The 115,343-nt window shown below is 57.2% G+C and carries 107 protein-coding genes, 3 tRNA genes, 3 pseudogenes and 1 riboswitch; of the genes and pseudogenes, 54 read left to right on the top strand and 59 right to left on the bottom strand.

From position 1 onward, the window contains the following. Positions 1–67 precede the first annotated feature (67 nt). A complete protein-coding gene (locus ACYCZJ_RS02150; protein WP_461552579.1) occupies positions 68–937 on the top strand; it encodes a tyrosine-type recombinase/integrase in 870 nt (289 codons plus the stop codon). A 1,372-nt stretch (positions 938–2,309) separates the two neighbouring features. Then, the gene (locus ACYCZJ_RS02145; protein ID WP_461552578.1) at positions 2,310–3,098 is read left to right on the top strand and encodes a DNA-binding protein; all 789 of its coding nucleotides are present in this window, start codon (positions 2,310–2,312) and stop codon (positions 3,096–3,098) included. Between the two features lie 82 nt (positions 3,099–3,180). Here ACYCZJ_RS02145 and ACYCZJ_RS02140 read toward each other — a convergent pair whose 3' ends face one another. Next, positions 3,181–3,870, bottom strand: a complete 690-nt coding sequence (locus ACYCZJ_RS02140; protein WP_461552577.1) for a hypothetical protein — start codon at positions 3,868–3,870, stop codon at positions 3,181–3,183. Between the two features lie 2,030 nt (positions 3,871–5,900). On the opposite strand from ACYCZJ_RS02140, the gene ACYCZJ_RS02135 reads away from it, so the two are divergent. From ACYCZJ_RS02135 to ACYCZJ_RS02125, 3 genes are all read left to right on the top strand, one after another. Continuing rightward, positions 5,901–6,266: a hypothetical protein gene (locus ACYCZJ_RS02135; RefSeq protein ID WP_461552576.1), complete on the top strand. Its 366-nt coding sequence runs from the start codon at positions 5,901–5,903 to the stop codon at positions 6,264–6,266. Between the two features lie 38 nt (positions 6,267–6,304). Further along, a complete protein-coding gene (locus tag ACYCZJ_RS02130; RefSeq protein ID WP_461552575.1) occupies positions 6,305–6,874 on the top strand; it encodes a hypothetical protein in 570 nt (189 codons plus the stop codon). A gap of 83 nt (positions 6,875–6,957) precedes the next feature. Further along, positions 6,958–10,194: an IPTL-CTERM sorting domain-containing protein gene (locus ACYCZJ_RS02125; protein WP_461552574.1), complete on the top strand. Its 3,237-nt coding sequence runs from the start codon at positions 6,958–6,960 to the stop codon at positions 10,192–10,194. Positions 10,195–10,757: 563 nt separating this feature from the next. Here ACYCZJ_RS02125 and ACYCZJ_RS02120 read toward each other — a convergent pair. The 3 genes from ACYCZJ_RS02120 to ACYCZJ_RS02110 all read right to left on the bottom strand — a co-directional run bounded on the left by ACYCZJ_RS02120 (position 10,758) and on the right by ACYCZJ_RS02110 (position 12,919). After that, positions 10,758–10,922, bottom strand: coding sequence for an RHS repeat-associated core domain-containing protein (locus tag ACYCZJ_RS02120; protein WP_461552692.1), 165 nt, complete (start codon positions 10,920–10,922; stop codon positions 10,758–10,760). A 499-nt stretch (positions 10,923–11,421) separates the two neighbouring features. After that, positions 11,422–11,616 (bottom strand): hypothetical protein, encoded by a 195-nt coding sequence (locus ACYCZJ_RS02115; RefSeq protein ID WP_461552573.1) that lies wholly within the window; start codon positions 11,614–11,616, stop codon positions 11,422–11,424. A gap of 313 nt (positions 11,617–11,929) precedes the next feature. Further along, the gene (locus ACYCZJ_RS02110; protein WP_461552572.1) at positions 11,930–12,919 is read right to left on the bottom strand and encodes an RHS repeat-associated core domain-containing protein; all 990 of its coding nucleotides are present in this window, start codon (positions 12,917–12,919) and stop codon (positions 11,930–11,932) included. 144 nt (positions 12,920–13,063) lie between these two features. Between ACYCZJ_RS02110 and ACYCZJ_RS02105 the strand changes: the two genes are divergently transcribed. Beyond that, positions 13,064–13,327: a hypothetical protein gene (locus tag ACYCZJ_RS02105; protein ID WP_461552571.1), complete on the top strand. Its 264-nt coding sequence runs from the start codon at positions 13,064–13,066 to the stop codon at positions 13,325–13,327. A gap of 49 nt (positions 13,328–13,376) precedes the next feature. Here ACYCZJ_RS02105 and ACYCZJ_RS02100 read toward each other — a convergent pair whose 3' ends face one another. From ACYCZJ_RS02100 to ACYCZJ_RS02085, 4 genes are all read right to left on the bottom strand, one after another. Next, complete coding sequence (locus tag ACYCZJ_RS02100; protein WP_461552570.1) at positions 13,377–13,907, bottom strand: FG-GAP-like repeat-containing protein; 531 nt, start codon at positions 13,905–13,907, stop codon at positions 13,377–13,379. After that, positions 13,877–14,836, bottom strand: a complete 960-nt coding sequence (locus ACYCZJ_RS02095) for a prenyltransferase/squalene oxidase repeat-containing protein (RefSeq protein WP_461552569.1) — start codon at positions 14,834–14,836, stop codon at positions 13,877–13,879. Before ACYCZJ_RS02095 ends, ACYCZJ_RS02100 begins: the two co-directional genes overlap by 31 nt. A gap of 150 nt (positions 14,837–14,986) precedes the next feature. Further along, positions 14,987–15,604 carry a hypothetical protein gene (locus ACYCZJ_RS02090; RefSeq protein ID WP_461552568.1) on the bottom strand — a complete coding sequence of 206 codons (618 nt, stop codon included), beginning with the start codon at positions 15,602–15,604 and terminating at the stop codon, positions 14,987–14,989. Further along, entirely contained in the window at positions 15,604–16,137 is a 534-nt protein-coding gene (locus ACYCZJ_RS02085) for an archaeosortase/exosortase family protein (RefSeq protein ID WP_461552567.1), read from the bottom strand. The genes ACYCZJ_RS02090 and ACYCZJ_RS02085 overlap by 1 nt, the downstream gene beginning before the upstream one ends. A gap of 219 nt (positions 16,138–16,356) precedes the next feature. Here ACYCZJ_RS02085 and ACYCZJ_RS02080 point away from each other — a divergent pair, with 219 nt between their 5' ends. Further along, on the top strand, positions 16,357–16,656 hold the full coding sequence (locus ACYCZJ_RS02080; protein ID WP_461552566.1) for a hypothetical protein: 300 nt from the start codon (positions 16,357–16,359) through the stop codon (positions 16,654–16,656). A 365-nt stretch (positions 16,657–17,021) separates the two neighbouring features. Continuing rightward, positions 17,022–17,276, top strand: coding sequence for a hypothetical protein (locus ACYCZJ_RS02075; protein WP_461552565.1), 255 nt, complete (start codon positions 17,022–17,024; stop codon positions 17,274–17,276). 96 nt (positions 17,277–17,372) lie between these two features. Here the strand turns inward: ACYCZJ_RS02075 and ACYCZJ_RS02070 are convergent, their stop codons facing one another. The 6 genes from ACYCZJ_RS02070 to ACYCZJ_RS02045 all read right to left on the bottom strand — a co-directional run bounded on the left by ACYCZJ_RS02070 (position 17,373) and on the right by ACYCZJ_RS02045 (position 21,827). Continuing rightward, complete coding sequence (locus tag ACYCZJ_RS02070; protein ID WP_461552564.1) at positions 17,373–18,080, bottom strand: GGDEF domain-containing protein; 708 nt, start codon at positions 18,078–18,080, stop codon at positions 17,373–17,375. Continuing rightward, positions 18,073–18,462 carry a DUF1987 domain-containing protein gene (locus ACYCZJ_RS02065; RefSeq protein ID WP_461552563.1) on the bottom strand — a complete coding sequence of 130 codons (390 nt, stop codon included), beginning with the start codon at positions 18,460–18,462 and terminating at the stop codon, positions 18,073–18,075. The genes ACYCZJ_RS02070 and ACYCZJ_RS02065 overlap by 8 nt, the downstream gene beginning before the upstream one ends. A 19-nt stretch (positions 18,463–18,481) precedes the next feature. After that, entirely contained in the window at positions 18,482–19,042 is a 561-nt protein-coding gene (locus ACYCZJ_RS02060; protein WP_461552562.1) for a SiaB family protein kinase, read from the bottom strand. Positions 19,043–19,071: 29 nt separating this feature from the next. After that, a complete protein-coding gene (locus ACYCZJ_RS02055) occupies positions 19,072–20,355 on the bottom strand; it encodes a SpoIIE family protein phosphatase (protein ID WP_461552561.1) in 1,284 nt (427 codons plus the stop codon). 585 nt (positions 20,356–20,940) lie between these two features. Beyond that, positions 20,941–21,540: a hypothetical protein gene (locus ACYCZJ_RS02050; RefSeq protein ID WP_461552560.1), complete on the bottom strand. Its 600-nt coding sequence runs from the start codon at positions 21,538–21,540 to the stop codon at positions 20,941–20,943. Next, the gene (locus ACYCZJ_RS02045) at positions 21,501–21,827 is read right to left on the bottom strand and encodes a tetratricopeptide repeat protein (RefSeq protein WP_461552559.1); all 327 of its coding nucleotides are present in this window, start codon (positions 21,825–21,827) and stop codon (positions 21,501–21,503) included. Before ACYCZJ_RS02045 ends, ACYCZJ_RS02050 begins: the two co-directional genes overlap by 40 nt. A 93-nt stretch (positions 21,828–21,920) precedes the next feature. On the opposite strand from ACYCZJ_RS02045, the gene ACYCZJ_RS02040 reads away from it, so the two are divergent. The 8 genes from ACYCZJ_RS02040 (at position 21,921) to pnp (ending at position 32,899) form a co-directional block, all read left to right on the top strand. Beyond that, positions 21,921–22,958, top strand: coding sequence for an IS630 family transposase (locus ACYCZJ_RS02040; protein ID WP_461552558.1), 1,038 nt, complete (start codon positions 21,921–21,923; stop codon positions 22,956–22,958). 1,281 nt (positions 22,959–24,239) lie between these two features. Then, positions 24,240–24,668, top strand: a complete 429-nt coding sequence (gene rimP / locus ACYCZJ_RS02035) for a ribosome maturation factor RimP (protein ID WP_461552557.1) — start codon at positions 24,240–24,242, stop codon at positions 24,666–24,668. 30 nt (positions 24,669–24,698) lie between these two features. Then, complete coding sequence (gene nusA, locus ACYCZJ_RS02030) at positions 24,699–26,171, top strand: transcription termination factor NusA (RefSeq protein ID WP_461552556.1); 1,473 nt, start codon at positions 24,699–24,701, stop codon at positions 26,169–26,171. A 33-nt stretch (positions 26,172–26,204) separates the two neighbouring features. Further along, positions 26,205–28,973: a translation initiation factor IF-2 gene (gene infB, locus ACYCZJ_RS02025; RefSeq protein ID WP_461552555.1), complete on the top strand. Its 2,769-nt coding sequence runs from the start codon at positions 26,205–26,207 to the stop codon at positions 28,971–28,973. Continuing rightward, on the top strand, positions 28,973–29,371 hold the full coding sequence (gene rbfA, locus ACYCZJ_RS02020; RefSeq protein ID WP_124705420.1) for a 30S ribosome-binding factor RbfA: 399 nt from the start codon (positions 28,973–28,975) through the stop codon (positions 29,369–29,371). Before infB ends, rbfA begins: the two co-directional genes overlap by 1 nt. Positions 29,372–29,389: 18 nt before the next feature. Then, positions 29,390–30,322: a tRNA pseudouridine(55) synthase TruB gene (gene truB, locus ACYCZJ_RS02015; protein ID WP_461552554.1), complete on the top strand. Its 933-nt coding sequence runs from the start codon at positions 29,390–29,392 to the stop codon at positions 30,320–30,322. Positions 30,323–30,424: 102 nt separating this feature from the next. Beyond that, a complete protein-coding gene (rpsO, locus tag ACYCZJ_RS02010; protein WP_461270222.1) occupies positions 30,425–30,694 on the top strand; it encodes a 30S ribosomal protein S15 in 270 nt (89 codons plus the stop codon). Between the two features lie 87 nt (positions 30,695–30,781). Next, a complete protein-coding gene (gene pnp, locus ACYCZJ_RS02005; RefSeq protein WP_461552553.1) occupies positions 30,782–32,899 on the top strand; it encodes a polyribonucleotide nucleotidyltransferase in 2,118 nt (705 codons plus the stop codon). 65 nt (positions 32,900–32,964) lie between these two features. On the opposite strand, the gene ACYCZJ_RS02000 is transcribed toward pnp, so the two are convergent. Further along, positions 32,965–33,387 carry a hypothetical protein gene (locus ACYCZJ_RS02000; RefSeq protein WP_461552552.1) on the bottom strand — a complete coding sequence of 141 codons (423 nt, stop codon included), beginning with the start codon at positions 33,385–33,387 and terminating at the stop codon, positions 32,965–32,967. A 26-nt stretch (positions 33,388–33,413) separates the two neighbouring features. Further along, complete coding sequence (gene dksA / locus ACYCZJ_RS01995; protein ID WP_461552551.1) at positions 33,414–33,833, bottom strand: RNA polymerase-binding protein DksA; 420 nt, start codon at positions 33,831–33,833, stop codon at positions 33,414–33,416. Between the two features lie 93 nt (positions 33,834–33,926). Here dksA and ACYCZJ_RS01990 point away from each other — a divergent pair, with 93 nt between their 5' ends. Continuing rightward, entirely contained in the window at positions 33,927–34,685 is a 759-nt protein-coding gene (locus ACYCZJ_RS01990; protein WP_461552550.1) for an HAD family hydrolase, read from the top strand. A gap of 3 nt (positions 34,686–34,688) precedes the next feature. Here ACYCZJ_RS01990 and folD read toward each other — a convergent pair whose 3' ends face one another. Next, positions 34,689–35,543 (bottom strand): bifunctional methylenetetrahydrofolate dehydrogenase/methenyltetrahydrofolate cyclohydrolase FolD, encoded by an 855-nt coding sequence (gene folD, locus ACYCZJ_RS01985; RefSeq protein ID WP_461552549.1) that lies wholly within the window; start codon positions 35,541–35,543, stop codon positions 34,689–34,691. Between the two features lie 107 nt (positions 35,544–35,650). Here folD and ACYCZJ_RS01980 point away from each other — a divergent pair. The 3 genes from ACYCZJ_RS01980 (at position 35,651) to ACYCZJ_RS01970 (ending at position 35,932) form a co-directional block, all read left to right on the top strand. Then, positions 35,651–35,727: transfer RNA gene (locus tag ACYCZJ_RS01980), tRNA-Pro, on the top strand. Between the two features lie 42 nt (positions 35,728–35,769). After that, positions 35,770–35,846 (top strand) — tRNA-Arg (locus tag ACYCZJ_RS01975). Between the two features lie 10 nt (positions 35,847–35,856). After that, positions 35,857–35,932, top strand: a tRNA-His gene (locus ACYCZJ_RS01970). Between the two features lie 158 nt (positions 35,933–36,090). On the opposite strand, the pseudogene ACYCZJ_RS01965 reads toward ACYCZJ_RS01970, so the two are convergent. From ACYCZJ_RS01965 to mnmL, 38 genes and pseudogenes are all read right to left on the bottom strand, one after another. After that, a pseudogene (locus ACYCZJ_RS01965) lies at positions 36,091–37,101 on the bottom strand (IS5 family transposase). A gap of 292 nt (positions 37,102–37,393) precedes the next feature. After that, complete coding sequence (locus ACYCZJ_RS01960) at positions 37,394–37,816, bottom strand: type II toxin-antitoxin system VapC family toxin (protein ID WP_461552548.1); 423 nt, start codon at positions 37,814–37,816, stop codon at positions 37,394–37,396. Then, positions 37,816–38,064, bottom strand: coding sequence for an AbrB/MazE/SpoVT family DNA-binding domain-containing protein (locus tag ACYCZJ_RS01955; protein WP_461552547.1), 249 nt, complete (start codon positions 38,062–38,064; stop codon positions 37,816–37,818). The genes ACYCZJ_RS01960 and ACYCZJ_RS01955 overlap by 1 nt, the downstream gene beginning before the upstream one ends. A 506-nt stretch (positions 38,065–38,570) precedes the next feature. Continuing rightward, a complete protein-coding gene (locus ACYCZJ_RS01950; protein ID WP_461552546.1) occupies positions 38,571–38,921 on the bottom strand; it encodes a hypothetical protein in 351 nt (116 codons plus the stop codon). Continuing rightward, positions 38,918–39,681 (bottom strand): annotated as a pseudogene (locus ACYCZJ_RS01945) (IS5 family transposase). Before ACYCZJ_RS01945 ends, ACYCZJ_RS01950 begins: the two are co-directional and overlap by 4 nt. 384 nt (positions 39,682–40,065) lie before the next feature. Beyond that, positions 40,066–41,553: a cobyric acid synthase gene (locus ACYCZJ_RS01940; protein WP_461552545.1), complete on the bottom strand. Its 1,488-nt coding sequence runs from the start codon at positions 41,551–41,553 to the stop codon at positions 40,066–40,068. Beyond that, positions 41,550–42,593, bottom strand: coding sequence for a threonine-phosphate decarboxylase CobD (gene cobD / locus ACYCZJ_RS01935; RefSeq protein WP_461552544.1), 1,044 nt, complete (start codon positions 42,591–42,593; stop codon positions 41,550–41,552). Before cobD ends, ACYCZJ_RS01940 begins: the two co-directional genes overlap by 4 nt. 3 nt (positions 42,594–42,596) lie before the next feature. Next, on the bottom strand, positions 42,597–43,547 hold the full coding sequence (gene cbiB, locus ACYCZJ_RS01930) for an adenosylcobinamide-phosphate synthase CbiB (RefSeq protein ID WP_461552543.1): 951 nt from the start codon (positions 43,545–43,547) through the stop codon (positions 42,597–42,599). A 2-nt stretch (positions 43,548–43,549) separates the two neighbouring features. Continuing rightward, positions 43,550–44,098 (bottom strand): bifunctional adenosylcobinamide kinase/adenosylcobinamide-phosphate guanylyltransferase, encoded by a 549-nt coding sequence (cobU, locus tag ACYCZJ_RS01925; RefSeq protein WP_461552542.1) that lies wholly within the window; start codon positions 44,096–44,098, stop codon positions 43,550–43,552. 91 nt (positions 44,099–44,189) lie between these two features. Continuing rightward, complete coding sequence (gene bluB / locus ACYCZJ_RS01920; protein ID WP_461552541.1) at positions 44,190–44,855, bottom strand: 5,6-dimethylbenzimidazole synthase; 666 nt, start codon at positions 44,853–44,855, stop codon at positions 44,190–44,192. Further along, positions 44,852–46,144, bottom strand: coding sequence for a cobyrinate a,c-diamide synthase (locus ACYCZJ_RS01915; RefSeq protein WP_461552540.1), 1,293 nt, complete (start codon positions 46,142–46,144; stop codon positions 44,852–44,854). The genes bluB and ACYCZJ_RS01915 overlap by 4 nt, the downstream gene beginning before the upstream one ends. Position 46,145: 1 nt before the next feature. Continuing rightward, positions 46,146–46,748 carry a cob(I)yrinic acid a,c-diamide adenosyltransferase gene (cobO, locus tag ACYCZJ_RS01910; protein WP_461552539.1) on the bottom strand — a complete coding sequence of 201 codons (603 nt, stop codon included), beginning with the start codon at positions 46,746–46,748 and terminating at the stop codon, positions 46,146–46,148. Position 46,749: 1 nt separating this feature from the next. Beyond that, on the bottom strand, positions 46,750–47,853 hold the full coding sequence (locus ACYCZJ_RS01905) for a CobW family GTP-binding protein (RefSeq protein WP_461552538.1): 1,104 nt from the start codon (positions 47,851–47,853) through the stop codon (positions 46,750–46,752). Continuing rightward, positions 47,850–49,400, bottom strand: a complete 1,551-nt coding sequence (cobJ, locus tag ACYCZJ_RS01900; protein ID WP_461552537.1) for a precorrin-3B C(17)-methyltransferase — start codon at positions 49,398–49,400, stop codon at positions 47,850–47,852. Before cobJ ends, ACYCZJ_RS01905 begins: the two co-directional genes overlap by 4 nt. Further along, positions 49,397–50,929 (bottom strand): precorrin-4 C(11)-methyltransferase, encoded by a 1,533-nt coding sequence (gene cobM / locus ACYCZJ_RS01895; protein WP_461552536.1) that lies wholly within the window; start codon positions 50,927–50,929, stop codon positions 49,397–49,399. The genes cobJ and cobM overlap by 4 nt, the downstream gene beginning before the upstream one ends. Continuing rightward, entirely contained in the window at positions 50,926–51,663 is a 738-nt protein-coding gene (gene cobI, locus ACYCZJ_RS01890; RefSeq protein WP_461552535.1) for a precorrin-2 C(20)-methyltransferase, read from the bottom strand. The genes cobM and cobI overlap by 4 nt, the downstream gene beginning before the upstream one ends. Before the next feature lie 2 nt (positions 51,664–51,665). Then, entirely contained in the window at positions 51,666–52,814 is a 1,149-nt protein-coding gene (gene cbiD / locus ACYCZJ_RS01885) for a cobalt-precorrin-5B (C(1))-methyltransferase CbiD (protein WP_461552534.1), read from the bottom strand. Next, complete coding sequence (locus ACYCZJ_RS01880; RefSeq protein ID WP_461552533.1) at positions 52,801–54,366, bottom strand: precorrin-8X methylmutase; 1,566 nt, start codon at positions 54,364–54,366, stop codon at positions 52,801–52,803. Before ACYCZJ_RS01880 ends, cbiD begins: the two co-directional genes overlap by 14 nt. After that, positions 54,363–55,067 (bottom strand): cobalt-precorrin-7 (C(5))-methyltransferase, encoded by a 705-nt coding sequence (locus tag ACYCZJ_RS01875; protein WP_461552532.1) that lies wholly within the window; start codon positions 55,065–55,067, stop codon positions 54,363–54,365. Before ACYCZJ_RS01875 ends, ACYCZJ_RS01880 begins: the two co-directional genes overlap by 4 nt. Beyond that, a complete protein-coding gene (cobA, locus tag ACYCZJ_RS01870; protein ID WP_461552531.1) occupies positions 55,064–55,822 on the bottom strand; it encodes a uroporphyrinogen-III C-methyltransferase in 759 nt (252 codons plus the stop codon). Before cobA ends, ACYCZJ_RS01875 begins: the two co-directional genes overlap by 4 nt. 7 nt (positions 55,823–55,829) lie before the next feature. After that, complete coding sequence (locus ACYCZJ_RS01865; RefSeq protein ID WP_461552530.1) at positions 55,830–57,728, bottom strand: putative cobaltochelatase; 1,899 nt, start codon at positions 57,726–57,728, stop codon at positions 55,830–55,832. A gap of 10 nt (positions 57,729–57,738) precedes the next feature. After that, positions 57,739–61,818 carry a cobaltochelatase subunit CobN gene (locus ACYCZJ_RS01860; RefSeq protein WP_461552529.1) on the bottom strand — a complete coding sequence of 1,360 codons (4,080 nt, stop codon included), beginning with the start codon at positions 61,816–61,818 and terminating at the stop codon, positions 57,739–57,741. Continuing rightward, a complete protein-coding gene (locus ACYCZJ_RS01855; protein ID WP_461552528.1) occupies positions 61,811–62,152 on the bottom strand; it encodes a (2Fe-2S) ferredoxin domain-containing protein in 342 nt (113 codons plus the stop codon). Before ACYCZJ_RS01855 ends, ACYCZJ_RS01860 begins: the two co-directional genes overlap by 8 nt. A 70-nt stretch (positions 62,153–62,222) precedes the next feature. Next, the gene (locus ACYCZJ_RS01850) at positions 62,223–62,930 is read right to left on the bottom strand and encodes a CbtA family protein (protein ID WP_461552527.1); all 708 of its coding nucleotides are present in this window, start codon (positions 62,928–62,930) and stop codon (positions 62,223–62,225) included. Between the two features lie 5 nt (positions 62,931–62,935). After that, a complete protein-coding gene (locus ACYCZJ_RS01845; protein ID WP_461552526.1) occupies positions 62,936–63,133 on the bottom strand; it encodes a CbtB domain-containing protein in 198 nt (65 codons plus the stop codon). A 166-nt stretch (positions 63,134–63,299) separates the two neighbouring features. Then, a riboswitch (cobalamin riboswitch) is annotated at positions 63,300–63,530 on the bottom strand. A gap of 69 nt (positions 63,531–63,599) precedes the next feature. After that, complete coding sequence (locus ACYCZJ_RS01840; protein ID WP_461552525.1) at positions 63,600–64,154, bottom strand: histidine phosphatase family protein; 555 nt, start codon at positions 64,152–64,154, stop codon at positions 63,600–63,602. A gap of 10 nt (positions 64,155–64,164) precedes the next feature. Beyond that, a complete protein-coding gene (locus tag ACYCZJ_RS01835) occupies positions 64,165–64,977 on the bottom strand; it encodes an adenosylcobinamide-GDP ribazoletransferase (protein WP_461552524.1) in 813 nt (270 codons plus the stop codon). A 13-nt stretch (positions 64,978–64,990) separates the two neighbouring features. Next, positions 64,991–66,025: a nicotinate-nucleotide--dimethylbenzimidazole phosphoribosyltransferase gene (gene cobT, locus ACYCZJ_RS01830; protein WP_461552523.1), complete on the bottom strand. Its 1,035-nt coding sequence runs from the start codon at positions 66,023–66,025 to the stop codon at positions 64,991–64,993. A gap of 653 nt (positions 66,026–66,678) precedes the next feature. Beyond that, entirely contained in the window at positions 66,679–67,365 is a 687-nt protein-coding gene (locus ACYCZJ_RS01825; protein WP_461552522.1) for an anaerobic ribonucleoside-triphosphate reductase activating protein, read from the bottom strand. Positions 67,366–67,370: 5 nt separating this feature from the next. Further along, positions 67,371–67,565 (bottom strand): anaerobic ribonucleoside-triphosphate reductase, encoded by a 195-nt coding sequence (nrdD, locus tag ACYCZJ_RS01820; RefSeq protein ID WP_461552521.1) that lies wholly within the window; start codon positions 67,563–67,565, stop codon positions 67,371–67,373. Positions 67,566–67,598: 33 nt separating this feature from the next. After that, the gene (locus ACYCZJ_RS01815) at positions 67,599–69,641 is read right to left on the bottom strand and encodes a ribonucleoside triphosphate reductase (protein ID WP_461552520.1); all 2,043 of its coding nucleotides are present in this window, start codon (positions 69,639–69,641) and stop codon (positions 67,599–67,601) included. A 227-nt stretch (positions 69,642–69,868) separates the two neighbouring features. Next, positions 69,869–70,558: a hemerythrin domain-containing protein gene (locus tag ACYCZJ_RS01810; RefSeq protein WP_461552519.1), complete on the bottom strand. Its 690-nt coding sequence runs from the start codon at positions 70,556–70,558 to the stop codon at positions 69,869–69,871. Positions 70,559–70,572: 14 nt separating this feature from the next. Continuing rightward, positions 70,573–71,043, bottom strand: a complete 471-nt coding sequence (ubiT, locus tag ACYCZJ_RS01805; RefSeq protein WP_461552518.1) for a ubiquinone anaerobic biosynthesis accessory factor UbiT — start codon at positions 71,041–71,043, stop codon at positions 70,573–70,575. Positions 71,044–71,064: 21 nt separating this feature from the next. Continuing rightward, positions 71,065–72,621: a lipoate--protein ligase family protein gene (locus ACYCZJ_RS01800; RefSeq protein ID WP_461552517.1), complete on the bottom strand. Its 1,557-nt coding sequence runs from the start codon at positions 72,619–72,621 to the stop codon at positions 71,065–71,067. Between the two features lie 17 nt (positions 72,622–72,638). Further along, positions 72,639–73,268, bottom strand: a complete 630-nt coding sequence (gene trhA / locus ACYCZJ_RS01795; protein ID WP_461552516.1) for a PAQR family membrane homeostasis protein TrhA — start codon at positions 73,266–73,268, stop codon at positions 72,639–72,641. After that, a complete protein-coding gene (gene ubiV / locus ACYCZJ_RS01790; RefSeq protein ID WP_461552515.1) occupies positions 73,265–74,167 on the bottom strand; it encodes a ubiquinone anaerobic biosynthesis protein UbiV in 903 nt (300 codons plus the stop codon). Before ubiV ends, trhA begins: the two co-directional genes overlap by 4 nt. Positions 74,168–74,275: 108 nt before the next feature. Beyond that, complete coding sequence (ubiU, locus tag ACYCZJ_RS01785; protein ID WP_461552514.1) at positions 74,276–75,289, bottom strand: ubiquinone anaerobic biosynthesis protein UbiU; 1,014 nt, start codon at positions 75,287–75,289, stop codon at positions 74,276–74,278. Beyond that, a complete protein-coding gene (gene mnmL, locus ACYCZJ_RS01780) occupies positions 75,279–76,235 on the bottom strand; it encodes a tRNA modification radical SAM protein MnmL/YtqA (protein WP_461552513.1) in 957 nt (318 codons plus the stop codon). Before mnmL ends, ubiU begins: the two co-directional genes overlap by 11 nt. Before the next feature lie 186 nt (positions 76,236–76,421). Between mnmL and ACYCZJ_RS01775 the strand changes: the two genes are divergently transcribed. The 4 genes from ACYCZJ_RS01775 (at position 76,422) to ACYCZJ_RS01760 (ending at position 79,808) form a co-directional block, all read left to right on the top strand. After that, complete coding sequence (locus ACYCZJ_RS01775; protein ID WP_461552512.1) at positions 76,422–77,666, top strand: NnrS family protein; 1,245 nt, start codon at positions 76,422–76,424, stop codon at positions 77,664–77,666. A gap of 67 nt (positions 77,667–77,733) precedes the next feature. Next, positions 77,734–78,297, top strand: coding sequence for a hemerythrin domain-containing protein (locus ACYCZJ_RS01770; RefSeq protein ID WP_461552511.1), 564 nt, complete (start codon positions 77,734–77,736; stop codon positions 78,295–78,297). Positions 78,298–78,303: 6 nt separating this feature from the next. Then, positions 78,304–78,522, top strand: a complete 219-nt coding sequence (locus ACYCZJ_RS01765) for a DUF2249 domain-containing protein (protein WP_461552510.1) — start codon at positions 78,304–78,306, stop codon at positions 78,520–78,522. Further along, entirely contained in the window at positions 78,519–79,808 is a 1,290-nt protein-coding gene (locus ACYCZJ_RS01760) for a hypothetical protein (RefSeq protein ID WP_461552509.1), read from the top strand. Before ACYCZJ_RS01765 ends, ACYCZJ_RS01760 begins: the two co-directional genes overlap by 4 nt. Here the strand turns inward: ACYCZJ_RS01760 and ACYCZJ_RS01755 are convergent. Then, positions 79,803–80,951: an NAD(P)H-dependent flavin oxidoreductase gene (locus ACYCZJ_RS01755; protein ID WP_461552508.1), complete on the bottom strand. Its 1,149-nt coding sequence runs from the start codon at positions 80,949–80,951 to the stop codon at positions 79,803–79,805. The genes ACYCZJ_RS01760 and ACYCZJ_RS01755 overlap by 6 nt on opposite strands. Before the next feature lie 135 nt (positions 80,952–81,086). After that, the gene (locus ACYCZJ_RS01750) at positions 81,087–81,437 is read right to left on the bottom strand and encodes a TusE/DsrC/DsvC family sulfur relay protein (RefSeq protein WP_461552507.1); all 351 of its coding nucleotides are present in this window, start codon (positions 81,435–81,437) and stop codon (positions 81,087–81,089) included. Between the two features lie 415 nt (positions 81,438–81,852). Here ACYCZJ_RS01750 and ACYCZJ_RS01745 point away from each other — a divergent pair, with 415 nt between their 5' ends. The 26 genes from ACYCZJ_RS01745 to ACYCZJ_RS01620 all read left to right on the top strand — a co-directional run bounded on the left by ACYCZJ_RS01745 (position 81,853) and on the right by ACYCZJ_RS01620 (position 107,081). Then, positions 81,853–82,440: a Crp/Fnr family transcriptional regulator gene (locus ACYCZJ_RS01745; RefSeq protein WP_461552506.1), complete on the top strand. Its 588-nt coding sequence runs from the start codon at positions 81,853–81,855 to the stop codon at positions 82,438–82,440. A 447-nt stretch (positions 82,441–82,887) separates the two neighbouring features. Further along, positions 82,888–84,855: a TAT-dependent nitrous-oxide reductase gene (gene nosZ, locus ACYCZJ_RS01740; protein WP_461552505.1), complete on the top strand. Its 1,968-nt coding sequence runs from the start codon at positions 82,888–82,890 to the stop codon at positions 84,853–84,855. Between the two features lie 163 nt (positions 84,856–85,018). After that, the gene (locus ACYCZJ_RS01735; RefSeq protein ID WP_461552504.1) at positions 85,019–87,184 is read left to right on the top strand and encodes a 4Fe-4S binding protein; all 2,166 of its coding nucleotides are present in this window, start codon (positions 85,019–85,021) and stop codon (positions 87,182–87,184) included. Positions 87,185–87,201: 17 nt separating this feature from the next. Then, on the top strand, positions 87,202–87,648 hold the full coding sequence (locus tag ACYCZJ_RS01730) for a transcription regulator (protein WP_461552503.1): 447 nt from the start codon (positions 87,202–87,204) through the stop codon (positions 87,646–87,648). Further along, positions 87,635–88,852: a nitrous oxide reductase family maturation protein NosD gene (locus ACYCZJ_RS01725; protein WP_461552502.1), complete on the top strand. Its 1,218-nt coding sequence runs from the start codon at positions 87,635–87,637 to the stop codon at positions 88,850–88,852. The genes ACYCZJ_RS01730 and ACYCZJ_RS01725 overlap by 14 nt, the downstream gene beginning before the upstream one ends. After that, positions 88,830–89,798, top strand: a complete 969-nt coding sequence (locus ACYCZJ_RS01720) for an ABC transporter ATP-binding protein (RefSeq protein WP_461552501.1) — start codon at positions 88,830–88,832, stop codon at positions 89,796–89,798. Before ACYCZJ_RS01725 ends, ACYCZJ_RS01720 begins: the two co-directional genes overlap by 23 nt. Further along, positions 89,795–90,613, top strand: coding sequence for an ABC transporter permease (locus ACYCZJ_RS01715; RefSeq protein WP_461552500.1), 819 nt, complete (start codon positions 89,795–89,797; stop codon positions 90,611–90,613). Before ACYCZJ_RS01720 ends, ACYCZJ_RS01715 begins: the two co-directional genes overlap by 4 nt. Beyond that, positions 90,610–91,149, top strand: a complete 540-nt coding sequence (locus ACYCZJ_RS01710; RefSeq protein ID WP_461552499.1) for a nitrous oxide reductase accessory protein NosL — start codon at positions 90,610–90,612, stop codon at positions 91,147–91,149. Before ACYCZJ_RS01715 ends, ACYCZJ_RS01710 begins: the two co-directional genes overlap by 4 nt. Before the next feature lies 1 nt (position 91,150). Beyond that, complete coding sequence (locus tag ACYCZJ_RS01705; RefSeq protein WP_461552498.1) at positions 91,151–91,414, top strand: hypothetical protein; 264 nt, start codon at positions 91,151–91,153, stop codon at positions 91,412–91,414. A 2-nt stretch (positions 91,415–91,416) separates the two neighbouring features. Next, complete coding sequence (locus ACYCZJ_RS01700) at positions 91,417–91,767, top strand: toxin-antitoxin system TumE family protein (RefSeq protein ID WP_461552497.1); 351 nt, start codon at positions 91,417–91,419, stop codon at positions 91,765–91,767. A 73-nt stretch (positions 91,768–91,840) separates the two neighbouring features. Beyond that, positions 91,841–92,686 carry an electron transfer flavoprotein subunit beta/FixA family protein gene (locus ACYCZJ_RS01695; RefSeq protein WP_461552496.1) on the top strand — a complete coding sequence of 282 codons (846 nt, stop codon included), beginning with the start codon at positions 91,841–91,843 and terminating at the stop codon, positions 92,684–92,686. An 18-nt stretch (positions 92,687–92,704) separates the two neighbouring features. Next, entirely contained in the window at positions 92,705–93,790 is a 1,086-nt protein-coding gene (locus ACYCZJ_RS01690; protein ID WP_461552495.1) for an electron transfer flavoprotein subunit alpha/FixB family protein, read from the top strand. A 9-nt stretch (positions 93,791–93,799) separates the two neighbouring features. Next, positions 93,800–95,185: an FAD-dependent oxidoreductase gene (locus tag ACYCZJ_RS01685; RefSeq protein WP_461552494.1), complete on the top strand. Its 1,386-nt coding sequence runs from the start codon at positions 93,800–93,802 to the stop codon at positions 95,183–95,185. Then, entirely contained in the window at positions 95,182–95,475 is a 294-nt protein-coding gene (locus ACYCZJ_RS01680; protein ID WP_461552493.1) for a ferredoxin family protein, read from the top strand. The genes ACYCZJ_RS01685 and ACYCZJ_RS01680 overlap by 4 nt, the downstream gene beginning before the upstream one ends. After that, positions 95,450–96,025 carry a class II glutamine amidotransferase gene (locus ACYCZJ_RS01675; RefSeq protein WP_461552492.1) on the top strand — a complete coding sequence of 192 codons (576 nt, stop codon included), beginning with the start codon at positions 95,450–95,452 and terminating at the stop codon, positions 96,023–96,025. The genes ACYCZJ_RS01680 and ACYCZJ_RS01675 overlap by 26 nt, the downstream gene beginning before the upstream one ends. A 367-nt stretch (positions 96,026–96,392) precedes the next feature. Further along, on the top strand, positions 96,393–97,184 hold the full coding sequence (locus ACYCZJ_RS01670) for a sulfite exporter TauE/SafE family protein (protein WP_461552491.1): 792 nt from the start codon (positions 96,393–96,395) through the stop codon (positions 97,182–97,184). 41 nt (positions 97,185–97,225) lie between these two features. Beyond that, positions 97,226–97,546 (top strand): DsrE family protein, encoded by a 321-nt coding sequence (locus ACYCZJ_RS01665; protein WP_461552490.1) that lies wholly within the window; start codon positions 97,226–97,228, stop codon positions 97,544–97,546. A gap of 545 nt (positions 97,547–98,091) precedes the next feature. Continuing rightward, the gene (locus ACYCZJ_RS01660; RefSeq protein WP_461552489.1) at positions 98,092–98,877 is read left to right on the top strand and encodes an ArsR/SmtB family transcription factor; all 786 of its coding nucleotides are present in this window, start codon (positions 98,092–98,094) and stop codon (positions 98,875–98,877) included. 510 nt (positions 98,878–99,387) lie between these two features. Continuing rightward, complete coding sequence (locus ACYCZJ_RS01655) at positions 99,388–99,732, top strand: c-type cytochrome (protein ID WP_461552488.1); 345 nt, start codon at positions 99,388–99,390, stop codon at positions 99,730–99,732. A 177-nt stretch (positions 99,733–99,909) separates the two neighbouring features. Next, positions 99,910–101,280, top strand: coding sequence for an oxygen-independent coproporphyrinogen III oxidase (gene hemN / locus ACYCZJ_RS01650; protein WP_461552487.1), 1,371 nt, complete (start codon positions 99,910–99,912; stop codon positions 101,278–101,280). A 360-nt stretch (positions 101,281–101,640) separates the two neighbouring features. After that, positions 101,641–102,066: a c-type cytochrome gene (locus ACYCZJ_RS01645; RefSeq protein WP_461552486.1), complete on the top strand. Its 426-nt coding sequence runs from the start codon at positions 101,641–101,643 to the stop codon at positions 102,064–102,066. Positions 102,067–102,105: 39 nt separating this feature from the next. Beyond that, positions 102,106–103,506, top strand: a complete 1,401-nt coding sequence (locus ACYCZJ_RS01640) for a cbb3-type cytochrome c oxidase subunit I (protein ID WP_461552485.1) — start codon at positions 102,106–102,108, stop codon at positions 103,504–103,506. 50 nt (positions 103,507–103,556) lie between these two features. After that, positions 103,557–104,138 (top strand): cytochrome c oxidase subunit 3 family protein, encoded by a 582-nt coding sequence (locus ACYCZJ_RS01635; RefSeq protein ID WP_461552484.1) that lies wholly within the window; start codon positions 103,557–103,559, stop codon positions 104,136–104,138. Positions 104,139–104,149: 11 nt separating this feature from the next. Beyond that, positions 104,150–104,419: a cytochrome C oxidase subunit IV family protein gene (locus ACYCZJ_RS01630; RefSeq protein ID WP_461552483.1), complete on the top strand. Its 270-nt coding sequence runs from the start codon at positions 104,150–104,152 to the stop codon at positions 104,417–104,419. Between the two features lie 15 nt (positions 104,420–104,434). After that, complete coding sequence (locus ACYCZJ_RS01625; RefSeq protein WP_461552482.1) at positions 104,435–105,253, top strand: AAA family ATPase; 819 nt, start codon at positions 104,435–104,437, stop codon at positions 105,251–105,253. A gap of 13 nt (positions 105,254–105,266) precedes the next feature. After that, on the top strand, positions 105,267–107,081 hold the full coding sequence (locus ACYCZJ_RS01620) for a nitric oxide reductase activation protein NorD (RefSeq protein ID WP_461552481.1): 1,815 nt from the start codon (positions 105,267–105,269) through the stop codon (positions 107,079–107,081). A gap of 189 nt (positions 107,082–107,270) precedes the next feature. Here ACYCZJ_RS01620 and ACYCZJ_RS01615 read toward each other — a convergent pair. Continuing rightward, positions 107,271–107,796 (bottom strand): annotated as a pseudogene (locus tag ACYCZJ_RS01615) (methyl-accepting chemotaxis protein); the annotation flags it as partial. 457 nt (positions 107,797–108,253) lie between these two features. Between ACYCZJ_RS01615 and ACYCZJ_RS01610 the strand changes: the two are divergent. Next, entirely contained in the window at positions 108,254–108,997 is a 744-nt protein-coding gene (locus tag ACYCZJ_RS01610) for a helix-turn-helix domain-containing protein (protein WP_461552480.1), read from the top strand. A 67-nt stretch (positions 108,998–109,064) separates the two neighbouring features. Here the strand turns inward: ACYCZJ_RS01610 and ACYCZJ_RS01605 are convergent, their stop codons facing one another. Beyond that, positions 109,065–109,448, bottom strand: a complete 384-nt coding sequence (locus tag ACYCZJ_RS01605) for a S24 family peptidase (RefSeq protein ID WP_461552479.1) — start codon at positions 109,446–109,448, stop codon at positions 109,065–109,067. 378 nt (positions 109,449–109,826) lie between these two features. On the opposite strand from ACYCZJ_RS01605, the gene ACYCZJ_RS01600 reads away from it, so the two are divergent. The 3 genes from ACYCZJ_RS01600 to ACYCZJ_RS01590 all read left to right on the top strand — a co-directional run bounded on the left by ACYCZJ_RS01600 (position 109,827) and on the right by ACYCZJ_RS01590 (position 115,212). Next, positions 109,827–111,038, top strand: a complete 1,212-nt coding sequence (locus ACYCZJ_RS01600; protein ID WP_461552478.1) for a histidine kinase — start codon at positions 109,827–109,829, stop codon at positions 111,036–111,038. Further along, complete coding sequence (locus ACYCZJ_RS01595) at positions 111,035–111,706, top strand: response regulator (protein WP_461552477.1); 672 nt, start codon at positions 111,035–111,037, stop codon at positions 111,704–111,706. Before ACYCZJ_RS01600 ends, ACYCZJ_RS01595 begins: the two co-directional genes overlap by 4 nt. A gap of 371 nt (positions 111,707–112,077) precedes the next feature. Next, positions 112,078–115,212, top strand: a complete 3,135-nt coding sequence (locus ACYCZJ_RS01590; RefSeq protein ID WP_461552476.1) for a DEAD/DEAH box helicase — start codon at positions 112,078–112,080, stop codon at positions 115,210–115,212. The last annotated feature ends 131 nt before the right edge of the window (positions 115,213–115,343 follow it).

Raw genomic sequence — 115,343 nt, 5'->3', positions numbered from 1 at the left:
ACAGATTGACAACGCCCGAAGCGTCAAACAAAATCCGTGCACAAAATTTGCACACGGAGACGAAAAAATGGCAACGGTCAGTCGGCTACCCTCGGGAGCTTATCGGGCGCAAATCCGACGGAAAGGGCTTGCGACTGAGCGGCAAACATTCAGAACCGAGCAAGAGGCAAAGAACTGGGGAATGGTGCGGGAAGCGGAGCTAGTGGCGGCTCAAAATCTCGGGAGCCCGCGCCTAGTGGCCAGGGCAACTTTCTCCGAGGTCCTGGAAAAGTATTGGGAATCACCTGGCTACCTGGACAAAGCCCCGGCGACACAAAAACGCGAGCGGGTAGCAGCGAAAGCCCCGGTGCAAAGCTTGGGCAGCTACGCTATCAGCATCATCACGGGGCACCAGGTACAGGCCTACTTCGACGCACGCAGCAAGGCGCAAACGCGAAACGGGCGGATATCAGGGCACGCGCTAAGGCTCGAAAAAGCCCTGTTATCAGCCGTATTCACCTATGCAAAACGAAGAAACCTCGTAGAAATCAATATCTTGCGGGACTCTTTCGAGCTGAGAAAATGTGAATCGAGAGAACTACGAATCACGCCGTTGCAACAATCGGTACTCCTTGTCCTGGCGGAAACCCTAAGCAAAAAAAACACGGGAAACCCGAGCGTATTCCCTTGGCTGACCCTAGTGCTAGAAACCGGAATGAGACCGGGCGAGGCGGCGAAAATTGAGCTAAACTGGTTGAATCTGCGAGATAATCGGATCGATGTACCGCGCATCGGGCAAAAGAAACGATCAGCGCGGGTCGTCATGATCACCGACGAAACCGCAACGCTACTGGAGCTGCAAGCGCAGCGAGCGAAAGTAGCGGGGTCCCCCTACATCTTCTACTCCACCTCGACAAAAAACGGGGAAATTGTACCGTTTGCGTACTCTGGACCCTGACGGCGGATTGCAAAAAAACTGGAACTAACGGGTGGAGCACACGCGGCGCGACACGAATACATCTCAAGGCTTTTTGAGGAAACCGAGTTGAGCGACTCGCAAATAGCTCTCCTCGCCGGCGACCTCAGCACGCTTTCGCTCGAGCCGTACAAACACCTACGCGCAACAAAGCTACGGGGACAGCAAACGCACCAGGCCGAGTTAGCAAAAAAACAGCAAGTAGAGGCGGTAGCTGCGGTGAGAAAAGCTTTCAGAGCGCGCATCGAAGCAACGCGGGCGGAGCAAGGGCTTTCGACGAGCGTGATACCGGGCGGTCCTAGCTACTCCGACGCTTAAAGTACATTCCAATCCAGGTTTGAGTCTGAACGATCGGTTTTGACTTTAAACCATATATCAAAAAAGATTCTGGTTTGGGGGTCTGTGGATATGGAGTCACCTGAAGTAAAACCAACCACCAGCACAACATGCCGTTCAGGCGTTCACGTTCGAGCAGAATCACTGTTCACGTTCATCAGAATACGCAGGCCAGGCAAAACGATGAAAACCCATTGGGAATGCAGCGACTGGTGCGTATTCCACGCCAAACTGGACTGGTATTCAGTGGTACCGCTGAACAGCAGAAGTGCGGCGTTGCTCAGGTTTGGCTGCAGCAATCCGCAGGAAACGCATCAGAAACGGCAAGGACGACTTCCTGCGATTTATCGACACCCTCCCCCACACTCCATTCTTACAGTATTCAATGGCTAGCTTCCTGGCATCTCTGAGCAGGCTAAAGTAGCTTAGGGAAACACCATGCCGAGCACGAATCACCGCCACACAAAAAAGACGGTGTTGAGCATGGTTGAATCGTCGCCCTGCGTCGGAAGTTTAACCGGCAAAAAAATATCTGTTGGGATCTCAGGTTGTGGCTATATGATCGGCTGTTAAGCGCCTCGTCTTTGACCGTGGATCACCAGGGAGAGATCCTTCAAGGTCATCCGGACTGAACCCATCTCTACGGTACCAGCAGCCGGTTCAAGCCGGACAGATGAGCGATACATGCGGAACGGGGTAAGCCCGTAATGCCGCCGGAAACGGCAGGCGAACCGCAAGGAACGTTGTTGGCATTGCGGGTAATGGAATGCGGAAAAAGCGAAGGCCTCCCAGTAATCGGGGGGGTACAGGCTGGGACAGTGCCTATTTTGCCACATTTTGTGACGACATTATCTAACAACCGTTGCCATCCCAAGCAAAATCCGAATCCACTCTGTATGACGTGCACGCCCCCCCATTTTGCGTGCCGAGACCGAATCTGCTTGACATATACCATAACATAACATAACGTATCATACGTAACGTATCGAAACATAACATAATAAATTGGAGTGACAGTATGGCAAGGGAATCCACAATAACTTACGAGCAAGTAGCCGACGCAGCCGACAGGATCAAAGCTCAGAGCGGAAAGGCCACTTCCCGCGCCGTGCGCGATGCGCTGGGTACTGGCAGTATGGCAACCGTCCTCAAGTTTTTGCAGGAATGGCAAGCCGGTCAAGCAAGGCAAGGCCAAGTAATTGATGAGACCCTGGATCCAGCCATCAACCGCGCCATTGGCAATCATATCGCCGCCAAAGTACAAGAATCCACCGCCAATGCCAACGCACGGCTAGCAGACCTCCAAGCGGAAGCCAACACCCTCATTGCAGAAAATGAACGCCAGACCGCCGAGCTTGAGTCTCAAGCCGCTGTGCTGGCAATGCTGCAAGAGCAGCATGCCGCTCTCGCGGGTCGCGCACAGCAACTCGCATCCGATGCCACCCTCACCGCTGCCGATCTGTCCGCCGAGCGCCAGGCCACCGAAGCGGCGCGGGTCGCACTGGCAAAAGCCGAACTTCGCCTGGAGGCTGTTCCGCAGATCGAGGTGGAAATTAAGAAAGCGCGCGCTGAATTGCTCGAAGCCCGCACCCACGCCGCCGAGCTCCACGAAATGGCAGCCGTGGCAACCGCGAAGCTGGAAGCCGAATTGACGCTGCGTAAAAACATCGGGGCACAACTGATTGAAGCCGTGAAGCAACGCGAAGAAGCCGCGCAACGCGCCCTGGCGTCCGCAGAAGAAGCCGCCGAACTGCGGGGCCAGCTTGCAGCTGAAAAGAAGTCTACGAAACCCTCAAAGGCTGAGTGATTCGCAACAGACTGATAAACCGCATCTTAAATGCCAAACAATTGGCGAGGGGAAATGCACGAAATTCGCTGGGTTATAAAACTCATATCTCAAAATCCTCCTGCCAAAGCTTCTGCATCCGCATCACCGGCAACTCGAGCGGCGCCAGCCCCGGCATACCCAGTTTCACCAGCATCCGACTCGCATCGAAATGCAGGCGCAGAACCTGCGACCGAACCCCCGCAAACTGCGGCATCTCGCGCAACAACTCGAAAATGTCCGTGACTGATTTAACGTCACGCGCCTTCACCCGTTCAATCAGCAACGCCTGCCATTCCCGGAATCGCATCGGCGTCATGCGCCAGGTCCAGGTCGTGGTTTTGGGCTGGTCCGGAATGTAGTTCTTTTCCAACTGAAACAGTTCATAGTCATCGCTCAACAGCCGCCCCTCCAGCGTGCGCGCATCATGCACCGCGCCGGGTAAGTTATCGCTGGCGGCAAGCCCCAGCTTTCCGCCCGTCGACAGCATCCACCAGGGAATGTCCTCATCTTTCGCGCTTGCCATCGGATGCAATACAAGGTGCACGGAGGCGCGTCCTGTGCGCTTGCGGTATGCCCGTGCCGGCGCATCCGCACGCAAGGCAAAGTCGGGATACTTATCGATCAGCCTGGGGATGTGTTGCACGGCGATGCGATCCCCTGACCAAAAGTAATGCCCTGTTGTCACGAGGCGCTGCATATGCTGCATCAGCGCCGTCATATTGCGCGGTGCCTTGATCGGTTGGTTTGCCATGACAGGCTCCTTTATGGTGATGGAACCTCGTATAGCGATCGCTCATTCGATTAGACAAAAACATCTCTCAAACCCGCATGACTGCTATTCGATGAGAATGCTGGTGAATTCAATACTGAACTGGGAAAAGAAAATAGAAGAAAACCGCGCGTCGGTGCCTATACGAAGCAAGGGCAAAACTCTTCGATGGAAATTGCGGATGCGTTCCGGTGCGCCAACACCTGCTGCTTATTTGCAGCAGGGGCGCGCCAACGCCCCTGCTGTTTCGTCTATGCCGACTGTGTCGGCAGCCTTGCCAAAGGCGAGTCGTGTGGCGCCGTGTGCTCGTAATGGAGCTTGCACGGTGCGAGGGGGAGGTGGCGGAGTAATCCTGTCTGTACACAACAGACAGCGTAATCCCGCCGCTTTATCCCATGCCAATCACCTGGGAAGGTGGGACTGGTGCGAACACGAAAAGGGCCCGGGGAGCAAATGCCCCGGTGTCCCTGATCATCTGGAAATTGAGTGCGAGTCTCAACCACGGGATGCGGGAAAACCGCATAACGTGTGCCAGACAGGATGGCTGCGAAATCGTGCACAGTGATGTGCACCTCGGCTGGACAACGCGAGTGCGTTGGACCCGTCGGGCGAGCGTGTGGTGAACCAGGGTCGCACCTGGGAAGCTGCAAGCCGCGCTGAGAGCTTAAACCTGTAACAGCGCCCATAACAGGGTGCCGTCTGGAAAGTGCAGAAGCCGTATAGGGCCGATAGTGCCTGCAATTTGGTGGAAGCGTCATGGAGTACAACGGTTTTAGAAGTAAGACAGGGTCTTCTCCCGGTTCTCCCGTCTGAAACAGGGTATCCAGCCCCTTGCCGTTGCCATGGCGTGAGCCAGCGGCGTTCCTGCATGAACGCAAGAAGTTGATCTAAGTGGTGCGAAATGCGCCGAGCAGCGCGCCAGGGTGGCACCTGGCGCGACGGATGTAACGAATCCGCAAAATCTGTAACGCGTATGAGCGTGTTTCTTCGACGTTGACGTTTGGCCGAAAGCCAGATCGAGTTGTGGAAACGACACGACGAGAAGTAGACGAGTCCGGTTGGTAGCCGGACAGCAAGCGAAAACTGCAGCCTGCCTGGCGGTAGGCTGCAGACCGGATTCACCCTTGGCGGGGTGGATTCGGCCGGGAAGCGTGGGTATTACACGCTTCGTTGATAATGACGGCCTGCGGTGCAGGCCGGTGGCATGGATTTCGGCGTTTGGCGACGCCGGGATGGATGCCAGTGAAAGTTAATTCAAGGAGGAATCACATTTTAAATTCGGCCCGACACCTTTGTGTCGGGCTTTCTATTGCGAGATCAAAATGAAACAAATCGACGACACGGGTGCAGAACTGGCAGTCACAGCTTGCTCCAATTGCCGACAGACGTTTGACGATGGTCAAGCTCATTTCCAGTGGGACAAATCAATGCACAGCCTGCTAGATTTAGTGGCAGATAACTTGGCCGCTTAAGCGACGTCTGGCAGTCCTTGCAAAATGTCTATCCGAAGCCCATCAATATGCCCTGATCTCGACCATGCTGGTCTAGCATCACGAAATTAAAAAGGGTATCCATATTTTGCGGTTGATTTCCCCATTTTATGAGTCAGGCGTTTTTGTTGTGTAAAACGTAGTTTGCGGTTGAAATGACAAACTCGGTCAGCGGCCAAAGCTGTAACTGAGTCACGCCTGGGTTAAATCACCAGACATGGGTTGCTTGAGTAGCCTGGTCATGCCAAGCGATGGATCAGGAACAGAATTCAGCACCCAGCCCACCCCGCTGCCCCCGTCATCATGCCCTCAGTAGACTGTGCGCGGACAACCTCTCTTCGAGTCCCGACCCTCCACCTGCCACACGGCGGCGCATAGGCCAAACGGGCTAGGAAAGCTGAAGATTAACCCTCATTACCTGTCATGAACGCCTTCTAATCTGACCCCAAGAAATCCAAAAACTCACCCAGGGAACAGGCTGACCAGAGAAAGCTCAGTCTCATCTCCACGAAAGGGAAAGTCATGCTCAGAAAAATCAGTCTCATCTTCTTATGGACCTTCTTCGCCTTCACAGCCCATGCACAGGGCGACGTGGCCAATGTCACTCAACTGCACATCCGGCTCAAAGCACAGACTCAACATCCGCCCAAAACGCCCCTTACTGCGAACGAGGCAGCGGACTTGAGCGCTACTGCGGGCGTGAATCTCACCTCCAACGCGGTCACGCCGGACAATGCCCACCTTGTCGGCCTGCCGCGCGCCATGACCCGAGCCGAAGCCTGGGCGATTGCCACCAAGCTCTCCGCACGTCCCGATATCGAGAACGTGGAACCGATCGATCCAGAGTTCAACAAGCGGCCACCCAACACCCCACCCCTTCTTCATTAATGACTGTCGAGTTTGTTCAAATGCGAGAAGGAAAAACGATGCGATCGGCTATATGCGGCGGAATGGGAATTTTGCTATGTTCATCGTTCTTCAGTGGTCTTTCGGTTGCCGCGGGGGAAGTTAAAAACTTCTCCTTTCCGGTTATCGTCCGATTCTCAAGCGGCGTCACAGCGCCATTCACCCCCGAGTTTATTGGCGCATTGACCCGTGATGTGGGCGTTACGCTTTCGTATCTCCATGAAGAGCCGGATGGCAATCAAGTATTCCAGGTAAATGGTCTATTTCCGGATCTTCAGTTAGCTGATCTATTGCACCGCTTGCAAATGCGTGGTGACGTCATTTCAGCTGTAGAAAATGGCACATTTAATTCAAGCGAGTTTCCTCAGGTCATCGTCAAGTTTTCCGAAACGGTTGCCGATCCAAGCCTTCCTGCCTTTGTATCGCGTCTTTCTCAGGACGTGGGTGTGACACTTGCATACTTGTTTGAAAAAGGCCGTGGAGACCACGTATTTCGTGTAAACGGCCTCACACAACCTGCACAGATTTCCATTATTCTGGAACGCCTGAAGAAACGCAAAGACATCGTCTACGCCGATCCTGGCGGATGAACCCCGCCCGTGGAGATGAGTGAATGACTCTCATAGCTTCCGCGCTAGCCTGCGACCACGATTTCTCACCAGGGAGAAGAAAAATGATTCGCCGTTGCCTTTATGTGGTTCTTGCAATTTCAACATTATTTTCACTTGCCGGCCCAACTTGGGGTGAAGAAACCGGCATTCTCCATGGCCCAATGTTGCGTGATCTCAAGAAGGAAGAGGCTACGCCGAGCGTCACGGAAATTGTGGTTACGCTCAAGCCTCAAGTGCGTACCTATGTAAATCGGCACTACGACTGGGGTAATGGGACAAAGGAGTACCGGCGCGAAGAGGCGCCTATGAGCGCGGAAGAAGTCCGCAAGCTTAGCAAAGCGGCGGGCGTCAACCTAAAGCTAAAGCCAAGAAGCTTGTCCCATGAAATTCGTGTCCTTCACGAAGATCCGCCCATCAGTGAGGTAGAAGCGCGCAAGCTTAGCAAGGCGGACGGCCTCGAACTCATCGAAGAACACCATCTTCTTTTGCTACCGCGTGCAATGACGCCACGGGAAGCGCAAATAATCGCAGATAAGATCGCGAAGCACCCTGATGTGGAGTATGCGAGTCCAAGCCTCACAGGCTACGAGATGCGTATTCCAAACGATGCCTTGTATCAATCTTTGCAATGGAATTTCCAGCAATCAGCAGGCGGAGTGAACCTTCCGCCCGCTTGGGATACCGACATCGGCGGCACCAATATTGTGGTCGCGGTTCTGGACGGCGGCATTCTGCCCAATCATGCCGATATTATTGGGCGCACCGTGCCTGGCTATGATTTTGTAAGCGACCCTGTGATTGCGAGTGATGGCAGCGGTCGCGATGCCGATCCTACCGATCCGGGTAGCTGGGTGACACAAGCAGATATTACTGCAAACCCGAGTTCTCTTAGTGGCTGCGTCATTCCTCCGGGACAAACAATGATTCCAAGCTCTTGGCATGGTACGCACGTCGCAGGAATTGTCGGCGCCAACAGCAATAATAGCTTTGGGATTGCTGGTGTTAATTGGATATCCAAGATACTCCCAGTGCGAATCTCCGGGAAATGCGGGAAAGGAGCGGAGCCAGATCTTCGAGACGCAATACTCTGGGTGGCTGGAATCGCGAGCGGCGGGACGCCGACCAACCCCAACCCTGCCAAGGTACTGAACATAAGTTTCGGTGGCAGCGGTGTTTGTCCTCCAGATCTTCAAGCTGCCATCAACGCTGCCGTCAAAAAGAATGTAGTCATAGTCGCAGCGGCGGGCAACGGCGATGGCACCAATGGTGTTAACGCAGGTAATACCTGGCCCGCCAATTGCGCCAATGTCGTAACGGTCGGTTCGGTAAATAGGCAAGGCGGCGAAAGCCAGTTTAGTAACTATGGCAGTGTGTTGGCACTCAGTGCGCCCGGCGGCGAGAACACGGGATTCCCCGTCGACTGGATCAAATCCACGGGCGACAGCGGCACGACAACAGCCGTCAACGACAACGCCTATATAACCATAGTTGGCACCAGCCAAGCTGCACCCCATGTGTCCGGGGTGGCCTCGCTCATGCTCTCCGCCCGGAGCAAGCTTAACTTCCGGCAAGTCCGTGCCATGCTGCAAAAGACGGCCCGGGTGTTTCCGACCGGCACCGGACGCGACTGCACCCCTTTGCTTTGCGGCGCCGGCATATTGGATGCGGCTGAAGCGGTACATGTGGCCGAGAGTGGCGTGGGTGGCGGCGAGTATCACTCTGTCGCTTTGCAGGCCAATGGAAGCGTGGTCAGCTGGGGATACAACGGCAACGGACAACTGGGTGACGGGAGCAGTTTGGGCGTAGTACGCGCGTATCCAGGCCCGATCTCCACTTTAAGCAGTGGCGTCACCGACCTTGCCGCCGGGGATTTCCACAATACCGCGGTAAAATCGGACGGCACCGTCTGGGCCTGGGGCTATAACGGTTACGGGCAGCTTGGTAACAATGCCACCGTCGATCAAGGCACACCCGTACAAGTCGCTACGCTAACTGGCGTAACCGCCACCGCCGCCGGCTATGATCATACCCTGGCGCTGAAGTCGGACGGCACGGTGTGGGCCTGGGGGTATAACTTCTACGGGCAATTGGGTGATGGTACTTATGTGGATAAACTGACGCCCGTGCAGGTTACTGGCTTGACTGGCATCGTCGCGATTGCCGCTGGAGGAAAGCGCTCCATTGCGCTCAAAAATGATGGCACAGTTTGGGCCTGGGGGATTCTGGCAAATGTAACCGACGCTTTCAATGCCAGCGAATCGAACACCCCCATTCAGGTGCCTGTATTGACCGATATCATCGCAATTGCCGCCGCTGGCGATGCAACGGGCACCGTAGACAATGATACTGCGCTGGCCCTCAAGTCAGACGGTACCGTCTGGGCTTGGGGATACAACTCGTTCGGCCAGATGGGAGACGGTACCCTTAGCTCCAGGTATCTGCCGGTACAGGTCAGCGGATTGACCGATGTGATTTCGATTGCTGCTGGCGAAAGATATTTTGCGACGGCAGTGAAATCAGATGGCACGGTATGGGCCTGGGGAAATAATTACGATGGCCAATTGGGAAATGGCAGCAGCGGCAATCTGGTTTACAGCACAACCCCAGTTCAATCGCTAGGCGTAACCAAGGCCGTGGCCATTGCCGCGGGAGCCGGGCATGTGCTTGCTCTAGACGCTGACTTGACGATTCAGGAATGGGGCGCCAATAACGGCGGCCAACTGGGCAATGGCACCACATCCAGCGCGGCTCAAACCACCCCGATAGCGACGCATGGCCTAGCGAATATCGGTACCTACAACACCGCCAATGCCACGACCGCGCAAGCGGATATGTCCGTGATATTAAGCGCAACGCCTAATCCGGTTGTGACGGGTAGCCATTTGACTTACAGCTTCACGGCATCGAATCCAGGGAGTGGCATCGCCCCCAATTCTGTAGTGACCTTGGCCCTGGCCGGATCGGCTACGTTCGTATCGGCCTCGGGCGCGTGCACGCCGAGTAGCGGAACCGTTGTCTGCAATTTGGGAACCATGAATAGCGGCTCGGCCACCGGCTTGCAGGTTGTTGTCACACCCATGGCAACGGGTGCGCTCAGCGCCACGGCCTATGTGTCGTCGGACGCGGTCGATCCGAATGGCGCCAACAATTCTGCCGCCGTTTCCAGCACGGTCAACGCGCCCGTGGCTGCCGCCAACGATACCGATGTTCCCACGCTGCCGGAATGGGGCGTTATTCTCATGGGTAGCTTGCTGTTGGCGAACATGGCTTGGGTAAGTAGGCGCAAACAGCAGCATTGAATAGCTTGCGAATTTCGAGGTGTGCTGTGCTGACAACTTCCGGGTATCCCTGCTTTAATCAGCAACCGTTCATCCCTTCCGATAATGACCCGCCGATGGATTGCCATCGGCGGGGGCGCTAGTGGGCGTCACAATCCACGTGAACGATTCGAATCTGCGCGTGCATGTCTTGGACTAGCTCGCGGCCTGGACACATGTTTATCGCACTACCTACGACCCTGCAACGAGCGATCAACACAAGTACCGAAGAACTACGGCGTGAATATATCAACACTGACGCGGTGGGTCGAGCTGGGCGAGATTTAACCTGACTTCAACCGCAAAATACGGATACCCGATTTTTTGTGGATCACAACGAAATAACCCCGGTTTTCAGTCCGCAAAATAAAACCACTCCGCGCCGTTATTGGCCTTCATGAACCCAAAAAAAACACAGTTTGCGGACTGTAAAAAGCCTCGTGGTTAAGCCAAACAACTAGTGGAATACGCAGTTTCAGCGAGAGAGGCATTACCGGATGCTCCAAAAAGTCTATTATTTTGAATATACGAACGCCCCCAATCAATCAGGGCCGAAGCGGAAGTCTGCTTCGTATCAAAAACCGCATCGAAGCTTCTCCCCTGCTGCACAGTCCGCTGAAACACTCCCGCACCCCAGCAAACCCCTTCGGATCTTCCGAGATGAATCTGCCGATGGTGGGATCGTAATACCTGGCTCTGTACTGATAGATCGCCGGACTCCACCACCAGCTGCCACCTCACGTGAAGTTTTGCCGCTTACCGCGTCGCCACGGTAAGAATCGCAACAATCCCACAAAACTTGAGCCAAACGCAATGGTGACAAGAAGCAAACTTAGCGCACCTCCCCACCACACGGAATAGTGGCCACGCCATAAGCTCGGCCCTAATAACAAAAGGCTTGCCATGAACCCTAGTGCAACACCAGCGATCATTGATGTTTTAAAGGCAGCGGTCAGCTTGCGCCCATATTCTATGTTTCGATGTGCATATGGAATCAAAAGGATAAGGGTAACTAGCGTGAGCACGGGAGCGACTAACATCGCTAACCATCCTGTTGCGACAGCGACACTTCCACTACCGGGAGGCCCGGGCCACGGCAGGCCAAAGACTATTACAATTCCGTAGCCTGATAAAACGAGCACACTCAACAATATTACAAACAATGTCCACGCTGCACTTGAGACCATCTTCTTCATCTGATCGGGGCTATCAGGGTTTGGCATAGACTCCCAGCATCTGGTTGGTATTGGGCTTGTTCGGATAAATCAGGAAACCTCCTGCTGCGCCTGACCCGAAGCTGGCACCGCCGCTCAGGTCATTGAACGAAGCGCCTGCGGTGGGCGCGAACGGAGAGGAGGAACCCGATGAACTTGCAGGCGTCTCGCCCAGCTTCTGTCCGATCACCGTTGCGACTGTTCAACTTTTTGACAGTGCTACAACTGCCACGTGCCTAATAACAACGCATAAAATTGATAAGAGCGCGCTAAATACTATAGACCACCAATCGTAGCCCCATAGAGTTCCTCGCCTAAAAATTACATCAATGCAGGCCAATAGAAGCATACCCATAAAGACTATCAATCCAATAGTCATGAACCCCTTTAGAAGGTGGAGGAGAAGCTTATGGTACAAGTCAGCGTAGTTTCGGGACATTTCAATTTTTATTGTGGGGCTTTGTCACCACAACTATTGTGATCATGATGGTATTGCGCTTCATTTAGGGTTTGGCATAGACGCCAAGCATCTGGTTGGTGTTGGGCTTATTCGGATAGAGCAGGAAACCGCCTGCCGCACCTGATGCTGGATTGTCCGTCACCTCTTCCCAACTGACATGTCCAGTAGGCTGCGCAGGAATCGTATTACCGAATGGGTGCGTGGTTACAGATGAATTTTGCGAATAACTGAATAAATTCTGCAAACCGTCTACTATATTTCCTAGCGTTGGGGATACCATTGAAGCCGATCCATAACTCCCCAATGGCGCAACCCAGATTCCCACACCTTCGCCGACCCTAGGTATCGAAACACCACCTGAGTTTGGTAGGCTCCCTTTTGGACCCTGAACGCTCCCACCAAAAGATATAGGTCCAAGTCCAGCATCTACTTCTGCATACCAACCACTGTCTGTGCTAAATACCGATTTGAGCGGCCCTTTGGACGTGGACATGTTTCCGCTATACCCATATCCTAAATATCCCCCGCCTCCGCCCATTCCATTCACCTGTGCACTACCAAACACTTGATAGCCGCGCCAGTTTTTGGGGTCATCTGGTACAGATATCCCTAAAGAAATATTTCCGCCAAGGCCAAGTATAACTGCTGCCACGGTACCCCCAACTGAACCGCTAATTTGTGTATCAAACCCACTCGGATCATTGGCATTGATGGGATTATTCCCCACATAGGCGTACCAGTTGCTGCCGCTGCCCGCAAACCCCTTCGGGTCTTCGCTGATGAATCTGCCGATGGTGGGATCGTAATATCGGGCTCTGTACTGATACAAGCCCGTTCCGTCATCTTCACGCCCCGTGAACTTGAGCCGGCTGACCGGCGTGCCGGTCGTCGATTGCGTCTCGCCGAACGCCCAGAAGGTAAATGCTTCCTGCGTGCCGCCATTCGGCTGGGTCGCCGCCACCACGCTCATCACCTGATCGTGCTGGAACATCACCGGGGTCAGCTTGCCGCCCTGGTAAGTATAGCCTGCCACCAGTTCGTCGATGGTGCTGCCTCTGCTGGCTCGGTAGGCGTACCGCTGCGCGCCCGCTCGGGTTCGCATAAGGGATGGTGATGTCTGTCGCTCTGGACACCTGCCCGCACGCAAGGCCATGCCATGCGTGCTCAAAGGCATAAGATGCGCGAATTCAAAAACTCTCGGCGAAAAGGCGGGGGTACCTTTATGCCTTCAATAAATGTCATCCAGACCCTTTCGACTCCTCCAACGATTTACTACGAAGACCAGGAATACCCGAAGAATCCCACCCACAAGAAACACGAAAAAAGCAAACAAGGCAGCGAAGCGAGTGTACTCAGCAACACTGCCAGTTCTGAACAGCGAAATGATAAATATAACTATGCCGAAGCCAATTCCAGGAACCAGAAGTTGGAGGAATATTAACAGGTAGACACGCCGCCTCAAGCCCTGTTTCTCTGTGTCTGTCATATGCTCAAGGTTTCGAGTAAACCTGCTGCATTTGGTTTGTATTGGTCTTGTTCGGATAGATCAGAAAACCCCCAGCGGCACCCGGAAATGCACCCACGCCAAGCCCGGATTGGTTGCTGAATGACGTCGGGGATGCGCCCGAATCTCCTGGATTAAAAGCCGTGAGGGCGCCAACCAAATTACCCAGTTGAACACCGCCAGCAGTGGCGGCAGGCGAAGCACCACCGAGTTTGAACCCATTCAAATCTGCAAATCCCGCCAGGAAATTCTGCGTACCTGGGCTAAGCGCTTCAATCCCCGCGGGCAGCCCAACACTAGAAAAGCTCCCATTGCCATTGTTGTGATAGAGCGCAGTAAAAGGATCGCTCGGCGCCCAGTTTCCGTCGCGGTTGGCGATCAGCAAATCGACATTCATATCGTTGTCGTAATCGCCCACTGTACCGCCGTAATTGAGAACGCTCCCACTGCTAGAAAAAGGAATACTCGTATCCTCGGCGAAGTTGATTAGCCCCCCCGCCGAAGTATTCTTGAGCAACCGTATGTCACCTCCTGCGTAGTCCCACGACGAAGAATAAGGACCCGGATTGATAAGCCGCGTCTCAAATAACGCGAGATCGATCTTGCCGTCGCGGTTGTAAGCGCCGTGGTGTAGAGATCGCCTTGCCAATCGCCGCCGGTGCCTTGGCTACCCATGAGGCCGACTAACAAGTTAGCCGCCGTGCTTGAGGCCGGATTATCACGCAGCAGCGCCAGAACGGTGATCGCCTGTACGGCAACGGGCGAAGTACTGTTGACTTGGGTATTAAGCGTGGCAACCGCACTCGCAATCGGCGTGGTCAAGGTCGAATCGGTCGCCCGGTATGGGACGAGCGCTTGCCCTACTAGAGCCGTCACGATGGGATCGCTAGCAGTGTTGTCGCCGATCGCCCACCCTTTGTCGGAGGTGCCCCCAAGTTGGATGGATTTGAGAAAAGACGTCGCGCTTCCATAGTTTCCGATACCACCGGCGACGAAGCCTGCCTGAAGTGCGAGTGCGGTATCCATTGCAGCACCTTGGTATGCCGATGACACACCCCAACCACCGTTGCCAGTTATCATCAGGTTTTGTGCGCTCTGCAAAAAAGCGATGTTGTCGTTGACCAACTCGCCTTGCGGCTTCAGTGCGAGAATTGTCCGCGCTTGATAGTCAACATTAATCGGGTTGTGATTCTCCAGCCAGGTAGCGCCTTTATAGTAGGTCGCCCCCTTTTGCTGATAGGCGGCAAGCGCGCGCACGACTTCGGAGGTAACGAGGAACTGCTCCTCGTAGATCAAGCCCCAACTTCCATCTGGATTTTGCTGGGAATTGAGCCATTGGACCGCGTTGTTAGCAGGCGCCTGATAGACGCTGGCAGCCTGCAGCGGGCCAGCTGCGACCAGCCACGCGACTGCGACAAAGACAATCCTGCGCAGCAGATGTGGCATTGCGCTCCCCCTGATTTTGATCGATTACGATCGGAACAAAATTTATTAGATTGCGAAAAAATGACTCCTCTTGACGCAAGACTTTAGTGGGAGAATGTTACCGGCCTATGCTGGTGTGCTGACCTAACCGTAGCCCGTTCGGTCTATTCGTTACTGTTTGCCGTGGGCAATCTTGCGAGGGAATACAAGTTTGCAAAACAAGGCAATCGCCAGTGGTGCCAGCACAATAGGAATCACGTAGCGCCCACCGCCGTCGAGGAAGTGTTGCACGCGCGAGCCGAGGGATTCATTGATGCGGGTGGGGTCGGCTTGCCAGTACAGCACATCTTCCACTGCGCCCCACAGGATCAAGGGGATATCCAGCATCTCTGCCAGCACCACGGGCAGGCACAGCACCATCAGCCCGGGCCGGTGCTTGAGCGCGATGTTGGGCCAGCTGGCGGCGAGCGCGAGGATTAACACCGGATGCACCCAGGCATGTGCGGTCAGGGTCGAGGCAGTGACTGATGCGCCGCTGGGGAAGATTTGCCCCAATACCACGCGGTATTCGGTGAGCGTCGCGGTTAACGCCACCGCAGCTTCGTTGTGCTCGATGCGCCCACCCAGGAAGTCGATATGGAATGCCGGCAGGAGCAGATGCAGTTCGCTGCGGAACAGCGGCAGCAGCAGTTCGATCAGGGGCGCGGCGAAGTGATAAGCGAGCCAGGCCAGCCCACCCGCGGTCACGGCGAACGTCAGCGCCGCGTTAAACAGGTTCTGTCGATGCACTACGGCCTATCCACCAGACGAAGAACAGCCCACGCCACGGCGATGATGATCAGCGGCCCGACCAGTCCGTGGTTCAGTTCGAACAGCGACTTATCGTGACGCACGGCAAAGTACAGGGCCACGATGCGCACTTGGTTCAATCCATAGATCAGCACGCTGCCGAATACGATGCCACTCAGGCGCATGCGCCAACTGCCGGCAACGGCAATAAAGGCGGCCATCAACAATTCCATCGCCTCGGCGCCGTCACAGCCGTTGAGTATCGACAGCCTGCCGCCCGGCCACGCCAGGTGTTGGCCTTCTGCGCCCACCCCGTCTGCCGGCGCAATCAGCTGGATCATGGCCGCGCTGGGCCGCACCGTGAGCGTTTCCAGGTAGAACCGGTAGAGCGCCGTATCGCTGAGAGCCTGATAACCCCACTGCAGCAGGAAAAACGCCACCACAAACATCCCCGCAAAACGCAGCAGCGATGCGCTGTGGCGAACCGGATGGATTTTTTGCAGAAATTCGTCGTAGCTTTGGGGTTGGGCCATGCGCAGAGTGCCGCGGGAGAATGTGATGGCCTGATGACATGGGGAGCTGCCGCTGACCGGTTGTCGCATGCTTCAAAAAAACGGGCGCCGCAAAAGGCGCCCATAAGGACCCAAAGGACGCAGGGAGGGAAGTGCGTCAAGGCTATGCTATACACGCAACATGACACCGGGATGACTGAGGCATGAGGAGAACTACCCGCCTTACAGGGTCGCCACGATTTGCCAGATGGTAAGAAAATAGCTGCGTCGGTTGCAAATGGTGTTGGCCGAAGCAGATGGATTGCAGGTCGCGGCGGTTTGGATTTCGGGTCGCTACACCTAACCGCTTCGCTGCGTAGCCCTTTAGCGGCAGTAGCGCTTGCCGGTCAAGTTTGTCATTTCAACCGCAAAATACGTTTTATTAATATGGTTACAGCAGGCAGATTCTGGGCCATAGTCAACCGCAAAATACGTTTTACACAACAAAAACGCCTGACTCCTAAAATTGGGAAATCAACCGCAAAATACGGATACCCATAATTAAAAACCTGCTGGCAGAACCTCATCGGAACAAGGGGCGGGTTTGGGGTCGGTATGACTGGCGGTTTTCATCGGAATACACACCGCTAGGTTTAGGGATGACAGGCGGGTCGGCGTTCTGCCGAACCACTTGCTCTGGAGCGCCATCTCGATTAACGGGAGTCAGTGTAATCTCTCATCCCACTGGGCTCTCGGACAAGACGACATGTTTTCGCTCACTGAAAGTTGCGTGCATCGATGACGACAAAATATAACCCGTACATGCGCATCCGGCTGACTCAATCGATGGTGACGATTGCAATCTGGGTGTAGTACAGTCCAAACCGTCATTGGTGCCATACGAAACCGTTTCACGAGGAGGGGAGATGAAAACCAAGATGAATACCTTGAAACAACTCGAGCAGTGCCTTGCCAGCGACCCGGACAATCCTCATCATGCCGTTTTTAAAGAACTGATCCGGGCGCTGTGTCTGAAGGAAAAATTCGATTTGGCAGCGTTGTACGAGCTGCCCTACGACGATTTCGATTTGGCTATTTCAATCATGCAAAACTGGCGGCTGGATCGATACACAAAAACCAAAGCGCGGCTTCGAGTGCTTGTCGGTTTGCCTGGCGAATAAATGCTGTACTGGTCGAGTGTTTCCGACACAACGATAGCGTTGTTATTCTGCCATTTCCGTTTGAACAGGGTGGCGGCAGATAACCGGCGTGCTGATTTAAACCTCAATTCTGTTTCTTCCGCCCTGTTTAGCAGCATAGAGCAGTTTATCGACGCGGGCATACACATCTGCAAATAATTCGTTTTTTTTGCACATTGTGAGCCCCATGCTGACAGTCACCTTCACCTGAATGCCATCCACAATCAGGGCAACATTTTCGATAATCTTAAGCAGGCTGCTGGCCATCACGACACTCTGTGTCATAGGGGTCTCGCTTAGTATAACCACGAACTCCTCTCCGCCGAAGCGGCCAATATAATCCTTATGCTTGAGGTTTTCCTCCACCAGATTTGCTACCAGACTCAATACTTGATCACCAACCAAATGCCCATAGGTGTCGTTCACCTTTTTGAAGTGGTCAATATCAAACAGAATGAGTGTAAAATCGCCCATGGAGAGGAGATCCTGAATTATTTCGGTAATGGCGCCTTTGTTGTATACACTGGTAAGTGCGTCGTGTGTTGCTTGAAACTCAAGATCCTTGGACAGTTGCTGCAGCTTGTGATTGACTCGATTGAGTTCGCGCGCTTTTCGATCGCTTATTTTGATTAGTTGCTGCGTCTCCCGTAGCAGCCTTTCATAATGACCAAGGAGCTTCTCCAGCAGTCGCCTGGCATCCTCGATGCCAAGATATTCGCGCTGCAGATTGATGGATATGTCCTGAATCACGGATTTCTCCGCAGCAAACAAATCGAAATCAGGCATTTGTAACTGCGATGGGATTGAATGTCAACGAACCAAAATCGGAATAAAGGTCTTCACCAAACTCGAGTATGGTGTCGTCATCTTCATGGTAATACCAGTTCAACGTTATCTCGTTACCGGCAAGTACCGAATTGTTGAGTATCTCGAATAAATTGAGCAGGATTTTAGTGCTGCTGCTGTTGAAGTACTTCAATTCAACATTGATTTCGGCGCAACCTTCTTGCAAAGATCCGAGATAACACTTTAGGCTGGATAGGATCGGTCCATAAAAAGCCGCTGCATTTTCGGGGTAGGACTCCCCTTTAATGCTCAGCGTGTTCTGCGAGAACCTGAAATCAATTTCGGGAGAACTGCTGCTTGCGGGCACGTAATAGTCGTCCATTTTTACTCCTTTGCTTGCATTAAATGATTGCCTTCAAATAGAAAAATGAGTTCGCCTCATTCTTTTCAGGCATATCCACAAAAAAGTATTCGATAGGCGCGGCAGCGTCTCTGGCTAGCGTCAAGAAACCCAAACCAGCGCCTTTGCCCGCCACTTCACTTTCTGACCTCAGTTGCTGCCTGTATGCCGTCTTGATTTCATCCAGGGACATGGCGCGAATGCTATTTAAATTATCGCGCAACATGGGTATCTTGCTCTTGTCCACAACATTGCCGCAAACGATGAAATACTTTTCATTTTCACGACCCACGGCCACCGTTCCGAAGCGCATTTCATTATCTGTGGCGTCTTCATCGGTCAAATGGTCTTCGGAATAATGAATGACGTTTTGAGCCATTTCGACGAATGTCGAAAATACTTTTCGGGCTGTCGTGCCGCTCGTTTCATCCAATGCCAATTTATGTTTGACTGAATCGGCCATTGCGGAAATAATGCTTTGTGAAAAATAGCCGGTGTAGAAAAATATGACTCCCGCTTGGTGTGCGGAATCTCGAAAGGCGTTGAACTGGTCAAGCTGCATTTGGAAATGTTCCTGTGGTGTAAGTGTTTTTAGTATCTGAAGCCAAAGAAGGTCACGTCGTCTCTTCTGGGTTGCTCGCCTTGATAGGCACAAAATGATTCGAGGAGTTTTCTTTGTTGCTCTGGCATGGATTCTTTGTGCCAGTTGAATAGCAGTTCTTTCAAGCGCCGCTTGCCGAAAGCAATATTGTTGTTCCCGCCAATCTGGTCAATGATTCCATCAGTCGTAACATAGATACAAGTGCCTTTTTCCAAGGAGACATCCTTGTTTGTCCAACTGAAATCCATCGGAGTATTTGCGTACCCTACGCCCTTGCGATCGCCATCCAACACGGAGATTTCTGTGTCACCCTCGCGAATATGGAAGATTGCGGTTTTTGCGCCTGCGTAGGTCATGAGATTGGTTTGCGTGTTAACCCAGCAAAATGCGGCATCCATCCCGTCGTCGGATTGCACTTGATCCTCCACCGCGTCTTCCGCTGCGATGCTGAGGCGTGCGACTGTTTCTGTCTTCTTGTCAATCTGCCCGAGAGAGGTTTTGATAATTCTGTTCATCTTTGAAAGAATGGCGGCCGGGTCGTGCCTGGTTTCATGTGGCAGGACTTGGTCAAGTGTCGACGCCACAATGAGTGTCATGAATGCGCCCGGAACACCATGTCCAGTGCAATCTATGATGGCGAAAAAGAAACCGTCGTCAAATTTGGAGAAGTAATAATAATCTCCGCCGACAATGTCGCGCGGTTCCCAGTGAACGCAATAGTCCTGAAGTGACAGGGCCATGTCATCCTTGGATGAATGCAGGTAGGATTTTTGTATGACGCTCGCATAATCAATGCTTTCCATCACAAGCTGATTTTTTTTCGCTTGCAGTTCAGAAATGGCACGAACGAGATCGTGCCCTTCTCCCATGCCAAGGTAGTCGCCCCCCGAGGTAATCACAAAGCCATCAGTCAGCGCTTTTCTGCCCGCTTTCACAACCAGAAAGCTTAAATCCTGGATGCTGGTATCTTGTTCAACGATAAGCGGGGTCTTGTCCATGAATGCAATACAGCTCTTGCGGCCAAATATTTCGCGACGGAAGGGGCGCGCAATGCTGTCCATGAACATATTTCGGTTAATCAATCCAATAGGCCGAGCATTTTCGACAATGGGAAGGCCGTTGAGGTCGGGATTTTGCGTGAATAGTTGAAAAATCGCATCGTTGGTTTCCTCGGGTGAAGCAACGGGCGTGTCAATGAGAAGACTGCGTGCAATGTGCTGATGCGTCTTCTTGTTTTCGGTTTCGGCAATGATGGGTTTGGCTTGGGTTAGCATGGCAAGGCCACTAAGTAATGACTTTCAATAAACTGGGTGAAGCATCAAAATATTGGCTAATTTGAAGATACCGCAATTGTGTTATGGTTTTGTGATGATGACCGGCACAAGCGGTTCTGACCATTCGGTCGTTCCCATAATCCCAAAGCCGGTAGCGAGATGGGGTATCGCGTGATAGCGGTAGAGCCAGTTCGCGCCCTCCATTACGCACGTGGTTGAATTCGCAAACCTGCCCTGCGGGTTGTCCAGGAGATGGATCGCAAGATCGACAACGACGACCTCGCCACTGGAAAGGCTATCGCCGAAGGCGTTGCAGTTGGTTCCACCTGTGTTGCTGGCAGCATCGTCCCCTATTATGCGGTGGCGCTTTGACAGCTCACAAGAAACACCTCCCTTTGGCAAGGCCCTAATGTCAGACAAGTCGGAACTACTACACCTAAGCGATGGGCAGTTGTTTGCCAGATCCAGATATTCACGGATCGTTAGCCAATGGCTGGTTGTGCTGGCAAAGCAGCCGTTCAGCGTGTGACTAAACTGGCTGGCTGAAAGCGGGCGGGCGCTTGCAAGATCGGCCACAAGAAATAGTTAGTGCATGATTTCTGGTTCTATAGACAAAACCCGCCCTGCAGTTTTTTTCTGCCAGTTTGCAAGTATCTGTTGTATGTCGTCACCGGGATAAACTGCTATACCGAGGCGTCTTTCCGGGAACCATTCGTCCTTCAGTTCGTGATCGTGCTGCGCATGCGGCTGCCCTTCGCTGCACGCCCTGCAAAGTGTTCGAACATTCCGCGTCCAATCCTCGTAGTGACTTTGTATGGCAGAGAAGTCCTTTTCAAGCGCATCCAGATCCGAATCGCACTCCACCGATACCGTGGCCACGCACGTCGTGTAGCCGGAGCGCTCGAACAGCTCCAACACGTTGAACACCGGATATTCATGCGCCTCCAGCTTGCGGTAGCCGACAGCTGCCCCGTCGTGTAACACCACATCGCCGTGGCGAAAACCAGACTCGGGAAAAGGAATGCTGTCGATGCGTGCACGAACAGGATCAATGCGCGTCGCCCATACGACTTCGCCATTTTCATCCGGATTCAGGCGTGCAGGCGTCATGCCGAAATCCATTTCGATTGGCCCCGCGCTTCCTGTCAGCGTGATCCCGTTCTCTTCCCACATCTTACGGGCCACCGCCCAATTCCTGAGCGCGGTGGCGGCGCGATGGCCAGATTCCATCTGGCCGCCTCATCTTCCGGATGCAACTCGTTGGCCTTCTGATTGAACTCGAACGATTTCTGCCACTCGCCCTGATATTTGTAGATCAGCCCGAGGTTGTAATAGCTCTCCGATTTTTCCGGATCGAGGGCGATCGCTTCAAGATACTTCGCGATGGCCTCGTCGATTTTGCATTCTTTTTCCAGCTGCTGTGCCTTCTCATGCAACCTGGAGGCTTTTCTTTTCTTGAAGTCAAAAAGCATCAATGGATACTCCGTGGTTTTCTACAGCGGAACGCGCTATTGACTCGGCACGATGAAGATTGAACTTAGGCAAAGTATTTCAGTCCCACCTGCATGGATAAAGAAGACGCAAGATTTCAAACATTGGAGCAACTGCACGAACGGCGTAAACAGGTCGTGCGATTACATCGCAAAGGAATGGGTGTGATGCGTATTGTCGAGTTGAGTGGGCTCTCCTACCCGACCGTGCGTAGCGCGATTGACCGCTACGCACAGGGCGGATCGGAAACGCTCAAGCCCACACCACGCGGCAGACAAGCTGGCAAAGGTCGCCACCTGACTGATGAACAAGAGCGCCGGGTTCGGCAAATCATCTGCGACAAGCGGCCCGAACAGTTGAAGATGGAATTTGCGCTGTGGAACCGGGCAGCCGTCATGCAGCTGATTGAGCGCGAATGCGGTATCAAGCTATCAGTACGGGGCGTTGGCAACTACCTCAGACGCTGGGGATTTACCCCGCGAAAGCCGATCAAGAAAGCCTATGAGCAACGGCCAGTGGCCGTGCAGGAGTGGCTAGACCAGCAATACCCAGAGATTGAGAAACGCGCCAAGTCCGAAGGTGCCGAGTTTCACTGGGGCGACGAGACAGCGGTCGTGAACACCGATGTGCGGGGCCGGTGTTACGCACCGGCGGGTAAAACACCGGTGACGTTTGCGGTGGGCGGCACGCGCCAGAAGCTGTCGATGATCGCCACCGTCACCAACCAGGGCAAGACGCGCTGGATGATCATTGATGAGGCATTCAACTCGGACAGGCTGATCGAGTTTCTGGCAGCGCTGGTCCAGGACGCGGGGAAGAAAGTGTTCCTGATTCTGGATAACCTGCGGGTGCATCACAGCAAGCCAGTCAAGCAATGGGTGGAGACGCATAAAGACCAGATCGAGTTGTTTTACCTGCCCAGCTACAGCCCGGAATTGAACCCGGAAGAGCGGCTTAACGCTGACTTGAAACAGGCTATTTATTCAAAGGTTCCGGTGCGTACTAAAGCCAGGCTGAAAGCCGCGACAACCGAGCACATGCAGACACTGGAGAATTCACCTGAACGCGTCAAAAAATATTTCCAGGATGCGCGCGTGAAATATGCAGCATGAAAACTTCAAACTTCAACTGGCCGGATCAATAAACAATTGGCCGTACGGACGGTACGAAGCGCTACCTGCACGGGGCCGTGTTAATTGGCAGGTTGGCGGCCATACCAAGATCCGATCGAATCCAGGTCATCAAGGTCCATGATCGGGCCATACATCTGAAGTCCATTCCGTCATCAACGAACTCGACCAGGAGCACCCCCGCCCCGCCTGACTCACCCGCCTGCGCAACGCCACTACCTGGTTCATGATCCATGATTGCCATGGCCATGACCATCATGGTGCCGCACAACAAAGCGATGGCCGGCACGACGACCTATACCAGGCCAGCACCTCAGGTAAGTCCGCTTGACGCCCGGTTCCGAGCGCGATCGAGCCTCATAGAAAATATCTTTTTGGAAACCACCCCGGTTTAGCGATTTACTGGAAGACGAGCGTTTGCAGCCCGTTTCATGTGTGCCGTTGCGGCAGCCGATCCCTGATTTTGGCGTGAATAGACTGATTCAGCCCCGATTCGAGGCAAGCGCGCCCCTCTGCTTTTTGGCGCTGACACCGCTTCGCCTGCTATCAAATAGTCGATGCGCTTACATGGTCGGTCAATGCAACCCCCGCGTGGCAATAGGCACCGGCATCGGCCTGAAATGATCAAATAGCGAGATGGGAAGTGGGCTTCCGAGCAAATTCCCAGGTAACCTTGAATCCTTCCGGCAACCCCGCACCACAACAACATTATCTTTCATCATTCGGGGTGAGGTAAGCTCGCATGACCATTAACGTGTGATTGCGTTACAGTGTAACGCAATCCGAGCCTAATCGATTGAGCCCCTCGTAGTAGTAGTCGGCATTCCCATGGGGACCATCGTCACCCAAGAAGGCCACTATAATTTCATTATTAATGTTTGGAGCCCTTGAGGCTGAGACAAAAAAGAAAAGCAGATATATACAAAAATATTGACAAATTACGGGGCATGTGGTCAACGCGAAACCTTTGGAGAAGAAGGGGTGAAATGTGCACAAAATTGTGCACAGGGTAGCGCATGAACAAATAATGCGGGAAATTTGTGCACGATGTTTCTTTATTATTCAATAACTTATTAAACTTTACGCAATAAGACGCGGACTTAAAATCCCTCGCCCTAAACGGCGTGCCGGTTCGATTCCGGCTCCGGGCACCATCCGGCTTCACGCCTTGCTGCTTGCCAAACACTTTCAAACAACCCCCTTTGCTGATATAATGCGCGGCTTGTTATGGGCTCTGGCCCATTTTTTGTTTGTGGAACGTGAATGACCTTAGAAACGCTGCTGGAAACGACGCTTAACGGCCTTGGCTACGAATTGGTGGATATGTCCATGTCTGCAAAAAGCGGGCTATTGCGCGTATTTATCGATAAGCAGGGCGGCATTACGCTGGATGACTGCACTGCAGTGAGCAATCACCTGTCCAACTGGCTGGTGGTTGAAAACATTGCTTACGAGCATCTTGAAGTATCGTCGCCCGGCTTGGATCGCCCTTTGAAGAAACTGGAGGATTTTCGTCGTTTTGCGGGTGAAAAAGTGCAGATCAAACTGCGCATGGCCATTGCCGGGCAACGCAGGTTTGCCGGGGTAATTCGCGGTGCCAGTATGACGCAAATTGAATTGGACGTGGACGGGCAAGCTGTCATGCTGGATTTTTCCAACATGGATACAGCGCGCCTGATCCCCGATCTGTAATTATAAAATAGGTTGGCCGGAGGTTTTTTTATGAGCCGCGAGATTTTGTTACTGGTGGATGCGCTGGCCAGAGAAAAAAATGTCAGCAAGGAAATTGTGTTCAGCGCCCTGGAAATGGCGCTGGCATCAGCCACAAAAAAACGCTTCCAGGAAGATGTGGAAACGCGCGTGTCGATTGACCGTGAAACCGGCAACTACGATTCGTTCCGGGTGTGGGAGGTGGTGGCTGACGACATGATCGAGTTTCCCGATCGCCAGATTAGCCTGTCCGAAGCGCAACAACAGCAATCTGACATCCAGCTCGAAAACTTTATCGAAGAGATGCTGGAGCCTATCGAATTCGGCCGTATCGGGGCACAGGCGGCCAAACAGGTCATCTTGCAGAAAATTCGCGATGCCGAGCGTGAGCAGATACTCAACGATTTTCTGCTGCGCAAGGAATATCTGGTCACTGGCACCATCAAGCGCATGGAACGCGGCAGCGCAATTATCGAGTCAGGCAGGATTGAGGGCTTGTTACCGCGCGACCAGATGATCCCCAAGGAAAACCTGCGCGTGGGTGATCGCGTGCGCGCCTTTTTGTTGCGCGTGGAACGCGGCGGCCGCGGCCCGCAATTGATTCTGTCACGCACGGCCCCCGAATTCATTGCCAAACTGTTCGAACTGGAAGTTCCGGAAATCGAGGAAGGCCTGCTTGAAGTCAAGGGGGCTGCACGTGACCCCGGTGCCCGCGCCAAGATAGCGGTTAAGTCCAATGACCCGCGCATCGACCCGATTGGCACCTGCGTCGGTATGCGCGGATCACGTGTCCAGGCCGTGACTGGCGAACTCGCAGGTGAGCGCGTCGACATCATTTTGTGGTCGCCCGAAGCAGCCCAGTTTGTCATCAATGCGCTGGCACCTGCGGAAGTCAGCAGCATCGTGGTGGATGAAGACAAGCACAGCATGGACGTGGTGCTCGAGGAGGAACAGCTGGCGCAGGCCATTGGCCGTAGCGGCCAGAATGTCCGCCTGGCTTCCGAACTCACCGGCTGGGAACTCAACATCATGACCGTTGAAGAAGCCCAGCAAAAAAATGAGAGTGAAGCGACTTCCATCCGCACCTTGTTTATCGATAAGCTCGACGTAGACGAGGAAATTGCCGACGTGCTGGTACAGGAAGGCTTCAGTTCAGTTGAAGAAGTCGCCTACGTACCTATCAACGAAATGCTGGAGATCGAAGGTTTCGACGAAGATCTGGTCAACGAATTGCGCGCCCGTGCTCGCAACGCGCTGCTTACCGAAGCCATTGCCAGCGAAGAAAAGGTCGAGCATGTTGCCGAGGACATGATGTCGCTCGAAGGCATGGACAACGAAATTCTGCACGCGCTGGCTGCCAAAGGCATTATCACCTCGGAAGATCTGGCAGAACTCGGCGTGGATGAATTGGTGGATATGGTCGACATGGACACCGAACGCGCTTCCAAACTCATCATGGCGGCACGCGCCCCGTGGTTCGCATAACCCTATTGCACAGAAAGCCCTGACGGCCCATATATGAATGTAGAGCAATTCGCCCAGGAACTGAAGCTACCCACTGACTTACTGCTGGAGCAGCTGCGCGCTGCCGGCGTGGAAAAATCCGCTGCCGATGACACGGTAACCGAACAGGACAAAGCCGGCCTGCTTGATTATCTCAGCAAGAAACATGGCGTCAGAGAACCAAAAAGCAAGATTACCTTGACCCGGAAGGAAACGACCGAGATCAAGAAAGCTGACAGCACGGGTAAATCTCGAACCATTCAAGTGGAAGTGCGTAAAAAACGTGTGCTGGTCAAGCGCGATGCAGTCGTCCCGACTGAAGAGGTAGCGACGCCTCCTTCGCAGGAAACACCAGTCGAAACAATCCCGGCACCCGTCGAACCGGAAACTGTTATCGAAGCGGTTACAGCCGAGGTGATCGTACCGGTTGCGGAAACCACCGATACGGAAATCATTGAGACACCTCCTGCCGTCGAAGCCGAACCGATTGCTAAATCCGAACCTGTTCAGCCTGAACCTGCCGAGGCAATCGCTGAGAAGGCATCGCCCAAGGAATCGGAGCCCGAACCCGTTGCAGCCCCCGCCAAGCGTATTCGCGTCAAGAAACCGGTTCTGGACGAGAAGGAAATCGCTTTACGAGCTGAAGAAGCGCGCCGCCATTCCGCTTTGCATACGCGTCAGGCGGATGAATTGCGCGAAAAACAGGAACGCATTCAACAACGCAAACTGGCTCTGGAAGCAGAAACCCAGGCTGCAGTTGAAGCAGCGCAGCTAGCCGCCGCACCAAAACCGGTGGCGACAGAAGGCACCCTGCACAAACCCACCCCCAAGCCCGGGGAAAAACCCAAGGCCGCCAAAGCGCCCGCCAAAAAAGAAAAAGACTCCAACTGGAGCGACCTGCAGGCCAAGAAACGTGGTATCAAATCACGCGGTGACACCGGTGGTGACGCCTGGCGCAACCGCAAAGGTGGCGGCCGTCACAAGCCGGACGCAGACGTCAATACGACTTTCAGTGCACCGACCGAGCCGATCGTTTATGAAGTCCTGGTACCGGAAACCATCAGCGTCGCCGATCTCGCCCACAAAATGGCGGTCAAGGCCGCCGAGGTCATCAAGGTGCTGATGAAAATGGGCAGCATGGTCACCATCAACCAGGTGCTGGATCAGGAAACCGCCATGATTCTGGTGGAGGAAATGGGGCACGTCGCCAAACCTGCGCCACTGGATACCCCGGAAGCTTTCCTCGCTGCAGACGAATTGCGAGATGTCCCGAGCTTGCCGCGCGCACCCGTTGTCACCGTCATGGGCCACGTCGACCACGGTAAAACCTCACTGCTCGATGCGATCCGTCGGGCACGTGTGGCCAGCGGAGAAGCGGGCGGCATTACCCAGCACATCGGCGCCTATCATGTGGAAACCGACCGCGGCATGGTGACTTTCCTGGATACACCGGGTCACGAAGCCTTTACCGCCATGCGTGCGCGCGGCGCCAAAGTGACTGACCTGGTGGTTTTGGTAGTCGCTGCCGATGACGGCGTGATGCCGCAAACCATAGAGGCCATCCATCATGCCAAGGCTGCCAATGTGCCCATGGTGGTAGCAGTCAATAAAATAGACAAGGAAGGCGCCAACCCTGAGCGCATCCGTCAGGAACTGGTTGCGCAAGGCGTGGTGCCGGATGACTGGGGCGGTGATACCCAATTTGTCGAAGTCTCGGCCAAAGCCGGGAAGAATATAGACGCGCTACTGGAAGCCATTCTGCTGCAAGCCGAAGTACTGGAGCTCAAAGCGCCGCAGGACGCCCCCGCCAAGGGTGTCATTATCGAAGCCCGCCTGGACAAGGGACGCGGCCCGGTTGCAACCCTGCTGATTCAGTCCGGCACGCTCAAACGCGGCGACATGCTGCTGGCGGGTAGCGTCTATGGCCGTATTCGCGCCATGCTGGACGAGGATGGCAAACCGGTGCAGGAAGCCGGACCTGCCATCCCGGTGGAAATCCAGGGATTGTCCGATGTGCCCAAAGCGGGCGAAGACGCCATGGTGCTTAACGACGAACGCAAAGCGCGCGAAATCGCCATGTTCCGCCAAGGTAAATTTCGCGACGTGCAACTCGCCAAACGTCAGGCCGCCAAACTCGAATCCATCATGGAGCAAATGGGAGAAGGCGAGGCCAAGCGCCTGCCGCTCATCATCAAATCCGACGTGCAGGGCTCTTACGAAGCGCTCGCCACTTCACTGCAGAAGCTCTCCACCAGCGAAGTCAAGGTGGATATTCTGCATGGCGGCGTAGGCACCATCTCGGAATCTGACGTCAATCTGGCCATGGCCTCCAAGGCCGTGATTATCGGCTTCAACACCCGTGCTGACGCGAATGCGCGCAAGCTGGCTGAATCCATCGGTGTGGATATCCGTTACTACAACATCATCTACGAAGCTGTCGACGTGGTGAAAGCCGCACTGTCCGGCATGTTGACGCCAGACCAGAAAGAAAGCATTACCGGCATGGTGGAAGTGCGCGAGGTGTATCACATCTCCAAGATCGGCACGGTCGCAGGTTGTTATGTGCTGGATGGTTTGGTCAAGCGCGGCGCCAAAGTGCGCATCATGCGTAACGATGAAGTTATTCATACCGGTGAACTCGACTCGCTCAAGCGCTTCAAGGACGACGTCAAGGAAGTTAAATTCGGCTTCGAATGCGGGCTTTCGGTGAAAAATTTCAACGAGCTCGAAGTCGGCGACAAGCTGGAAGCCTTTGAAGTCGTTGAAGTGGCCCGCACCCTCTGATGCCCAAGGATTTTCCCCGTTCGCGGCGCGTTGCCGACCAGATCCAGCGCGAGCTGGCCGAGATCATCCGGCTGGAACTGCAAGACCCGCGCGTCGGCATGATCACGATCACCGAAGTGGTCGCCACACACGATCTGGAACACGCCAAGGTATTTTTTACCCTCCTCGATGGCGCTGCGCGCGCCCCGGAAGTGCAGCAGGCACTCACTCGCGCCGCCGGTTTTTTGCGCACGCGGCTGGGGCCAAGAATGCGACTGCGCCTGACACCCCAGCTGACCTTTGTTTATGACGCTTCTGTGGAACGCGGTGCGGCCTTGTCCAATCTGATCGATAATGCGGTCGCCGAAGACCGCAGCCAACGGCCACAGCCTCCTGCTGATACCGACGCCGATTCATAATCGTTACCGGCTTCTGCAGTGCAGTTCAAACGCATCAAACGCGCCGTGAATGGCGTATTACTCCTCAACAAACCGGCCGGCATCACCTCCAATGCCGCGCTGCAAATCGCCAAGCGCCTGTTTCAGGCCGAAAAAGCCGGACATACCGGAACCCTCGATCCATTTGCAAACGGCTTGTTACCTTTGTGCCTGGGCGAGGCAACCAAATTCGCCCAATATTTACTGGATGCCGACAAAGTCTATCGTGCCGTGATACAGCTGGGTGTGACGACGACGACCGGCGATCCTGAAGGCGAAGTTCTGGACACAAGACCGGTCAACGTAACACGCACCGATCTGAATGCCGTAATTGCCCGGTTCATCGGCACTATTGAGCAAACCCCTCCCATGTATTCCGCCCTCAAGCACCAGGGTAAACCGCTGTATGAATATGCGCGTGCCGGCATCGAAATCGAGCGTAAATCGCGTAGCATTCATATCCATGCCATTGAATTTTGTGCATTGGATGGCTCGCAGGCAACCATCAATGTACGTTGCAGTGCCGGTACCTATATCCGCACGCTGGCCGAAGACATCGGCAAAGCACTGGGCTGCGGCGCGCATCTGACCGAACTGACGCGTACAGCAAGCGGAGGGTTCCAGCTGGATCAGGCAGTCAGTCTGGCGACGCTGGAAAATAGCGATATCACCGCGCGCGACCAACTGCTACTACCTGTCGATGGGCTGGTTACCTATCTGCCACACATCGAGCTCAACGACACGGAATCAACAGCCTTGCTCAAAGGCCAGCGCCAAATACTTTCTGCCTACGCGCAGCTGACCGGATTGGTGCGTGCATACGACAGCCAGCACCGCTTTCTCGGGCTGGTGGAACTCCAGCCCGGCGGTCTCGCCATAGCGCGCAGATTAATGGCCAGCAACTTGCCATGCGTACAGAATTCAGCGCAATGACTTGAGTAAAAAGCATTTTTTTGCTAAAATCCGCGTTTTCTTGAACGAAGTGCATCCCAGCCGAAGCGCTTCGCGATTGTTTTATCCAAATAGGAGAACACCATGGCTGTTACTGCAGTAGACAAAGCAAAAATCGTTGCCGAACACCAGCATGCCCCGGGTGACACTGGCTCTTCCGAAGTGCAAGTTGCCCTGCTCACCGCGCGTATCAACGGCTTGACTGATCACTTCAAAGCCAATAACAAAGACCATCATTCACGTCGCGGCCTGTTGAAAATGGTGAGCCGCCGCCGTAAATTGCTCGATTACCTGAAGCGCACCAACAACGATAGCTATCGCAATATCATTGCGGCGCTGGGCCTGCGCAAATAAACATAATACCGGGCACGCTATTTTCACCACCATACACCGCCCCGCCGTTTCTGCGGGGCGGTTTCGTTTGATAACCAAAGGAATCCGATGAAGATTACTAAATCCTTTCAGTATGGTCGCCATACTGTCACGCTCGAAACCGGTGAAATCGCCCGCCAAGCCGGTGGCGCAGTCCTGGTCAACATGGACGATACCGTGGTGCTGGTCACCGTGGTCGGCAAACAGGAAGTCAAGGCAGGCCAGGATTTCTTCCCGCTGACTGTGGATTATCAGGAAAAAACTTACGCCGCCGGCAAGATCCCCGGTGGCTTCCTGAAACGCGAAAGCCGTCCGTCCGAGAAAGAAACACTGGTCTCGCGCCTGATTGATCGTCCGTTGCGCCCGCTGTTTCCCGAAGCTTTTTACAACGAAGTGCAAATCATCGCCACAGTGATGTCGAGTAACCCCGAAGTGGACTCCGACATTCCTGCACTGATCGGCGCATCGGCTGCGCTAGCTATCTCGGGTATCCCGTTCGAAGGCCCGATTGGCGCCGCGCGGGTCGGTTTCATCAACAATGAATATGTGCTCAACCCGCTTGCCAGCGAGCTGCCCCAATCGGCGCTGGATCTCGTCGTTGCCGGCACACAAACGGCCGTTCTGATGGTGGAGTCCGAAGCCCAGCAACTGTCCGAAGAAATCATGCTCGGCGCCGTCGTATACGGTCATACAGAGATGCAGGTAGCCATCAATGCCATCAACGAGCTGGCCGATGAAGTCAATCCTGAACCATGGGAATGGACGCCACCCGCTGTCAACACCGAATTGGTTGCCAAGGTGACGGAACTGGCGGAAGCAGGTCTGCAGCAAGCCTACCGCATGCGCCAGAAACGCGCCCGTTCGCAAGAAATCGATGCAGTACGCACCCGGGTGATGGAGGCATTGGTCACAGCGGATATGGGCACGTTGCAAGTTAATGAATTCAACGACGTCTTTCATAACCTGGAAGCCAAAATCGTGCGTGGTCAGATCCTGTCCGGCGAACCGCGTATCGATGGCCGCGATACGCGTACGGTACGCCCGATTACCATCCGTACCGGCGTGCTGCCGCGCACCCATGGTTCTGCCTTGTTTACCCGCGGTGAAACCCAGGCTCTGGTGATCTCAACACTGGGCACCAGTCGCGATGAACAGAAAATTGACGCATTGCAAGGCAGCTTTAGCGATCACTTCATGCTGCATTACAACATGCCTCCCTACGCTACCGGTGAAACCGGCCGTGTCGGCACGCCCAAGCGCCGCGAAATAGGCCACGGTCGTCTTGCCAAGCGTGCGCTGCTGGCGGTACTGCCAAGCCGTGAAGAATTCGGCTACTCCATGCGCGTCGTGTCGGAAATCACTGAATCCAATGGTTCCTCCTCGATGGCCTCGGTGTGCGGCGGTTGCCTGGCATTGATGGACGCAGGCGTACCAATGAAAGCGCATGTGGCAGGTATCGCCATGGGGCTGATCAAGGACGGCAACCGCTTCGCCGTGCTTACCGACATCCTCGGTGACGAAGATCACCTCGGCGACATGGACTTCAAAGTGGCAGGAACCGAAGCGGGTGTCACTGCCCTGCAGATGGATATCAAGATTACCGGTATCACCAAGGAAATCATGAAGGTGGCACTGGATCAGGCCAAGGAAGGCCGCCTGCACATCCTCGGTATCATGAAATCCGCCGTGGAAGCACCGCGCGTGGAGATGTCGGCCTACGCACCGCGCATCATCACCATGAAGATCAATCCGGAAAAAATCCGCGACGTGATCGGTAAGGGCGGCGCCGTGATTCGCGCGCTGACCGAAGAAACCGGCACCCAGATTGATATTGATGAAGATGGCACCGTAAAAATCGCCTGTACCAGCAGCGAAGCCGGTGAAGCCGCCAAAAAGCGTATCGCTGAAATTACTGCTGAAGTCGAAGTCGGCAAGGCCTACGACGGTACCGTGATCAAGCTGCTCGATTTCGGTGCCATTGTCAGCGTTTTGCCGGGTAAGGATGGTCTGTTGCATATCTCCCAGATCGCCCACGAGCGTGTCAATGCAGTGAGCGAATACCTTACCGAAGGCCAGCAAGTCAAGGTCAAGGTTCTAGAAGCCGACGAGAAAGGACGCCTGCGCCTTTCCATGAAAGCATTGCTGGATCCCCCCGCCAAGCCGGAAGAAACAGCGCCTGCCGAGTAAGCCGGCGCGCCTCACAGCAAAAAAGCAGCCATTTGGCTGCTTTTTTGCTGTTTACAATACGAAAATCACGAAGTGCTGAACAAACCATGCCACCAGCGTGTGCGATTGGCAGGCACCGCTTTGGCCTCCACCTCGACGGGAGCAAACTGGCTCATCACCCATCCCGGCTGTACTTTAATTTTGCTGGAACCGCACGCCACTCCCAGATTGCCGGGGTCGTATATCTTGATAAAATGCGGCTGCTCGAGATCATCTGCGTAAACGATGCCGCAATAGCTTTCGTCATGCTCATGACGCAGCAGCGCATCAATTTTCTGCACGAACAGTGCAACCTGTTCCTGCGTCGCAGGAATCGTCGGCACCGCTTGTCCCACGGCATACAGATACCATCCGGCATCGCTGTCTATTCTCGCCCAGAATGCCGTCAGCTGATCCCACGACATCAGGCTGAACAACGTACCATTCAGCTTGGATTCAAATTCGGACATTAACAGCGCTTGCCAATGGATATGGGTTAGCGGGCTACCTGACGTTCGCGAAACTCATCCAGCGTCTTGCAATCAATGCACAGTGTCGCTGTCGGACGGGCTTCCAGGCGTTTCAGGCCAATTTCGACACCACAGCCTTCGCAATAACCATAATCTTTATTTTCGATCTTGGCGATGGTCTCATCGATTTTTTTGATCAGCTTGCGCTCACGATCACGGTTGCGTAATTCCAGCGCCATATCGGACTCCTGGCTGGCCCGATCATTGGGATCGGCAAACAGCGTGGCATCTTCCTGCATGGCGTGGATGGTGCCATCGATATCCTGGGACAATTCGCCTTTCCAGCCTTCCAGAATTTTGCGAAAATGTCCGAGTTGTTTGGCACTCATATACCCTTCGCCTTTTTTTGGCACATAAGGTGTGAATTTGGTGAATTCTGTCGCCATAATTTTACCGCTTCCAAATACTGAAAAAAGACAAACTGCTTTAATAGCAGAAATAACCCCGTAGAGCAACAAACTTCATATAAAGGCTAGTCAATGGAATTACAAGCATTACTGTTTGACGTAGACGGCACTCTCGCCGATACAGAGCGTGACGGTCACCGCGTGGCATTCAACGCAGCGTTCCGTGAATATGGTCTGGACTGGAACTGGGACGTAGCATTATACGGAAAATTGCTCGCTGTTACAGGCGGCAAGGAACGTATGAAATATTACGTCACAAATTTCCATACCGATTATGTACCGGCGCCCGATTTTTCTGATCTGGTGATCGAACTGCATCGCGCCAAAACACGCCACTATACCGAGTTGCTCAGTCACGGCGGCATCCCCATGCGTTCCGGCGTTAAACGCCTGTTGCACGAGGCACGCGCAGCCGGGCTACGGCTCGCCATCGCCACCACCACGACTCCGGAAAATGTCACCGAATTATTACGCCATAGCCTGGCGGAAGATGCCAGCGACTGGTTTGAAGTGATTGCCGCAGGTGATATCGTGCCCGCAAAAAAACCTGCACCGGATATTTATGTATGGGCGCTGCAGCAAATGAAACTGCCGGCGCAGGCCTGCTTCGCATTCGAGGATTCGGAGAATGGCATCCGCTCCAGCCTGAATGCCGGATTGAAAACCCTGGTAACGATCAATGATTACACCAGCGATCATGACTTTAGTGGCGCGACGGCGGTACTCTCAGACTTGGGTGAACCCGAACATACTCCGCAGGTGATCCACGGTAGCCTGCATGGCGAGTCTTGTGTCAATCTGGATGCCATACGCGCCTGGCATGCAGAGTAAGCGCTAGGGTTGACGGATTTCAAGTGCCTGCAGGGTGTTTTGCAGCAGCATCGCCACCGTCATGGGGCCTACGCCCCCCGGCACCGGTGTAATCCATGCTGCGCGCTCTGCGGCCGATGCGTATTCCACATCGCCGCACAGACTGCCATCGGCCAGCCGGTTGATGCCCACATCCACTACGGTCGCGCCGGGTTTGATCCATTCACCCTTGACCAGACCCGGCTTGCCCACAGCGACCACCACAATGTCGGCCTGGCGCACGAAATCTGCCAGATCCCTGGTAAAACGATGACAAGTGGTAACGGTACAACCAGCCAGCAGCAACTCGAGGCCCATCGGGCGGCCTACATGATTGGATGAACCGACCACCACAGCGTGCAAACCCTTCAAGTCGGCATGTGCCGAACGCAGCAGCATCATCACCCCGTATGGAGTGCATGAGCGCAGGGTCGGCATGCGCACTGCCAGCCGCCCAATATTGTAGGGGTGGAAACCGTCCACATCCTTGTCGGGATGAGTACGTTCGATAACCGTTTCCGGATCGATATGCAACGGCAGCGGCAACTGCACCAGAATGCCGTCCACCGTGGCGTCCGCGTTGAGCTCATCAATCAGTGCCAGCAATACTTCCTGAGAGGTATCCGCCGGCAGATCATGTGAAATGGAACGCACCCCGGCCTTCGCACACGCATTGCGTTTGTTACGGACATAAATGGTCGAGGCCGGATCGCTACCCACCAGAATGACAGCCAGCGTGGGTGCCGTTTTCCCGGCTGCTACACGTCCCGCAATACGCTTTTGCACGTTGGTAATCGTGCGTTCAGACAAGCTTTTTCCATCAAGAATTTGTGCGGGCATGGTATTTATGTTGCGTGTTGTAAAACAGCAATCATCGCATTTTTCATACCTTATACTCAAGAAGTGGATTGACCATAAACGCAAGCACGGGTATAGTCTCGACCTCTCGGGGCGTAGCGTAGTCTGGTAGCGCGCCTGGTTTGGGACCAGGATGTCGGGAGTTCAAATCTCTCCGCCCCGACCACGTTTTTTGCCCGGCTAGCCGGTGCCATGGCCGGTTCATGAGCTGCCCGTAGCTCAACCGGATAGAGCACCAGCCTTCTAAGCTGGGGGTTACAGGTTCGATTCCTGTCGGGCAGGCCAGTTTTCAACGGTGGATGTAGCTCAGTTGGTAGAGTCCCGGATTGTGATTCCGGTTGTCGTGGGTTCGAGCCCCATCATCCACCCCAGCCATATCAAGCACTTAGAGCATAAATGCCTAGGGAGACGCTGAACAATTCACCGCTCCCGAGAAATCTGCGGGATATTGACGAAGCCAGCCAGCAAGCTGGTTTGCTTTTCGATCAGTGCAGTGCGTTTTGAGCGATTTTCTGCTCATTTCCCATTTTCAGGACGCAACTTTCCCCTGAGGGTTAAGCAACCATCGGCGCGCCAGCATCAGATTCGCCAGGCCAAACAGCGAGAACAACTGCGCCGCGTTTTTGGCCAGTCCCCGATAGCGCGTCTTGCGATGACGAAACAGATTCTTCACTACGTGGAACGGATGCTCGACTTTGGCACGAATGCTGGCACGGGCCTGTTCCAGCCATTCCTGCTGTTCAGCCTCGGGCGACTTGTCCAGCGCCCGCCGCTTGCCCGGGCGCATGGCAACATGCCAGGTAACCGGCGTTTCCAGATGCTCTTCGCGCTTCTTGACACCCTGATACCCCGCATCCCCAAACGCCACGGCTTCGTCGCCATGCAGCAGCGCTTGCGCCTGGCTGATGTCGCTGACATGACCCGCTGTGCCAATGACGGTATGTACCAGACCTGAGTGCGCATCCACACAGATGTGCGCCTTCATACCGAAGTACCACTGGTTGCCGCATCAGCTCTGGTGCATGTCAGGGTCGCGTTCGCCCGCTTTATTTTTGGTCGAGGGGGGTGCGGCAATTAGCGTAGCGTCAACAATCGTGCCTTCGCGCAGGAATAAGCCTTTCTCGGCCAAGTGGGCGTTGATGGTGTTGAAGATGGATTCGGTGAGCTGATGGCGCTCGAGCAGGTGGCGGAAATGAAGCAGGGTGGTGGCGTCATGCACGGCGTCTCGAGCAAGATCAATGCCGATGAAACGGAGGATTGTCTGACTATCGTAGATGGCGTCTTCCGTGCTTTCGTCGGAGAAGCCGAAGCATTGTTGCGCCACATACATCCGCAGCATCCGGGTAAGTCCAATCGGCGGACGACCTGGACGACCGCTACTTGGGTAGAAAGGGGCGACGGCGTGTTCCAGTGCAGCCCAGGGTGTGATGGCGTCGAGTTCAGCGAGGAAGCGATCACGCCGGATTAACTTCTTCTTTGTAGCGTATTCCAGTTCAGAAAAGCTTGTTTGCACTGCCGTTCCTTCCAGTTCGAAATCCATCCGTAGTGTCTCAGATTTGCCGGGCTGTGCGCTGATCAGCGAGAATAAATCAGTGTTTCCCTAGGTACTTTTTAATTTGTGGCACACCCATGGCACACCGCCATAAAAATACTCCCATACCTCTAGATTCAATTAACACTTGCAGCCTACGTTTTTCGCACTGTTTGGCCTGAATTTACAGATCACTGTGCCAACAGTGTGCCAAATTGGTGGCGCACATGCCTGATCCAATCCATCGATTGGTGGCAAAAACAGGGGATGAATGTGGGAGAAATGTTCCCACTAAGGTGTTTCAAAACTCAATCAATTCCATACCATGGCGCTTTGCGTTCTCTGCCAGCGTCGCGTCCAGCGTTGCCATATGGCTTGCCCCCAATTCCAGAGCTACGGCAAGATGCAAAGAATCCCCGGCGCGCAGGCCGTGATCGTGCTGCCTGACCATTTCCGCAGCCAGACCGAATGCACTGCGGCTGACCGGGACAATGCGCAGGCCACCCTCTGCCAGCGACCCGAACTCCTTACGCACCCGCTTTGCATTGGCCTCGTTGATCTGGCCAGTACGCAGCTTGATAGATATGGCGCTGCAAAACTCTGTCAGCAGCCAGTCTGAGCAGGTTGGCGTATCGCGCAGCCCGGTATACCAGGTGGTCACGTCCTGCGTTCTCGGCTCGACAGTCAGCAGCGCGACGATCACGCTGGTATCGACGTAGACCATCAGTAGCGAGCCTCTTGCCGCATCGTTTCCACAACTGGCGCAGTCATCGGCATGGAAGCGTGCAACTTGGCAATGCGCGTCAAAAAAGCGACCTTGTCGAATGCTCGCTCAGGCGCCAAGGTGATTTCACCAGCCGGGGTGATGCTTGCCTCAACACTATCCCCCTCTTTTAGGCCGGCAGCGCGAGTGCACTCAACTGGCAAACGCACGGCCAAACTGTTGCCCCATTTGGATACTTGCAGTCTCATTTCACACCTCAATTTGTATATCAATGTAGATACATTATATCCTGATAGGTTTCATGTCAAGCGGTTGAACTTTTCACGATCTTCAATCCTGGCACCGTCTCTTCCTATGGTCAGAATGGAACCGCTACGCGGACTGCACTGCCCTTTGCGGGTAGCGATTTCGCCAATGCTAGCGCGTTTCCATGGCACACTCTTGGCACACTGACTGATAAATAACAGGAAAACACAGCAACAAACAGCAATAAGTAACCAATTGATTTAATTTCTCTTGTTTGTTCTTGGATGCGCTGCTTTTCTCATTTTGTCCGATTGTGATTCCGGTTGTCGTGGGTTCGAGCCCCATCATCCACCCCAGCCATTCATTTATAAATCAAATAGATAGCTTGTAGGCACCAGCCAGCCCACTCTCAATTTACTACGCATTCAGCATATCCAGTGTGCCAGAATTGTGCCAGTATCCTATATAGTTGCGGCATTCACTGTGCCAGCGCTGTGCCAATCACGCTTTATTCCCTGTAGCAGTTCGCCAATGCTTCCTCTCGGAGCGCAACCATCTTTAAAGCATATTTCCTGGACGTTGTGCAGCCATCCTTTATAGGAAGCCCGTGCCCTACGCCGAACAATTTCTGCATCATGGCTTCCGGAATCATGCCGCCCCATGTCAATTTTGCTTCAAGCCGAAATCTCTCGACTAGCTCGTCACGCGAAGGAGCGGCTGAGCCATAAACATAATTTTCATCTTCATACTCTGCTTTTTTTGCCGCTTCAATTTCAAGGCTTAATTTACTTAATAACCTTTCGGCGTCGGCTTTGGAAATGCAATCTTTTTCTATAGCCAGCTTAGACAGTATCGTCACGAGATAGCAAGCCAAAGGGCAAGGCAGCGTATGCGAACTGCAGCCAGGAATGATGCGGCGTTTTTAGCGTAGCGCGTAGCGATGCCCCGCCAGCGTTTGAGATGCAGAAATGCGTTCTCGACGAGATGGCGGTGCCGGTAGAGGTGCTTGTCATAGCTTCGTTGCGCCTTTCTGTTCTTGCGGGGCGGGATCACGATGCTCATGCCTTGAGCGGTGGCCTGCTCGACGATGGCATCGCTGTCGTAGCCTTTGTCGGCCAACAGGTACCCGGCGCTGATGCCTTCGATTAATTTCCCAGCCTGCGTGCAATCTGCGGTGGTAGCTTGCGTAACAATGACTCGGATCGGTATACCAAACGCATCCACGGCCAGATGCAGCTTGGTGTTGAGCCCCCTTTTGCAAGGCTCATGGCTTGATTGCCGCCACGGGCGCCTGCGGCGTGCGGATGAACCTTGATATGGCTGGCATCAATCATCAGCCATTCGTAATCAGGATCGTCGATCAATTGCTCCAGCAATGCCTCCCAGGCGCCGTTGTCACGCCATCGGCAGAACCTTCGGTGCGTGTTCTTCCAGTCCCCATACGAGGGCGGCAAATCCCGCCATGGCGCACCCGTTCTCAAAATCCAGCATACCGCATTGATAAATCGGCGGTTGTCGTGTGCGATGCCACCCCACACGCCTTTGCGTCCCGGCAATCGTGGCTCAAGCAGCGCCCACGCCGCATCGGAGATGTCATGTCCTTGATAGGACTCAGCCATTCGCGTCCACCGCACAGTTTATGTAAAAGATTATTTGATATAGCTCGTGACGACACTGTCCAGGATTGATAATTAAAAACACTGATTCACATTTCATAATACGTCTGGCTGCCTAAACCCAAGCTTTGTAATGGTCCATTCTGGTCTGAAGCCGGGCACTCGTCCAACTGGTCGATCTGAAGGCGAGATCGAGGTGTTCTATCTGCCCAGCTACAACAAATTTTTATTGGCCGGATCAATATGGCCTTAACCGGCTACCGCAAGGTGGCCCAATGGAATCGGAGCCGCGTTAGCGACCCCGGTCTTGGACTGACTTCCCAGCACTGCATCCAGCATAGCCAATACATCCGAACTTCGGGATCGGTTTGGCTTTCATCGATGAGGTTACTCGATAACCTGGCCTTCCATATTTGAAGGTATCGTCAGATTCTGGCGGGTAGCCACAAGCGCTTCGAATAGCGGCACTGCAGCGTCTGCTATCCGATCCAGGCTTTTCTCGCGCAATACATTCAGGTCAACCACGCTGGCGTTGGCGAGCCCGGCCCAGCGCAGCAATGCTGCGGATGCTTGCGGCGTATCGAACAAACCATGCAGATAGGTGCCCAGGACCTGCTCATCCGCCGAACGCGCGCCTTCGGGCCGGCCGTCAATATAAAAAGCGGGATTGTTGAGCGCCGCGCCATGCGAGGTTCCCATATGAATTTCGTAACCGCTCACGCCGGCATCAGCAAACGCGCAACGGCCGCTGACCTGGACCACGCGCTTGTGTTGTGTCAACCCGGTATCAATGTCGAGCAAGTTGAGCGCTTGCGATACGCCCGGCAAACCTTCTGCCCCGTGCGGATCGGCGATCGTCTTGCCCAGCATCTGAAACCCTCCGCAGATCCCAATGACCTTGCCACCATAACGCAGGTGTTTGCCCAACGCTTCCCGCCAGCCTTGTTCGATCAACCAGGCCAGGTCTGCACGGGTACTTTTGCTGCCGGGCAGGATGATGAGATCGGCTGGCGGAATCGCTTGCCCCGGCCCGATGAATTTCATATCCACATCCGGGTGGGCGCGCAGCGCGTCAAAGTCGGTATGGTTGCTGATCCTCGGCAAGACCGGGACCACGACTCGAAATCCTCCACCCGTCGTTTGCGCTGATTGGATCGCATCTTCGGCATCCAGGAACAAACCCTGCAAATACGGCAACACCGCCAGCACCGGTTTACCGGTTTGGCGTTCCAGCCATTCCAGCCCCGGTTCCAGCAAACTGATATCACCGCGAAAGCGATTGATGACGAAGCCGACAATGCGTTGTCGCTCGCTCTCGGACAAGCATGCAAGGGTGCCCACGATGTGCGCAAACACGCCGCCGCGATCGATGTCGGCCACCAGGATCACCGGGCAATCGACCGCCTCGGCGAAACCCATGTTGGCGATGTCGCGCTCGCGCAGATTGACTTCGGCCGGACTGCCGGCACCTTCCACGATCACGACTTCATATTGTTCAGCCAGCCGTCGGTACGAGGCCAGCACCGCCTGCATCGCGACCGTCTTGTATTGCTGGTAATCGCGCGCGTTCATGTCGGCCCGCAGTTTGCCATGGATGATGACTTGCGCGCCGGTATCGCTGGATGGCTTGAGCAACACCGGGTTCATGTCGGTATGCGGCACCAGCCCGGCCGCCTGCGCCTGCAACGCCTGCGCCCGCCCGATCTCTCCCCCATCCGCGGTCACTGCGCTATTGAGCGCCATATTCTGCGGTTTGAAAGGAACCACCCTGACGCCTTGCCTTGCCAGTAAACGGCATAGCGCCGCCACCACGGTGCTTTTGCCGGCATCGGAGGTCGTGCCTTGCACCATCAAGGTGGAATACGGAAAATTCATCGGTGCTCTCCTCTGGGTTTGCCTGCTTGCTGCGGTTTTTCGCACAGTCCTGTTTTCGATGCCGTCCATGCCGCTAGCGCCTGCTCCAGACGCTGCCAGCCCGCCTCGTGCGGCGGCAACCCCAGCCGTATGCCGCACGCGCCGCGCGTGAACAAGCGCACCCAAATGCCGCGTTGCGCCATGTGCTGCCAAAATGCTTCGGCGTGCGGCTCGGGCCACCATTGATACAGGGCGGTGCCGCTCGCGCTGATCGCATGACTGGCCAGCAGCCTGTGCAAACGCTCGCCGGCGCTCAACAAATGTTTGCGCATCGCCTGCTGCCAGGAACGATCGGCCAAGGCAGCGCATCCGATGTGTTGCGCCGGGCCGCTCACCGACCACGGACCGAGCCTATCCGACAACGCCGACAGCAGCGCAGGCTGTGCCGCGACGAAGCCCAGGCGCAGGCCAGCCAGGCCAAAAAATTTGCCCACCGAGCGCAGCACGATCAGCCCCGGCCGATCAGACCAGGCCGCGACGCTCAACTGCGGCGCGGTATCGCCAAACGCCTCATCGACCACCAGCCAGCCGTTGCGCAATGCCAGCTGCCCGGCCCAGGCCAGCAGTATTTCAGGTGCGATGGTGGCACCGGTCGGATTGTTCGGATTGCAGATCACCATCACCTCGCAATCCGCCAGCGCGGAGCCCAGTTCCTGATGGCCGGCTTCGCGCAACGCATGGCCTGCTTGCGCCCAGCGATGCGCATGTTCGGCATACGCGGGCGCCGCCACCACGACCTGCGCTGGCGCGCGCAAGCGCGGCAGCGCTTGAATCGCAGCTTGCGTACCCGCCACTGGCAATACCCGTGACGCGCCGTAATAGGCCGCCGCGGCAGCGGCCAATGCCGGGCTGGCCTCCGGCAAGCGATGCCACGCATCCGCAGCCAAAGGAGGGACAGGATACGACTGCGGATTAATGCCGGTAGAAAGATCAATCCAGTCTTCTCGCGGCCGGCCAAAGCGGACGATCGCGTCGTGCAGGTTGCCGCCATGTTCAAGCATGCATCACGCTTTCAACAAAGCGATACATGCCGCGATGCTCAGCATGATGATCCATAGCGCGGTGGTGGCGGCCACCAATCGCCATGCGCGTCCGATGTCGGTTGCGCTGGCGGCGCAGCCGCTCCCCAGCGCCGGCCTGTTCTCAACGACCCCATCGTAAACGGCCGCGCCACCGAGTGCGAGGCCCAGGGCGCCTGCACCCGCCGCCATAACCGGACCGGCATTGGGGCTGGACCAGTTGGGTGCCTGCGTGTGCCAGCAGCGCAACGCTGTTCGGGTGTTGCCCAGCAAGGCGTAAGACAGTGCGGTGAACCGTGCCGGAATCCAGTTCAACGCATCGTCGATGCGCGCAGCCACGCAACCGAAGGCATGATAGCGCGGGGTATGGTATCCCCACATCGCATCCAGCGTATTCGCCAGCCTGAACAATAGTGCGCCCGGCCCGCCCGCGACGACGAACCAGAACAGCGTGCCGAACACGGCATCGTTGCCGTTTTCCAGCAGGGATTCCACGCCGGCTTTGGCCAAGCCGGATGCATCGGCCTGCGCCGTATCGCGGCTGACGATGCGCGCGGTCAAGCGGCGCGCCAGGGCCAGGTCGCTTTGTACCAGCGCCCGTTCGATCGGCAGCGCATGGTCGCGCAAGCTGCGCAAGCCCAGACTGAAATAAAGCAGCATGGCGTGGATGGCGGCGCTCGCCCATACTCCCAGGGCCGCGCTCCAGCGGATGACCAGACAGGCCAGCAGCACCCACGGCAATACCGCCAGCAGCCACGCCAGTGCGCCCGTCCAGTATTTGTCTCCGCCTTGATTCAGCCTGCGTTCCAGCAGATTGGCCAGCCGGCCAAATCCCACCAGCGGATGCCAGCGCCGTGCCTCGCCAAGAATCAAATCGAGTACCACGCCGATGATGACCAGCAACGCGACCATCGTTACGCTCAATGCCATCAGCATGGTCAGTCTTTCAGCACCAACGGCAAACCGGCCGCGACCCACACTGCACGCTCGCAGCTCGCCGCCACCGCCTGATTCAAGCAACCCGCTTCATCGACAAACCAGCGCGATATCGCGCCTTGCGGGATCACCCCCATGCCGACTTCACTGGATACCAGGATCACATCGCCGGCGGCCTGCTGCAGCGCGCGCAGGAAACGCTGACGCTCCTCGTGAAAACGCGCGGGCGGAGCAATCTCGCCGACATCAGGAAATATCTGCTGCTGGGAGAACAGCAGATTGGAAAGCCAGACGGTCAGGCAATCGACCAGGACCAGGCGTTCCGGCCCGCTCCATTCGGCGATGGCAGCGCCCAGCGCCAGCGGTTCTTCCACGCTGCTCCAGGTCGGATCGCGCCGCTGCCGGTGGCGGGCGATGCGCGCCGCCATTTCGGCATCGCCCGCTTGCGCAGTCGCGACATAGACCACCTCCTTGCCGGTAGCTGCAGCGAGCTGTTCGGCATAGGCGCTTTTGCCGGAGCGTGCACCGCCCAATACCAGAGTACGAATCATGTCTGTTGATCTCAAAAAATTCATGCGCTACACAGATGAAAACTGCGGTTCACGATGCAGCGCCATTTAAATGGTGGCAATCGATTCGGGTTCATTCCGCTTCGCCATGACTCTCGTCCTGATTGCGCCACGTATTTTCATACACCATGTCCTGCAGCTTCTGCCGCGCCGCCCAGCCTTCAAGTTCGAGCATCGGCTTCGGATAAAAGGCCTCTACATGGCCGAGGCACAGGATCGCAATCGGCTTGGCGCCGGCGGGCATGCCCAGCAGCAGGGCAAGCTGTTGCGGATCGAATAGCGACACCCAGCCCATGCCGATGCCTTCGGCGCGCGCTGCCAGCCAGATGTTCTGGATCGCGCAGGCGACCGAGGCGAGGTCCATTTCCGGCAGCGTGCGGCGTCCGAAAACATGTTCCTCGCGCCGGTCCATCAACGCCACCACCAGCAATTCGCCGCACTCGCGCACGCCCTCCACTTTGAGCCGCATGAATTCGTCTTCGCGCTCGTGCAAGGCATGTGCGGTGTTGATGCGCTCCTGCTCGACCATCCGATAAATACTGATACGCAGGGCTGGGTCGGAAATCCGGATAAACCGCCACGGCTGCATGAAACCAACGCTGGGGGCCAGATGCGCGGCATGCAGCAGGCGCGCCAGCAGTTCCGGCTCGATCGGGTCCGGCAGGAAATGGCGGATATCGCGCCGTTCGGCAATCACTTTGTATACGGCAGCGATGTCATCGTTGCTGAATCGGTTCATGGCAGGAACAGCCGGGCGGCCGCGCTGGGATGGGAAGGAAAATAACAGTGCAGGTAAGTTGCCGTCAGCCGCTCCAATTGAAAAATCCTTTCTCCTTGCGAGGTATTGTACAAACGCTCGCCGGATGCGGTGGCAACCAGTGGCGTATCGATCAGAGAGTGGTGAAAAGCATGACTGCGCAGCACGCCGCCCGGCAGCGGCGCGGATTGATAACCCAGACCTTGCAAGCGCGCTTGCATGACGGCGTGGCCCGGTAAAATGCCCGTCATCGCGGCGCGCTGTCCGGCTTTGTCAGTGAGCGATTCGAGCAGGTACAGCAGGCCGCCGCACTCCGCGACGATCGGCTTGCCCTGCCGGAAGTGGCCGTGCAGCGCGGCTTTCATTGGCGCGTTATCCTGCAATCGCCGGAGATGCAGTTCCGGATAGCCGCCCGGCAGGTAAAGGCTGTCGACCGCCGGCAGGGCCCGATCGGCGAGCGGCGAAAAGAAAACCAGCTCGGCGCCCAGCGCCCGCAACAAATCCAGGTTGGCCGGATAGATAAACGAAAACGCCGCGTCGCGTGCAATGCCAATGCGGATGCCGGCCAGCAGTGGCGGCAGCGTTTGTGCCGGCGCGCAGGTGAATTCCACTGCTGCCGGCAATGCGGCCAGCGTGGTCGAGGCAATCGACGCGGCGGCTGCCGCCAGGCGCGCTTCGAGATCGGCAATCTCTGCGGCCTGCACCAGGCCCAGATGCCGCTCCGGTAAAGCGAATTGCGCTGTGCGCGGCAATCCGCCGGCATAATGCATTCCCGGCGACATGCCCTGCACGATCATTTCTGCATGGCGGGCGCTGGCAACCGCATTGGCCAGCACGCCGGCGAACGCCAGCCCGGGCCGAAAATTGGCCAGCCCATACGCGATCGCGCCCAGCGTTTGCGCGGTGCCGGTGGCGTCGATCACCGCCAGCACCGGCACGTCGAGCAATTGCGCCAGGTCGGCGCTGCTCGGCGTGCCGTCGAACAGGCCCATCACGCCTTCGATCAGGATCAGGTCGGCATCGGCCGCCGCTTCATATACCAGGCGGCGGCATGCTGCTTCGCCCGCCAGCCAGAGATCCAGCTGATACACCGGCTGGCCGCAAGCGCGCTCGAGTATCATCGGATCGAGAAAATCCGGCCCGGCCTTGAACACGCGCACCTTGCGGCCCTGCTCGCGGTGATGACGCGCCAGTGCCGCCGTCACGGTGGTCTTGCCGTGGTTGGAACCGGGTGCGCTGATGAATAGCGCCGGGCAGCGTCGCGTTTGCACGCTAGAACTCCACGCCTTTTTGCGCCTTGATACCCTGCTCCTGATACGGATGTTTGACCGGACGAATATCGCTGACGAGATCGGCTAGTTCGATCAATCCCTCCGGCGCATGGCGACCGGTGACGACGATGTGCAGCATCTCGCGCCGTTTGCCGAACACCTCGAAGACTTCGGCCAGATCGAGATATTGATACTTGAGCACGATATTGAGTTCATCGAGTATCACCATGTCGTAGGAAGGATCGTTGACCATCCTGACCGCCTCGGCCCAGCCGTTGGCGGCGGTTTTCATGTCAGCTGCGCGATCCTGGGTATCCCAGGTATAACCAGCGCCGACCACATGGAAATCGCAATTGGGGTTACTTCCCAGCACCTGGCGTTCGGCGCTGTGCAAGGCGCCCTTGATGAATTGCACCACGCCCAGCTTCATCTGATGGCCGAGGATACGCAGGCCCATGCCGAATGCGGCGGTGGACTTGCCCTTGCCGGTGCCGGTGTAGACGATCAGCAGGCCTTTTTCCTTTTGCGCGGCGGCCTTCTTTTTTTCGAAGCCTTCCTTGTGGCGCTGGGTCATGCGTTTGTGGGATTCGGGATCGGTTTTCATATCATTTCCAGAGGGTTCCTGTCATTTCGGTCAATAACGCTGCGATATTGGCGCGGCTCAGGTGGTAGCCGATGAATACCAGTTCCGATTTTTGTACCGTCTTGCCACTGGGTTCGGCACCGATCACCACGCGCGTGCGCACGCCCTGTACCAGCGCGGTCGAATCGCCGGCATGGATGAATCCCTTGGTACGCAAGACAGGCTCCACCCGCGCCACCTCGACCAGCGCGGCCTGCAATCGTGCCTGCTGCTGCGGTGCAGAACTGCGCAACACAAACGATAGCCAGCCCGGATCCTGCTCGTGAAAATGCTTGTGCGTCTCGAGGCCGTGGCTATGGCTGGGCAGGCCGGAATGGGAATGACCGTTCAGGCGCTGCTGGCTCGCGAGCGGCACGGTATTGTCACCCGGTATGGTTGCCAGCGGTGTATAGCGGTGTGCGTGGTTCGCCATCGCGGGTTGATGCAAGCGCAGGCCGAGCGCGAGCCGGATGTCCAGCCGCGCCCGGTGGGCGAGTTCGAGAAAGCGCACCTTGGGCGCGCGCTGGCGCACGCGGGTTTCAGCCTGCAACAAGGTGTCCTCGTCGAGGCCGTCTATTTTGTTGAGCACCACCACGTCGGCGGATTCGAGCTGCTGCTCGAACAAGGCGGCGACCGCGGCCTGCGGACCGATTTCCGCAGCGCGCTCGAACTGGCCGGACAGCAGCAAGGGCGTATCGACGACCGAGATCGTCGCGTCCAGAATGAAATCGTTCGCCAGATCCGGGCCTTGCAGCAACGCCATCACCGCCGTTGGTAGCGCCAGTCCGGAGGTTTCGATCAGCACGTGGTCGACATTGGCACGGCGAGCAGCGATGGCTTTCATGGTGGGAATGAAGCGCTCGTCGTCGCCGTAGGCAATCAGGCCGTGGGCAAAATCGTGGATGCGCACCTGGTTGCCGTCAGCGGCATCCCGCATCAGTGTGCCGTCGATGGATACTTCGCCGAATTCGTTGATCAGCAGCGCCAGCCGCCGGGTTTGCCGGTGCTCGACGAGGCTGCGCAGCAGTGTGGTTTTGCCAGACCCCAGGAAACCGGTGACGATGGTGACTGGGATCAGTGAATTCATGCGATGCCCCATGCAACCAATAGTCGCGATACCTCGACGAAGCTTGAAACCGCGAGCGGATACTCGAGCTGCGGGCGCCGCACCACCAATAGCGGAATCCCCAGCGCTTGCGCCGCTACGGCCTTGGCGCCGTATCCGCCAGCATCGCCTGAGTCCTTGGTGACGACGCAGTCGATCTGCCAGTCGCGCCACAGCGCGCTGTTGAATGCCTGCGAGAACGGCCCCTGCATCGCGCAGATGCGGCTGCGCGGCAGGCCAAGGTCAATGGCACGGCGGATGAATTCCGGCTCGGGCGTGACTCGTGCAAACCACTCGATCTTGTCCGCCCCCGGCGCTTGCAGGAAAGTCACCAGGTCCTTGGAGCCTGTGGCGAGAAAAACCCGCTTGCCCAATACGATGGCCCGCTCGGCGGCTTGTTCCATCGATGCGCACATTTCACCGTATTCTTCGCTATCTGGTGCGACCGCACTGGGCCGCTCGAAGCGGATATACGGAATTTCGAGCTCGCGCGACAAGCCGATGAGCTGCTCGGAAATCACGCATGCATAAGGGTGTGTCGCATCGACCAGCACGCTTGCCCGGCTGCCGGCCAGAACCTGCCGGCGCGCCTCGACGCCATGCCGGCCGGCCCAGACTGCCAGGTTCGGATTGCTCTGCAGCGCCACTTCGCCGCCGTATTCGGTCGCGGTCGAAACCACCACACGATAGCCCTGCCCCGCCAGTTCGCCCGCGAGCGCATTGCCGTCGCTGGTACCGGAGAATACCCAGACAGCTTCTGTCGGCAACGTGTCTGGAGGCTGCGCGTCCGACGCTGCCCAGTCGTTGTAGCCGCGCGGCGTGAAAATCCAGTCGCGCTTGCGCTCGGTAAAGCGGTTGCCGATCACGATGCTGGTCAGCATATCGAACTTCAACGCCGGCAATTCGTCCAGGCGATAGATGCCGGCCTGCTGCTCCGGCCGATAGGCATTCTTCACCACGCCGCACAAGGTATGCGGCGCCTTGGATTCGAGCATGATGTTGAGAATGCGATAAACACCCTCTTGCCGGCCGGCGCTCTGCACGTTGTAAAACACGCAAGCCAGGTCAGCCTGGGCGATATGCCGGGCGCGGTTTTCGATCCACTCCCAGGGGCACAGCAGATCGGACAGGCTGAGCGTGGCGAAGTCGTGCGACAGCGGCGAGCCCAGCAACGACGCGCAGGCGTTGGCCGAGGTAATACCGGGCACCACGTTGACCTGATAGGTATCGTCTTCGCGCATTTCCTCGAACGCCAGCGCGGCCATTGCGTAGATGCCGATGTCGCCACTGGAAACCAATGCGACCTTATGCCCGGCACGCGCCTTGTCTATTGCCAGCAAGGCGCGCTCGCGTTCCTGCGTGAGCGGCGGCGTGTGGATTTCCTTGCCTGCCAGCCACGGCGCTATCCAGCGCAAATACAATTCGTAGGCCACGATCACGTCGCTGTCGCGCAGCGCCGCTTCGGCACGCGGGACAATCAGGTCGCTAAATCCCGGCCCGACCGAAATCAGATTCAATACACCGCTCATGCTTCCATCCAATGATCTTCCACCACTGCCACGGCAACGCCGTCCAAAGCCATTTTCGGCACCACCAGCTTGCCGCGCGGGCTGGCGATCAGTGCGCACGGCTCGCATACGCCATCCAGGCCCAGGTTCTGACGCACCCAATCCGACGGCTGCGTCACCCACGCCCGCGCCGCCACCGTGGCGTGCGCAAACACGCGCAGCGGCAAGTCATGGCGCGTACAGAATTCGATCAATCCCGGCTCATTTGCCTTCAGGGCTATTGTCGCCACCTCGCGCACCTCGTCCAGGCGACGCGTACCAAGTGCCTGCCGCAGCGCCGCTTCGATCTGCCCGGCCGACACGCCCTTGCGGCAACCGATACCGACCACCAGGGATTTAACAGCCTCGGTCGCCGTGGTGATCACCGGCACCGCGCCGACGGCATTGGCCACACGATAAGCCAGGCGGTTGGCGCCGCCTTCGTGACCGGCCAGCAGCGCGATGGCAAAACGGCCCGCCTCATCCAGCACCACCATGGCCGGGTCGCTGTGCTTGTCCTGCATCATGCCATCGAGAAAGCGCACGGCAATACCGCTTGCCGCCAGCATGACCCACTGCGTATGCAGCCGATAGGCTGCGGCAAACTGCGCTTGTTGCGTCGGGGCATTCAGCCAGGGCCGGTACACCGCCCCCCCCAGCCGGGCTTGCAAGGCAGACGCCAGCGCTTCGCTTTCAGCGCGCACCAGCCAGATACCGAGTGATTCGTTCACGTTGCCGCTTTCTGTTTTTTTTTTCTTCGCCACGCGGAAAATATGCGTGAAGTCCTTGGAGTACAAACTCGATTCCGTCTGCGCATCCCGTCCCAGCGCCGCGCCGACCAGCAGCATGGTGGTGAGGTTCCAATCCTTACGCCTGGTCTCTTTGAGGACATTACCCAGCGTGCCCTGATAGGCGCGCTGCTCGGGCCATGTGGCCCGATAAACCAGTGCCACCGGCGTATCTGCCGGATAATGCAGGCGCAGATCGGTGACGATTTTTTTCAGATGCGGCCCCGACAGAAAAATGCACATGGTGGCGCGATGCTCGGCCAATCTGGCGACCGCTTCCGAATCCGGCACTGCCGACGCGCGTCCGGATACGCGGGTCAGAATTACGGTCTGCGACACGTCAGGCTTGGTCAGCTCGGCCTTGATCACCGCCGCCGCAGCAGTAAATGACGATACGCCCGGCACCACTTCGTATTCGATGCCCAGCGCGTCAAGCCGCCGCATCTGCTCGGCGGTCGCGCCGTAAATGGCGGGATCTCCGGAGTGCAGGCGCGCCACGTCGCGGTCAGCCGCCTGGGCGCGGCAGTAACACGCTTCCTGCTGTTCCAGGTCGAGCTTGGCGGTATCCAGCAATTCGGCATCCGGGCGGCAATGCTGCAACATCTCTGTCGGCACCAGCGAACCGGCATACAGCACCATATCGACGCGGCCCAGGAGGTTGGCGCCGCGTAGCGTAATCAGGTCGGATGCGCCGGGACCGGCGCCGATGAAATAAACCTTCATGTATGCCTTTTCTGTCTTGGTGTCTTGCGGATCAGCAGTGTGGCGAGATAGCCCATCGCCTCGGTCGCGCATAAATCGCCGACATCGGCTGCCAGCATTTCGCCGGACAAACCGATGCGGCGCGCAAACGCGCAATGTTCGGCAATGCCCATGTCGCGCAGCAGATCGAGTACCCAGGCCAGGCGTGCACCGACCTTCATCAGCACCACGATGTCGTGCGATTCGATGTCGCGCCGCAGCGCAACAGGATCGTCCGGGCACGGCAGGATCAGCGTGCGTTCCTTGCCTTCGCCCAGCGGCCAGCCCAGCGCCGACGCCGCGGCCGCGTAGCTGGTGATACCGGGAAAGGTACGGTGAGGCAATCCGGGCAGTCGCTCGCGCAGCGCGGCCAGCACATAGCCGTAAGTAGAGTACGTCAGCGTATCGCCGATCGTCAGGTAAGCCACGTTGCGCCCGGCGCATAGATCGACAGCAATCGTGTTGGCCAACTGTGCGTAATGCTCGCGCAACACAGTCCGGTCCGAATCCATGTTGAACTCGATTTCCCGCAATCGATGCGGCGCGATATCAATACCGGCCAGGCATTGCAGCGCGACCGAGGTTTCCGCGCTGCGCGCCCGCGGCGCGAATACGACGTCGGCCTGGCGTAGCGCATCGAGCGCCGCGAGCGGCAGGTAACCGGCCGGTCCCGGGCCGACGCCGATGCCCCACAAGGTGCCGAGTTGCGGTGTCATGCTCACGCGTCCTCTCCCAGCGCATTGCCGTGCAGATCGAACAAGCGCACTTCGACCTTATCCACTGCCGGCACGCGTGCATGCACCCGTACGCCGATGCGCCGTTCGATGTCGATCCATAATGCCTGCGCGCCGGGTTCACTCTTCAATCGTTCCATCGCTGCTTCCACTGTATTTGCGTTTTCTATTTCCTGCACCAGATGCTGCGCGAAACCGCGTTGCGCCGCCACCCGCGCCACACAAGCCATCGCCATGCTGCTCTTGCTCGAATGCGTGTCCCACACGCCGTCGAGTACCTTGGCCAGCTTGCCCGGGTGCCCGGCCAGCCACAGCACATCGAGGCGGCGCTGCTCTTCGTCCAGCGCCTTCTGCGTGAAGTCGAGCGCATCGCCCAGAAAATTGGCGATCTGCACCGTACGCTTTTCAGGCAATCCCAACACCTCCCGGGCATAAGTGCGGCCTATCTTGCCCGGCAGGTAAGCCACGCTCTGCGCGCCGCCGCCGAGCGCGACGCGCACGTACACTTCGATCGAGGCGATCCACGACGCCATCGACATCGGTTCGACGATGCCCGAAGTGCCGAGGATGGATATACCGCCGAGAATGCCGAGCCGCGGGTTGAAGGTTTTCCTCGCAATCGCCGCACCGTTTTCGCAGCCGATGGTCAGATCGAAGCCTGCTTGCCGCTCTTCCGGCAATCCTTCCGCCAGCACTTCGGCGACCGCCTGGCGCATCATCTGGCGCGGCACCGGGTTAATCGCCGGCTCTCCCACCGCCACCCGCAAACCCGGCTGGGTCGCGGTGCCGACGCCGCTGCCGGCGAAGAAACGAATCTGTCCCGTGGCGTTGCGCCGCACCTCGGCGAAGATGGTCGCACCGTGAGTGTTGTCCGGGTCGTCGCCGCCGTCCTTGAGCACCTCTGCACGCACGGTCTGCTGATCGAGCCAACGCAAATCCTGAATCGGCACCAGCAGATAGTGCGCGCCGTCCGGCAGCGTCACCTCTGCACGTTCCTGCCGCACCCCGCGCAATAGCAAATAAAGCGCGGCCTGGACCGCCGCGGTGGCGCAGCTACCCGTGGTACGTCCGCGCCGCAGGCCGTTCGGCGCCAGCACGAGCAAATCGAATTCTGTGCGTTCAAGCTCGCTCATACCCTGCAAGCTGATTCACTGCGTCAATCATCAGCGCATTGACCACGCTCGCTGCCCACGGCGAGCCGCCGCGTGTGCCGCTATTGGTAATGCGCGGCACCTGCAGGCAGCGCCGTAACGCGTCCTTGCTTTCACGGGTGCCGACGAAGCCGACCGGCAAGCCGATCACCAGTTGCGGCCGCCAGCCGTGTTCGCGGATCAGGCGCACCGCCTCGACAATCGCGGTCGGCGCATCCCCGATTGCCAGCACGACGTCGTTGCCGAATTTTTCAAACGCGCGGCGGATACCGGCGGCTGAGCGCGTAATGCCTTGTGCCGCCGCCATCAGGTGCGTTTCGCGATCGTGCACCCCGCACCAGGTTTCCACGCCGAGCTGTTCGACCAGCGCACGTTTCAGTCCGGTCTGCACCATCGTCACGTCGGTAACCACGCGCTTGCAGCGCAAAATCGCGCGGATGCCGGTCTCGACCGCGCCGGCTGAGAAATACATGTCGTCGGGTGCAGCGAAATCGCCGCTAGTATGCACCAGCCGCTGCAGCACCGTCAGATGCGCCGGCGCAAAGTCGGACCAGTCGCGTCCGGCGGCGATGATGTCGAAACTTTCCGCCTCGATCGGATGCGGTTCGTAGGCGGCGAAAGTGGGCACGCTCTGCGTCAGGCTTTCCTTGCCCAGTACACCTCGTACCTGCAAATGGTGCGCGCGTTGCGGCTCGCCGAGCTGTTCTTCGAAACCGACGATCTGCACGCGGTACTTGCATAAGGTGCAGTTCATCGCAGCGCGGCCTTCGACCGCTTCGCGCGCGCGTTCCAGCATCACATCTGCGACATGACTGTGTACGCCAAGGTAGGCCGCTTTCAATACTTCGAGGCCAGGTTCACGCTGCTGCAGAGCGTCGGCTGCAGCATGGATGCGCTTGACCAGCACGCCATCGAACAGGAAAAACGGCAACACCATCAGACGGCTGAAACCCAGCTTTGCCGCAGCCCGCAGACCATCGGCCACGAGCGGTTTGGCGGTACCGGAATAGCACACATAAACGCCGCCGAAACCCATCCCCTCTTCCAGCATACGCGCCAGCTTGGCGACTTCGCCGTTGGCATCCGGATCGGTGGTGCCGCGGCCGACCAGCACCAGGCAGGTGTCGTCGCGGCGCACCGTCCGGTTCGATGCGGACTCGGCCGCAATGATGCGTTCCTGTGCCAGTTGCAACAGCTGCGGATGCAGATTGAGCGGTGCGCCGAAATGAAAGTCGATGGCCGGATAGTCGCGCGCCAGCACCAGCAGTTCGGCCGGCATATCGTTCTTCGCATGGCGCGCAGCCAGCAGCACGCCCGGCACCACCGCCACCGCACGGCTGCCGCACGCCAGATTGGCGGCCACCGCTTCGCTGATGGTGGGGCGTGAAAACTCCAGGTAGCCATGCGTGACCACCTGCTGCGGCGTCCGCGCGCGCACCAGTTCGACCAGCGCTTCGAATTCGCGCACGGCGTCGGGGTCGCGGCTGCCGTGACCGGCGATCACGATCCCGAATGAAGGCGCGGCGGGATTCATTGCCGCGCTGCCGGCTCGATCTGGCTGGCCATCGGCTTGTGCGTGCGGATCAACATGATGCTCATGTCGGTGAAGTCGCGCACCACGCAGTCGGCCAGCGTGCCGTGCCACTCGGCTTCGGCCCGGGTCAGGTTTTCCCACACTTCGGTCGGGTGAGCGGGCGATACGCCGTTTTCCAGCAAATAGGCGGCAATGTGGCGCGGCATGAACGAGCGCGCCGCATCCCACGGACAGGGAATCACGATGGCGTTGCGCTCGTCGTTCAGGACATGTACCAGATGTCGCTTGAAGGGCATGAGGTCGCCGCGGCGATGGAAGGTGATGAACGTGGTTTCATCGAAGCAGACCCTGGCGCGCGAAGCCAGGATCTGCGCCGATGAAATGCCGGGCAGCGTGTCGACCGGATGGCCGCAGGCACGCTCGACTCGCTCCAGGTACTGGAAGCCGCTGAAGTGGATATCGCCCATGAACACCACCACGCAGCGCCGGCCGGCATGGTGCGCGGCGGCCACCCGTTCCAGCTGGGCGACCTGGTCGCGATAGTTCATCAGCACCACTTCCGCGCTGGCGGGAATGATGCTTTTCACCACATTGACCACCGTGTCGAATCCGGCCACCACCTCGGCATCGCGGATCAGCTCCGCGCCGCGTTGCGTCAGGTAACCGATATCGCCCGGCCCTGCGCCGATACAAATAATCATGACTGTGCCTCGAAAATTTCATGCTTTATCGACTGGGTTATCGCCATGCCGACTACCTCGCCGACTATCACGATAGCCGGGCTGCCTATGCCGTGCGCCTGCACTGCCGCCGGCAGTTCCGCCAGCGTAGTCACCACGCTGCGCTGCTGCGGCAAAGTGCCGTGCTGAATCGCCGCAGCCGGCAGCGCTGGCGGCAAATCCGCGGCCAGCAGTTGCGCGACGATCTGCGCCAGATTGGCAATGCCCATGTAAATCACCAGCGTGCCGCCGGTCCCCGCCAACCCTCGCCAGTTCACCGTACCATCGTTGCAGGCATGACCGGTGACAAAGGTAATGCTGCGCGCACAATCGCGATGCGATAACGGAATGCCCAGCGCCGCCGGAACGGCCACGCCGGCAGTCACCCCGCTCACCACCTCGACAGCCACCCCGGCTGCAACGAGGCATTGCATTTCTTCACTGCCGCGACCAAAGACGAAGGGATCGCCGCCCTTGAGCCGCGCCACAATGCTGCCGGCCTGCGCATGCTCAAGCATTAACGCGTGAATGGATAGCTGCGCCGTCGATTTGCAACCGCCGCGCTTGCCTACCTCGATGATCTGCGCATCCGGCGCGACGAAACGCAGCACCTCGCGGTTGACCAGATCGTCCAGCAGCACCACGTCCGCCTCGCCCAGCAAACGCACCGCCTTGAGTGTCATCAGCTCGACATCGCCGGGGCCGGCACCAATCAGATAAACTTTTCCGGGTTTCATTGGATGTTCATGCTGTTTTGAGGCGCGCACGAATCGTGAGCGCCAGATTCTCTGCCGATAACTGCTCCAGCGTCAGGCATTCGGCGCCCAGCGCCTGCGCCAGTTGTGCGGCCCGGCCCAGACGCAGGTAACCGGTTTCGGTATCGAGCACCAGTGCCGGTACGCTACGCACGGCCAGCAGCTCTGCCAGCGCCAGCGTCTCGCGCCATGGGTCGCCGCCGTCGCTCAGTGCAACGTTTGCCTTGCCGTCGGTCAACAGCACCAGCAGTGGCGGCGCGCCGTTTGCATCCGCCTGCTGCAGGGTTTGCAGCGCCAGTTGCAGCGCGTGCGGCAATGGCGTACGGCCACCGGTGGGCAGCTCACGCAAGCCCTGCTCGGCGCGATCGACGCTGCGGGTAGGCGCCAGCAACAGCGCTGCCGCATCGCCGCGAAAGGCGATGACTGCCACTTCGTCGCGCCGCTGGTAGGCATCGGTCAGCAGCGCCAGTACCGCGCCCTTGACCGCCTCCATGCGGCGCTGCGCTGCCATCGAGCCGGAGGCATCCACCACGAACAGAATCAGGTTGGCACTTTTACTCACGCGAATCTGCTGGTGCAGATCGCTTTTGTTTACCTGGAATTCCACTGGATTGCGCAATGCAGCACTGCGCAGCGTCGCGCCGACCGCAAGGCTGCTCGGATGGTCATGCGGCACCGCGCGCACCACGCGTCCGCGCGGCGCATCCGGTGCCTCGCTGCGCCGGCCGGCAATGGGATGCGCGGAGACTGTATCGACGGCAATCTGTCTCGCTGTGCCGCTGGCCGCGGCTGCGAAAACCTGCTGTCCGGCTTCTTGTTCGCGCTGTTGCTGCGGCCCGTCATCCTCTGATGATGTATCGGATTCACGTTCTGCTTCTGGCGGCGGGCTGGCTTGCTGCATCAATTCGTCAAGCCGGTCCTGATCCAGGCCTGGTTGCTCGAAAGGCTTGCGCCGGCGCCGGTGCGGCAGTGCCAGTTGCGCCGCGCTGCGCACGTCGTCGGGCGTTACCTGCAGGCGCCCGTCGAGTGCCGCCAGCGCCCGCGATGCCTTGTGCATCACGATGTCGGCACGCAGGCTGGCGACGTCGAATTCGCAGCACAGATGGCTGATCAGGTCGAGCAACGCGTCGTCCAGACCCACGTTCGGCAGCAACTGCTGTGCAGCGGCGAGTTGCACACGCAATGCGTCCTGCTGCCGGGCCCAGGCGCTAACGTAATCGGCCGGACCGGCTTCAAACGCGATACGCCGGCGCACCACCTCGGCGCGCACTGTTTTCTCGCGCGGCGCCGTCACTTCAACCATCAAGCCAAAACGGTCCAGCAATTGCGGGCGCAGGTCGCCCTCTTCCAGGTTCATCGTGCCGATCAAGGTGAAACGCGCCGGGTGCGTGACCGACAGACCTTCGCGCTGCACCGAATTGACGCCCATCGCCGCCACGTCCAGCAACACGTCGACCAGGTGATCTGCCAGCAGGTTGACTTCATCGATATACAAAATACCGCGGTGCGCGGCCGCCAGCAGGCCAGGCTGAAAGGCCCGTTTGGCGCCCTGCAGCACGCGTTCCAGATCGAGCGTGCCGAGTACGCGGTCTTCAGTCGCACCGAGCGGCAGCGTAATGAAAGGCACCGCCGCAGGCTGCACCGCTGCACTCGTATCACTGCAAATCTCGCAGTGCCCGCAGGGTATGCCGGGCAGGCAATTGAACGCACAACCGGCAATGCGTTCGATCGGCGGCAGGATATCGGTCAACGCCCGCGCCGCGGTACTTTTGGCCGTACCCTTGTCGCCCCGGATCAGCACGCCGCCCAGGCTCGGATCGACCGCGCACAGCAGCAGCGCGGTCTTCAACTGCGGCTGTCCGACGATGGCGGAAAATGGAAAATGCATGCTTGTCACTTTATATGCCGCGCGACGTCTCGCCGCGCGCCTCCAGCAAGGTTTCACTGTGCAGGTACAATTCATGCAGCGCTGCCAGCGTCTGCGCTTTCGGCTCGGCCCACATGCCGCGGCTGGCGGCTTCCAGCAAGCGCTCGGCAATCGCGTTCTGCGCCCACGGATTGGCTTCCTGCAGGAAATGCTGCATCACGGGATCGAACGCGTAGGCGCTTGCCACCTGCTCGTACATCCAGTCGTCCATGACCTGTGCGGTGGCATCGTAACCGAACAGGTAATCGACCGTCGCGGTCAGTTCCAGCCCACCCTTGTAGCCATGGCGCTGGATGCTTGCCAGCCACTTCGGGTTGACCACGCGCGAGCGGAACACGCGCAAGGTTTCCTCCTTCAGATCGCGCACCTGGGCCCGCGCCGGATCGTGGCTGTCGCCGAAATAATGGCGCGGCTGCTGCCCGGTCAGGGCACGGATGGTGGCGATCATGCCGCCGTGAAACTGCAGGTAATCGTCGCTGTCGAAAATGTCGTGCTCGCGATTGTCCTGGTTGTGCAGTGCCACCTGCACGCCCGACAGGCGCACCCGGAACGCATCGCGCTGGTCCGCGCCTGGCGTGTTGCGCGCATACGCATAGCCGCCCCAGTTGACATAAGCCTCGGCGAAGTCGGCGTCGGCTTGCCAGTTTTTTTCCTGGATCAGCGGCAGAATACCGGCACCGTAGCTGCCCGGCTTGGCACCGAAGATGCGATAGGCGGCACGGCGTTCCGCCTCGTCCTGCGGCAAGCCCTGGCCGATCCAGTCGCCCAGTTCGGCGAGGTAATGCTTGCGCACAAAGTTCTGCGTCAACGGTTCGTCGAGCTTGATCACGGTATTGACCGCGTCGTCGATCAGGTCGATCAATTGCGGGAAGGCGTCGCGGAAAAAGCCGCTGATACGCGTCGTCACATCGATGCGCGGGCGTTTCAGTTCCGCCAGCGGAATCACTTCGACCCCGGTCAACTGGCGGTTCTCCGGCCGCCACAGCGGACGCACGCCGAGCAGCGCCAGAATCTGCGCCACGTCGTCGCCATGGGTGCGCATCGCGCTGGTGCCCCAGATGCTGATGGCGACGCTTTCCGGGTAGCCGCCGGTTTCGCGCTGATGGCGTGCCAGCACTTCATGTGCGAGCTGCAGGCCGACGCGCCAGGCCGACTGCGACGGCACGCTGCGCGGATCGACCGAGTAGAAATTGCGCCCGGTCGGCAGGATATGCGCCATGCCGCGGGTCGGTGAACCGCTCGGACCCGCCGGCACGTAGCCGCCGGCCAGACCGCTCAGCAGGTTGTCGATTTCGTCCGTCGCACGCGCCAGGTTCGGCACCAGTTCGCGGCAGGCGAAACCGAGTACCCGGCGCAAGCCGTCATAACGAATTCCGGTATCTGACGCCGGTTCTTTACAGTCGATGCCGACCGGGACAGCGCGCACCATGCCCGCGTTTGCACGCGGCTTTTTCAGTTGCGACAACACGCTGCCGTGCGCGCGCAGCGCAGGTTGCAACAGCGTCTGGTTTGCTGCGCTGCCAGCGGCGTCGAATCCGCTAAAAGTCAGGTCCAGCACTTCGTCTATACACGCTGCAAGATGGCCGCGCGCATGCAGTTCGACGAACAGCTTGCGGCACAGCACATCGATCGCTTCCAGCGCATCGGCGCGGGTCACGACCGGCCGCTCGGCCAGGCGCCCCAGTGCGCTGGTCACATTCAAACGCCGCCCCTTGGACTCCAGCAGCATCCCGATCTGCAGGCCGAACAGCCGCGCCACTTCCGCCTGCAGGCCGGGGATATCCTGATTCGGCAGCCGCGTCAGGGACACCAGCATATCCACCAGTTGTTCGTTTTGCGGCGCCTGCCCGAGTATGTGCAAGCCGTCGCGAATTTGCGCCGCCCCCAGCTCGCACAAATAGCCGTCGAGGTCCTCGATCAGATGAGCGACATCGGCGCCATCCATATTGGCCAATGCGGCGGGAAGCGCTGCGTCGTGATCGTGTCCATCGCCGTGACCATGCGAATGATCATGATTGTGTTCGCCGTGATCATGGTCGTGATGCAGCAGCCTGGCCTGCAGATCCGCATCCAGATTGGTTGCCTTCACCAGCTCCCAGATCTGTTGCTGCAACAGCGGCAGCTTGGCTGGATCGAGAATCTCCACCTGATAGTACTCGTCCACCAGTTGCGTCAGCTGGGCCAGCGCGCCATAGGAGTCGGCAGTGGTCATCGGCGGCGTAAGATGATCGACCACGACCGCATGGGCGCGGCGCTTGGCCTGCGCACCCTCGCCGGGATCGTTGATGATGAACGGATAAAACAAGGGCATATCGGCCAGCAGCGCATCCGGAAAACAGTTTTCCGACAGGCCCACGCCCTTGCCCGGCAGCCATTCGAGCGTGCCGTGTTTACCGACATGGACGATGGCGTCGGCGCGCCACTCGTCGCGCAGCCAGCGATACAGCGCATAGTAATGATGGGTCGGCGGCAAATCCGGCTGGTGATAGATCGCATCCGGGTCCATGCCATAGCCGCGTGGCGGTTGCAGCGCCACGAAAGCATTGCCCAGTTCGATGCCCGCCAGCGCCAGATGATCGTCATGCACATAGGCGACACCCGGCGCGGCACCCCATTGCGTCGTCATTTTTTCCTGCAACTCGAGCGGCAAATCGGCAAACCATGTCGCGTATTTTGCTGAGGAAATGCGGCCGACCGCGTGCGTCAGCTGCTCGGCAGTGAGATAGGTCTGGTCATAGGAACAGCGATCGATCAAGTCGTGAATCAGCGCGGTGCCATCCCCGGGCAGTGGGCCGATGTCATATCCGGCGTCGCGCATCGCGCGCAGGATGTGCATCAGCGATGCCGGCGCGTCGAGGCCGACCGCATTGCCGATCTGCGCTGCCTTGCTATTGGAATTGGTGAAGATGAAGGCCACGCGCTTGTCCGCATTGCGCAGCCGTTTCAGCCGCGCGAAGCGCGCCGCCAGTGCGGCCACGCGCGCCACGCGATCGGGCAGCGGTTCGTATTCGACCGTCTCGCCGGACAGGCCGGCGGCGCGCGTCTTGAACGACACCGGCACCGTGATGATGCGGCCGTCGAACTCCGGCAGCACCACGTTCATCGCCGCATCGAGCGGATTCATGCCGCGCGCCGATTGCCGCCACGGCTCCAGCATCATGCCGCTGGTCATGGCTTGCAATACCGGCACATTGAGATGCTCCAGCGCGCTCACCGACCAGCCGGCCGGGGTGGATCCGCCCGGCGTGATTTCGCCCATCGCGAACGACGTGGTATTGATCAGCACGTCGATGTGCGCGCCCTGCTCCGCGCTGAAATAGCGCAGCGCGGTCGGCAGTTGCATGCCGCCGTCCGCCCCCTCCCCGCCAGCCCGCAGCGAAGACGTGAATACCGGCAGCGCGTTCATACCGCACTTTTCCAGCGCGTCGACCAGTGCATCGACGAAGCGCGTGTTGCCGCTCATCCAGTGGGCGCGATAGAAAACGATACCGGCACTCGGCCGCTGCGGCATCCGCTGCGCCAGCCAGTCATCGATGCCCGCGCCTTCGGGCAGGCCGGGGTGATACAGCCCATGCTCGGGCAATGCCAGCGCCGGCTCGAAACCGAAACCGGTCAGCAACAAATGATCAGACAGATAGCGCAGCAGTTGCGCCAGATTCACGCTGCCACCCGCCTGAAAATACGCCAGCGTCTGTTGCAATACGGCGGGTGAAACGGTGGAGACCGCGGCCAGTTCCGGGTCGGGTTCGCCGGTGCCGCTGATTGCGATCAGATGCCGTCCCTGCCGCCGGGCCTGGCTCACCAGTTCGGCAAACCCGGGCACGCTGCCAATGCGTCCCAGCACGCGCAAGATAATGATCCGTGCCGCAGCGAGTTCGTGCGCCAGCAGCGCCGTCATCTGCGCTTCACTTTCGAGTGCCTGCAGGTTGACACCGCTCACCGGCGGGAATTCCTGCGGCATCTGGGCCAGCGCGCTATGCAGCACCGTCAGGTCGTTCGGCGCGTGCGTCAACAGCGCGATAGGCGCGCCCGCCGCATTCGTTTCACGCATCTTCGTTTTCCGATGGGCAGGTGTCGCCTTCACCCAGACGATGGAAAATCAATTCGCCCACTTCACGCCCGCCGGCCAGATGTTCGACGACGATCCGTTCCAATGCCTTCTCGTCGACGCAGCGATACCATACGCCTTCCGGATACACCACCAGGATCGGCCCCTGATTGCGGCACGCGACCATGCAGTGGGTTCTGCTGCGCTTGACGCGCAGTTCCGGACGCGCATCGATCTTTTCCCCCATCAATTCGAACATGGCCTGCGCCCGTATGCCATCTTCGGTACAGCGCGGGCCAACGCACATGAGTACGTGTCTGGTGTGGGTTCTCATCATATTTTCTTCAAAAGCGTGCGGGCAATTCCACAACCGGAGCGATCAAATCAAGCGAGCCATGCTGCCCATGTCAGGCAGTATGGTCAGCGAATTTTCTGTAAAACAATCCGGTCAATCCACCAAGTGCCAGCCAGAACACGGCATTTGCAACAGCCGTGGCATAGACGAAAGCCTGCGCCAGTTCGGCTGGTGCCGTACCGGCATGGACTGGTGGCTGCGGCGCACCAATCAGATGCGGCATGCCCAGCATGACTGCACCCAGTATTTTGAGTTGCCAGGTCCGCGCAAAAATCAGCAGCAACAACCCACTCGCCGTCAGTGCCACCGTGATGAGCCACCATAGCTGCCGATCAGCCAGCGGCGCTGCGGCGGCGCCGGGCACTTCCGGGGGCAGTCCCAGCGAAGGCGCCACAAAAAAAATCCCATACCCTGCCAGGCCCCACAACAGCCCGCTACGCCAGCCGCTTGCTTTACCGCGCAGACAGATGGCGGCGCCCAGCAACAACCCGAAGCCAACGGCCAGACTGATATTCGCCAGGGCGGTGAACAAAGTCCGCTCTACACCATTCGCCGGTTGCCAGGCTTCATGCCCGGCGGAAGCATGTGCATGGGCGGGTTGCGATGCAGCCGCAGCGTCCTCATACACTTCGGCCCTGAGTATGATCCGGCTCACCTGGATTTGCTGGATGGCGGTCAATAACAAACCCGCCAGCATACCCGCCAATACCGCTGCGGAAACAATGCGTTTGAACGCCGCCAGGTCAGACATTCCTGCCATGCGGTTCAGTGGCACGGGAAACCGGCGGAATGACGACCATCGTGCGCAGCATTATGCAACGCCGCCGTCTCGGCGAAAGCTGCGCCATAAAGCAGCGCCAGTCCGAGGCCCGCTGCGAACATTGCCGGCAGTATTTTGTTTTTCCAGGTAGCCGAACGGGGCTGCGAATCGACGTTATCGAATAAACCGGGTAGTGACGACATATGATATTCCTCCTTAGCGAGCACTCAAGGCACGATGACACACAGGAACGAGGGCTCCCCATTGCCGATCATCGCGCAAAACGCGTGAACAAGCCTGTACGTGAAGAAAGAAGTGAGAGACGGGTGCGCAGCAGAGCAATCCATCTGAATCGCCCTCCGCGATACAAACTCTAAATAGCTCCAGGCTGGTCTCCGGGCTCACGAGTCGGGAATCCCTTGCGGATTTCCCTGGGTCAGCGCCTTCCCGTGCATTGCACAGTGGCATATTGCCAGCCTTTTACTCGATTACCGTTGCGGGGGCAGCGTCGGGTTTGTTCGCCCATTCGGAAAACTCACCGACTTCCCATTTCATTCCACAAACGACTGTTTGGGGAATACCTGAAACAATGCTACCCGGGCACTATATGCGCCGGCCAAAAAACTTGCAAGCCGGGCAAACAAACGCCGCAGCAGTCCGCTCTCCCGATCAACAATCCAGAACAATCAATTCGCCATAGGCGATGGTATGCGGCAGGCGGGCGGCACGCAGCGCCATTTCAGCAGGTGGCAAACCGTGTTGACAAGCCATCATCAGGCGCATCGTCCCTGCATGGCAAATCACGATGGCGCATTCCCGCCGCGACTGCTTCAAGTCGTCATGAAATGCGCGTACCCGCTGCGCCGCCTGCAGGACATTCTCGCCGCCGCCGGGCCGGTAGTGCACCAGGTCATCGGCCCAGGCATCGATTTCAGCGCGAGGAATCTGCTCCCACGCGCGCATTTCCCAACTGCCGAAGCTCATTTCCGCGAGACGTGCATCATGGATTGCCGGCCCGGCATGGAGCGCATCGGCCAGACTATCCGCCAGCACGGCACAGCGCTGCAACGGACTGCAAAATAGAGGCTCGCGTTCGGGCAAAGCGGCGCATAGCGCGGACAGCACGCGCGCCTGCTCTTCCGCCGGCACCGCCAGATCGGTGCCGCCATAACAAGTATCGGCCGCAACCAGCGGCTTCGGATGGCGGACAAGATAAAGACGCATGATGTTGTACTCAGTGCGTGATAACCGCCAGCAGACCCAGGTAGAACACCACTTCCGCGACCTGCTGCAGCGCACCCAGGCAATCGCCGGTGTAGCCGCCGATGCGCCGCAAAAAAATACCGGCCAGCCACAGCGTGCCCACCACCATCGCGATGCTGCCGGCGACGATGGCTTGCCAGGAGAGCCAGCCGACGGCGTACATTACCGCTACAGGCAATATCGCCGTGAACGTAGCTATGCAGAATTCCAGCGTCGACATGGCCTGCGCAAGCGGCTTGGCTTTGCCGTCCGCCTTGGCGTAAAGCAGACGCCAGATCAGTGCGGTCGAAGCCAGGCGCGACAGCGGATGCGCCGCCAGCAACGCCATGGCTACCGCGTAGCTCGGCAGGCTGGAGAGCACGACGAATTTCAACACCAGCATCAGGCTGATGCCGATGGCGCCATAGGCACCCAAGCGCGAATCGTGCATGATTTCCAATACCCGCTGCGGCGTGTTGCCCCCGCCCAATCCATCGCAGGTATCCGCGAGCCCGTCCTCATGGAAGGCGCCGGTCAGGTAAATCCCGGCAATCATCGAGAGCAGCACCGCAACCGGCTGTGGCCAGATCCGCACCGACAGCACATAGACACCTGCCGTAACCACGCCAACGACCATCCCGACCGCCGGAAAATAACGTGCCGCGTGACGCAGCCAGTCCGGTTCGAACCCGACCCAGCGCGGAGCCGGCACGCGCGTAAAGAATTGCAGCGCAATGAAAAATAGACGTAGCTGATAGATGCAGCGGTTGATCAGGCGGGAAGACAAATGAGCGGCTAACGACATATCGAAGGCAGGTCTATTCGACCTTCTCACTGACCTGGGCGGACTCGAATGTCGCCATCTCGCACAGAAAATTCACGGCAGCCTGCACCAGCGGCAGCGCCAACGCGCAGCCGGTGCCCTCCCCCAACCGCAAGCCGAGCTGCAGCAAGGGGCGCGCGTCTAGAAAGCGCAGCATTTGCCTATGCCCGTTTTCATCCGAGCAATGGGAAAAAATACAGTAATCGAGAATGGCGGGTTGCAGTCGCGACGCCAGCAATAGCGCACTGGTCACGATAAAACCATCGATTAACAGCACCATGCGCCGCTCGGCCGCTTTCAGCATTGCGCCGACCATCATGGCAATTTCGAATCCACCGAACGTGGACAGAATATCCAGCGGCGCAATCACCGCAAGGTGATGCGCGACAGCCCGTTCGATCACGCGTTGCTTGTGTCTTACACCGTCGACAGACAGCCCTGTTCCGGCACCGACACAATCAGCGACGGGTATCCCTGTCGCCTTATGCATGATCGCCGCAGCAGCAGTCGTGTTGCCAATGCCCATTTCACCGAAACCGATCACATTGCCATCGAGCGCGGCCACCAGCGCCATGCCGTGCCGCATGGCTGCGGCACATTCTTCGGCTGTCATTGCCGGCGCCTGGGCAAAATTGCGCGTGCCGGGGCCAATTTTCCTGTCAATCAAACCCGGACGCGTTCCGAAATCATGATTCACACCGGCATCAATGACATGCAATGCGCATTGCTGCTGGCGCGCGAACACATTGATCGCCGCGCCTTGCGCCAGAAAGTTTTCTACCATCTGCCAGGTAACGCTCTGCGGATAAGCGGAAATATTTTCTGCGACGATACCATGATCCCCTGCGAATACCAGGATCGAAGGCTGGATCAGGTGTGGTTGCGTGGTTTTCTGGATCAGCCCTATCTGTCTGGCGATAGCTTCCAGAATACCCAGGCTGCCAGGCGGTTTGGTTTTGTTATTAATGGCCGCATCGAGGGCCACCGACAGCACAGGATCCTGCGTCGGCACAATATTTGGAACAATCATGTACTCCCCACGCCGCTAACGCGCGCATGGTCCCTGTTAAGTGCTGGTAAATCGATAAAGAAGCTATTGTGCAGAATTTCCGGTCCCGACCCAAGCTTGAATCATTCCGGCCGGTATCCGGCCAGCTGCTGCCATCAGCGCGGGGCTATCCAAAGCTCAGGTGCGGGTATCAGGGCAAGCACATACCCGCTTGCCGTGCATCAAGCTCGGAACAGAAACGCGCACGCATAATTGATTCCCTTTCCGACATGCTGTAAAACAACGTGCAAAATTTACCAGAATTCCGGGGTAAAAGCTTCACATAAGGCCGACTAGCGGACCTTCTTGGGTCAGTGGATATAAATTTTCATGCACAATAATTCGTTCCGCAATTTCGGTACGGCATCAGTACTCCGACCAGCTTAGGAAAGGTTCGCTACATTACGATAACATATTGATTATTATATATTCACCCCTGCTTAAATTCACTTAAATATCATTAGTTATCAATAACATATTATTCTAGAATAAGAATTATTATTCCGGTTGTCGTGGGTTCGAGCCCCATCATCCACCCCAACCTCTACTCCCTTTCTTGTTGCTGTTCACAATTCATTCACACTGGTGAAGGTGGGCAACACATGGCAACAGTACGCAAACCGAAGCAACACCGGTTAAGCCTTGCGCACGGAAAATTGCCGGAATTGCTGGCTCATGCGTTCCACCGTGCCGCAGCGCAGGTAGGCTGGAGCGGTCGGGGGCAAGGGCTCGGCACATCCCTGTTGCCTGAATTCCTGCAGTACGTAATGCTGCGCGCCCATTGCGGCCAGTTCACGGCCCAAGGCGGCCAGCGCTTCCCGGCTCAGCAACGCTGAATGCACCGTGGTGCGAAACTCGTAATCGACGCCGCTATCCAGAATCCAGCGCGCACTATTCCTGGCTTTCGCACCACTGCCAGCTACACCGGTGATCTGCTCATAATCGGCAAACGGCGCCTTGATATCCATGCCCACCCAATTGAACAATGGGAGCAGTTCGCGCAGCCGTTCCGGGTACATGCCGGCCGTATGCAAACCCACCTTGAACCCCAGCGCCTTCACCGCTCGCGCCGCTTCGGCCAGCCCGTCCTGCAGCGTCGGCTCACCGCCGCTGAACACGACCGCATCCAGCAGACCGCGTCGCCGCCCGAGAAAATCCACCACCTCGTCCCACGCCATGGCAGGGGGTGCGCCCGCCGCCAGCAGATGCGGATTGTGACAATAGTGGCAGTGCCATGGGCAGCCCTGGCAGAACACCACCGCCGAAAAACAGCCCGGATAATCGGTGGCGGAATAAGGCGTAAGACCGCCAATACGCAGCATGGCGGTTAGCGCTCGAGTTGGGCGCAGCGCTCCTGGAAAAATTTGCGCTCGTGGTGCTCGCCCTTCTTGCCGATATTGAAGGACGCCACCGGGCGGTGGTATCCCATCACCCGCGTCCATACTTCGCAGGGCTGGCGTTCCTCATCCTGCAAAACAAAGATGTCGGCGTTCAGTTTGGACTGACTGGATAGATCGGTCATGATGCGCTCCTTTTCTGGTTTGGGTGTTTGCAATCACGCTGCCATGCAGCGCTGTTTTTCCGCGATCTTTTCCTGATCGCATTTCGGGCAGAACTTGTATTCGCCTTCCAGATAACCGTGCTTCGGGCAAATCGAGAAAGTCGGCGTCACCGTGATGTAGGGCAGTCCGAAGCGCTCCAGCGCACGTTTTACCAGGGTCTTGCAGGCCTGGGCGCTGGACAGGCGTTCCGTCATGTACAGATGCAGCACAGTGCCGCCGGTGTATTTCTTCTGCAATGCCTCCTGCCGTTCCAGCGCCTCGAACGGGTCGTCGGTAAACCCCACCGGCAGTTGCGAGGAATTGGTGTAATAAGGCATGTCCTTCGTCCCCGCCTGGAGGATGCCCGGGAAGCGCTTGCGGTCCTCCTTGGCGAAGCGATAGGTGGTGCCTTCCGCCGGCGTCGCTTCCAGGTTGTACATGTGCCCGGTTTCGTCCTGGAAGCTCAGCATCCGGGCGCGCACGTGATCGAGCAGGCGCAGTGCGAACTGGTATCCCCAGTCTGTGGTGATGTCGTCGGCGCCGTCGCTGAAATTGCGGATCATCTCGTTGATGCCATTCACGCCGAGGGTGGAGAAATGATTGCGCAGCGTGCCCAGGTAGCGTTTGGTATAGGGGAACAGGCCCGCGTCCATGTGGCGCTGGATCACCTTGCGCTTGATTTCCAGGCTGTTCTTGCCGATTTCCAGCAGCTCGTCGAGACGGGCATGCAGGGCCGCTTCGTCGCCTTTATGGAGATAACCCAGGCGGGCGCAATTGATGGTGACCACGCCTATCGAACCGGTCTGCTCGGCGCTGCCAAACAGGCCGTTGCCGCGCTTGAGCAGCTCGCGCAGGTCGAGCTGCAGACGGCAGCACATGGAGCGCACCATGTTCGGTTTGAGCTCTGAATTGATGAAGTTCTGGAAATACGGCAGGCCGTATTTCGCCGTCATCTCGAACAGCAGCCCGGCATTCTCGCTGTCCCACGGAAACTCGGGCGTGATGTTGTAGGTGGGAATGGGAAAAGTGAACACCCGTCCCTTGGCGTCGCCGGTGGTCATTACCTCAATGTAGGCGCGGTTGATCATGTCCATCTCGGACTGGAGATCGCCGTAGGTAAAAGGCATCTCGCGCCCGCCGATAACGGGCACCTGCTCCTTGAGGTCGTCCGGGCAGGTCCAGTCGAAGGTGAGGTTGGTGAACGGCGTCTGCGTGCCCCAGCGCGACGGCACGTTGAGGTTGTAAATCAGCTCCTGGATGCACTGCTTGACCTCGTCATAGGGCAGATTGTCGTTGCGGATAAACGGCGCCATGTAGGTGTCGAAGGAACTGAATGCCTGGGCACCGGCCCATTCGTTTTGCAGGGTGCCAAGAAAGTTGACGATCTGCCCCACCGCGCTCGACATATGCTTGGGCGGCCCCGCCTCCACCTTGCCGGGCACGCCGTTGAGGCCCTCGTTGAGCAGGGTGCGCAGCGACCAGCCGGCACAGTAGCCGGCCAGCATGTCCAGGTCATGCACATGAATGTCGCCATCGCGGTGCGCCTGCCCCACCTCCGGCGGGTAAACGTGGCTCAGCCAGTAATTGGCCACCACTTTGCCGGACACGTTGAGAATCAGCCCGCCCAGGCTATAGCCCTGGTTGGCGTTGGCATTCACGCGCCAGTCCTGCTGCTCCAGGTATTCGTTGACGGAAGTCGCCACATCCACCAGGGTGGTGCGGTCCTGGCGCAGTTTCTTGTGCTGCTCGCGGTAGACGATGTAGGCGCGCGCGGTGTTGAGATGGTTGGCGGAAATCAGCACCTGTTCCACCACGTCCTGGACGCTTTCGATGGCCGGTGGGTCACCATGGAATTTGTGGATCAGCACCTTGACCACCTGGGCGGTAAGCAGCCCTGCTTCGCTGGCGTCGAATTCGCCGCTGGCCTGGCCGGCGCGCTGAATGGCGGAACGAATCTTGCCGGCATCGAAGGCTGCGCGGGCGCCATCGCGCTTGATGACTGCGGAAGGTAAGGAAACGAGCACACTGCCCGGATGTTCTGCTGCATGGCTTGCCATGATTTCTCCTTTGCATAGCCGGTTGCACAATACGCCGCATACGGTATTTATAAAAACGACGACAACACAATATGTTGTGCTGTAGTTAAGTAAACATACGCCATATTGTGGTTATGTCAAGGCCATGATGGCTTTAAGTTGGTATCGTTATTTCATTCAACCTGAGACGCAAGTACGAGGCGGGGCAGCCGGGAAATTTTTGCACAAACTCCACGCCCGGATGCCGGTTATTGCTGCATGTTTGACAAGCTTTGCTGTACGCGCGTCAGCAGCGCCTGTCTGTCTTCCGGTGCCGCCATGCGCAAGGCGATGTCCCATTGCGGGAACAGGTTCTGCTCTTCGCGGTGTTCATGTTTGGCCAGTACGCCGGACAGAATCGCCAGGAAAGGCGATACCTCCCAGGCTTGTAGCGGTTCCTCGCCCGCAAACAGGGATTCGATATTCGCCGTCTGGGCAAGAATATCGTCATGCTCGCGCAGCATGATGGCAACCGGTTCGGGATCAGGTATATGGAAGCTGGGTGCCAGAATGTTGTTTTCGGTCTGAATATGGCGTTTCAAACCGGCTGCGAATTCCATGACAAGCGGCGCCGCTTCGCTTACCTTGCCCGCATTCACCAACTGCAATGACAAGCCAAACAATTTGTCCAGGCGCTGGTGATCGCGGCTGAGGATATCCATCAGATCACGCGGCGCGACATCTTCGCGATGGCGAATCAGCACCCGCCACTTGTCCGTTCCTTCCGTGCTGATCTGCCAGCTCAGATGATGGCGCAATTGCAGGTTCAGGCTTTGCAGCATCAGCGACGGCTCCTCTTCAAGCAGCAAGCGCACGGTTTCACCCCGTTGCAGATTCTTGACGGCGGGAAGCGCGGCGGTTTGCAGTCTGCTCGCCGCGATGCCGCATAAATCGACCATTATTTCCCGTGCCTTCACGATAACAGCCTTTCCCTGATTTTTGCCCGCACGCTACCCGGCAGCAAACGCAGCATGAATAACTGCGCCGGCGCCACCGAATCCAGAAGATTCTTAATCAGCAAGCCAAGCTCGGTGTCGCCTTCCATATACAGGCGCCGTCCGAAGAACAGCGTGTCGGGGTCTTCCGCGCGCAAGGCGAGCCTGAGAAAATCGCGCGCGCACGCGCCGATGGTCAAATCCGGTGTCTGGCTGAAGCGCCGCGCGACAAAGCCGCGATGATCGGCGCCGAGAAAGAAAGGCAGCCTGGCGTCTGTCACCCGGATGCACACCGATTTATCCTGCAACGGCAACAGCTGTTTCGGCTGGATGCTGCGCCCCAGCACCCGATTCAGGCCCGCCGCCAGCAATACCGAATGCGGTGCAGGCGGCAGTAGCGCAAACGCGCCGGCAATCGCTGCGGGTAAAACAGAATTTTGTTGTTTCATGTTGGCCGTCGCCTCACCCTTTCACCCCGTGCGGGGCACGAATTTAATCACCTGATGCAATACTTCCGTATCCAGATGCGCCTGTGCCTGAAACTGGCCGGCATAGGCCAGCTCTTCCTGTTTTAACTCGTAGCAGTTTGAACCGCTGATATCCATCAGCAGCGCGGGCATGCCTGCCTGCAGAAATGCACGGTGGCGCTTGATAAAAAAACTGCTGCAACACATGCCGATGTAGGCCCCGACGTCACGTGCCTTCATATCAGAAAGCGTTGCTACAAGATGTTCATAGTGGGTAACTGTGGTCACCTGCATGCCGCGCTCCCGCGCCAGGCGATAAGCCTCCCCGACCTCGCACAGCCCACATTCGGTGCAGCCATCGCGTGTGCGCCACTTGCACCAGGCCGGTTTTGCGCAGTACGGCACCAGCATGACACTTGCCTGGTTCAAAATCTGCCGCGCGCTTACTGCTTGCGGGCTGTATATCATCAGGGCATTAAGCTGCTTGCTGCTGAGTTGCACGTCGCGGTGCAGGGACAGCTTGTCCAGCAGGATATGTAATAGCCGCACCACATCTTGCGCGCCAAGTCCCGGCGTATCCACACCGTTCTCGCGGAAAAAATCCATGATGCGCTGGTGCGCATGCGCTATCGGCAAACCTTGCAGCGCACGCTGTAATTTGCACAACAAATCGCCGGGATCAAGGTGGATATCACCGCCAATTTCTATCCATTCAATCCGCTTGTCTTCTCCATCAAAAACGGCGCGCGCGCGCAGTGTTCCACCCGGCGTTTTCCACAGCGATTCCAGTGCGGAGGTCCGGTCTCCCCGCCAATCAAGCTGATGGGCTGCGGCGTTTTCCTCCGCCAAGGCATTGCATGATGGCGTGTGCGCTCCGCTGCCCTTCGTCCTGCCGCCGAATTGCAGTCTCAGCCCTGTCGATAAACCGTTGATTATGGCCGCCTGGATTTTTTCCAAATCAGGAATTTTCCCCAAACACTCCTTGACGGTGACCAAGCGTTCACGCGCAGCGGACAGCCCGTCAGGGGACAATTTCTCGGTGGGCACACGCAACGCTTCGAGCATGGTTCGAATATCGGCATCCAGCAGCAATGTGCCTTGCAACAGCAAGGATTCTGCTTCGCAGGCGGCAAACAGAGTGGCAATTTTGCGCCCTTCGATTTCCAGGTCGTTCGGATAGGTGTAGCGCGCACCAATGCCCAGGCGCTTCAATCCTTCCGACAATGCTCTGGAAAACAGCGCAAGCAATTGTTCAAGACCAAGCTGACGCCAGGTGTGTGGCCGCTTCAGAATCAGCGACCAGCCCAATTGCCGGGGATCCAGATAAATCGCGCCGCCGCCGCTGAGCCGCCGCACCAGCGCAATGTCATTGCTGCGACAGTAATCGATGCGCAGTTCACGGTCGATAATCTGGTGGCGCCCCACACTTGCGCTCGGCAAGCTACGATAAAACCGCAACTGATCCGGGCAAGCGCCTTGCGCATGCAAATCCAGGTAATGCCGGTCGATAGCGTTATTCGCGGGCCCGCTCTGCAAGCCGCTGTCCAGTACCCTAATCATGGGAAGTTCAATCACTTTCATGCTACATAGAAAAGTATGGCGAAATAATGGCAGGCACTACCGGCCAGCACGAACACATGCCAGATACCGTGCCCATGCTTTATCCACCGTTCCAGCGCGTAAAAAATAATGCCCACGGTGTAGAACACACCGCCCGCCAGCAGCCACGCGAAGCCGGCATGTGGCAGGGCATTCAACAATGGCTTCAGGGCAATCAAGGCGAGCCATCCCATGGCTAGATAAATCACCACCGGCAGAATTCTGCGTTTTCCCCAAGGCAATGAGTCCACCACAATTCCCAGCACCGCCATACCCCAGATCACGCCAAACAGCGACCACCTCCAGGCCCCATGCAGCGTTACCAGGGTAAACGGTGTGTAGGTGCCGGCAATCAGCAGGTAGATCGCATAATGATCCAGCTTGCGAAACACATCCTTGGCTCTGCCTCGCAAGCTGTGATACAGGGTGGAAAACAGATACAGCAACAGCAGCATCGCGCCATAAACGCTGAAGCTGACGATCTTCCACGGATTACCCTGTCCCGCCGCCAGCACGATGAGCACGACCGCACCGCCAGCCGCAAGCGCCGCGCCTATGAGATGGCTGTAGCTGTTGAATCGTTCGCCCTGCTCCATCGCGGTGCTCATGTTTTGCTCGATATATGACTCTGCTCCAGCCCGGCGCTACCTCGCCAGTAACCGTCGCACATGCCATCCGGCATGAGTTTATCCATTTGCAGCAATGCGCTGTGTGGCGTGCATGGCTGATCCATGCAGGTACGGAACAAGCTGATGATTTTCGCGCTGTGGGCAATCTGCGGACTGATGCGCAGCATGTCCACGCCCATGCTGCGCAGGGTATCCAGCTCGCCGATCAGGTTATAGGTGCGCGCGGATTGCGTCTGAATGCCGTTCAACACCAGAAAAGGCTGGTCTTCGCGAGTGCGCATGGATAACCCGTTGGGATAATCCAGGCAGCGGAACTGGCAATCGTCCTTGGGCAGGTTATGGGCGCGCGCGGTAAAACAGCGTGCCGAAAAAGCCAGCGGCAATCTGCCGTAGGCGAATATTTCCGTTTCCATCCCGGCAGGGCGCATGCGCTGTATCGGGGCGAGCATGGCGCCCGACATTTCCGGCGGCGTTACCCAGCGCTGTGCGCCCAGCGTGGCCAGGAGACTCAGGCTGCGGTCATTGTAAACATTGAGATGCGGCCCGGCGACAAACGGCATCTTGCCGGCCAGCAGGTGCACCGCGCCCATGTCGTTTGCTTCCACCATAAAACTGCCGTTATCCGCAATGTTGCGCAGGCTTTTCAAGTCCGATTCGGATTCAATCAACACCTGCGTGGAAAGCACCACCTGCTTGCCCGCGTCAGCCAGCTTCGCGGCAACGTCCAGCCAATCCTGCAAGCGCAGGTTGTGGCGCCGGGAGCACACGGTTTCGCCCAGATACACGATATCCACCGGCGTGGCGGCAATTTCCTCGTAAAAATCCAGCAGCGTATCGCGTGCCCAATAATATAAAACCGGCCCGAGTGCGAGTTTCATTATCCTATTCCGTTTTCAAATCAAATGTGAACGCGAAGGCGGAGCGCAGACAGTACACTTGTACGGCAAGCGACACCGACAAAGTGCACGTTTTATTTGGAAACTGAATTATTTCCATGGTCTGTGATAGGCGCCCAGTGTGTGTTGCTGCCCTTCGGCCACTTTATTCAGTTCGGCCATCCATGCCGCTTTCACAACGTAGTTGTGCGGCTCGCGCTGGCAGGCATCAATCGCATCGCGCCACACCCGCGTTACTTGCGCGACGTAGGCCGGACTGCGCTGCCGCCCCTCGATTTTGATGGCGGCGATGCCGATGCGCATCAGCTCCGGCAACAGCTCCAGCGTGTTGAGGCTGGCTGGTTCCTCAATGGCGTAATAGGTTTCCTCGCCCACCTTGAAACGCCCCTTGCACAAGGTCGGGTAACCGGCATTTTCAGTATCGGCATAACGGTCTATCAATACGCCATTGAGCCGGGATTCCAGGCCTTGCGCGGTTTGTTTCCAGCGCACCGCCTTGGCGGGAGAACACACGCCGCAGGTGTTGGGCGACTCCCCGGTGACATAAGACGACAGCGTGCAACGCCCTTCCACCATGACGCACAGGCTGCCAAAACCGAATACTTCGATTTCCACCGAGGTATGTTGGCGCAGCTGTTCAACCTGCGCCATGGAAAGCACGCGCGGCAGCACGGCGCGGCTGATGCCGAACTGCTCCTGGTAAAAATTGATCGCCTCGTAGTTGGTTGCGGAACCCTGCACCGACAAATGCCGGCGCAGCTGCGGATGATGCTCGGCGGCGTATTGCATCAATCCCAGATCAGCCAGAATGATCGCATCCACCCCCAGGCCGGCGGCCTGATCCACCGCATCTTGCCAGCGTTGCCAATTCCCGGTTTGCGGGTAAGTGTTCAGCGCCACCAGGACTTTTGCCCCGGCCGCATGGGCAAAACGTATGCCCTCGCGGGCGGCGCTGGCGTCGAAATTCAGACCGGCGAAGTTGCGCGCGTTGGTACCATCGCGGAAGCCGATGTAAACGCAATCGGCGCCGTTATCCACTGCGGCTTTCAATGCAGTCAGACTGCCTGCCGGACATACCAGGTCCAGCTTCGCTTCAGGCGACATAAGCCCATTCCTTTGCATAGTGTGGATCCTGCGCGAACTCGCCCTGGCGGTGGTTGCGCCGGCGCAGTTCGCCTTCGATGCCGTTCAGCACATTCCATTTCTGCGAGCACCAGACTGGCGCCAGCAGAATATCCTTCGCCGCCGTGCCGGTTACCCGGTGGAACACGATGTGCGCCGGCGTGCGCTCGATCAGATCGGCGGCAATGCGCAGGTAGTCGCCCATGGCGAGGGGCGAATATTCGCCGCGTCGCCACTGGTTCGCCAGCAGGGTGCCTTTCACCACGTGCAATGGATGCAGCTTCAGGCCGTCCACGCCCAGCGCCAGCACCGTATCAAGGCTGGCGTGGTAGTGCGCGTCGCTTTCGCCAGGCAGGCCGAGGATAAGGTGGGCACACACCGGAATGCCGCGTCGTCTGGCGGCTACCACGGCGGTCTGGTATTCCGCCAGACCGTGCCCGCGATTGACGCGCGCAAGCGTTTCGTCAAACGCGGATTGCAGCCCCAGTTCCAGCCACACCTCCATCCCCTCTGCACGGTAACCGGCGAGCAGATCGAGCACTGCATCCGGCACACAATCCGGGCGCGTGCCCACCGCCAGGCCGATCACGTCCGGCTCGGACAGGGCTTCCCGATACAGCGCGTCCAGCTGCTGCACGCTGGCGTAGGTATTGGTGTAGGCTTGAAAATAGGCAATGAAGCGCCGCGCACGGGTACGCCTGGCAATTGCGCGCCGCCCGGAAGCAAGCTGGCTGGCAATGGAAGGCGCATTACGGCCGTTGGGACTGAACGAGGCGTTATTGCAGAATGTGCAGCCGCCGATGCCTTTGCTGCCGTCCCGGTTGGGGCAGGTAAAACCGGCGTCAAGCGCGATCTTGTGCACCCGCTGGCCATGGCGCCGCAGCATGAACTGTCCGAAGGTGTGGATGTAGTCCGAAAGCGCCATCATCTTCACCCTGTAAAGCGGGGAGCCGTATTCCTATCGGTAATTAATGACATCAGAATACGCCAACTGCCGAAACGCCAAATTGATATAGATCAAGTTTTGAGTGCACCGCTCGCGCTAGCATGCTAAAAATGGCTAAAGCCGGTTTCGATTTCCCCAAGGCGACCGGCGCCAGCAAGGAAAAACACTATGAATATGAACAAGCCTTTATCAGTCTGGCGGCAGACTGCGGCCGCGCCCCACCGCAGCATGTTCCTGGCGGGAACGCTGCAAGGGGTGGCGGCAATGCTGTGGTGGGTGTGCGATCTGGCCGGGCGTTACGGCATTGCCGGCAGCGCGACGGCATGGCACATAACGCCGGTGTGGGCGCATGCCTTCTTGATGATATATGGTTTTTTTCCGTTCTTTATTTTCGGCTTTCTGTTCACCACCTACCCCAGCTGGATGAATGCGGTGAAAATTCCGCCGCGCCGCGCACTCAGCGCCAGCCTGCTGATGGCAGCAGGCGTCGCGCTGTTTTACCTCGGCCTGGCGCTGGGAAAACCGCTCGCTGCTGCGGGCGTGGCGGTGATGCTGGCCGGATGGGGCGCGGCAGTGTATGCGTTGTTGCGCGTAATGTTCGATGCCCCGCGCCAGGACAAGCGCCATCCGGCCGTGACCAGCGCAGCGCTGGTATTCGGCTGGCTGGGGATGGCTGCCTATCTGCTGTGGCTGCTGACCGGGCAAGCCCTGCTGCTGGACTTCTCCCTCGCTGCCGGCATCTGGTTTTGCCTGCTGCCGATTGTCATGACCGTGAGCCATCGCATGATCCCGTTCTTTTCCAGCCGGGTGCTGGAAAACTACGTGGTGGTCAGGCCGTACTGGATACTCTGGCTGATGCTCGCCTGTACAGCGGGACATGGGATATTGCTGCTGTGGGAAGCGCACGCCTACCTGTGGCTGGCCGACCTGCCGCTGGCCGCTTGCGCGCTGTATCTGTCTTTCACCTGGGGATTGCTGCGCAGTTTCCGCGTCAGCCTGCTGGCGGTACTGCATATCGCGTTTGCCTGGCTGGGTCTGGCCATGCTGCTGTTCGGTGCGCAGAGCCTGGCGCTGTTTGCGAGTGGAGGCGAGCTGGCGTGGTTCGGCCTGGCACCGCTGCACGCGCTAACCATCGGCTATTTCGCCAGCATGGTGCTGGGCATGGTCTCGCGCGTCACGCTCGGCCATGCCGGCCGGCCGCTGGTGCTGGACCGGCTCACCTGGCTGCTGTTTATCGGATTTCAAGGCTCGGCACTGATCCGGGCGCTGGCCGACATCGTCCCCGCAGCCGCCCGGTTGGCGCCGGATTTGTATCTGCTGGCAGGCTTGGTCTGGCTGGCCTGCTTCGTTCCGTGGGCAATACGCTACATTCCCAATTACTGGCGGCCACGCGCCGACGGCAAGCCCGGCTGACGAGACACCTGCCGCTGCGGGCAGCCTGGTTTCCGTACGTGCTCCGTGCCCGGTCTGAAAAATCATTGTGAACGGCAATCAAGGAAACCTTGATATAAGTCAAGGTGCTTCGCGTTCAGAAACTTGCATACTTGCACTCCGCAAACAGCACTTAAACGGACACAAAGACAAGGAGTATGCCGTGGAAACAATCAGCAACTATCTCGCTTCGGATCATCGCCAGTGCGATGACTATTTTGCTATGGCGGAGGAATTCGCGGCAAGGCAGGACTGGCCTGCCACAACTGCGAGTTTTGAACAGTTCCACTCCGCCATGGCCCATCACTTCGGGATGGAGGAGCAGGTGCTGTTCCCTGCATTCGAACGCGAAACGGGAAACACCATGGGCCCCACGCGGATGATGCGCATGGAACATGAACAAATGCGCGATCTGTTTACACACATGGCCGCTGCCGTTGCAGCGCAGGATGCGGATGAATATGCGGGGCTTTCCGAAACCCTGCTGATCATGCTCCAGCAGCATAATCTCAAGGAGGAACAGGTACTTTATCCGATGTCGGACCAGGCGCTCGGCGTCAGGGTGGCGGAATTGCTCCAGCAGATGAAAGAGGCTCCCGGCAGCGCCGGGTAAGGCGTCATGGCGGGTGAAATAACCCTGGATGTGCGCGGCCTGGATCCACCCGAGCCGCTGGTGAAGGTGCTGATCGCACTGGAAACCCTGCCGAGCGGAGACAGCCTGCGCATGCTGCTCAACCGCGAGCCTTTTCCGCTGTACGGCCTATTGCAGGAAGATGGCTATCAGTACCGTACCGAAACCTTTGCGGACGGACATCTTGAAATAATCATCTGGCGGTGAATGCGCCCATTTCCAGCCTGTCCCTGCAGCAGGCGCCACCGATTTCGGTTCCTTTCAGATTCTTTCTCAGCGCACCCCTGTTTCTATTGCTGGCAGCCCTGATATTGCTGGTTTCCGGCCCACAGGCGCTGGTGTCGCGCTGGACGCCCGCCCTACTTGCGCTGACGCATCTGGTCACACTGGGTTTCCTGTCCATGACCATGATCGGTGCACTGATGCAAATGCTCCCGGTGCTGGCGGATTCGCCTATGCCGCAACCGCGGCGGGTAGCCTGGATGGTGCATGTTCCATTGGTTGCAGGCACGGCAATGCTGGCGTCCGGCCTGTTTTTTTCGCAAACCGGCCTGCTCGATGCTGCCATTTTCCTGCTGGCGTTTGCGCTTGGCGTATTCCTGATCGCGGCCGCTTACAGCCTCGCCGCTTCACGAGTGCGCCATGCCACAATACACGCCATGCGTTTTGCCGGCATCGCCCTGATGCTCACCGTTGGGCTGGGCATTGCGCTTGCCGGTACGCTGAGCGGTTACTTCCATCTCCCGGCGCAGGAACTCGTCAGATTGCATGTGGCGTGGGGTCTGCCGGGCTGGGTCGGCCTGCTGGTCATGGGTGTGGCGTACCAGGTGGTGCCCATGTTCCAGTTGACGCCGGCCTACCCTGCCCGACTTACCCGATGGCTCGGCGGCTCGGTGTTTTTGTTGCTGTGCGCGGGATCCCTGACGTCGCTGACAGCCCCGCTGCTGGCGTCATGGGGCGGCTCGCTCGCTGCGGGCGGTATAGCCATCGGATTCGCAGTGTTTGCGGGCGCTACCTTGTATTTGCAGGCAAAAAGACGGCGCAGAATAGTCGATGTCACCCAGCAATTCTGGCGCATTGGCATGCTCAGCCTGCTCACCGCCGTTGCGCTCTGGGCGAGCGCTCAACTGGTGACCGGAATCGCGGCAGATTCGCGTTACCCTATCGTTTTGGGTGTGCTGTTCATGTTTGGTTTTGCGGTGTCGGTAGCCAGCGGCATGCTGTACAAGATTGTGCCGTTCCTGATCTGGTTTCATCTGCAAGGCCGTCTGCCCAAGGGCAGTACGGTTCCCAACATGAAACAGATCATCTCCGGCCCCACGGCGCGGCGTCAGATGCAAGCGCACCTGGCAACACTGCTATTGCTGCTCGGTAGCAGTGCATGGCCTGTGCTGATTTACCCGGCCGCGCTGACGTTGGGCTTCGCCTCTTGCCTGCTGTGGCTGAACCTGTTCACCGCAACGCGGCTGTATCTGAAGTTTGCGCGTTTATGAAAGCGCGGGCATCCTGCCATTCAGCAGGTATTCCAGCAATTCCCGCACCGGCCGGATGGCCGCACCGAACGGCAGGCTTTCCGAGCCCCTGAAGAACAGGCCCTTGCCGATATCGCCGCGCAACGCGGCAGCCAACTGTGAATCGATGCAGAATTGCCCGGCTTTCGCGATGCCGTCGCGCAGCCCGCACTGGGTCAGGCAATGCAAGCCGGATGCGCAGCGCTCCGGATGGCTTTTGGCGCAGCCCTGCAGTTTGCTTTCCCGGCGCAGGTAATTGGTTAGCCACGGTGTGCGCACGGCGCGCGCAGGCAGGCCGGCGACGCTCATGAACGTGACGATGTCTTCCGGCCTGGCTTCCGCCAGCACTTTTTTGAAGTTGGGGTGGGCGTCACCCTCCTCGGTCACTGCGAACGGGGTGCCGATCTGCACCGCGCTGGCACCGAGTGCGAGCAGGTCGCGAATCTTTTCGTGGGTGTTGATGCCGCCGGCCGGGATCAGCGGGATCTGTTCGCGTTCGATGCCCAGTTCCTTGAACAGCTGGAATACGCTGTCCAGAATCCCGGGGAAATCGAAGCGGGGGTCGTTGATGTCCTCCGGTTTGGGAGCGCCAAGGTGGCCGCCGGCATAGCGTGGGTGTTCGATCACGATGGCGTCGGGCAGGCGATGCTTGCGCATCCATTTCTTCAGCACAATGCCGATTCCACGCGCATCGGACAGGATGGGGATCAACGCCACTTCGGGGAAACCTTCGGCCAGTTCAGGCAGATCCAGCGGCAGGCCGGCGCCCATGACGATGGCTTGTGCTCCGCTCGCGCATGCCTGGCGCACCAGGGCGGGGTGCTCGGCCACGGCTTTCATGGCGTTGACCGCCACGAGGCCTGCGCCGCCCGCCGTGTCGAGGGCGGCTTTGATTTCCCGATCCAGGGCGAGCAGATTGAGCTGGTCCAGCGCCGCCTTGTCGCGGCAGTGCTTGCTCTGCGCGAGCAGGTCGGGGTGATGATGGCGCAAGTCGATGCTGGCAATGGTGCCGATCGCACCCAGCCGCGCCACCGCACCCGCCAGCCGGTGCGCGGATATACCCACGCCCATGCCGCCTTGCACGATGGGCAGCAAACGCCGGCCTTTAATATAAAAATGGGACAAATTGGTCTCCAGCATTTATTAGGTACCTCTAAGACGGCGGGTCACCCGCCCCTAACGGGATAGGAATTCACGATCTTCATATCCGTATCAAGTATACACTTCGCTGCCTGGAATCAGGTGCGGCTGCTGTGACTGTCAGTGCTCACCCTTGGTGCGCAGCAACCCGGCCAGGCGATTGCCCTGCTTCTGGGGGCCGCCTCTGGGGAACATATCATGCAAATGCCGGTTGCTGCCCGGCTCGGCTCCCCATTTTTCGCTGAAATGTTTCACCATGATCCGTACCTGGGCCTGCACGTCATGCTCATGGAAATAGGTCCGTAAAAAGCGGATCACCTCCCAGTGCCGCTCGGTGAGGACCAGCCCTTCCTGGTCTGCCAGGGCGCATGCAAAATCCTCGGACCAGTCGCCCAGATTATGAAGATAGCCTTCGGAATCCGTTGGAATTGCCCTGCCATTCACCTGCACGGTTTGGTTATGCTTGTCCATCTCGCGTTACCTCCACAATTCCAGACATGCCGTTGTCCGGTAAATTTTGAAGCTATTTTGCCACATTACTGCTTTGTGCCAAGAGGCCGTTAAAAAAACATGGCATTTACCCTACCGGCCTTCATCAATTGAATCGAAAGCTTGGCGAAATAGTGCGCGCCCATGGAGGCAAACGGCGTTTCGTTTGATGTTGTGATATCACTTGTGAGATGCTGAGCGGGGTGGATTTCCGGTGTGAGAGGCCGCCGGATCGCGCTCAGGCGGTGCGCGATTGATTCCATGCATTTTTCTGACTGAACCCGTATCGAGGAGCATGACCACGGAAAATTCAAAAATACATTCTTTACTGGCAAATGTGCCTCTGTTCAGCGCGTTGCAGCCAGCGGAAATAGAATGCATCACATCAGGGTCGAGAGTGCTGAAGGCAGCTCGCGGTGAAATCCTGTTCCATAGCGGGGATGCCTCCAATGGCTTCTTTGTCGTTGTACACGGCCAGATAAAGCTGGCCTTTACATCGCCTCATGGCATGGAAAAAGTTGTGAATCTGATGGGGCCGGGGGACAGCTTTGGAGAGGCCGTCATGTTTCTGGATAAGCCTTATCTGGTATTTGCGCAAGCGCTTGCCGATTCACTGCTGATTCATGTCGGAAAGGAGGCTGTACTTGACCAAATTGAACGGAACCCCGGGCTTTCTCGTAAAATGCTGGCCGGACTGAGCATGCGGCTTCATACCCTGGTACGGGATGTGGAAGCCTATTCCCTGCGTTCGGGCGTGCAACGAGTGATCGGTTATCTGCTTCAGAACGATCAGGACCCTTCTTCAAAAGGGGATGCCTTTCGCTTCCGCTTCCCGGCAAGCAAGCTGATTATTGCCTCGCGCCTGAACATCTCGCCGGAGACACTTTCCCGGATATTGCACGATCTCAGCGCAGCCGGTTTGATTCGCGTTGAGGGCAAGCAGGTTGCGGTTCTGGATATCGAGCGCTTGCGCGCCTATGGCTAACCCGGATATTCCATAAATTGACGCGCGTCCTCACCGGTCTTTTGATTGACGAGACCGGAGCCGGGCATATTGGATTACCGGCGTCGCTGAGTTGCCCTGTCGGCGTCTGGGCGGGGTCCGCGTCCTGCAACGGGCGCATGAGGGTATGCATACGGACTCCGGATTTTTGTCCGCGATTATGCCCTGAGCATTGCCTGGTTTTGCTGGCCTGAAGTCAATCCTGATCGCCGCTGCCCGACTATTTCATTTCCAAACCGAACATCTTCCGCCGGATATTTTCAATGCGGCGCAATTTTCTTGATCTTCCTTGATACAGATCAAGAAACAAAATATCTGCAACCTCTAATATTGTACTCATTCTGCGACCAAATGACGCAGCAACCGCATGATGCTGCGGCTGATTTGATAATCTAGGGCGCAAGGGTCTTTAACCGAGGAGTAAAAAAAATGACTTCCAGTGACTGGAAAGACAGGGGAATAACAGAGCTTCAGGATGCAGGCAGGCGCAAGTTCCTGAATACGGCCGCATTGGCCGGCCTTGCCGGCACCGGGCTGTCGGTTGGATTGTCGTCGTGTAAAAAAGCAGGAGAAAGCGTCACGCAACCCGGTGCCGGCAAGGCCGGCGAAGCTTCGACCAAGGTGTCGTCAGCCGCGACTTACGGAGAGTTTGAAGTCCCGCCTGGGCAACTCGACGAGTATTACATGTTTAACAGCGGCGGCCATTCCGGCGAAGCACGCGTCTACGGCCTTCCTTCCGGCCGGCTCATTAAACGGATCCCTATTTTCAACCGGGACTGCGAGAGCGGCTGGGGGATCACCAACGAATCCAGGGCAATCATCGGCACCAAGGCGGACGGCAGTCTGAAATCCACCACCGGAGATACCCACCATGTGCACGGCTCCTATACCGACGGCACCTACGACGGGAAATACCTGTGGACGAACGACAAGATCAATAGTCGTCTGGCGCGAATCCGGCTGGATTATATGGTGTGCGACAAGATCATCGATATTCCCAACGTCCAGGGATTCCACGGCATTTTCCCCGACAAGCGCGACCCGGTTGACCCCAAGATCAATCACACCACGAGGATATTTTGCGGCCAGGAGTTCCACATCCCGCAGCCCAACGACGGACGGGATGAAAACGATCCGAAAAAATATTACTGTGTTTTTACCTGCGTCGACGCCGAGAGCATGAACGTCCGCTGGCAGTGCAAGGTCGACGGCAACCTGGATCTGGTCGCGACCTCCTATGATGGCACGCTGGCCGGATCCAACCAGTACAACACCGAGAACGGCGTACATTACGAGGACATGATGTCCGCTGAGCGGGATGCCTGCGTGCTGTTCAACATCGCCCGCATCGAAGCGGCGGTCAAGGCAGGCAAGCACTTCACCATCGGGGACTCGAAGGTGCCGGTTGTGGATGGCACCAAGGATGCAAACAAGGATCCGAAGACGGCACTCACCTGCTATGTGCCGGTTCCAAAAAACCCCCACGGGGTCAATACTTCGCCAGACGGGAAATATTTCGTCTGTGCCGGCAAGCTCTCGCCCACCGCCACGGTCATCGACCTTGGCCTGGTTCATAAATGGTTCAACGGAGAATTGAAGGCGCCTCGCGACACTGTGGTGGCGGAACCGGAGATCGGCCTGGGGCCCCTGCATACCGCGTTCGATGGCAGAGGCAATGCCTATACAACGCTCTTTCTGGATAGTCAGGTTGTCAAATGGAATATCGATAAATCAATCGCTCAGTTCAAGGGCGACAAGCAGGTGGACCCCATACTGGACCGCATTGACGTGCATTACCAGCCGGGGCACGGCTTTACCTCGATGGGCGAGACGAAGGAAGCGGACGGCAAATTTTTTGTCTCCGACAACAAATTCACCAAGGACCGCTTCCTGCCAGTGGGGCCAAGGCACCCGGATCAGGATCAGATGATCGATATAAGAGGCGACAAGATGCACCTGATCGCCGACCACTCCGTCGACCCGGAACCTCACGACGCCATCATAGTGAAGCGCGACAAGATCAGGACCCGCCAGATCAATGACCTGAACGAGCATCCGCTCGCGGTAAAGGATGCGAAGGACTGCCGCGTGGAGCGCAAAGGCAGGAAAGTTACGATACACCTGACTTCCCAGGCTCCGGCGTTTGGACTGCGGGAGTTTACCGTCAGACAAGGTGACGAGGTTACGATTATTCTCACTAACCTGGATAAGGTTGAAGATCTGACTCATGGCTTCGCGATTCCGATGTATGACATCAATTTTGTCGTCAACCCGCAGCAGACCAAATCGGTAACTTTCAAGGCAGACACACCGGGAGTCAGTTGGGTCTATTGCAGTAATTTCTGTCATGCCCTCCACCTGGAAATGCGTAGCCGCATGATTGTGGAAAAAGCTTAACTCGCACATTGCGCGGAGGGCGATCGACCAGATTAATGTCCGGCTGCATTTTTGCAACTTGTTTCGATTCAGTTGGACATTGGCTGAGCCCCGTGAGCTTGCCTTACGGGAGCGTGGCGTGAAGTTTCTGGCGGGCAGTTTTTGTTACGGGCAAAATTTTCTGATGAAACATCGATGTAGCTGGTTTTTCGTGGTGCTGTCGTTGCTGTTTGCGTGCGCGGGCGCGCGGGCTTCCATCTATTCCACGGAACTGCCGCCCCAGCTTTCGAGCGCTGCGGACATGTGTACCTATGCGCCCTGTGGAGACGTGATCAAGGCCGACAGCTTTTCCAACCGCATGGGTAGCCCGAGTTATGTCGAGGCCTACACAACACACGACGGACAAAAAAAACTGGCCGGCTACGTTTTTTTGTCGACCGATATCGTGGATATTCCGGCCTACTCCGGCAAGCCTGTCGTGACGCTCATCGGCATGGATACCCAGGGCGTGATTACCGGACTGAGAGTCCTGAAGCACAGCGAGCCGATCTTGCTGGTGGGTATCCCGGAATCAAAGCTGGTCGATTTTGTCCGGCAATATGTAGGAAAATTCGCCGGAAGCCGGTTCGAGATTGGCAAGGCAAGCGAAGCGGACGACTATATCGGGCTGGATGCCATCAGCGGCGCCACCGTCACCGTCATTACCGAGAATCAGGTGATCTCCCGCAGCGCTTACGAAGTCGCCAGAGAAGTTGGCATCATCAAGGCCGTCCCGAGAGCACAGGCAAAACTGGCGCCCGTTGCCGAGCGGCTCGACTGGGGAACACTGCTCAAACAGGGCAGCATCCGCAGGTTGACGGTACAGCCTGGGGAAATCGGCGTAAGAGATACCGGGCAACCCTATATCGACCTCTATTTCGGCTACCTCAACGTCCCGAGCATCGGGCGCAGCATTCTGGGCGACAGTGACTATCGGCGCTTAATGGAGGAACTGAAACCCGGCGAGCATGCCATCTTCGTCATCGGGAACGGAACGGCATCCTTCAAGGGCACGGCCTTCGTGCGCGGAGGAATATTCGATCGCATTCAGATCAGGCAGGGAATGGATACATTCACATTCCGCGATAGCGATTACCAGAATTTGTACGGCGTTCTCGCCCAGGGTGCCCCGCGTTTTACAGAGTCAGGCATCTTCATTCTGCGCAGCCCGGCTTTCAGTGCCGCCTATCCCTGGAAGCTGGTGTTTCTCGCACATAAACTCGACACCGAAACCGGCACCAAAACCTTCGCCAATTTTGAACAGGAATACTGGCTTCCGGCGCGATACCTGGAAGGAGGAAGGCCAAAGGTGGAAACGCCGGAGCCTGTCTGGGTGCGGCTATGGCTTTCCAAGCGGTTCCAGATAGCTGCGTTTGTTCTGTTGCTGGCCGCCGCAGCAGCGGTTTATGCCTTGCGCGACAAACTGGTGCGCCGCGCCAATCATAAAGACAAGCGCTGGGTGTCGCTGCCGAAAACGCTGTTCTGGATTGCCAGCGCCGGATTCGTCGGGTTCTTCGCCATGGCGCAGCCGAGCATTACCCAAGTGCTTACGTGGTTCCACGCGCTGCTGTACCAGTGGAAATGGGAGCTTTTCCTGTCGGATCCGTTCATCTTTATTTTTTGGTGGTTCATCATCGCCAGCGTATTCATCTGGGGACGCGGGCTGTTTTGTGGCTGGTTGTGCCCGTACGGTGCCGTGACGGAACTGGCGTACAAGCTGGCGGGCATGGTTGGCCTCAAGCGCTTTCAGTTCCAGCTTAGCAAGCCGTTGCATGACAAACTGAAGTGGGTGAAATACGGCGTGTTTGCGACGCTGCTAGCGGCGTCTTTCTATTCCATGGGGGCGGCAGAAAAAATGGCGGAGGTGGAGCCGTTCAAGACCACGTTCCTGGTGGGCGTGTGGAACAGGTCCTGGCCCTTCGTGCTCTACTGGTCGGCGTTGATGGTGCTATCGCTGTTCATGGAACGCCCATTTTGCAAGTATTTGTGCCCTCTCGGGGCCAGCTTGGCGATTCCATCCACGTTTCGTTTTTTCGGGCTCAAGCGCAAGGCGGAGTGCCAGAGTTGCCATGCCTGCGCGAACGGTTGCGGCTCCCTCGCCATCGATGACAAGGGCAAGATAGATCAGCGGGAATGCCTGCTCTGCCTGGATTGCATGGTGATGTATTACGACGGCACGGCCTGCCCGCCTTTGGTGAAGGAGCGAAAAACAAGGCAAAAGCAGGGCGTCCCACTCACGCCGATCGGTAAAAATGGCTATTTCTTGCCGGTGAAAGAAATTGAAATACCGCGAACCGTTAACCAATCCTAGCCAATGGGTGTCGATCAATGAAAACTCGGAGCAGCGACAAGCCAGACAAGCAGGGTGGACCCGATGAAGCTCCCACGGGAATTTTCCGCTGGTTACGTGACGAGGCCATTGACCACCTGATTCCGTGGGGACCGAAATTTCTGTCCAAGAAGGCAGGGGTGCAAGCGCTCGGGATCGGCCTGGCCGTAGTCGTGACCGTCGCTTGGATACTAGCTGCTACGGGACAGATTCGACCAGCGATTGTCATCGCCTGGTGGGTGGGTTGGAGTGTATACGAAGTGCTGTGCCGTAGCCGATGCAAGCCCTGGGTCAAAGAAGGTCCGTGGTGGGGGAACCAGCGCAGACCCGCGACCCTACCCGATCTGATCGCTTATGTGGCCACGAAAAACCTGTTGATAGGCGCTGGAATATTCCTGGTGCTAAAGCTGTTGTGGAAAGCGTTCTCAAATTATGGGGGCAATTGAACCGAGCGGGCGCGCGCGCATAGTTCGTCCCGGCGAATCCATTGCAGCGGCGGTTTCGGCGGCTCGGCCGGGCGATCTCGTCAGTGTCGAACGCGGCCTGTATACGGAGCATGTGGTGATCGACAAGCCGATTACGCTGCGCGGTCTCGGAAGGCCCACTTTAAGCGGCGCAAACCTTGGCGACGTGATTCGTGTGAAGGCGCCGGACGTGGTCATAGAAGGATTAATCGTGCGCGATAGCGGACCGGATTTAACCGCTCAGAACGCCGGCATTTATGTGGAACCCGGCTCTCACCGGGCCGTGATCCGCAACAATGTTCTCGCGTACACCCTGTTCGGCATGTGGCTGCAAGGCATCAATGATATTCGGGTGACGAACAACCTGATCACGGGCAAGCGGGACTTTTTGTCATCCCAGCGCGGCAACGGCATCCAGCTCTATGACACGCTGGGCGCGCAGATTATCGGCAATGACATCGGCTTCACCCGCGACGGTATTTATGTTGATGTTTCCCATCACGCGCTGTTCCAGGGAAACAAAATGCACCACTTGCGCTACGGCACGCACTACATGAACTCCTACCATAACGTCTGGGAGGGCAACGAATCCTATCTAAACCGGGGTGGGCTGGCACTGATGGAAGTGCGCAATCAGGTAGTACGGAACAATAAGGCGTGGGGCAATTCCGATCACGGCATCATGCTGCGCACCCTGCAGGATTCGGTGATCGAGAACAACGTCGTGGCGGGAAATTTTAAGGGGTTCTTTATCTATGACGCGGAATACAACAGCATCAAAAACAACCTGGTCATCGACAACCAGATCGGCGTGCATCTGTGGGCCGGATCGACCCACAACCAAGTGGAAGGCAACGACTTTATAAGGAATCGAGACCAGATCAAATATGTCGGCGCAAAGGACGAATACTGGGACGGCAATTATTGGAGCAATTACGTCGGATGGGACCGGAATGGCGATGATATCGGAGACATCCCCTACGAGGCCAATGACGTAGTCGACCGCCTGACCTGGAAATACCCTCTGATGAAACTGCTGCTGAATAGCCCTTCCGTCCAGACGCTGCATTTGGTGGCAGCCCAATTCCCTGTTTTACGGGCGCCCAGCATCGTGGACCGGCATCCGCGCATGAGACCGTATCACGCCGACTGGAGGAAATGGATTGGAAGAAAACGCGATGATTGAGCTGCGGCAGGCGGCCAAGCGCTTCGGGGATATCCTCGCCGTGGACGGCGTCGATTTGTCGGTGCGAAAGGGTGAGATATTCGGGCTCATCGGCCATAACGGAGCCGGAAAAAGCACCTTGTTCAAAATGATGCTGGGGCTGGAGCCGCCGACTTCCGGCGAAATTCTCGTTGATGGACAACGGCCGCGCGGGGAAGCATTCCGGCAGGTGCGTCGCGCGCTTGGCTATCTACCCGAGAACGTGGTGTTTTACGACAATTTGACGGGGTTGGAGACCCTTTGGTTCTTCGCCGATTTGAAACGTGCCGACCGGGCGACGTGCCCGGATTTGCTGGCGAAGGTCGGGCTCGGCGCTGCCGCCCGCAGGCTGGTGCGCGGATACTCGAAGGGCATGCGTCAGCGTCTCGGGTTCGCGCAGGCCCTCCTGGGGCAACCCAAGATACTGTTTCTGGATGAACCGACCAACGGCCTCGACCCCGAAGGAATCCGGGAGTTCTACCGTATCTTGGAGGAGCTGCGTGCGCACGGGGTGACCGTGGTACTGACGTCTCACATTCTGGCCGAAATCCAGGGACGGGTGGAGCGGCTGGCGATTATGAAAATGGGGGAAATTTGTGCAATGGGGACGCTGCAATCCCTGCGTGAGCAAATGGCTCTTCCCCTACGCTTTCGCGTCAGCCGGCTCGACGGCGATGCGGATGCCTTGCGGCGCCTGCTTCAGCAGGTGGGAGAGACGAGTGTGTACGACGGCAGCCGGGGCACGCTGGTCGTCGAGTGCCCCAGGGCGCAAAAAATGTCGGTACTGCGTGTGCTCGCATCCGCCACGAGGGAAGTCGCCGATATCCAGATCGAAGAGCCCACCCTGGAGGATGTGTTTCTGGGCTATGGGAATGAAAGAGCGGAAACGGGCAAACCGATTCCTGAATTATCGGAGGGGCGGCGGTGAGGATCGATTTTCGGCAGGTGGCGACGATCGCCGCCAAGGAATTCTGGGATCGTATCCGGAATCGCTGGGTGCTTGTCACTGCGGTCGTATTCGCCGCGTTTGCCCTGGCCATTACCTATTTCGGTGCGGCGCAGCAGGGCGGCGTGGGTTTCATGGGCATCGAGGTCACGATCGCGAGCCTGGTGAGCCTGGTCATTTATCTTGTTCCGTTGATCGCATTGATTCTGGGGTTCGATGCCATTGTCGGCGAGCGCGAGCGCGGATCGCTGGACCTCCTGCTGTCAATGCCGATTACCCGGTTTGAGCTGCTGCTCGGCAAATTTTCCGGCCTTTCCGCAGCGCTGGCTTTTTCCACCCTGGCGGGGTTCGGTTTGGTCGGGCTCTTGCTGTCATACCAGCAGCTCGACCTGCCCGGCCTTTACCATTATTTCGGCTTTGTGCTGAGCGCCATCTTGATGGGCATGGCATTTCTCAGCATTGCCGTACTGACTTCCGTAGTGGCGACCGACAGGGCCCGGGCGAGCGGCGCCGCCATCGGCGTGTGGTTCTTTTTTGTACTGGTGTATGACCTGGTGTTGCTCGGCGTTCTGGTGGGAGCGGGCGGTGCTGGCGGGAACGCGTTTCCCTTTCTGCTGTTGCTCAATCCGGCAGACGTGTTCCGCATTCTCAATGTGTTCAGTTCCGAACAAGCGAGAACGTTTTACGGACTGGCGACGGTGTTCCCTAAAACCTTGTCTGACCCCTGGCTTCTCGGCTCGATCATGGTGTTCTGGATTGCCGCTCCCTTGGGTTTGGCGGCTTGGAGGTTCAAATGAAGCTTAAAACCAACTCAGTCGGCTGGCTAGGTCGCGCGGCCAAAACCGGACTTTCGGCTCTCGTTGTGCTCTCGGTGGTGGCCTGTCACAAGGCCGACCAGCCAATTCAACCGATAATGCCGACATCCCAGACCGCCTGTGCCCTGGACGGTATGCTGCTTCTGGATTTCCCGGGGCCGAAAGCGCAGATTCATTACGCGGACGGAGAAACGGATTTCTTCTGCGATACGATGGAAATGTTCTCTATTTATCTGAGGCCGGAACAGCAAAGGAGGATCAAGGCGATCTTCACTCAGGACATGGGCAAAGCGAATTGGCAAGCACCCCTGGGGCAATGGATAGACGCCAGAAAAGCATACTACGTTGACGGCAGCAACATGTCCGGAAGCATGGGGCCCACATTGGCGTCATTTGCCCGCATGGAAGACGCTCAAACGTTCTCGAAGAAACATGGCGGCAAAGTGTTGCGTTTCGATCAGGTTACTCCGGAAATGACCACCCTTGGCGGAGGCGTAATACACGACGAAAGGATGTGAAATGAGCAATTTTTTTGAGAACATTCCCTATGAAGAGGCCGAGCATATCGACCGCATCACGAAGCTCACGTTTGAGCTGCGGGAAAATCGTTTAGAAGTGCTGAAGAGACACGGCGTGGCGGATGAGGCACAGCTCAAGCAGGCTATTATTGAAGGGGCGGTAGAGGAGCATCCAGGCTACGAGGACTACTTGAGCGCCAGCATCCTCGATGCGACGAGAGAAGTCATTCGCGATGACCTGAATGCCTATCTGAAGGGACTTTAACCATGCTACTGCATCTTGAGCTGAAGGACGAAATTGCAGCGCAATACACGCACGAGCTCGCGGCGGACCCGGCATTCTCGCAGGATGCCCTGACGGTCACGTTTGTTAACGGCCTTGTGGTGGAACTGCGCTACCTGAACGCCGACGAATATTCCGTGCAATGGCTATGGCGTGAAGCGCTGCTACGCATCGATACCGCGCCGGTCCATCCAGGACTTGCGACATTCCCTAACCATTTTCACGATGCCGACGGCACGGTGAAGGCCGATCCTGTGACTGTTCCGGGCCGGGAACCGTGGGAGAACGTGCGCGCCTTGCTGGATGCGATTCTCGAGAGACCCTTGTCGTGTTGAATCGCTACGGTTCCGCGAACGTGTCTTTGCCATGATTTTACGATGACGCATTAGTACCCGTGGAGGGAAAGCAATGCACAGCGTGGTTTGCATCAAGCAGGTACCGGACAGCGCCCAGATCCGCATCCATCCGGTCACCAACACCATCATGCGGCAGGGGGTGCCTGCCATCATCAATCCCTACGATCTGTTTGCGCTGGAAGAAGCCTTGCGTCTCAGGGATCATTTCGGCGGCAAGGTCACGGTGATCACCATGGGTCCGTCCCAAGCCGAACCGGCGTTGCGCAAGGCGCTGGCTTACGGCGCGGACGACGCCATTCTGATCACTGACAAGTCTTTCGCCGGTGCCGATACGCTGGCCACCAGCTATGTCCTGGCCGCAGCGATCCGCCAGATCGCCAGGGAAGAGCCGGTGAATATGGTGTTTACCGGCAAACAGACCATCGATGGCGATACCGCCCAGGTAGGCCCAGGCGTCGCCAAACGGCTCGAATTGCAGCTCCTGACTTACGTGTCGAGAATTGTTTCCGTAGACCCGGACAAACGCGAGATCGTGGTGGAACGCCGCGCCGAAGGCGGCGTCCAGGTGCTCAGGACAGCGTTGCCCTGCCTTATCACCATGCTGGAAGGCAGCAATGCCATGCGCTTCGGCTCCATGCCCGACCTGTTCCGCGCCGCCCTCCATCCGCTCAGGCAATGGGACAGAGCGGCAGCAGGTATTGAGGACGTGACCAAGGTTGGCCTCAAGGGTTCGCCGACGATCGTAAACAAGGTGTTCACCCCTACTCCGCGCGCCACCAAGGCGGAAATTATTACAGTGGATGGCGGCAGTTCCCAGGAGCTTGCCGTGGCGCTAATCGCCCGCCTGGGCACGCTTTTTCCTCAAGTGGAAAAAGAGCTGGCCAAGCGTGCCCGCTAAATCAACAGGATCGATGTCATGAGCGAAGCAGTGCAGACCAGGAAAAGCCGTCACAAGGGCGAACTCAACCCACGCCTGGCAGCTTACAAAGGCGTGTGGGTGTTCATCGAGCACGAGCGCGGGCAGGCGCATCCGGTGTCGTGGGAGCTGTTGGGCGAAGGGCGCAAGCTCGCCGACCTGCTGGGTGTGGAACTCGCCGGCGTGGTGCTGGGCGCAGCCGGCGAGGAAACCCGGCGCTTCTGCGCGGAAGCCTGCCGGTACGGTGCGGACCTATGCTACCTGATGGAGAACGAGGTATTGCGGGACTACCGCAACGACCCGTTCACCCAGGGACTGACTGAATTGGTAAACACTTACCAGCCGGAAATCCTGTTGCTGGGCGCCACCACCCAAGGACGCGATTTAGCAGGAAGCGTCGCGACCACGCTGCAGACCGGCCTCACCGCCGACTGCACGGCGCTCACCATCGAGCCGGAAAACCGCGGCCTGCTGGCTACCCGCCCTACTTTCGGCGGCAGCCTGCTATGTACCATCGTCACCCTCAACTACCGTCCGCAGATGGCTACCGTGCGCCCGCGGGTGATGGCCATGCCGGAACGGGACGCAAGCCGCACCGGGCGCATCGTCGAACATCCCCTGGCGCTGGCGGAAGACGACATCGTCACCAAGGTGCTGGAATTCATCGCCGACGACAGCCGGGACAAACCCCAGCTGCCTTTCGCCGATGTGATCGTGGCCGGCGGCCGCGGTTTGGGCAAGCCGGAGAACTTTCAATTGATCTGGGATCTGGCGGAAGTATTGGGCGCCGAGGTGGGCGCTTCCCGTCCGGTGGTGCAGGCGGGCTGGGTGGAACCGGACCGGCAGGTCGGCCAGTCCGGCAAAACGGTGCGCCCCAAGCTGTATATCGCCGTCGGCATCTCCGGGGCCATTCAGCACCGGGTGGGGATGGAAGGAGCGGATTGCATCATCGCCATCAATAACAATCCCGATGCGCCGATTTTCGATTTCGCCCATCTCGGCATCGTCGGCGATGCGCTGACGCTACTGCCGGCTCTGACCGAGGCGTTCCGGCAGAAGCTGGCAACCATGAAGCAAACAGGATAGGCAGGAAGCATGAGTGAAACGATTCAGGCTGGGATGCCGGCGCCAGACGGCAACATGAAAACGCTTCAGGCGGAGAAGTTGTCCGCCGCCGCCAGCGCGCAAAAGTTTGATGTGATCGTGGTCGGTGCCGGGCCGGCGGGCAATGCCGCCGCCTATACTCTGGCCAAGGCCGGGCTGGCCGTACTGCAACTGGAGCGGGGCGAAGCGCCCGGTTCCAAAAACGTGCAGGGAGCGATCCTTTACTCCGACGCGTTGGAACGCATCATTCCCGATTTCCGCGATAGCGCGCCGCTGGAGCGGCACATCATCGAGCAGCGGATGTGGGTGCTGGACGACGAGTCCTATATCGGCACTACTTTTCGTTCCAACGACTTCAACAAGCCGCCCCACAACCGCTACACCATCATCCGCGCCAAGTTCGATAAATGGTTTTCGAAGAAAGTGCGAGAGGCAGGTGCACTGGTGATTTGCGAAGTCACCGTCAGGGAACTGCTGCGCAGCAAGCAAGGCAAGGTGATCGGCGTGGAGGTGGACCGGGAGCTCGGCAATATCTACGCCGACGTGGTGATCCTAGCCGACGGCGTGAATTCCACACTGGCCCGCAAAGCCGGATTCCGCGAGGAATTGAAGCCGAAAGATGTCGCCCTGGCAGTGAAGGAAATCCATTTCCTGCCCAGAGACGTGGTGGAGAGCCGCTTTAACATCGGCAAAGATGAGGGAGTGGTGATTGAAATGCTGGGCAAAATCACCCAGGGCATGATGGGTACCGGCTTCCTTTATGCCAACAAGGATTCCATCAGCATCGGCGTAGGCTGCATGCTGTCCGATTTCATGGCGCAGAAAACCACCCCCTTCGAACTGCTGGAACGCACCAAGGCGCATCCCGCCATCAAGCCGCTATTGCAAGGCGGAGAGATGAAGGAATACTCCGCCCATCTCATCCCTGAGGGCGGCTACCATGCGATTCCCCAAGTGTACGGCGACGGCTGGCTGATCGTGGGCGACTCCGGCATGTTCGTCAACGCGGTGCATCGCGAAGGCTCCAACCTGGCGATGACCACCGGGCGCATAGCCGCGGAAACAGTGATCGAGTTATACGCAGCGAAAAAGGCCATGAGCGCTCACAATCTGGCCGCGTACAAACAGCGATTGGACGGCAGCTTTGTGATGGATGACATGAAGAAATACAAGAATCTGCCGGATATTTTCCACACCAACAAGCAGTTTTTCACCACCTATCCCGAGTTGCTGAACCGTTCCGCCTATACCCTGCTCATGGTGGACGGCAAGGGCAAACGGGCCAAGGAGAACGCGATTTTCAACAGCTTTCGCGAACGCCGCACGCTGTTCGGCATGCTGGGCGACGCCTTCAAACTGTGGAGGGCAATACGATGACAGCAGCTGCGAAAGTCGAAGAAAGCCTGTTCCAGAACCGCTATCTGCTGGATGCGGACAACCCCCACATCCGCATCAGAGACCCCGAAATTTGCGTCACAAGCTGCGCAACCAAGCAATGCGCCGTGTGCTGCCCTGCCGGCTGCTACACCGTGGAAGGCGGGAAAGTGATGCTCACAACCGACGGCTGCCTGGAGTGCGGCACCTGCCGGGTGGTCTGCGACACCCATATCAATGTGGAATGGGAGTACCCGCGCAGCGGCTATGGCATCCAGTACAAGTTCGGCTGAATCGGTGGTGCATTTTGTCGCGGGGCCGGCAGCCGATGGTCGTAAAAATAAAGAGTGTCAAAACTACCGGGTAAAGGGGATAAGAAAGGCGGTTCTTAGAATTTTGAGACCGAACTCGAAAGCCCAAAAAAAGGCGGTATGCCGTCCCGATGGGCAGACGGATTCGGAATATGCCTTCTGCTACTTGCTTGGACATATTGCGCAGCAGTCGCACGTCACACTGCAATTGACGGGCGAGCCTTGGCTCGAAACCGTCGCGCGCGTGGCCGAAGCGGTCGCCTCCTATGGCCAGTTCAATTTCCTGATCTCGGATGGCGAATACCTTGTCGCCTATGCCCATGATCGGCTTTACTATCTGGAGCGCCACGACCAAAGCTTGGAAATGGGTGCGTTAGAAGTGGCGCTCATCGCGACAGAACCCCTTCCATCATGCGCGCCATGGCTGCCATTTGAGCCTGGAGAGTTGAGGATATACCGCCACGGACGATTGGTCGGGGATATGAAGACATATCCGCCACTTCCGCCAAAAAAAGCCGCGGCCTCCCACTAACTCCGTCCCGTTGAAGGATCGTCGGTTTGCTCCAAACAGCGAACCATTTCGCTGGGGCGCGATGCTTGCCGTGCAGTGACCATCAGTAAACCCCGCATTTTCCGCAAACAGTCGACCGTATTGTCACTCACCGACCAAACAGCTCCGGCGCTCCGCTATCTGCCACCAATAGCAATTACCGAACACATACAACGTAGCGACCGGGCCCTGTATTAGCGTCTGGATATGCTCGCCAGTTATTTATTTCTTGTCTTTTCCGATATATGGGAGGACATTATCAAATGTTCGTTTGAATAGTTGAATATATAGCCCTTTGTAAAACATGGGCCACGGTAACTTCCATCTCCATTTTTGAAACGAGGTCATCATGACATTACTGGTCATTCTAGCCGGGATATCCACCGGCATCCTTTTGGGGCTGCTGGGTAGCGGAGGATCAATCGTTACGATCCCTGCACTCGTATACTTATTGGGGGTCCATCCTAAATCAGCCATCGCACTCAGCCTCGGGATTGTGTCCATCACCGCCACCATTTCCGCCATCAACCATTTTCGATCCGGCAATGTCAATCTGAAAGTGGCGGCTATTTTTGGGCTCTGCGGCATGCTGGGGACGTATACGGGAACAAAGCTCGGCATACTTATGCCAGTGGTACTGCAGTTGGGGCTGTTTGCGCTCGTGATGTATGCGGCAGCGTACAGGATGCTGAAGCCAAAGCGCCGGTTCGCCGCCGTCGGGGCAGACGTGGTACGCAGCGCCCCTGAAATAGCGCAGCATGCCGAGGGTTTGCCCGCGCATCTAGGATACGTGGCATTACTCGGGTTGGCGGTTGGGTTGCTCACCGGGATGGTGGGAGTGGGCGGGGGGTTTCTAATTATTCCCGCGCTGGTTTTACTTTCCGGCATTCCCATGAAACAGGCTGTCGGGACCTCGCTTGCCATTGTGGCGGTGAACTCTGGTACCGGCTTTACGGGCTATCTCGGCGTGGTACCCGTGGACTACGCGCTAATGGGCACATTCACCGCTGTTGCCATCGCTGGCAGCTTTGTGGGTGCCAAGATTTCACACCATATTTCGCCGGATAACCTGAAGCGTGGCTTTGGGATCTTTCTGGTAATCGTCGCTACCTACATCCTGATCAAAAGCGTAATCTTTTAAGGGAAATGGCAGTTGCACCTTCGTAACTCAAGGAGGCAGTCATGAAGCTCGGCATAGTAATATATTCAAACGACAGCGAAACAGTGTGGAATGCCTTCCGGCTGGGCGTGTTTGCCTTGAAACAGGGCGATGCGGTGGAAGTGTTTCTTTTCGGTAAAGGTGTGGAATGCCAGGCTATCGACAATGAGCAATTCAAGGTGGCAGACACCCTGAGCGAATTTATCGCGGCCGGCGGGTGTGTTTTGGCGTGCGGCACCTGCTTGAAGCTGCGGAACACTGACAACGCCGGGATATGCGAAATTTCCACCATGCAGGACTTGCACCGCATCGTGCGCGAGTGCGATAAGGTGCTGACCTTCTAAACTGTGGTGAGCCGCTATTCTGAGAAATACTTGGCCCTCAATGTTGAGGGTAGTTGGCAGACGACAAATTTCCGGGCCGGATAAGCGATCCTCCGCCACTAAGGTATGCTGCTGCACACAGACGCGGCCAGCCCATTGCCAAGATTCTGGTGATTGTAGACCAGTTAGGCGTGGACACCCTGGCAGGCCACAAATCTTATGCGTCCAAAGGTGTGGAAACGCTCTGTGTGCGCATTGGGTATTCCCATAGTACCTCTGCTCGTCGTGGCGGATTATGAGCATGGCCTACAACCCCGGCACTGGGAATGTTCCGGCCTTGGTGGGATTGGAGAAATGGTAAGCCGGGTGATGGAATGCCTCGCCATACTGGGGTTCCGTTTACGCCATTTGCGGAGCCAGCTTCATGAGCGGTTAGCGTAAGTAACCCTCGGCGTGTCACTCGGAGGAAGATTCGGTTAGCTGGGCATTAGCGGCGATGAGGAGGGCGTGAGGTACTGTGCGCCTTTCCGCGGGTATGCCACCGCCGAGGAAGAGATTGATAAAGCATGCCGCATTCTGATTTCGGCCTGGAGAGCAGAGAAATCTTGCCTGTAAATACTGGGAGAAGCGTTCTGATGGCACAAAAAACCGTAGTGAATGAACATCATGAAAAGAATAGCTCGCCCAAGAAACAGCTATTCGAACATCTTGCGCGCCCGGCCAAAGCCATGGCGAGCGCCAACCGGCTGGAATTGTTAGAGGCGCTCGCACAAGGAGAGCGTAGCGTTGATGCGCTTGCCAAAGTTTGTGGTATATCCATCGCTAATACCTCCCATCATTTACAGATTCTACGGGAGAGTGGTTTGGTGACTCTCCGTAAAGAAGGTGTGCAGGTGATCTATCGGCTCAAAGACGCGGAGATTCCGGCATTGCTTTCCATTATGGGCAGAATTGCGGAGCGTCAATTGGCGGAAGTAGATCGTATTGTCATCGAGCATTTTTCAAGTAAGGATGGCCTCAAGCCGGTGCGGCGCGATGAGTTGATTGAGCGGGTGCGCGCCGGGCAAGCGATGGTGATTGATGTGCGGCCTGAAGGGGAGTATCGCTCGGGGCATATCCAAGGCGCTATCAACATTCCCATGGAAAGCCTGCCGGGACGCCTGGCAGAATTTCCCGGGAACCAGGAGATCGTCGCCTATTGCCGCGGACCATACTGCATGCTCGCGTACGAGGCGGTGCAGGCGCTACGCAAGCATGGCTACCGCGCACGCCGTCTGGAGGACGGTTTTCCAGAGTGGAAGATGGCGCATTATCCGGTCGCTGAGGGTACTGATAAAGATGATACGGTTTGAAATATCACCCCGATGTCCCTTGGGCATACCCTGAAGGATAGGGCGAAAAAATGCAGAAGACTGGGCAAAGCCATCCAGCAAGTTTATTGCCATTACTCAAAACGATCACGGCACCCTCGCCAACTCGGCAGCAATTCACCGCATTACTTCTGCCCCCTCTCCCGGAATCCTTGCGCGGTCACTTGGACGCGCGAAATCCCTGATTTTGGCAAGCGACAATATAGTTGCAATTCGCTTACCATCCCGATTTTCGCGGCACATCCGTGCGCCGTTTATTTTTCAACCATTGCGTGCAACGCACGTTCTTACTACCCTGCGCGGGCCTGGATATATCTGGCTCCTTGGTCACCACGTTAAAAGTTTGGAAACCTTGATGCAGATCAAGGACAGAGGCAGCCTGGTTCTATAACCTGCATACAGCAGGCGGGTTGCCCTTACCCTTGTTGCAAGGGCCTGGCTCCTGCCGGCTTGTCGTACCTTATCGATGTCATTTTCATTATGGAGATTGTTATGAATGCAAAATACCTGTTCGTCGCTGCGATTGCCTTACTACCGTTATCCGGCATTGCGCACGCGGCAGGAGATCCAAAGGTAAAAAGCATGATGGCACATAGCGACTGCTTTACCTGCCATTCGGTAGATCATCAGGTAATCGGCCCAGCATACAAGGATGTCGCCAAACGCTATCACGGCACCAAGGCATCTGCCGCCATCATCGCCACGCTCGCCGGGAAAATCATCAAGGGCGGAAACGGAAACTGGAACAAGGAAACGGGTGGCGCACCGATGACCGCTCACCCTAAGATGTCAAAAACCGAGGCTGAGGATATGACCAAGTGGGTTCTCGCCCAATAAAACAGAGGCATGAACTGGTGAGCGCCTGGCGGCCAGGCTCAATGCTTTCCGGCCAGGACCGGAAATGCGGCGCTTCATAGAAAATCAATCGCCAATCGATTCAGGATAATCAGTTATATTACTGTTAGAACGACAGCGTTCATAAATTGAATATTTCAACGGAAATCAGAGTCGATCATGCAAGCATCCATCGCCCTACTGGAAAAATACAGCAAGCCCGGTCCGCGCTATACCTCCTACCCTACCGCGCCCTATTTCAGCACTGCTTTCAGCGAGGCTGACTGGCGCGCCGAGCTGATGTGCTCCCAGGCCAGCGGACGCGATCTCTCCCTGTATGTGCATATCCCGTTCTGCGACAGCCTGTGCTATTACTGCGGCTGCAACATGGTGGCGACCCAGGATTACACCAAGGCCACGAGTTATCTTGACGTGCTGTTCGACGAAATCGAGCGTAGCGCCGAGCTGGCCGGGGACGGGCGCGTGGTACGCCAGATCCACTGGGGCGGCGGCACACCCACCTACCTCAAACCAGCCGACATCTTGCGCCTGTCACAGCATCTGCACCGGCATTTCATGGTGGCCGAGGATGCGGAAATCGGCTGTGAAGTCGATCCGCGCGCGCTTTCTCACGAACACGTACAGGCCCTCAAGCAGGCGGGTTTCAATCGCGTCAGCGTAGGGGTGCAAGACCTCGACGAACGCGTGCAGCGCGCGGTGAATCGCCTGCAACCGCTGGCGCTGATCCAGCAGGTGTATGGCTGGATGCGCAGCGAAGGTTTCAACAGTATCAACATGGACTTGATGGTGGGATTGCCGCACCAGAGCGTGGCCAGCTTCAACGCCACGCTGGATGAAATCCTCGCGCTGTCCCCGGATCGGCTGGCGGTATTCGGTTATGCGCATGTGCCCTGGCTCAAAAAACATCAGAAGCTCATTCAGGAGCCGGATCTGCCTGACTTCGCCACCCGTCTCAGCCTGCAGGAGCTGATCCAGCGCCGTTTGTCCGAGGCGGGGTATGTGTATATCGGCATGGACCATTTTGCCAGGCACGACGATGAACTGGTGCGCGCCCAGCAGCAGAAAACACTATGGCGTAATTTTCAGGGCTACACCACGCACCGCGACTGCGACATCCTGGCTTTCGGCGCCTCGGCCATCAGCCAGACCGATGATGTGTACGCGCAAAATTTCAAGCGCCTGGCGGACTATCATACCCGCGTTGGGCAAGGCAGCCTGCCCATCGAGCGCGGGCTGCGCATCAGCGAGGACGACAAAATCCGCCGCGATGCCATTACCCGCATCATGTGCGACCTGGAGCTGGACAAGGCGGCGTTCTCACAGGTATGGGGACTGGATTTCGATACTTACTTTGTGCAAAGTTTGACCGAACTGGAGGCGCTGTCTGCCGACGGCCTGGTAGAAATCACTCCGCAAAGGGTGCGCGTGACCGAAGCCGGGCGGATTTTTCTGCGCAATATCGCCATGGCGTTCGACGCTTATCTGCAACAGACAGATGGTGCCGTACCGCGCTACTCGCGTACCGTGTAAGGACATTATCAAAACATGCAAACATAGCCTGCCTGTTGCAGGCGCTCGATTCCGGCATCTGCCATCGGCACCATGGTAACGAAATCGCGAATCTCGCCCAAGACAGTCTGGACGGGCCTGAAAAATTCGGCTCTTTTCTTTATAGCGTAAGACCGGTACGCGGATATCAATCCGTCAGCGCTACCGAAACCCGCACTTTCAAGCTCTCCCAAACGCTTGTGCCCGATCGCGCCTGGCCGCACTACAGGAATATTCCTCCGCTCGATAATTCTATCTATCTTGATCTGGGTCAAGGAACAATAGGTGTATTTAAAATACTATTTAACTGTACCTATTTTTTCAACACCCAAGGAGCCGAACATGCATCAAGTTTTCACCAAAGCGATGGCCCGCAATATTTTTCTCGGGGGCGCGGTTTTTTTCCTCGCCATTTATCTGGCGCTTACCTATGACACCTGGCAACGCATCCCGGTACGGGATCATGCGGACAAAATGACTCCTGCTGTGCTGCGCGGTAAATATTTACTCGACAGCAACGACTGCATCGGTTGTCACACTGTTAATGGCGAAGGCGCCTATTTCGCCCCGGAGCTTGGCAACGTCTACAAACGTAGAGGTCCTGCATTCATCAAGGCGTGGATACACGCAATGCCCACAGGGGTACCGGGAAGAAGGCAGATGCCTAATTTCCATTTCACCCAGAATCAGCTGGATGACCTCGTGGCCTACCTGCAATGGCTTTCCAACATCGACACCAACAACTGGCCACCCAATATTCAAGGTTGATTGGACTCCATTCTCCCGCAACGAAAAAGGAAAAAAATCATGAAATACCAGTCTCAACAGGTGGCAAAACCCTACTTCATCGCCGCTCTGGCCTTGTTTGTCGGCCAGATCGTGTTCGGCCTGATCGCCGGACTGCAGTATTTGCACGGAACGTTCCTGTTCCCGGAACTGCCCTTCGACGTTACGCGCATGAGCCACACCAACCTGCTGATTGTATGGCTGCTGATGGCCTTCATGGGCGCCGCCTATTTTATCGTTCCGGAAGAGGCGCAAACCGAGCTGTACAGCCCCAAACTCGCGCTGGTTACTTTCTGGGTGTTTCTCATCGCCGCAGCGCTGACGATAGTCGCTTATCTTTTTGTGGATTATGCCCATCTGGCAGCAATAACCGGCAACGCAATTTTGCCTACCATGGGCCGCGGCTACCTGGAGCAGCCACTACCCACCAAGATCGGCATCGTCCTGGTAGCGCTTTCGCTGCTGTTCAACGTGACCATGACCCTGATCAAGGGGCGCAAAACTTCCATTAACCTGATTCTGGTGGGTAGCCTGTGGGGTCTGGCGCTGCTGTTCCTTCCTGCCTTTTATTTCCCGCACGACACCGTGAAAGCCAGCTTCGGGTGGTGGTGGGTAGTGCATGGCTGGGTTGAGGGAGACTGGGAATTGATCCTCGGTGCCCTGCTCGGCTTCATCCTGATCAAAATGACCGGAGTGGACCGCGAAATCGTGGAGAAATGGCTCTACATCATTATCGCCATGACGCTGATTTCCGGCCTCATCGGGATTGGTCACCATTACTACTACACTGGCGCACCAGCATACTGGATATGGCTCGGTTCGATCTTTTCCATACTCGAACCCATCCCGTTCATACTGCTCATCGTCTTTTCCTTCAAGATGCTGATGCAGCGCCGCCGCGAACATCCGAACAAGGCCGCCATGCTGTGGGCGCTCGGCACACCGATCATGGCCTTTCTCGGTGCGGGCTTGTGGGGATCCATGATCACCCTGGCACCAGCCCAATACTATATGCACGGGACCAACTTCACCGCCGCCCACGGGCATCTGGCTTTCTTCGGTGCCTATGCGATGATCTCCCTGGCCATCATCTCCTATGCGATGCCTTTGCTGCGCGGTCGTACAGCAAACAGCGCAGCCGCCCAGCGCTGGGAAATGACGGGCTTCTGGATCATGGTACTCAGCATGCTGGTCATCGCGCTTGCCCTCACTGGTGCAGGTATCGTAACGGTCATTCTGCAACGTGCCGCAGATGACCCAATGTCATTTATGCAAGTGCAGGACAAGTCACGCGTGTTCTTCTGGGTGCGCGAATTCGCCGGTGTCGGCTTTTTCATCGGCTTGCTGGTTTATTTGCGGAGCTTTTTCATTGCAGGCGAATATGAATACGCCAATGAAATGAAACAGGCCCTGGCTGCCTGACCGAGACCGTGGCGGGACAGTGATCCCGCCATTATTGCCGGGAATTTATCGTGGATATTGAAATCAGCGTTGATACGGAAAAACCTTTGCCAGGAGATTTTGCGATATGGATATTCATTTTCGCCGAGCTCCTGGTTTTCGGTGTGCTTTTCGCAGCCTATGCGTTCGCCCGCAGTGCCCATGTGGATTTGTTCAACGCTTCACAGCTCACACTTAATCGCACCTACGGTTTTGCCAATACCTTGATACTCCTGACCAGCAGTTATTTTGTAGCACGCGCGTCCCGCTCGATCAGGGCGGGACGCGGCACGGCCTGTGCCAACTGGCTGACTGCTGCGCTCGGCCTGGGCGGGATGTTTCTGGTATTGAAACTTGTGGAATTCCATCAGGATTCCGTCCAAGGCATCAATCTTTCCACCAACCTGTTCTATATGTTCTACCTGGCCCTCACGTTTTTTCACTTCATGCATGTGGTGATGGGCATGGTGATCCTTGGTGTGGTCACTTACAAAGCCTATGCCGGGCGCTACAGCGCCGCAAACCACACCGGCGTGGAGACAGGGGGTTCCTACTGGCACATGGTGGACCTGGTCTGGATCATCCTGTTTGCGCTGGTTTACGTCATTCATTGAAAGGACGATCAATGAAACTGCTTCAAGCCATTCCGTTAAAACCGTGCACCGCCTCCTGGATCGTGCTGCTCGCGCTCACCACGATCACTTTCGAGCTGGGTTCAGGCGCCCCCAGCCAGATACTCATGGCAGCTGTGCTGGCGCTGACGCTCGTCAAAGGACAACTGGTAGTCAGCTATTTCATGGGCCTGCACCGGGTGCGCCCGGCGTGGCGTCTGGTCATGGCCGCGTATCTGGCCGTTGTCGGCGGTGTCATCGCCATCGCCTATCTCACTGCTTAATCAAGGAGTCCTCCCATGTCAGTTACTTCAATCGCCCGAACCGCGAGAGTACCCAGCCTCATCCCTTCTTACACGCCGACCGGTGACGAGGTCGCCGTCTTCGAACTCGCCTATCGGAACCGTTTGCCGGTACTCATCAAAGGGCCGACTGGCTGTGGCAAGACACGTTTCATCGAACACATGGCGGCGCGGCTCGGACTACCGTTGTATACCGTGTCCTGCCACGACGATCTGTCCGCTTCGGACCTGGTTGGCCGCCATCTGATCGACGCTTCCGGTACCTACTGGACGGATGGCCCGCTCACCCAGGCAGTGCGTCACGGCGGCATCTGCTATCTGGACGAGGTGGTGGAAGCTCGCAAGGATACGACGGTGGTGCTGCACGCGCTGTCCGACGATCGCCGCATTTTGCCTATCGATCGAACCGGGGAGATCCTGGAGGCACCGCCGGAATTCATGCTGGTCGTCTCTTACAACCCCGGCTACCAGCATTTGCTCAAAGGTCTGAAACCCAGTACCCGGCAGCGCTTCGTTTCGCTTTCTTTCGACTTCCCGGAAGCTGCGTTGGAGGCCGAAATTGTAGCAACAGAAACCGGTGTCGATCCCGCAGTGGCCAAGCGTCTTGTCACTCTCGCCCATGCCCTGCGCAGTACTGCCGATCACGACCTGGAAGAAGCGCCAGGCACACGCCTGATCGTCGACGCAGCGAAACTGATTGCCGATGGCTGCGACCCGCAGGTGGCATGCCGCGCGGCCATCGTGGAATGCCTATCCGATGAGCCGGAGATCACCCGCGCGTTGATGGTGGTTGTGCTCGCTATTTTCGGCGACTGAGGCGAGGCCAGCTATGGAAGAACAGGTCGGCATCGCCTGGCACCGGCTGATAAATCGCCTGGCCACACATCGCTTTCCCGAAGCTGCAGTCGAGCTGGCCAGCGTTTCCCGCGATGCTGCATTGCTGTTCCGCGCCCTTGGCGGAGACCACGAAGTGGCGGTGCAAGCGGGGGCGCAAACACTCCACGGCGCCAGGCGCTCGCTGCTGGAGCGTCTGGCCGGCAGCGAGCGCAAGGTGGATCTCGCCTGGGTGGATCATCAGGCGCTGCGCCTGCCTCCGCTCATCGATGCCTTTCCCGTAGCGAGCCTGAATCGCGATCTGTATTTCTGGCTGGCAGCCCTGTGCGCAGTCGATCCGCAGCCGCATCTGGCGTGGCTTGCCAGAAACCAGGCCGCCGTGCTCACGATAACCCGAGGCTACCCCGGTCTGGCTGCAAGCTATGGCCGGCTGGTTGAAGCAGAGATCGCGCGCCGCCCGCCAATCAGCAAGCTGGCGCCGGATGAAGCGCAACAGGAACAGGCGATCCGTGCTGCGCTGCGCAAGCCGGGCAGCGTCGCGGCGCTCCCCGCTGCACGGCGCCCGCCCCATCCCGTCTTGCTGTGGCTGCGCCCAGAACTGCCCGCCACAGGCAAAAATCCGCACCCGGATAAATCACCGGATCAGCCTTCCCGGGCGGCGAGCGCGCTCCAGTCGGATAAAAAACGCCGGATGGCCGAACACACGGAAATGCCGGAGCGCAAAGGCGGTCTTCTGATATTCCGGCCCGAATCGATATTCAGTTGGACCGAATACGCGAAAGTCGAACATGAAACCAAGGAAAACGAGGATCAGGATCTCGCCCAGGCAGCAGACGATCTGGATGTTATCGCTATCGCGCGGGATGGCAAGAGCGTCGCCAAGAAGTTACGCATGATGCTGGACTTGCCGCCGTCTGAGGGTGACCACCTTCCTCTGGACAGTGGCAGAATGCTGCCCGAGTGGGACTACAGAACGCACACCCTGAAACCGGACCGATGCCGGGTCAACACGATTCCCATGGCGGATGCCAAACCCTGCGCGCTTCCAGAGCATCTGAAACGCGACCAGCAACGCCTGCAGCGCCAGTTCGGCGCCTTGCTGCCGGTGCGCCTGCGCCTCAAGGCGCAGCCTGAAGGCAACGACATTGATATCGACCCCTATATCCGTCATCTCGCCCACAATACCGGTGCTGAAACCCGTTTTTATCTGGACCAGCGCAAGCGCGAGCGCGACCTGGCCTGCCTGCTGCTGGCCGACCTGTCGTTATCCACCGAGGCATGGGTAGGCGAAGAACGACGCGTAATCGATGTCATCCGCGACAGCCTGTTCCTTTTTTCCGAGGCGCTGTCCGTAACCCGCGACCGCTTCGCGCTGTATGGCTTCAGCTCCCAGCAACGCACCGACGTGCGCTTCCATACTTTGAAAGCATTCAACGAACCTTATGATGAGGCCGTACGCGGCCGCATCAGCGGCATCAGCCCGGCGTACTACACCCGTATGGGTGCAGCCATCCGCCACGCCACAGAAATTCTGGGTCGCCAAAAGGCCCGCGAGCGCCTGCTGTTGTTGCTCACCGACGGAAAACCCAACGACGCCGATCTGTATGAAGGCCGTTATGGCATCGAAGACACGCGCAAGGCTCTGATCGCCGCAAGACAACAGGGCCTGCGCCCGTTTTGCGTGACAGTCGATCAGGAAGCCCACGAATACCTGCCGCATATTTTCGGCAAGAACAACTTCATCATCATCCGCAAACCCTCTGAATTGCCCGCCAGGCTACCTCTGCTCTACGCGCTTCTGACACGCTAAGGAATCTATTGTGTGCACCAATATGTTTTTTGCAGCCATTATTCAAGCAAATTCATTAGCTTTGAGGCAAAAATCAATATCGTTGGATTACGGAATCCACCTTAATGCAAACCATTCCATCCTTTCCGTTTCAGCGGAGCAACTAAAGTGGGCTCCTTGGCCAAGACAATATTAATTATGGAGGCGAGATTAAGGGTATAACCGATCGCCTGCAGAGGCACGGTGCTGCCTTGGTTTTGGCATTGTTTCTGTTTCTGGGCACGCTTTTGTGATGCGGGAGATGCTTGCCAACCGGGGCATCATCGTTACCTGGCTGCGCAGAATCCGGATGTCTGTTCGCTTGCTACAAGTTGCCTGACTTTCCTCACTCAGCTTGAACACGCGCACCGTCTGGGCAAGTTTGCCTGTCTGATCACGCAGGCTTTCATCTGCGGCCACGACGACGGTAAAACCGCGTCCCTGTTCACCAGCACGCGCAGCTTCTACAGCTGCATGCAGCGCCAGAATATTAGTCTGGAACTTGATCACCCGGAACGAGTGCTGCTCTACCTTGGCACGGATACCCGCCTTGAGTTTCTCGATCCGGCCAATCAGCGCGCTTATGGGTTTGTCTTTGTCCAGCGCACGGCGCTTGGCCTTCGGTCACGTCGTTCACATGCGCGGCAGTGCCGCGCACGGTGTGCACCAGCCCGGATTCGGCATCGGCGCCAATGTGGTCAGCTCCTTGATCTGCGCATCTGTCAGGCTTATGGAGATAACCCGCATATATTGGCACCAAGAACAAGTAGTATTTAATGTTCGATTTCGTGGCCATTGGCGTCACTTTTCAAGACATATATCATTAAATATATATATTCTTAAATTCTGATTATGCTAGTCTGGTCAGGAAGAGATAATTGCGATCCGGATCAACAAACAGTGCGGAAATGTAGCTTAAGTCGCCCGTATTTTTGGAGAATCTTACCAGCAGTCAACGCGCGTTGAATGGATGTATAACTAAGACGGCGCATGGGAAATCATTACGACCGATTGTCGAATGATCAACTGACGCTAATGAAGCAAATTTGCCCGAGACATGCAGCGCATTTTTAATCACGCACAACCCTGCCAGCATGCTCACTCACAATGCGCAGGCAAAATGCTGGATATACTCACCCGAGCTGGAGCAGCTTATGTCAAAACCATATAACAGCATCTCCTCATCCCCGTCTTTGGAATTCTTGTCATGTAAAAATTGTGACATGTATGGAATGTGCAGACAGGCGAATAATGGTGAAGATGTAAACGTTACCAATACGCTGGTCAAGCGGCGATTTGTATTGAGACGCGGGGAATATCTGTATCGGAGTGGTGATTCATTCCACGAAATCTACGTGGTTCGCCATGGATCGATAAAAACATATATATTCGGCGGTGATGGCAGAACCCAAATTACCGGATTTCACGGACGCGGCGGGATAATCGGGCTGGATGCCCTCAATGGCAAACGCTTTGCCAGCGAAGCCATCGTGCTTGAAACAACGAATGTCTGCGAGATATCGTTCTCTGATTTCCGGGATTTGAGCAGAAAAATTCCGGGCTTGCAGGACCATATGCTCGCCATCATGAGTCACACCATACTCCGTGCTCAGCAGATGATGCTGCTACTTGGGAAAAAAAATGCGACCGAGAGGCTGGCAACATACCTGATCAGTCTCAGCATGCATTTTGATAAGACCAATTTGCCCCAGCCCTCCTATAAGCTCACCATGTCACGCAGGGATATCGCCAATTATCTTGGGCTGACTCAAGAAACGGTTTGTCGTATTCTGGCGCGCTTTCAAGAAGATAGCATCATTAAAATTCAAGGGAAATATATACATTTCGTCGATATGGGTCGACTAGCTGAACTGACTTCGGAAAGCCGGACAGGGTAGTAGCGGACTGAATTTGAGCCAGGGCTACGCTGTGACACACGTGCACCTGTGTTGTAGAGTTGTATGTTTAATGCGCATGCTTTGCGACATAGATTTTGCGAGAGCGACGCGAACCTGGACGCTGTTTCTGGATAATGACGCCCTTCACTACGGACAGATCCGATATGAGCGCATCCTCGTAGTTGGTATTGAGTGGATGCAGGTACCAGTCACCCTCCCGCCGCACCAGTTGGCGGAAAATGTATTCCTCGTTGTGAAAGGCCAGCACAAAGGAACCATCCGTCGTCAGGCCTTCCGGTTCGATGATGATGATTTCGCCTTCCTCGAATTCCGGCGTCATGCTATCACCCAGCACCATCAGGGCAAAGGGTTCGGCGCCCGCGCAAGTGCTTAGGCTGGCATCGGCGGATTCCTGGGGCACAAGCGGGATGATTTTCCTGATCGAAGTCATTTTGCTGTGTCCTCCTCATAATTGGATAAAAACAATACCCGCGTGGCGACTGCAAACCAGACCTGCAATAAACGATGTCCGAAAATAGAGTTCATGCGGATGCGCCATTGTGCCTGGATAATCCAATGATGCCTGTTTATGCAGGCAGCGCCTACCTGTTTCATCCCTGCAAATCGACGCAAAATTTAGCATGGAAGGTAGTTTACGCAAGCGGTACAAGCGATAAAATTTCTTCTGCAACGGAGTTTAGATTTATAGTGTTAGCAATTTCAATGCGTTGTTGCAGGTCGCAGAGCGAAAACAGCGTGCCCAGGCGTTGGCCGGCGTATGCTCCAGGCAAAAATCCGCCCATCATGGCAGGCTTTCGGAGAGAAAATCATGCAAGATATTAGCGGCCCTTCTGCCGAGCATTCCGAATCTGTTACCGGCCAGGGGCTATACAAGCTGCCTGCGTTGCGGGTGCTATCCGAAATTACCACTTCACTCAGTACCAATGTCGACATCGAACGGCTATTGGAGCGCTTCCTGTCCACCATGGTGCGACTCGCCGGCGCGGGCGCCGGTGCAGTACGCGTACTCACCGCCGACGGTACCGGGCTAAGGCTGATCGGCTCCATCGGTCTGCGGGAAGACATGCTGGAGCGGGAGAGCGTCGTCCCCCTGGGTTGCGGCGTCTGCGGCCAGGCAGTGCATGATTCCGCGGCCCGCAGCACCGAGGCGATGCATATATGCAAGAACAACTCGGGCCTGGCGTTCTTCGGTGACCGCTGCGTGAGCTTTGTGGCAGTACCCTTGCGGCACAAGGGCCACGTGCTGGGGATTTATAACCTGTTCATGTTCGCCGATGCCCCTCCCATTCCGGAAGATGTACGGCTGCTGTTCTCCTCCATCAGCGAACATCTGGGGATGGCCCTGGAGAACGTGCGCCTGACTCAGGAAAACATGCGCATCAGCCTGATGAACGAGCGCCAGATGCTGTCCAACGAAATCCACGACTCACTCGCCCAGACACTGGCCTACATGAACATTCGCCTGGAGATGCTCAAAGAGGCCGTGAACACGGGGGATAAGCCATTTACCGAAAAATATCTTGGCGATATGGAGGATGCCCTGGAGTCCGCCTATTCCGGCCTGCGCGAACTACTTACCCAGTTTCGCCACAGCATGGATCCGCGCGGCCTGGTGCCGGCCCTGCGGGATCTGCTGACTGCGACACGCAAAAAAACCGGAGCGACGGTGGCTCTCACTAATCACACCCAGGGACTGAATCTCACCCCGGATCAGGAAGTCCAGGTGTTCCATATTGTGCAGGAAGCACTCGCCAATATCTGCAAGCATTCCCGTGCCTGCAACATCCACCTGAACTTCGAACAGACCAGCGATGCGTACAGGCTGACCATTACCGACGACGGCATTGGCCTCTACGCCGTTGGAAACTCCGACCCTGACGTACATTTCGGCATCAGCATCATGCAGGGACGGGCAAAGCAGTTAGGCGGCAGCGTGGAGATCAGCAGCCAGATGGACAAAGGCACGCAAGTAACATTGACGTTCCCTTCCCGCCCGCCATGCAAGGGGGAAAACGCATGACGGACAAAATCAAAGTCGTGCTGGTGGATGACCATACCCTGTTCCGTAAGGGCTTGGCCGAACTGTTGGAACACTCGGGTATTATCAATGTGGCAGGCATTAGCGGCGATGCCGAAGAAGCGCGCCGTATGCTGAGAGAAATACAACCCGACGTGGTGATCATGGACCTGCACATGCCGTCGGTGGACGGCATCACCCTGCTGAGCCAATTCCACCAGGAGGGGCTGCTGTTCCCGACGCTGATTCTGACGGTGAGCGACGACCAGGGCGACATGGCCAATGCGCTGCGCGCAGGCGCCCGCGGTTATCTGCTCAAAAATATGGAACCGGCCGAAGTGGTGGACGCCATCCAGCGTGCGGCCAGGGGCGAAACCGTGGTGGCGCCGACGATGACCGCCAAGCTGGTGAATCTGCTGGATGCCAAGCAGGGTAAGAAAGACTCGCTCATCGAACAACTGACCCAGCGCGAGCAACAGATACTTGGCTGTCTGGCCAAAGGGGAAAGCAACAAGGTCATCGCCCGCAACCTGGGAATCAGCCACGATACCGTCAAGCTGCACGTGCACAACATTTTTTCCAAGCTCAACCTCACGTCCCGGGTGGCGGCGGCGGTATTTGCCGTGGAGCAACGGCTCGGCCAGCCCGGCAATGGGGCCTCCAAATCGTGATGCGCGGTAAAAACCCGGCCCTGAAAAAAAACATTTTAACCACGGGGAACACGGAGGAGGATCAAAGCATTGCGTGGTTTGGCTCTGTTTAGCGCAAAGTAGCAATGTCCGTTGGTGATTACATAGTGGGGCAGGACAAACAGAATTTTATGGAGTGCGGCACGCCGGGTGCGCGTATTGCGGAGATCAATAATTTGTCAGCAGAATATTGCAATGCCGGACGCGACCCCATGCTCGTTATTATGGATATTTTTCTGCAATCTGTTACACCCCTGCGGTGTGAGAACTAAAAATAGATTACGGAATATGCCAGCAAGCGTATCTGTCCAATTTTTTTATTTTTCGTCAAATATGCGGCTTGAAACTGTTTGATGGCTGGTCAATTTTCTGATTTCTATCTAAGCCTCGATGCTGACCCGATGAAACGGGGCAAGCAGTTCGAGCACTTCGTAAAGTGGTTTCTGAAAGCCGATCCCGAATGGTCAACGCAAGTTGACCAAGTGTGGCTGTGGGATGAATACCCGGAACGCTGGGGGATGGATTGCGGCATTGACCTCGTGTTCCGTCACAAGAACGGCGAAAACTGGGCAGTTCAGGCCAAGTGCTATTCGCCCGACTATCACATCACCAAGCACGATGTGGACAAATTCCTCAGCGAATCGAACAGGCCAAGCATCAAACACCGCCTGCTGATTGCCACCACAGACTTTATTGGCGGCAATGCCAAGCAAGTTTGTGAAGCGCAGGAAAAGCCCGTCGTCCGTTTTCTGCTGTCCGACTTTGAACGCTCCGTGCTGGAGTATCCCGCCAACCTCGGCGAACTGGCGCAAGCCAGACGCAAAGCACCACCCACGCCACGCGAACACCAGAACGAAGCCATCACCGCCGTAGCGCAAGGTTTGCAAACCGCAGACCGTGGCCAGCTCATCATGGCCTGCGGCACCGGCAAGACTTACGTCACACTCTGGATCAAGGAGCGGCTTGCCGCGCAACGCACCCTGGTGCTGGTTCCGTCCTTGGGGTTGTTGTCCCAGCTTCTGCGCGAATGGACATTTGCCGCCGCTACCCCGTTTGAAGTGCTGTGTGTCTGCTCAGATCAAACCGTCGGCACAAGAGGTAACGATGAAGCCATCCACAGCGTGGCCGATCTGGCCTTCCCCGTCACTTCGGATGCCGATGAAGTAAAACGATTCCTCAGCGGCACAGGCAGTCGGGTGGTCTTCTCCACCTACCAATCTTCCTCCGTCATCGCCGCAGCGCAGGCAGATAGCGCAATCCCCTCCTTTGATTTTGTCGTGGCGGACGAAGCCCACCGTTGCGCGGGCAAGGTCGGCAGCGACTTCACCGCCGTACTCGACAACACACAGATACGCGGAGCCAAGAGATTATTCGCCACTGCCACCCCGCGCACCTACTCCAGCAACGTCAAAAAAGCCGCCGAAGATCGGGGCGTCGAAGTGGTCGGCATGGATAACCCCGCCCTGTTTGGCGAGGTGCTGTATGCCCTGCCGTTCGGCAAAGCCATAGCATGCAAACTGCTCACCGATTACCGCGTCGTCATCATCGGCGTGGACGACCCCACCATCGCGCAGTGGATCGCCAACCGCGAACTGGTCACCACAGGCACGGGTATCGAGACCGACAGCCAATCGCTCGCCGCCCGGATCGGCTTGCTCAAAGCCATCAAGGACTACGACCTCAAGCGCATCATCAGCTTCCACAGCCGCGTCAATCGCGCCGAAGCCTTCACCACCGACATCCAAAGCACGATGCAGTGGATCAGCGACGAACACCGCCCCAGCGGAACCCTGCGCACCGACTTCGTCTCCGGCAACATGCCCGCCAACAAACGCAAGATCAAGCTCGACCAACTCAAAGCCCTGAGCGCAGCCGAACGCGGCGTACTGAGCAATGCGCGCTGCCTGTCCGAAGGGGTGGACGTGCCCTCCCTTGATGGCGTGGCGTTTATTGATCCGCGCAGCAGCCAGGTTGACATCATCCAGGCCGTGGGTCGCGCCATCCGCCTCAGCCCGGACAAGAAGGCTGGCACGATTGTTTTGCCGGTGTTTATCGCAGCTGGCGAAGATGCTGTAAGCACCATCGAAGCCAGCAACTTCAAACCTGTTTGGGATGTACTGAATGCGTTGAAGGCGCACGATGACGTGCTGGCGGATGAGCTGGATCTGATTAGAACTGAGATGGGTAGGAAGTCGGGGGCAGGTATCAGTGCAGATGGGTTGCGCAAAATCAGCATTGACCTGCCAGTCACAGTCGATGCGAATTTTGGCAATGCACTGCGCACCTATCTGGTTGAACAGATAACAGAGTCATGGAATTTCTGGTTCGGCTTGCTTGAGGCGTTCGTAAAGCACGAGAGCCATTGTTTGGTTACAGGACGATACAGAGCAGAAGGTGGATATCGGCTTGGTAGCTGGGTAAATAAACAACGAACAGCAAAAAACAACCAGTCACCGGAGCGAAAAGCACGGCTTGAAGCCTTGCCCGGTTGGAGTTGGGATGCTTTGTCAGATAAGTGGGAAGAAGGGTTTCGCTATCTCAAGGAATTCGCAGATCGAAAGGGGCACTGTTTGCTTCCTGTACTATATAAAACAGAAGATGGATATCGAGTCGGTATTTGGGTTAGTGTTCAGCGGCGAGAAAAAGACAAAATGTCACCGGAGCGCAAAGCACGGCTGGAGGCATTACCAGGATGGGCTTGGGATGTAATTGCGGAACAGTGGGAAGAAGGATTTCGCTATCTTAAGGAATTCGCAGATCGTGAGGGGCATGCCACGGTTCCTAACGATTACAAAACGGCAGATGGATATCGAGTCGGTGGATGGGTAAATACCCAACGAACAAAAAAAGATAGCATGTCACCGGAGCGCAAAACACGTCTGGAAGCATTGCCCGGTTGGAGTTGGGGTGTTCGAGCAGATAATTGGGAAGAGGGATTTTGCTGTCTTGAGGAATTCGCAGATCGTGAGGGGCATGCCAAGGTTCCTAGCGATTTCAAGACGGCGGAGGGATATCGAGTCGGTAGCTGGGTAAATAACCAACGAACAAAAAAAGACAACCTGTCATCGGAGCGCAAACTACGGCTGGAAGCGTTACCCGGTTGGAGTTGGGATACTTTGTCAGATAGACGGGAAGAAGGATTTCGCTATCTTAAGGAATTCGCAGATCGAGAGGGGCATGCCAAGGTTCCCAGCGATTTCAAAACGGCAGATGGATATCGAGTCGGTAGCTGGGTAGGTACCAAACGAGCAACAAAAGACAACCTGTCACCGGAGTGCATAGCACGGCTGGAAGCCCTACCCGGTTGGAGTTGGGATGCTCGTGCAGATAATTGGGAAGAAGGGTTTCGCTATCTCAAGGAATTCGCCGATCGAGAGGGGCATACCAAGGTATCTCAAGGTTACAAAACGGCAGATGGATTACGTCTCGGTGGGTGGGTAAATAAACAACGTACAACAAAAGACGGGGGTATCCGCGATTTTGTGTAAACGGGAAATCGTTTAAAGCTGCGGCATGCGCTCATCGAACATGATCGTGAACCGATTTAACGCGGCCTTCCAGTTCTGAATCGGCATTGTCCATTTCTTGCTGATGTTGCGCAGCGCCAGATAATACAGCT

The sequence above is a fragment of the Sulfuriferula sp. genome (genome assembly GCF_054605375.1).
This window is presented reverse-complemented; position numbering and strand designations above follow the sequence as displayed.

Excerpts from the sequence above, each read along its gene's own strand:
- ACYCZJ_RS02150 (WP_461552579.1), top strand. The coding sequence starts at position 68 with ATGGCAACGGTCAGTCGGCTACCCTCGGGAGCTTATCGGGCGCAAATC.
- ACYCZJ_RS02145 (WP_461552578.1), top strand. The coding sequence starts at position 2,310 with ATGGCAAGGGAATCCACAATAACTTACGAGCAAGTAGCCGACGCAGCC.
- ACYCZJ_RS02140 (WP_461552577.1), bottom strand. The coding sequence starts at position 3,870 with ATGGCAAACCAACCGATCAAGGCACCGCGCAATATGACGGCGCTGATG.
- ACYCZJ_RS02135 (WP_461552576.1), top strand. The coding sequence starts at position 5,901 with ATGCTCAGAAAAATCAGTCTCATCTTCTTATGGACCTTCTTCGCCTTC.
- ACYCZJ_RS02130 (WP_461552575.1), top strand. The coding sequence starts at position 6,305 with ATGCGATCGGCTATATGCGGCGGAATGGGAATTTTGCTATGTTCATCG.
- ACYCZJ_RS02125 (WP_461552574.1), top strand. The coding sequence starts at position 6,958 with ATGATTCGCCGTTGCCTTTATGTGGTTCTTGCAATTTCAACATTATTT.
- ACYCZJ_RS02105 (WP_461552571.1), top strand. The coding sequence starts at position 13,064 with ATGCGCGAATTCAAAAACTCTCGGCGAAAAGGCGGGGGTACCTTTATG.
- ACYCZJ_RS02095 (WP_461552569.1), bottom strand. The coding sequence starts at position 14,836 with ATGCCACATCTGCTGCGCAGGATTGTCTTTGTCGCAGTCGCGTGGCTG.
- ACYCZJ_RS02085 (WP_461552567.1), bottom strand. The coding sequence starts at position 16,137 with ATGGCCCAACCCCAAAGCTACGACGAATTTCTGCAAAAAATCCATCCG.
- ACYCZJ_RS02075 (WP_461552565.1), top strand. The coding sequence starts at position 17,022 with ATGAAAACCAAGATGAATACCTTGAAACAACTCGAGCAGTGCCTTGCC.
- ACYCZJ_RS02070 (WP_461552564.1), bottom strand. The coding sequence starts at position 18,080 with ATGCCTGATTTCGATTTGTTTGCTGCGGAGAAATCCGTGATTCAGGAC.
- ACYCZJ_RS02065 (WP_461552563.1), bottom strand. The coding sequence starts at position 18,462 with ATGGACGACTATTACGTGCCCGCAAGCAGCAGTTCTCCCGAAATTGAT.
- ACYCZJ_RS02060 (WP_461552562.1), bottom strand. The coding sequence starts at position 19,042 with ATGCAGCTTGACCAGTTCAACGCCTTTCGAGATTCCGCACACCAAGCG.
- ACYCZJ_RS02055 (WP_461552561.1), bottom strand. The coding sequence starts at position 20,355 with ATGCTAACCCAAGCCAAACCCATCATTGCCGAAACCGAAAACAAGAAG.
- ACYCZJ_RS02045 (WP_461552559.1), bottom strand. The coding sequence starts at position 21,827 with ATGCTTTTTGACTTCAAGAAAAGAAAAGCCTCCAGGTTGCATGAGAAG.
- ACYCZJ_RS02040 (WP_461552558.1), top strand. The coding sequence starts at position 21,921 with ATGGATAAAGAAGACGCAAGATTTCAAACATTGGAGCAACTGCACGAA.
- rimP (WP_461552557.1), top strand. The coding sequence starts at position 24,240 with ATGACCTTAGAAACGCTGCTGGAAACGACGCTTAACGGCCTTGGCTAC.
- nusA (WP_461552556.1), top strand. The coding sequence starts at position 24,699 with ATGAGCCGCGAGATTTTGTTACTGGTGGATGCGCTGGCCAGAGAAAAA.
- infB (WP_461552555.1), top strand. The coding sequence starts at position 26,205 with ATGAATGTAGAGCAATTCGCCCAGGAACTGAAGCTACCCACTGACTTA.
- rbfA (WP_124705420.1), top strand. The coding sequence starts at position 28,973 with ATGCCCAAGGATTTTCCCCGTTCGCGGCGCGTTGCCGACCAGATCCAG.
- rpsO (WP_461270222.1), top strand. The coding sequence starts at position 30,425 with ATGGCTGTTACTGCAGTAGACAAAGCAAAAATCGTTGCCGAACACCAG.
- pnp (WP_461552553.1), top strand. The coding sequence starts at position 30,782 with ATGAAGATTACTAAATCCTTTCAGTATGGTCGCCATACTGTCACGCTC.
- ACYCZJ_RS02000 (WP_461552552.1), bottom strand. The coding sequence starts at position 33,387 with ATGTCCGAATTTGAATCCAAGCTGAATGGTACGTTGTTCAGCCTGATG.
- dksA (WP_461552551.1), bottom strand. The coding sequence starts at position 33,833 with ATGGCGACAGAATTCACCAAATTCACACCTTATGTGCCAAAAAAAGGC.
- ACYCZJ_RS01990 (WP_461552550.1), top strand. The coding sequence starts at position 33,927 with ATGGAATTACAAGCATTACTGTTTGACGTAGACGGCACTCTCGCCGAT.
- folD (WP_461552549.1), bottom strand. The coding sequence starts at position 35,543 with ATGCCCGCACAAATTCTTGATGGAAAAAGCTTGTCTGAACGCACGATT.
- ACYCZJ_RS01960 (WP_461552548.1), bottom strand. The coding sequence starts at position 37,816 with ATGGTCTACGTCGATACCAGCGTGATCGTCGCGCTGCTGACTGTCGAG.
- ACYCZJ_RS01955 (WP_461552547.1), bottom strand. The coding sequence starts at position 38,064 with ATGAGACTGCAAGTATCCAAATGGGGCAACAGTTTGGCCGTGCGTTTG.
- ACYCZJ_RS01940 (WP_461552545.1), bottom strand. The coding sequence starts at position 41,553 with ATGAATTTTCCGTATTCCACCTTGATGGTGCAAGGCACGACCTCCGAT.
- cobD (WP_461552544.1), bottom strand. The coding sequence starts at position 42,593 with ATGCTTGAACATGGCGGCAACCTGCACGACGCGATCGTCCGCTTTGGC.
- cbiB (WP_461552543.1), bottom strand. The coding sequence starts at position 43,547 with ATGCTGATGGCATTGAGCGTAACGATGGTCGCGTTGCTGGTCATCATC.
- cobU (WP_461552542.1), bottom strand. The coding sequence starts at position 44,098 with ATGATTCGTACTCTGGTATTGGGCGGTGCACGCTCCGGCAAAAGCGCC.
- bluB (WP_461552541.1), bottom strand. The coding sequence starts at position 44,855 with ATGAACCGATTCAGCAACGATGACATCGCTGCCGTATACAAAGTGATT.
- cobO (WP_461552539.1), bottom strand. The coding sequence starts at position 46,748 with ATGAAAACCGATCCCGAATCCCACAAACGCATGACCCAGCGCCACAAG.
- ACYCZJ_RS01905 (WP_461552538.1), bottom strand. The coding sequence starts at position 47,853 with ATGAATTCACTGATCCCAGTCACCATCGTCACCGGTTTCCTGGGGTCT.
- cobJ (WP_461552537.1), bottom strand. The coding sequence starts at position 49,400 with ATGAGCGGTGTATTGAATCTGATTTCGGTCGGGCCGGGATTTAGCGAC.
- cobM (WP_461552536.1), bottom strand. The coding sequence starts at position 50,929 with ATGAAGGTTTATTTCATCGGCGCCGGTCCCGGCGCATCCGACCTGATT.
- cobI (WP_461552535.1), bottom strand. The coding sequence starts at position 51,663 with ATGACACCGCAACTCGGCACCTTGTGGGGCATCGGCGTCGGCCCGGGA.
- cbiD (WP_461552534.1), bottom strand. The coding sequence starts at position 52,814 with ATGAGCGAGCTTGAACGCACAGAATTCGATTTGCTCGTGCTGGCGCCG.
- ACYCZJ_RS01880 (WP_461552533.1), bottom strand. The coding sequence starts at position 54,366 with ATGAATCCCGCCGCGCCTTCATTCGGGATCGTGATCGCCGGTCACGGC.
- ACYCZJ_RS01875 (WP_461552532.1), bottom strand. The coding sequence starts at position 55,067 with ATGATTATTTGTATCGGCGCAGGGCCGGGCGATATCGGTTACCTGACG.
- cobA (WP_461552531.1), bottom strand. The coding sequence starts at position 55,822 with ATGAAACCCGGAAAAGTTTATCTGATTGGTGCCGGCCCCGGCGATGTC.
- ACYCZJ_RS01865 (WP_461552530.1), bottom strand. The coding sequence starts at position 57,728 with ATGCATTTTCCATTTTCCGCCATCGTCGGACAGCCGCAGTTGAAGACC.
- ACYCZJ_RS01860 (WP_461552529.1), bottom strand. The coding sequence starts at position 61,818 with ATGCGTGAAACGAATGCGGCGGGCGCGCCTATCGCGCTGTTGACGCAC.
- ACYCZJ_RS01855 (WP_461552528.1), bottom strand. The coding sequence starts at position 62,152 with ATGATGAGAACCCACACCAGACACGTACTCATGTGCGTTGGCCCGCGC.
- ACYCZJ_RS01850 (WP_461552527.1), bottom strand. The coding sequence starts at position 62,930 with ATGGCAGGAATGTCTGACCTGGCGGCGTTCAAACGCATTGTTTCCGCA.
- ACYCZJ_RS01845 (WP_461552526.1), bottom strand. The coding sequence starts at position 63,133 with ATGTCGTCACTACCCGGTTTATTCGATAACGTCGATTCGCAGCCCCGT.
- ACYCZJ_RS01840 (WP_461552525.1), bottom strand. The coding sequence starts at position 64,154 with ATGCGTCTTTATCTTGTCCGCCATCCGAAGCCGCTGGTTGCGGCCGAT.
- ACYCZJ_RS01835 (WP_461552524.1), bottom strand. The coding sequence starts at position 64,977 with ATGTCGTTAGCCGCTCATTTGTCTTCCCGCCTGATCAACCGCTGCATC.
- cobT (WP_461552523.1), bottom strand. The coding sequence starts at position 66,025 with ATGATTGTTCCAAATATTGTGCCGACGCAGGATCCTGTGCTGTCGGTG.
- ACYCZJ_RS01825 (WP_461552522.1), bottom strand. The coding sequence starts at position 67,365 with ATGCTGCGTATTGGCGGTCTTACGCCTTATTCCGCCACCGATTATCCG.
- nrdD (WP_461552521.1), bottom strand. The coding sequence starts at position 67,565 with ATGACCGATCTATCCAGTCAGTCCAAACTGAACGCCGACATCTTTGTT.
- ACYCZJ_RS01815 (WP_461552520.1), bottom strand. The coding sequence starts at position 69,641 with ATGGCAAGCCATGCAGCAGAACATCCGGGCAGTGTGCTCGTTTCCTTA.
- ACYCZJ_RS01810 (WP_461552519.1), bottom strand. The coding sequence starts at position 70,558 with ATGGTCGATTTATGCGGCATCGCGGCGAGCAGACTGCAAACCGCCGCG.
- ubiT (WP_461552518.1), bottom strand. The coding sequence starts at position 71,043 with ATGAAACAACAAAATTCTGTTTTACCCGCAGCGATTGCCGGCGCGTTT.
- ACYCZJ_RS01800 (WP_461552517.1), bottom strand. The coding sequence starts at position 72,621 with ATGATTAGGGTACTGGACAGCGGCTTGCAGAGCGGGCCCGCGAATAAC.
- trhA (WP_461552516.1), bottom strand. The coding sequence starts at position 73,268 with ATGAGCACCGCGATGGAGCAGGGCGAACGATTCAACAGCTACAGCCAT.
- ubiV (WP_461552515.1), bottom strand. The coding sequence starts at position 74,167 with ATGAAACTCGCACTCGGGCCGGTTTTATATTATTGGGCACGCGATACG.
- ubiU (WP_461552514.1), bottom strand. The coding sequence starts at position 75,289 with ATGTCGCCTGAAGCGAAGCTGGACCTGGTATGTCCGGCAGGCAGTCTG.
- mnmL (WP_461552513.1), bottom strand. The coding sequence starts at position 76,235 with ATGATGGCGCTTTCGGACTACATCCACACCTTCGGACAGTTCATGCTG.
- ACYCZJ_RS01775 (WP_461552512.1), top strand. The coding sequence starts at position 76,422 with ATGAATATGAACAAGCCTTTATCAGTCTGGCGGCAGACTGCGGCCGCG.
- ACYCZJ_RS01765 (WP_461552510.1), top strand. The coding sequence starts at position 78,304 with ATGGCGGGTGAAATAACCCTGGATGTGCGCGGCCTGGATCCACCCGAG.
- ACYCZJ_RS01750 (WP_461552507.1), bottom strand. The coding sequence starts at position 81,437 with ATGGACAAGCATAACCAAACCGTGCAGGTGAATGGCAGGGCAATTCCA.
- nosZ (WP_461552505.1), top strand. The coding sequence starts at position 82,888 with ATGACTTCCAGTGACTGGAAAGACAGGGGAATAACAGAGCTTCAGGAT.
- ACYCZJ_RS01735 (WP_461552504.1), top strand. The coding sequence starts at position 85,019 with ATGAAACATCGATGTAGCTGGTTTTTCGTGGTGCTGTCGTTGCTGTTT.
- ACYCZJ_RS01730 (WP_461552503.1), top strand. The coding sequence starts at position 87,202 with ATGAAAACTCGGAGCAGCGACAAGCCAGACAAGCAGGGTGGACCCGAT.
- ACYCZJ_RS01725 (WP_461552502.1), top strand. The coding sequence starts at position 87,635 with ATGGGGGCAATTGAACCGAGCGGGCGCGCGCGCATAGTTCGTCCCGGC.
- ACYCZJ_RS01710 (WP_461552499.1), top strand. The coding sequence starts at position 90,610 with ATGAAGCTTAAAACCAACTCAGTCGGCTGGCTAGGTCGCGCGGCCAAA.
- ACYCZJ_RS01705 (WP_461552498.1), top strand. The coding sequence starts at position 91,151 with ATGAGCAATTTTTTTGAGAACATTCCCTATGAAGAGGCCGAGCATATC.
- ACYCZJ_RS01700 (WP_461552497.1), top strand. The coding sequence starts at position 91,417 with ATGCTACTGCATCTTGAGCTGAAGGACGAAATTGCAGCGCAATACACG.
- ACYCZJ_RS01695 (WP_461552496.1), top strand. The coding sequence starts at position 91,841 with ATGCACAGCGTGGTTTGCATCAAGCAGGTACCGGACAGCGCCCAGATC.
- ACYCZJ_RS01690 (WP_461552495.1), top strand. The coding sequence starts at position 92,705 with ATGAGCGAAGCAGTGCAGACCAGGAAAAGCCGTCACAAGGGCGAACTC.
- ACYCZJ_RS01685 (WP_461552494.1), top strand. The coding sequence starts at position 93,800 with ATGAGTGAAACGATTCAGGCTGGGATGCCGGCGCCAGACGGCAACATG.
- ACYCZJ_RS01680 (WP_461552493.1), top strand. The coding sequence starts at position 95,182 with ATGACAGCAGCTGCGAAAGTCGAAGAAAGCCTGTTCCAGAACCGCTAT.
- ACYCZJ_RS01675 (WP_461552492.1), top strand. The coding sequence starts at position 95,450 with ATGGCATCCAGTACAAGTTCGGCTGAATCGGTGGTGCATTTTGTCGCG.
- ACYCZJ_RS01670 (WP_461552491.1), top strand. The coding sequence starts at position 96,393 with ATGACATTACTGGTCATTCTAGCCGGGATATCCACCGGCATCCTTTTG.
- ACYCZJ_RS01665 (WP_461552490.1), top strand. The coding sequence starts at position 97,226 with ATGAAGCTCGGCATAGTAATATATTCAAACGACAGCGAAACAGTGTGG.
- ACYCZJ_RS01660 (WP_461552489.1), top strand. The coding sequence starts at position 98,092 with ATGCCGCATTCTGATTTCGGCCTGGAGAGCAGAGAAATCTTGCCTGTA.
- ACYCZJ_RS01655 (WP_461552488.1), top strand. The coding sequence starts at position 99,388 with ATGAATGCAAAATACCTGTTCGTCGCTGCGATTGCCTTACTACCGTTA.
- hemN (WP_461552487.1), top strand. The coding sequence starts at position 99,910 with ATGCAAGCATCCATCGCCCTACTGGAAAAATACAGCAAGCCCGGTCCG.
- ACYCZJ_RS01645 (WP_461552486.1), top strand. The coding sequence starts at position 101,641 with ATGCATCAAGTTTTCACCAAAGCGATGGCCCGCAATATTTTTCTCGGG.
- ACYCZJ_RS01640 (WP_461552485.1), top strand. The coding sequence starts at position 102,106 with ATGAAATACCAGTCTCAACAGGTGGCAAAACCCTACTTCATCGCCGCT.
- ACYCZJ_RS01630 (WP_461552483.1), top strand. The coding sequence starts at position 104,150 with ATGAAACTGCTTCAAGCCATTCCGTTAAAACCGTGCACCGCCTCCTGG.
- ACYCZJ_RS01625 (WP_461552482.1), top strand. The coding sequence starts at position 104,435 with ATGTCAGTTACTTCAATCGCCCGAACCGCGAGAGTACCCAGCCTCATC.
- ACYCZJ_RS01620 (WP_461552481.1), top strand. The coding sequence starts at position 105,267 with ATGGAAGAACAGGTCGGCATCGCCTGGCACCGGCTGATAAATCGCCTG.
- ACYCZJ_RS01610 (WP_461552480.1), top strand. The coding sequence starts at position 108,254 with ATGTCAAAACCATATAACAGCATCTCCTCATCCCCGTCTTTGGAATTC.
- ACYCZJ_RS01605 (WP_461552479.1), bottom strand. The coding sequence starts at position 109,448 with ATGACTTCGATCAGGAAAATCATCCCGCTTGTGCCCCAGGAATCCGCC.
- ACYCZJ_RS01600 (WP_461552478.1), top strand. The coding sequence starts at position 109,827 with ATGCAAGATATTAGCGGCCCTTCTGCCGAGCATTCCGAATCTGTTACC.
- ACYCZJ_RS01595 (WP_461552477.1), top strand. The coding sequence starts at position 111,035 with ATGACGGACAAAATCAAAGTCGTGCTGGTGGATGACCATACCCTGTTC.
- ACYCZJ_RS01590 (WP_461552476.1), top strand. The coding sequence starts at position 112,078 with ATGGCTGGTCAATTTTCTGATTTCTATCTAAGCCTCGATGCTGACCCG.